Origin of the sequence: Methanolobus chelungpuianus (assembly GCF_024500045.1) — an archaeon.
Classification (GTDB): Archaea; Halobacteriota; Methanosarcinia; order Methanosarcinales; family Methanosarcinaceae; genus Methanolobus; species Methanolobus chelungpuianus.
On the sequence record NZ_JTEO01000004.1, the window covers coordinates 738,602 to 853,944 of the forward strand.

General features: G+C 48.4%; 113 protein-coding genes and 4 tRNA genes (2 of these 117 running past the window's edge). 51 read left to right on the plus strand and 66 right to left on the minus strand.

What is annotated here, in order from left to right; translation table 11 throughout:
- From PV02_RS08340 to PV02_RS08355, 4 genes are all read left to right on the plus strand, one after another.
- On the plus strand, positions 1-449 hold the 3' portion of the coding sequence (locus PV02_RS08340; RefSeq protein WP_256622914.1) for a helix-turn-helix transcriptional regulator. The gene continues 370 nt to the left of window position 1, outside the view; 449 of the gene's 819 nt are visible here — the last part of the coding sequence; its start codon lies beyond the left edge, outside the window; its stop codon occupies positions 447-449.
- Between the two features lie 488 nt (positions 450-937).
- The gene (locus tag PV02_RS08345; RefSeq protein WP_256622915.1) at positions 938-1,726 is read left to right on the plus strand and encodes a helix-turn-helix transcriptional regulator; all 789 of its coding nucleotides are present in this window, start codon (positions 938-940) and stop codon (positions 1,724-1,726) included.
- A gap of 594 nt (positions 1,727-2,320) precedes the next feature.
- The gene (locus PV02_RS08350) at positions 2,321-3,103 is read left to right on the plus strand and encodes a helix-turn-helix transcriptional regulator (RefSeq protein WP_256622916.1); all 783 of its coding nucleotides are present in this window, start codon (positions 2,321-2,323) and stop codon (positions 3,101-3,103) included.
- Positions 3,104-3,343: 240 nt separating this feature from the next.
- Positions 3,344-4,138, plus strand: coding sequence for a helix-turn-helix transcriptional regulator (locus tag PV02_RS08355; RefSeq protein WP_256622917.1), 795 nt, complete (start codon positions 3,344-3,346; stop codon positions 4,136-4,138).
- 92 nt (positions 4,139-4,230) lie between these two features.
- Here PV02_RS08355 and PV02_RS08360 read toward each other — a convergent pair whose 3' ends face one another.
- Both PV02_RS08360 and PV02_RS08365 read right to left on the minus strand, forming a co-directional pair.
- The gene (locus tag PV02_RS08360) at positions 4,231-5,016 is read right to left on the minus strand and encodes a helix-turn-helix transcriptional regulator (protein WP_256622918.1); all 786 of its coding nucleotides are present in this window, start codon (positions 5,014-5,016) and stop codon (positions 4,231-4,233) included.
- 272 nt (positions 5,017-5,288) lie between these two features.
- Complete coding sequence (locus PV02_RS08365; RefSeq protein WP_256622919.1) at positions 5,289-5,753, minus strand: universal stress protein; 465 nt, start codon at positions 5,751-5,753, stop codon at positions 5,289-5,291.
- A 607-nt stretch (positions 5,754-6,360) separates the two neighbouring features.
- On the opposite strand from PV02_RS08365, the gene PV02_RS08370 reads away from it, so the two are divergent.
- Positions 6,361-7,146, plus strand: a complete 786-nt coding sequence (locus tag PV02_RS08370) for a helix-turn-helix transcriptional regulator (protein ID WP_256622920.1) — start codon at positions 6,361-6,363, stop codon at positions 7,144-7,146.
- A 94-nt stretch (positions 7,147-7,240) separates the two neighbouring features.
- On the opposite strand, the gene PV02_RS08375 is transcribed toward PV02_RS08370, so the two are convergent.
- Positions 7,241-8,026, minus strand: coding sequence for a helix-turn-helix transcriptional regulator (locus PV02_RS08375; protein WP_256622921.1), 786 nt, complete (start codon positions 8,024-8,026; stop codon positions 7,241-7,243).
- 358 nt (positions 8,027-8,384) lie between these two features.
- On the opposite strand from PV02_RS08375, the gene PV02_RS08380 reads away from it, so the two are divergent.
- The 4 genes from PV02_RS08380 (at position 8,385) to PV02_RS08390 (ending at position 12,764) form a co-directional block, all read left to right on the plus strand.
- The gene (locus PV02_RS08380) at positions 8,385-9,218 is read left to right on the plus strand and encodes a helix-turn-helix transcriptional regulator (protein ID WP_256622922.1); all 834 of its coding nucleotides are present in this window, start codon (positions 8,385-8,387) and stop codon (positions 9,216-9,218) included.
- 565 nt (positions 9,219-9,783) lie between these two features.
- The gene (locus PV02_RS13355; RefSeq protein ID WP_425438355.1) at positions 9,784-10,161 is read left to right on the plus strand and encodes a pyridoxamine 5'-phosphate oxidase family protein; all 378 of its coding nucleotides are present in this window, start codon (positions 9,784-9,786) and stop codon (positions 10,159-10,161) included.
- Positions 10,162-10,822: 661 nt separating this feature from the next.
- Complete coding sequence (locus PV02_RS08385; RefSeq protein WP_256622923.1) at positions 10,823-11,737, plus strand: DUF5996 family protein; 915 nt, start codon at positions 10,823-10,825, stop codon at positions 11,735-11,737.
- 283 nt (positions 11,738-12,020) lie between these two features.
- A complete protein-coding gene (locus PV02_RS08390) occupies positions 12,021-12,764 on the plus strand; it encodes a helix-turn-helix transcriptional regulator (protein ID WP_256622924.1) in 744 nt (247 codons plus the stop codon).
- 152 nt (positions 12,765-12,916) lie between these two features.
- Here the strand turns inward: PV02_RS08390 and PV02_RS08395 are convergent.
- A tRNA-Leu gene (locus PV02_RS08395) sits at positions 12,917-13,001 on the minus strand.
- A 403-nt stretch (positions 13,002-13,404) separates the two neighbouring features.
- Between PV02_RS08395 and PV02_RS08400 the strand changes: the two genes are divergently transcribed.
- Complete coding sequence (locus PV02_RS08400; protein ID WP_256622925.1) at positions 13,405-13,944, plus strand: DUF3267 domain-containing protein; 540 nt, start codon at positions 13,405-13,407, stop codon at positions 13,942-13,944.
- A 25-nt stretch (positions 13,945-13,969) separates the two neighbouring features.
- On the opposite strand, the gene PV02_RS08405 is transcribed toward PV02_RS08400, so the two are convergent.
- The 3 genes from PV02_RS08405 to PV02_RS08415 form a co-directional block, all read right to left on the minus strand.
- Positions 13,970-15,325, minus strand: a complete 1,356-nt coding sequence (locus PV02_RS08405; protein ID WP_256622926.1) for an MATE family efflux transporter — start codon at positions 15,323-15,325, stop codon at positions 13,970-13,972.
- Between the two features lie 121 nt (positions 15,326-15,446).
- A complete protein-coding gene (locus PV02_RS08410) occupies positions 15,447-16,826 on the minus strand; it encodes a cryptochrome/photolyase family protein (RefSeq protein WP_256622927.1) in 1,380 nt (459 codons plus the stop codon).
- Positions 16,823-17,407 carry an SOUL family heme-binding protein gene (locus PV02_RS08415; RefSeq protein WP_256622928.1) on the minus strand — a complete coding sequence of 195 codons (585 nt, stop codon included), beginning with the start codon at positions 17,405-17,407 and terminating at the stop codon, positions 16,823-16,825. The genes PV02_RS08410 and PV02_RS08415 overlap by 4 nt, the downstream gene beginning before the upstream one ends.
- Positions 17,408-17,704: 297 nt before the next feature.
- Between PV02_RS08415 and PV02_RS08420 the strand changes: the two genes are divergently transcribed.
- The 4 genes from PV02_RS08420 to PV02_RS08435 all read left to right on the plus strand — a co-directional run bounded on the left by PV02_RS08420 (position 17,705) and on the right by PV02_RS08435 (position 22,743).
- Positions 17,705-18,694, plus strand: a complete 990-nt coding sequence (locus tag PV02_RS08420) for a PHP domain-containing protein (protein WP_256622929.1) — start codon at positions 17,705-17,707, stop codon at positions 18,692-18,694.
- A 265-nt stretch (positions 18,695-18,959) separates the two neighbouring features.
- Complete coding sequence (locus PV02_RS08425) at positions 18,960-19,952, plus strand: PHP domain-containing protein (RefSeq protein ID WP_256622930.1); 993 nt, start codon at positions 18,960-18,962, stop codon at positions 19,950-19,952.
- Between the two features lie 208 nt (positions 19,953-20,160).
- Positions 20,161-21,888 carry a 2-oxoacid:acceptor oxidoreductase subunit alpha gene (locus PV02_RS08430; RefSeq protein WP_256622931.1) on the plus strand — a complete coding sequence of 576 codons (1,728 nt, stop codon included), beginning with the start codon at positions 20,161-20,163 and terminating at the stop codon, positions 21,886-21,888.
- Positions 21,889-22,743: a 2-oxoacid:ferredoxin oxidoreductase subunit beta gene (locus PV02_RS08435; RefSeq protein ID WP_256622932.1), complete on the plus strand. Its 855-nt coding sequence runs from the start codon at positions 21,889-21,891 to the stop codon at positions 22,741-22,743.
- Positions 22,744-22,750: 7 nt separating this feature from the next.
- On the opposite strand, the gene PV02_RS08440 is transcribed toward PV02_RS08435, so the two are convergent.
- From PV02_RS08440 to thiD, 9 genes are all read right to left on the minus strand, one after another.
- Positions 22,751-23,362, minus strand: coding sequence for a HemK2/MTQ2 family protein methyltransferase (locus PV02_RS08440; RefSeq protein WP_256622933.1), 612 nt, complete (start codon positions 23,360-23,362; stop codon positions 22,751-22,753).
- Between the two features lie 4 nt (positions 23,363-23,366).
- Entirely contained in the window at positions 23,367-24,176 is an 810-nt protein-coding gene (gene rsmA / locus PV02_RS08445) for a 16S rRNA (adenine(1518)-N(6)/adenine(1519)-N(6))-dimethyltransferase RsmA (RefSeq protein WP_256622934.1), read from the minus strand.
- A 16-nt stretch (positions 24,177-24,192) separates the two neighbouring features.
- Positions 24,193-24,789 (minus strand): DUF655 domain-containing protein, encoded by a 597-nt coding sequence (locus PV02_RS08450; RefSeq protein WP_256622935.1) that lies wholly within the window; start codon positions 24,787-24,789, stop codon positions 24,193-24,195.
- A gap of 71 nt (positions 24,790-24,860) precedes the next feature.
- Positions 24,861-25,214 (minus strand): RNA polymerase Rpb4 family protein, encoded by a 354-nt coding sequence (locus PV02_RS08455; protein WP_256622936.1) that lies wholly within the window; start codon positions 25,212-25,214, stop codon positions 24,861-24,863.
- Between the two features lie 135 nt (positions 25,215-25,349).
- Positions 25,350-25,643: a 50S ribosomal protein L21e gene (locus PV02_RS08460; RefSeq protein WP_256622937.1), complete on the minus strand. Its 294-nt coding sequence runs from the start codon at positions 25,641-25,643 to the stop codon at positions 25,350-25,352.
- Between the two features lie 87 nt (positions 25,644-25,730).
- Positions 25,731-27,023, minus strand: coding sequence for a tRNA pseudouridine(54/55) synthase Pus10 (locus tag PV02_RS08465; protein WP_256622938.1), 1,293 nt, complete (start codon positions 27,021-27,023; stop codon positions 25,731-25,733).
- Between the two features lie 52 nt (positions 27,024-27,075).
- The gene (trmY, locus tag PV02_RS08470) at positions 27,076-27,681 is read right to left on the minus strand and encodes a tRNA (pseudouridine(54)-N(1))-methyltransferase TrmY (protein WP_256622939.1); all 606 of its coding nucleotides are present in this window, start codon (positions 27,679-27,681) and stop codon (positions 27,076-27,078) included.
- Between the two features lie 28 nt (positions 27,682-27,709).
- A complete protein-coding gene (locus PV02_RS08475) occupies positions 27,710-29,026 on the minus strand; it encodes a DEAD/DEAH box helicase (protein WP_256622940.1) in 1,317 nt (438 codons plus the stop codon).
- Positions 29,027-29,156: 130 nt separating this feature from the next.
- Positions 29,157-30,509, minus strand: coding sequence for a bifunctional hydroxymethylpyrimidine kinase/phosphomethylpyrimidine kinase (gene thiD / locus PV02_RS08480; protein ID WP_256622941.1), 1,353 nt, complete (start codon positions 30,507-30,509; stop codon positions 29,157-29,159).
- A gap of 254 nt (positions 30,510-30,763) precedes the next feature.
- Between thiD and PV02_RS08485 the strand changes: the two genes are divergently transcribed.
- The 3 genes from PV02_RS08485 to purF all read left to right on the plus strand — a co-directional run bounded on the left by PV02_RS08485 (position 30,764) and on the right by purF (position 32,695).
- Entirely contained in the window at positions 30,764-30,982 is a 219-nt protein-coding gene (locus PV02_RS08485; protein ID WP_256622942.1) for an LSm family protein, read from the plus strand.
- Positions 30,983-31,072: 90 nt separating this feature from the next.
- Positions 31,073-31,243: a 50S ribosomal protein L37e gene (locus PV02_RS08490; RefSeq protein ID WP_256622943.1), complete on the plus strand. Its 171-nt coding sequence runs from the start codon at positions 31,073-31,075 to the stop codon at positions 31,241-31,243.
- Positions 31,244-31,276: 33 nt separating this feature from the next.
- On the plus strand, positions 31,277-32,695 hold the full coding sequence (gene purF, locus PV02_RS08495; protein ID WP_256622944.1) for an amidophosphoribosyltransferase: 1,419 nt from the start codon (positions 31,277-31,279) through the stop codon (positions 32,693-32,695).
- A 227-nt stretch (positions 32,696-32,922) separates the two neighbouring features.
- Here purF and PV02_RS08500 read toward each other — a convergent pair.
- Positions 32,923-32,997: transfer RNA gene (locus PV02_RS08500), tRNA-His, on the minus strand.
- Between the two features lie 101 nt (positions 32,998-33,098).
- The gene (locus PV02_RS08505; protein ID WP_256622945.1) at positions 33,099-35,378 is read right to left on the minus strand and encodes a sensor histidine kinase; all 2,280 of its coding nucleotides are present in this window, start codon (positions 35,376-35,378) and stop codon (positions 33,099-33,101) included.
- A 170-nt stretch (positions 35,379-35,548) separates the two neighbouring features.
- Between PV02_RS08505 and PV02_RS08510 the strand changes: the two genes are divergently transcribed.
- Together PV02_RS08510 and PV02_RS08515 are read left to right on the plus strand one after the other, a co-directional pair.
- Complete coding sequence (locus PV02_RS08510) at positions 35,549-36,676, plus strand: AAA family ATPase (RefSeq protein ID WP_256622946.1); 1,128 nt, start codon at positions 35,549-35,551, stop codon at positions 36,674-36,676.
- A gap of 84 nt (positions 36,677-36,760) precedes the next feature.
- Positions 36,761-37,027: a hypothetical protein gene (locus tag PV02_RS08515; protein WP_256622947.1), complete on the plus strand. Its 267-nt coding sequence runs from the start codon at positions 36,761-36,763 to the stop codon at positions 37,025-37,027.
- Positions 37,028-37,072: 45 nt separating this feature from the next.
- Here the strand turns inward: PV02_RS08515 and rnz are convergent, their stop codons facing one another.
- Positions 37,073-38,008: a ribonuclease Z gene (rnz, locus tag PV02_RS08520; protein ID WP_256622948.1), complete on the minus strand. Its 936-nt coding sequence runs from the start codon at positions 38,006-38,008 to the stop codon at positions 37,073-37,075.
- A gap of 226 nt (positions 38,009-38,234) precedes the next feature.
- Here rnz and PV02_RS08525 point away from each other — a divergent pair, with 226 nt between their 5' ends.
- The 4 genes from PV02_RS08525 (at position 38,235) to PV02_RS08540 (ending at position 42,962) form a co-directional block, all read left to right on the plus strand.
- On the plus strand, positions 38,235-38,609 hold the full coding sequence (locus PV02_RS08525; protein ID WP_256622949.1) for a 30S ribosomal protein S8e: 375 nt from the start codon (positions 38,235-38,237) through the stop codon (positions 38,607-38,609).
- Positions 38,610-38,676: 67 nt separating this feature from the next.
- Positions 38,677-39,168, plus strand: coding sequence for an Lrp/AsnC family transcriptional regulator (locus PV02_RS08530; RefSeq protein WP_256622950.1), 492 nt, complete (start codon positions 38,677-38,679; stop codon positions 39,166-39,168).
- Positions 39,169-39,208: 40 nt separating this feature from the next.
- Positions 39,209-40,384, plus strand: a complete 1,176-nt coding sequence (locus PV02_RS08535; protein WP_256622951.1) for an aminotransferase class I/II-fold pyridoxal phosphate-dependent enzyme — start codon at positions 39,209-39,211, stop codon at positions 40,382-40,384.
- A 250-nt stretch (positions 40,385-40,634) separates the two neighbouring features.
- Positions 40,635-42,962 (plus strand): PAS domain S-box protein, encoded by a 2,328-nt coding sequence (locus tag PV02_RS08540; RefSeq protein ID WP_256622952.1) that lies wholly within the window; start codon positions 40,635-40,637, stop codon positions 42,960-42,962.
- Between the two features lie 5 nt (positions 42,963-42,967).
- On the opposite strand, the gene PV02_RS08545 is transcribed toward PV02_RS08540, so the two are convergent.
- A complete protein-coding gene (locus PV02_RS08545; RefSeq protein ID WP_256622953.1) occupies positions 42,968-43,996 on the minus strand; it encodes an AI-2E family transporter in 1,029 nt (342 codons plus the stop codon).
- Between the two features lie 84 nt (positions 43,997-44,080).
- Positions 44,081-45,160 (minus strand): AI-2E family transporter, encoded by a 1,080-nt coding sequence (locus PV02_RS08550; RefSeq protein ID WP_256622954.1) that lies wholly within the window; start codon positions 45,158-45,160, stop codon positions 44,081-44,083.
- A gap of 820 nt (positions 45,161-45,980) precedes the next feature.
- Here PV02_RS08550 and PV02_RS08555 point away from each other — a divergent pair.
- Positions 45,981-46,445, plus strand: a complete 465-nt coding sequence (locus PV02_RS08555; protein ID WP_256622955.1) for an RDD family protein — start codon at positions 45,981-45,983, stop codon at positions 46,443-46,445.
- Positions 46,446-46,462: 17 nt separating this feature from the next.
- On the opposite strand, the gene PV02_RS08560 is transcribed toward PV02_RS08555, so the two are convergent.
- Entirely contained in the window at positions 46,463-46,837 is a 375-nt protein-coding gene (locus PV02_RS08560) for a helix-turn-helix domain-containing protein (protein WP_256622956.1), read from the minus strand.
- Positions 46,838-46,961: 124 nt separating this feature from the next.
- On the opposite strand from PV02_RS08560, the gene PV02_RS08565 reads away from it, so the two are divergent.
- Complete coding sequence (locus tag PV02_RS08565; protein WP_256622957.1) at positions 46,962-47,645, plus strand: DUF5591 domain-containing protein; 684 nt, start codon at positions 46,962-46,964, stop codon at positions 47,643-47,645.
- 87 nt (positions 47,646-47,732) lie between these two features.
- Here PV02_RS08565 and PV02_RS08570 read toward each other — a convergent pair whose 3' ends face one another.
- On the minus strand, positions 47,733-48,461 hold the full coding sequence (locus tag PV02_RS08570) for an ATPase domain-containing protein (protein WP_256622958.1): 729 nt from the start codon (positions 48,459-48,461) through the stop codon (positions 47,733-47,735).
- A 320-nt stretch (positions 48,462-48,781) separates the two neighbouring features.
- On the opposite strand from PV02_RS08570, the gene hmgA reads away from it, so the two are divergent.
- On the plus strand, positions 48,782-50,026 hold the full coding sequence (gene hmgA, locus PV02_RS08575) for a hydroxymethylglutaryl-CoA reductase (NADPH) (RefSeq protein ID WP_256622959.1): 1,245 nt from the start codon (positions 48,782-48,784) through the stop codon (positions 50,024-50,026).
- Positions 50,027-50,153: 127 nt separating this feature from the next.
- Here the strand turns inward: hmgA and PV02_RS08580 are convergent, their stop codons facing one another.
- From PV02_RS08580 to PV02_RS08595, 4 genes are all read right to left on the minus strand, one after another.
- On the minus strand, positions 50,154-50,360 hold the full coding sequence (locus tag PV02_RS08580; RefSeq protein ID WP_256622960.1) for a DUF8180 domain-containing protein: 207 nt from the start codon (positions 50,358-50,360) through the stop codon (positions 50,154-50,156).
- A 48-nt stretch (positions 50,361-50,408) separates the two neighbouring features.
- Positions 50,409-51,641, minus strand: a complete 1,233-nt coding sequence (locus PV02_RS08585) for a 3-isopropylmalate dehydratase large subunit (protein ID WP_256623085.1) — start codon at positions 51,639-51,641, stop codon at positions 50,409-50,411.
- Positions 51,642-51,830: 189 nt separating this feature from the next.
- Entirely contained in the window at positions 51,831-52,205 is a 375-nt protein-coding gene (gene mreA, locus PV02_RS08590; protein WP_256622961.1) for an MreA family transcriptional regulator, read from the minus strand.
- 365 nt (positions 52,206-52,570) lie between these two features.
- Positions 52,571-52,644, minus strand: a tRNA-Ile gene (locus tag PV02_RS08595).
- A 180-nt stretch (positions 52,645-52,824) separates the two neighbouring features.
- On the opposite strand from PV02_RS08595, the gene PV02_RS08600 reads away from it, so the two are divergent.
- From PV02_RS08600 to PV02_RS08620, 5 genes are all read left to right on the plus strand, one after another.
- A tRNA-Ala gene (locus tag PV02_RS08600) sits at positions 52,825-52,896 on the plus strand.
- Positions 52,897-53,467: 571 nt separating this feature from the next.
- Positions 53,468-53,989 carry an FKBP-type peptidyl-prolyl cis-trans isomerase gene (locus PV02_RS08605; protein WP_256622962.1) on the plus strand — a complete coding sequence of 174 codons (522 nt, stop codon included), beginning with the start codon at positions 53,468-53,470 and terminating at the stop codon, positions 53,987-53,989.
- Positions 53,990-54,009: 20 nt separating this feature from the next.
- On the plus strand, positions 54,010-54,396 hold the full coding sequence (locus tag PV02_RS08610) for an OB-fold nucleic acid binding domain-containing protein (RefSeq protein WP_256622963.1): 387 nt from the start codon (positions 54,010-54,012) through the stop codon (positions 54,394-54,396).
- 60 nt (positions 54,397-54,456) lie between these two features.
- The gene (locus PV02_RS08615) at positions 54,457-55,617 is read left to right on the plus strand and encodes a nucleotidyltransferase family protein (protein ID WP_256622964.1); all 1,161 of its coding nucleotides are present in this window, start codon (positions 54,457-54,459) and stop codon (positions 55,615-55,617) included.
- Between the two features lie 50 nt (positions 55,618-55,667).
- Positions 55,668-56,699: a lysylphosphatidylglycerol synthase transmembrane domain-containing protein gene (locus PV02_RS08620; protein ID WP_256622965.1), complete on the plus strand. Its 1,032-nt coding sequence runs from the start codon at positions 55,668-55,670 to the stop codon at positions 56,697-56,699.
- A 6-nt stretch (positions 56,700-56,705) separates the two neighbouring features.
- Here the strand turns inward: PV02_RS08620 and PV02_RS08625 are convergent, their stop codons facing one another.
- Positions 56,706-58,424, minus strand: a complete 1,719-nt coding sequence (locus PV02_RS08625; protein ID WP_256622966.1) for a radical SAM protein — start codon at positions 58,422-58,424, stop codon at positions 56,706-56,708.
- Between the two features lie 483 nt (positions 58,425-58,907).
- Here PV02_RS08625 and ilvD point away from each other — a divergent pair, with 483 nt between their 5' ends.
- Entirely contained in the window at positions 58,908-60,569 is a 1,662-nt protein-coding gene (gene ilvD / locus PV02_RS08630; RefSeq protein ID WP_256622967.1) for a dihydroxy-acid dehydratase, read from the plus strand.
- Between the two features lie 261 nt (positions 60,570-60,830).
- Here ilvD and PV02_RS08635 read toward each other — a convergent pair whose 3' ends face one another.
- The 3 genes from PV02_RS08635 to mtxX all read right to left on the minus strand — a co-directional run bounded on the left by PV02_RS08635 (position 60,831) and on the right by mtxX (position 64,585).
- A complete protein-coding gene (locus tag PV02_RS08635; protein ID WP_256622968.1) occupies positions 60,831-62,636 on the minus strand; it encodes a hypothetical protein in 1,806 nt (601 codons plus the stop codon).
- Positions 62,637-62,838: 202 nt separating this feature from the next.
- Positions 62,839-63,603, minus strand: coding sequence for a thymidylate synthase (locus PV02_RS08640; protein ID WP_256622969.1), 765 nt, complete (start codon positions 63,601-63,603; stop codon positions 62,839-62,841).
- A 148-nt stretch (positions 63,604-63,751) separates the two neighbouring features.
- Complete coding sequence (gene mtxX, locus PV02_RS08645) at positions 63,752-64,585, minus strand: methanogenesis marker protein Mmp4/MtxX (RefSeq protein ID WP_256622970.1); 834 nt, start codon at positions 64,583-64,585, stop codon at positions 63,752-63,754.
- A gap of 92 nt (positions 64,586-64,677) precedes the next feature.
- Here mtxX and PV02_RS08650 point away from each other — a divergent pair, with 92 nt between their 5' ends.
- From PV02_RS08650 to PV02_RS08665, 4 genes are all read left to right on the plus strand, one after another.
- The gene (locus tag PV02_RS08650) at positions 64,678-66,270 is read left to right on the plus strand and encodes a replication factor C large subunit (RefSeq protein WP_256622971.1); all 1,593 of its coding nucleotides are present in this window, start codon (positions 64,678-64,680) and stop codon (positions 66,268-66,270) included.
- 509 nt (positions 66,271-66,779) lie between these two features.
- Positions 66,780-67,013 carry an Lrp/AsnC ligand binding domain-containing protein gene (locus PV02_RS08655; RefSeq protein WP_256622972.1) on the plus strand — a complete coding sequence of 78 codons (234 nt, stop codon included), beginning with the start codon at positions 66,780-66,782 and terminating at the stop codon, positions 67,011-67,013.
- A 136-nt stretch (positions 67,014-67,149) separates the two neighbouring features.
- Positions 67,150-69,018, plus strand: a complete 1,869-nt coding sequence (locus PV02_RS08660) for a DNA topoisomerase VI subunit B (protein ID WP_256622973.1) — start codon at positions 67,150-67,152, stop codon at positions 69,016-69,018.
- On the plus strand, positions 69,019-70,128 hold the full coding sequence (locus PV02_RS08665; protein ID WP_256622974.1) for a DNA topoisomerase IV subunit A: 1,110 nt from the start codon (positions 69,019-69,021) through the stop codon (positions 70,126-70,128). It abuts the gene before it with no gap.
- A 3-nt stretch (positions 70,129-70,131) separates the two neighbouring features.
- Here the strand turns inward: PV02_RS08665 and PV02_RS08670 are convergent, their stop codons facing one another.
- Positions 70,132-70,866: a tetratricopeptide repeat protein gene (locus PV02_RS08670; RefSeq protein WP_256622975.1), complete on the minus strand. Its 735-nt coding sequence runs from the start codon at positions 70,864-70,866 to the stop codon at positions 70,132-70,134.
- Between the two features lie 85 nt (positions 70,867-70,951).
- Between PV02_RS08670 and PV02_RS08675 the strand changes: the two genes are divergently transcribed.
- On the plus strand, positions 70,952-72,037 hold the full coding sequence (locus tag PV02_RS08675; RefSeq protein ID WP_256622976.1) for a mechanosensitive ion channel family protein: 1,086 nt from the start codon (positions 70,952-70,954) through the stop codon (positions 72,035-72,037).
- A gap of 123 nt (positions 72,038-72,160) precedes the next feature.
- On the plus strand, positions 72,161-72,718 hold the full coding sequence (locus tag PV02_RS08680; RefSeq protein WP_256622977.1) for a J domain-containing protein: 558 nt from the start codon (positions 72,161-72,163) through the stop codon (positions 72,716-72,718).
- On the opposite strand, the gene cutA is transcribed toward PV02_RS08680, so the two are convergent.
- The gene (gene cutA, locus PV02_RS08685; RefSeq protein ID WP_256622978.1) at positions 72,719-73,024 is read right to left on the minus strand and encodes a divalent-cation tolerance protein CutA; all 306 of its coding nucleotides are present in this window, start codon (positions 73,022-73,024) and stop codon (positions 72,719-72,721) included.
- A gap of 104 nt (positions 73,025-73,128) precedes the next feature.
- Between cutA and PV02_RS08690 the strand changes: the two genes are divergently transcribed.
- Both PV02_RS08690 and PV02_RS08695 read left to right on the plus strand, forming a co-directional pair.
- A complete protein-coding gene (locus tag PV02_RS08690) occupies positions 73,129-73,638 on the plus strand; it encodes a DUF6141 family protein (RefSeq protein ID WP_256622979.1) in 510 nt (169 codons plus the stop codon).
- Between the two features lie 357 nt (positions 73,639-73,995).
- Positions 73,996-74,409, plus strand: a complete 414-nt coding sequence (locus tag PV02_RS08695; RefSeq protein WP_256622980.1) for a hypothetical protein — start codon at positions 73,996-73,998, stop codon at positions 74,407-74,409.
- A 6-nt stretch (positions 74,410-74,415) separates the two neighbouring features.
- Here the strand turns inward: PV02_RS08695 and PV02_RS08700 are convergent, their stop codons facing one another.
- A complete protein-coding gene (locus PV02_RS08700) occupies positions 74,416-75,606 on the minus strand; it encodes a nucleotidyl transferase family protein (RefSeq protein ID WP_256622981.1) in 1,191 nt (396 codons plus the stop codon).
- Positions 75,607-75,833: 227 nt separating this feature from the next.
- Here PV02_RS08700 and PV02_RS08705 point away from each other — a divergent pair, with 227 nt between their 5' ends.
- Positions 75,834-76,208 carry a response regulator gene (locus PV02_RS08705; protein ID WP_256622982.1) on the plus strand — a complete coding sequence of 125 codons (375 nt, stop codon included), beginning with the start codon at positions 75,834-75,836 and terminating at the stop codon, positions 76,206-76,208.
- Between the two features lie 18 nt (positions 76,209-76,226).
- Here the strand turns inward: PV02_RS08705 and PV02_RS08710 are convergent, their stop codons facing one another.
- Positions 76,227-76,703: a hypothetical protein gene (locus tag PV02_RS08710; RefSeq protein ID WP_256622983.1), complete on the minus strand. Its 477-nt coding sequence runs from the start codon at positions 76,701-76,703 to the stop codon at positions 76,227-76,229.
- 126 nt (positions 76,704-76,829) lie between these two features.
- A complete protein-coding gene (locus tag PV02_RS08715) occupies positions 76,830-77,492 on the minus strand; it encodes an NAD(P)H-dependent oxidoreductase (protein ID WP_256622984.1) in 663 nt (220 codons plus the stop codon).
- A gap of 189 nt (positions 77,493-77,681) precedes the next feature.
- On the opposite strand from PV02_RS08715, the gene ala reads away from it, so the two are divergent.
- The 7 genes from ala to PV02_RS08750 all read left to right on the plus strand — a co-directional run bounded on the left by ala (position 77,682) and on the right by PV02_RS08750 (position 87,008).
- A complete protein-coding gene (gene ala / locus PV02_RS08720) occupies positions 77,682-78,662 on the plus strand; it encodes an alanine dehydrogenase (protein ID WP_256622985.1) in 981 nt (326 codons plus the stop codon).
- Between the two features lie 312 nt (positions 78,663-78,974).
- Positions 78,975-80,879, plus strand: coding sequence for a DNA topoisomerase (ATP-hydrolyzing) subunit B (gene gyrB, locus PV02_RS08725; RefSeq protein WP_256622986.1), 1,905 nt, complete (start codon positions 78,975-78,977; stop codon positions 80,877-80,879).
- Positions 80,880-80,890: 11 nt separating this feature from the next.
- Positions 80,891-83,404: a DNA gyrase subunit A gene (gene gyrA, locus PV02_RS08730; RefSeq protein WP_256622987.1), complete on the plus strand. Its 2,514-nt coding sequence runs from the start codon at positions 80,891-80,893 to the stop codon at positions 83,402-83,404.
- Positions 83,405-83,508: 104 nt separating this feature from the next.
- Entirely contained in the window at positions 83,509-84,405 is an 897-nt protein-coding gene (gene pdxS, locus PV02_RS08735; RefSeq protein ID WP_256622988.1) for a pyridoxal 5'-phosphate synthase lyase subunit PdxS, read from the plus strand.
- 42 nt (positions 84,406-84,447) lie between these two features.
- Positions 84,448-85,041 carry a pyridoxal 5'-phosphate synthase glutaminase subunit PdxT gene (gene pdxT, locus PV02_RS08740; RefSeq protein ID WP_256622989.1) on the plus strand — a complete coding sequence of 198 codons (594 nt, stop codon included), beginning with the start codon at positions 84,448-84,450 and terminating at the stop codon, positions 85,039-85,041.
- Positions 85,042-85,152: 111 nt separating this feature from the next.
- Positions 85,153-85,560, plus strand: a complete 408-nt coding sequence (locus PV02_RS08745; RefSeq protein ID WP_256622990.1) for a pyridoxamine 5'-phosphate oxidase family protein — start codon at positions 85,153-85,155, stop codon at positions 85,558-85,560.
- 110 nt (positions 85,561-85,670) lie between these two features.
- Complete coding sequence (locus tag PV02_RS08750; protein ID WP_256622991.1) at positions 85,671-87,008, plus strand: hypothetical protein; 1,338 nt, start codon at positions 85,671-85,673, stop codon at positions 87,006-87,008.
- Positions 87,009-87,070: 62 nt separating this feature from the next.
- Here the strand turns inward: PV02_RS08750 and PV02_RS08755 are convergent, their stop codons facing one another.
- From PV02_RS08755 to mbhE, 19 genes are all read right to left on the minus strand, one after another.
- Positions 87,071-87,466 (minus strand): 30S ribosomal protein S6e, encoded by a 396-nt coding sequence (locus tag PV02_RS08755; protein WP_256622992.1) that lies wholly within the window; start codon positions 87,464-87,466, stop codon positions 87,071-87,073.
- 71 nt (positions 87,467-87,537) lie between these two features.
- The gene (gene infB, locus PV02_RS08760; protein ID WP_256622993.1) at positions 87,538-89,313 is read right to left on the minus strand and encodes a translation initiation factor IF-2; all 1,776 of its coding nucleotides are present in this window, start codon (positions 89,311-89,313) and stop codon (positions 87,538-87,540) included.
- A 96-nt stretch (positions 89,314-89,409) separates the two neighbouring features.
- Positions 89,410-89,859, minus strand: a complete 450-nt coding sequence (ndk, locus tag PV02_RS08765; RefSeq protein ID WP_256622994.1) for a nucleoside-diphosphate kinase — start codon at positions 89,857-89,859, stop codon at positions 89,410-89,412.
- 13 nt (positions 89,860-89,872) lie between these two features.
- Complete coding sequence (locus PV02_RS08770; RefSeq protein WP_256622995.1) at positions 89,873-90,061, minus strand: 50S ribosomal protein L24e; 189 nt, start codon at positions 90,059-90,061, stop codon at positions 89,873-89,875.
- Between the two features lie 5 nt (positions 90,062-90,066).
- Positions 90,067-90,282: a 30S ribosomal protein S28e gene (locus PV02_RS08775; RefSeq protein ID WP_015054764.1), complete on the minus strand. Its 216-nt coding sequence runs from the start codon at positions 90,280-90,282 to the stop codon at positions 90,067-90,069.
- 21 nt (positions 90,283-90,303) lie between these two features.
- Positions 90,304-90,660 carry a 50S ribosomal protein L7Ae gene (gene rpl7ae / locus PV02_RS08780; protein WP_256622996.1) on the minus strand — a complete coding sequence of 119 codons (357 nt, stop codon included), beginning with the start codon at positions 90,658-90,660 and terminating at the stop codon, positions 90,304-90,306.
- Positions 90,661-90,959: 299 nt separating this feature from the next.
- Positions 90,960-91,817: a hypothetical protein gene (locus PV02_RS08785; RefSeq protein ID WP_256622997.1), complete on the minus strand. Its 858-nt coding sequence runs from the start codon at positions 91,815-91,817 to the stop codon at positions 90,960-90,962.
- A 39-nt stretch (positions 91,818-91,856) separates the two neighbouring features.
- The gene (locus PV02_RS08790) at positions 91,857-93,083 is read right to left on the minus strand and encodes a SufB/SufD family protein (protein WP_256622998.1); all 1,227 of its coding nucleotides are present in this window, start codon (positions 93,081-93,083) and stop codon (positions 91,857-91,859) included.
- Complete coding sequence (locus tag PV02_RS08795; RefSeq protein ID WP_256622999.1) at positions 93,062-93,808, minus strand: ABC transporter ATP-binding protein; 747 nt, start codon at positions 93,806-93,808, stop codon at positions 93,062-93,064. Before PV02_RS08795 ends, PV02_RS08790 begins: the two co-directional genes overlap by 22 nt.
- Before the next feature lie 284 nt (positions 93,809-94,092).
- The gene (locus tag PV02_RS08800) at positions 94,093-94,326 is read right to left on the minus strand and encodes a winged helix-turn-helix domain-containing protein (RefSeq protein WP_256623000.1); all 234 of its coding nucleotides are present in this window, start codon (positions 94,324-94,326) and stop codon (positions 94,093-94,095) included.
- A gap of 808 nt (positions 94,327-95,134) precedes the next feature.
- Positions 95,135-95,368: a hypothetical protein gene (locus tag PV02_RS08805; protein WP_256623001.1), complete on the minus strand. Its 234-nt coding sequence runs from the start codon at positions 95,366-95,368 to the stop codon at positions 95,135-95,137.
- Positions 95,369-95,393: 25 nt separating this feature from the next.
- Entirely contained in the window at positions 95,394-96,446 is a 1,053-nt protein-coding gene (locus PV02_RS08810; protein ID WP_256623002.1) for an L-threonylcarbamoyladenylate synthase, read from the minus strand.
- A gap of 445 nt (positions 96,447-96,891) precedes the next feature.
- A complete protein-coding gene (mnhG, locus tag PV02_RS08815) occupies positions 96,892-97,272 on the minus strand; it encodes a monovalent cation/H(+) antiporter subunit G (protein WP_256623003.1) in 381 nt (126 codons plus the stop codon).
- A 2-nt stretch (positions 97,273-97,274) separates the two neighbouring features.
- Entirely contained in the window at positions 97,275-97,535 is a 261-nt protein-coding gene (locus PV02_RS08820) for a cation:proton antiporter (RefSeq protein ID WP_256623004.1), read from the minus strand.
- Positions 97,532-98,026 carry a Na+/H+ antiporter subunit E gene (locus PV02_RS08825; RefSeq protein WP_256623005.1) on the minus strand — a complete coding sequence of 165 codons (495 nt, stop codon included), beginning with the start codon at positions 98,024-98,026 and terminating at the stop codon, positions 97,532-97,534. Before PV02_RS08825 ends, PV02_RS08820 begins: the two co-directional genes overlap by 4 nt.
- Positions 98,023-99,561: a proton-conducting transporter transmembrane domain-containing protein gene (locus PV02_RS08830; RefSeq protein WP_256623006.1), complete on the minus strand. Its 1,539-nt coding sequence runs from the start codon at positions 99,559-99,561 to the stop codon at positions 98,023-98,025. The genes PV02_RS08825 and PV02_RS08830 overlap by 4 nt, the downstream gene beginning before the upstream one ends.
- A complete protein-coding gene (locus tag PV02_RS08835; protein WP_256623007.1) occupies positions 99,561-99,977 on the minus strand; it encodes an NADH-quinone oxidoreductase subunit K in 417 nt (138 codons plus the stop codon). Before PV02_RS08835 ends, PV02_RS08830 begins: the two co-directional genes overlap by 1 nt.
- Positions 99,974-100,390, minus strand: coding sequence for an MnhB domain-containing protein (locus PV02_RS08840; RefSeq protein ID WP_256623008.1), 417 nt, complete (start codon positions 100,388-100,390; stop codon positions 99,974-99,976). Before PV02_RS08840 ends, PV02_RS08835 begins: the two co-directional genes overlap by 4 nt.
- Entirely contained in the window at positions 100,387-102,708 is a 2,322-nt protein-coding gene (mbhE, locus tag PV02_RS08845; protein ID WP_425438349.1) for a hydrogen gas-evolving membrane-bound hydrogenase subunit E, read from the minus strand. Before mbhE ends, PV02_RS08840 begins: the two co-directional genes overlap by 4 nt.
- A gap of 177 nt (positions 102,709-102,885) precedes the next feature.
- Between mbhE and PV02_RS08850 the strand changes: the two genes are divergently transcribed.
- The gene (locus PV02_RS08850) at positions 102,886-103,557 is read left to right on the plus strand and encodes an HAD family hydrolase (protein ID WP_342765632.1); all 672 of its coding nucleotides are present in this window, start codon (positions 102,886-102,888) and stop codon (positions 103,555-103,557) included.
- A 50-nt stretch (positions 103,558-103,607) separates the two neighbouring features.
- On the opposite strand, the gene PV02_RS08855 is transcribed toward PV02_RS08850, so the two are convergent.
- The 7 genes from PV02_RS08855 to PV02_RS08885 form a co-directional block, all read right to left on the minus strand.
- Positions 103,608-105,518 (minus strand): beta-CASP ribonuclease aCPSF1, encoded by a 1,911-nt coding sequence (locus tag PV02_RS08855; RefSeq protein ID WP_256623010.1) that lies wholly within the window; start codon positions 105,516-105,518, stop codon positions 103,608-103,610.
- A gap of 92 nt (positions 105,519-105,610) precedes the next feature.
- Complete coding sequence (psmB, locus tag PV02_RS08860) at positions 105,611-106,249, minus strand: archaeal proteasome endopeptidase complex subunit beta (RefSeq protein ID WP_256623011.1); 639 nt, start codon at positions 106,247-106,249, stop codon at positions 105,611-105,613.
- Between the two features lie 111 nt (positions 106,250-106,360).
- Positions 106,361-106,867 carry a TIGR00295 family protein gene (locus PV02_RS08865; protein ID WP_256623012.1) on the minus strand — a complete coding sequence of 169 codons (507 nt, stop codon included), beginning with the start codon at positions 106,865-106,867 and terminating at the stop codon, positions 106,361-106,363.
- A gap of 11 nt (positions 106,868-106,878) precedes the next feature.
- Positions 106,879-107,373, minus strand: coding sequence for a transcription factor (locus tag PV02_RS08870; RefSeq protein WP_256623013.1), 495 nt, complete (start codon positions 107,371-107,373; stop codon positions 106,879-106,881).
- A gap of 120 nt (positions 107,374-107,493) precedes the next feature.
- Positions 107,494-108,663: an ATP-grasp domain-containing protein gene (locus PV02_RS08875; RefSeq protein WP_256623014.1), complete on the minus strand. Its 1,170-nt coding sequence runs from the start codon at positions 108,661-108,663 to the stop codon at positions 107,494-107,496.
- 11 nt (positions 108,664-108,674) lie between these two features.
- On the minus strand, positions 108,675-109,742 hold the full coding sequence (locus PV02_RS08880; protein ID WP_256623015.1) for a 60S ribosomal export protein NMD3: 1,068 nt from the start codon (positions 109,740-109,742) through the stop codon (positions 108,675-108,677).
- A gap of 57 nt (positions 109,743-109,799) precedes the next feature.
- Complete coding sequence (locus PV02_RS08885; RefSeq protein WP_256623016.1) at positions 109,800-110,855, minus strand: DUF362 domain-containing protein; 1,056 nt, start codon at positions 110,853-110,855, stop codon at positions 109,800-109,802.
- A gap of 403 nt (positions 110,856-111,258) precedes the next feature.
- Between PV02_RS08885 and PV02_RS08890 the strand changes: the two genes are divergently transcribed.
- Positions 111,259-111,426: a hypothetical protein gene (locus PV02_RS08890; RefSeq protein WP_256623017.1), complete on the plus strand. Its 168-nt coding sequence runs from the start codon at positions 111,259-111,261 to the stop codon at positions 111,424-111,426.
- The gene (locus PV02_RS08895; protein WP_256623018.1) at positions 111,417-111,596 is read left to right on the plus strand and encodes a hypothetical protein; all 180 of its coding nucleotides are present in this window, start codon (positions 111,417-111,419) and stop codon (positions 111,594-111,596) included. The genes PV02_RS08890 and PV02_RS08895 overlap by 10 nt, the downstream gene beginning before the upstream one ends.
- Before the next feature lie 44 nt (positions 111,597-111,640).
- Here PV02_RS08895 and PV02_RS08900 read toward each other — a convergent pair whose 3' ends face one another.
- The 4 genes from PV02_RS08900 to PV02_RS08915 all read right to left on the minus strand — a co-directional run.
- Positions 111,641-111,988, minus strand: a complete 348-nt coding sequence (locus PV02_RS08900; protein ID WP_256623019.1) for a hypothetical protein — start codon at positions 111,986-111,988, stop codon at positions 111,641-111,643.
- A gap of 118 nt (positions 111,989-112,106) precedes the next feature.
- A complete protein-coding gene (gene acsC, locus PV02_RS08905; protein ID WP_256623020.1) occupies positions 112,107-113,513 on the minus strand; it encodes an acetyl-CoA decarbonylase/synthase complex subunit gamma in 1,407 nt (468 codons plus the stop codon).
- Between the two features lie 3 nt (positions 113,514-113,516).
- The gene (gene cdhD / locus PV02_RS08910) at positions 113,517-114,848 is read right to left on the minus strand and encodes a CO dehydrogenase/acetyl-CoA synthase subunit delta (RefSeq protein WP_256623021.1); all 1,332 of its coding nucleotides are present in this window, start codon (positions 114,846-114,848) and stop codon (positions 113,517-113,519) included.
- Between the two features lie 40 nt (positions 114,849-114,888).
- Positions 114,889-115,343, minus strand: the 3' portion of a protein-coding gene (locus tag PV02_RS08915) for an ATP-binding protein (protein WP_256623022.1). Its footprint extends 298 nt past the window's final position; only the last 455 of its 753 coding nucleotides appear in the window; its start codon lies beyond the right edge, outside the window; it ends in the stop codon at positions 114,889-114,891.

The window sequence follows — 115,343 nt, forward strand, 5'->3', positions numbered from 1 at the left end:
AGATCTTTGAGGTCAATAATGAATTCCATGAGACTTCAAAAAGATCACGTTCCCTCTTCAGGATCACGACCTTCCTGTACCCTAACTATCCCATGCTCTTGTCGGAGCTGATATCAAATAATGTGGAAATTAATTTAATTATCACTGATGAACTGCTCAATAAAATAAGAACCGATAACGATCCAGGACTCAGGGAACTGAGCAAGACAGGCCTGATCAAAATTTCAATTTACCCCGGTGAAATGGGTTTCCTGTCCTTTGCATATAATGACTATCAGCTATTGCTGAATCCGATAAAGACCGATGGGGATTTTGACAAAAAGCACATCCTTTCTGAGAATCCGGGTGCACTGGAGTGGGGAAAGGAACTTTACGGGCACTACCTGAAAGATGCAGTCCCTGTCAGCGATATATGGCAGGTCAGCAATCCTGGGTTAAGCGCTGAATGAGATGCTATAATCGACATTATTTGAGGATTCTGTGCTGTTAACAGATTAATGGAGCCATTAAGGCAACATTTCAGGAGTAACGCTGTGAAAATGCCCTCTGCAGGAAATCCTGAATCCTGATCAGAACGCCTTTTATAGAAGGAGGGCAGTTTTAGGCTCAGTGCGAATAAGGTAGTTCGAGACACCTGGAAACCACCACGCTTTAAGGTGTCTCTCTCCTTACGAATCCGAAATATTCCCCAATATTTCTTCTTAGGCTTGCGAGTGACCCATACTCGCACTGCCTTATAGGTGCTTTGTTTATATAACCTAACCTGTTCTTAATCTCGCGAACGACTATGTAATTTGCTGGCAGGTAATGTTCTAACGGCATTAAAAGTTGAGAGGGCATTTAAGATTATAATCCCGCGTACTGAATCCGGAGGATATTCAGAGTTAAATACATAGACATAATACATAAGAGTATATGCCAGGCCGGAGGTTCCAGCATGAAGAAAGATTTGCTAGAGACCATATTTGCTTCTGAAAAACGGAAAAATGTGCTTTTAATGCTACTTGAAGGTCCTGCCGAAATGGAGACTTTTCTGAGGTCCATTAAGACTACAAGACAAGCCCTACTTCCACAGATCCGCGTTCTTGAAGAAAGCAACCTTGTAAGGCAAAAAAAAGACATTTATGAGCTGACCACCATCGGAAAGCTGATTGCAGAAGAAATGAAGCCTCTGATAGGTACGCTTGGCGTATTCGACAGCAGCATGGATTACTGGGGAGAGAGGGAAATGGGTTTCATTCCTCCTCACTTGCTCCTAAGGCTTCGTGAGATAGGTCCATGCACGGTCGTTTCAAACATCCCTCCCGCAGAGAGTTATTCTCCCAGCAAACAGGCAGTAGAGAGTGGAAAGAGGTCAAAGAGCCAGATTTCAGTCACTACATTCCTCTTTCCAAATTTCCCATCCATACTTGCCGACTTCAAGCAGCAAGGAGTGAAGATGTGTCTGGTGGTTTCCCCGGAGCTTCTTGAAAAAATGAGACAGACCAGGGATGACAAATACAGGGGCCTCTTAAATAGTGACACAGTTGATATCTTTGTATATCGGGGCAGGATGGACTTTATGGCATTCGGATACAACGACTTCAGCTTCATGATGAGAATGTTCACAAAAACAGGCGAGCCGGACCAGAAATACGTAATATCCTCCAGTCCTTCTGCACTTGAATGGGGAAAAGAGCTTTTTAATCACTACCTGAAGGATGCTGTACCGGTGACTGAAATATAAGCTTATGACACGAGACTCACGTTCAACAAGACATAGAGGCAATTCTGCAGATGTCCCATCAGGGAAATACCCCTGGAAGGAAGGCATGGACAGTAGTGGGAATCCTTTTTTATACTTATAATCACACTCAAGCGCTGAGTGTATAAGATCATCTGAGATGGCTGGAAATAATGACGCTTTAGCCTGTCTCTGTTCCTGCAAAGCGGGATATCCCATATCCTGACGTGTTCATAAGCTTTGTATTTATGTAGTAGAATGAGGCGCCTGGAAACCACCACGCTTTAAGGCGCCTCTCTTCTTAACGGATCCGAGATGTTCCCCAGCATCTCTCTGTCATTCCGCTCCCCATTTGCGAGCACCCCTTCGCCCGCAACATATAGTAAGTCCTTTTTTTATATAACCTGAACCTTTCTTAATGTCATGAACTATATTGTGTTTTGTTTATCAATGATCTTTTAATGATATTGAAATTTCACAGCATATTAAAACAGGCCTGTTTAATGTTTTATGATGGCTGTTCCATATAAATAATACAAGTTACATATTGTTTGCAGGAATGTTATACGAATATGCTTTCCCGAGGTTGTGCCGCATATGAAAAAGTTGCTGCTTGATGTGATATTCGCATCAGAGAAAAGGAATAGGGTGATCCTGCTCCTGCAAAAAGGCCCTCTGGAAATGAAAGTCCTTCTGAGGGAACTGGATACGACAAGGCAGGCATTACTTCCACAGATCAGGATCCTGGAAGATCATCATCTTGTCGCTGGCTCTAATGACTCCTACGAACTGACAGCTATCGGTAGGCTGATAGCTGATAAAATGGGGCCTCTTCTGGGAACTCTCGCAGTTCTGGATAATGATGTCGATTACTGGGGAAAGCATTGGATCGACTTTATTCCGGCTCATCTTCTGGAAAGGATCAGTGATATCAGGGGTTGCAGTATAGTCCAGCCCAGCCTGATGAACCTGTATGAGATGAACATGGATTTCATTGAAAGTGCTAAAAGATCCGGCTCACTGTTCTTCATATCTTCTTTTATGCAACCCAATTTCTCCCAGATACTGCGACAGTTCGTCGAGAACAACATTGATGTTTCGATCATCGTGAACCGGGAGCTGCTGGACAAGATGAAGAGGGAATCACATGTGAGCTTTAATAAGTTCATATCCACCGGCAGAGTTAGGTTCTACCTTTACCCAGGGGAATTCAAATTCCTCTCCTTATCACTTAGCGATGATTGTGCAGTCCTGAGGCTATTCACCATAGGTGGCGGGTTCAGTAATAAACAACTTGTCTGCTGCACTCCCGAAGCTCGCGGGTGGAATAAGGACCTTTTCGATCACTACCTCAAGGATTCAATCCCAATAACCGATTGATGTGTGCATCATCGTCTGTAGGGCCGTGGTTCTGCGCCGCTTGCAGGGGTGTGGGAGCGATTCAGGGGATTTAAGTTTGTGAGGCGGATAGTTACATATTATCTGTTATCAGGTTCTTTGTGTCCAAAGTTAGATCCTTATTTTATTTAAATGAGTATAAATATTATGAGACGCATCTCTAATTTGCTTAAATTACTGTGTCTGATATGAAATGTATGGGATCGTTATTCCAGCAAGGATGTGCAGCAATTGAAGAAGCCATTACTTGACGTTGTATTTGCATCTGACAAGCGAAAGAATGTTCTCCTTCTTTTGCAGGACGGAGCGAAAGAGATGGGGAATCTTCTCAGTGCTTTGAACACAACGAGAACTGCATTACTTCCTCAGATACGAATACTCGAAGAGCATTATCTCGTTTCACATATCCTGGATCGCTATGAACTGACACCTATTGGCAAGCTGCTCGTCGATAGTTTGTCCTCTTTGCTGGCTGCTACTGAGGTTCTTGATGAGGATATCGATTACTGGGGGGACCATAAGCTGGATTTCCTTCCACCTCATCTCCTGAAAAGAATAGGCCAGCTTCGGAAATGCAGGATCGTGACTCCCTCTTTTGCTGACGTGTTTAATCTCAATGAAGAGATCCTGAGCACATCGCCTATATCAGGATCACATCATGGGTTTGTGACTTTCTATCATCCTTTGTTTCCTCAGTTCTTTGCAAAGATGGTCTCAAACAATGTAAATATATACATGATAATACCGCAGGACGTACTTGACAGATTCAAAGCAGAAGAGTCGATGCTACTTAAAGAGACTATGAAAAGTGAATTATTCCACTTGTTTGTGTATCCCGAAAAACCGGATTTCATCGCTCTTGTGTATAATGACTATTATACTTTTGTACGCCTGCTGAAAAATAACGGCGAGTTCGGCAACAGGTATATCATCTGTAACTCAGAGGAAAGTCACGAATGGGCAAAAGAGCTTTATGACCACTACTTAGGAAAGTCTGTTCAGATATCGGAGATATGACCGGCTTTTTTATAAGTGTCCCTATCAAGGCGTTTTCAGTCTGATCTTAGTGCTTAAATGAGCACTTTATAAAACAAAACCGGCCAACGAAGTCAGATCTCTCTTACAGGAACGGAATCCTTCAGATAGTACTCATAAAGCTCTCGATTCCAGTCAACCGGGTCATGACCTCTGCATAGCATGAACCTGTGGTCAAACTCTCCGTTGTTCTTTAACATGCATGTAAGGGAGTGAGTATCGTCAAATGTGAAGTACAGTAAATCCATATTTTTATTGTAGACATACATGTTAAAGGATTCATTCTTAATTAAATCCGCAAATACCGCCTGATATTCTGCTTTGATCTTGTCAAAGACCTCACGAGAAAATATGTAGTGTAATGTAAGGCCAGATTCCAGCAGTTCTTTGATTATGGGCTCAAAATTAGGATATAGTATAGTAGTAACCGTATAAACCGACCTGGATAAGCTATAACCGGGGTTAAGGGACTTATGGATAGAGAATAGTTCTGTAAGGTCAGGATTTATTATTTCGCAATTTCGCAGCTTGTATATTTTCCCGAAGAGATGGGAGGGGATAAAATCAAGGTTGCGGCTTCCCCAGTAGTCAATATCGTTCTCAAAAGGCTGGATTATACCCAGCAGATGGGCCATCTCATCAACGACCAGTTTTCCAATGGTTGTCAGTTCATAGCGATCCAGGGTGTGTGAAACGAGATAATGCTCTTCGAGCATCCTCATCTGAGGAAGCAGCGACTGCCTATTCGTTTTAAGCGAGACGAGAATGTCATCCATCTCCTTCACTCCATCCTGCAAAAGAAGGAGGACATTCTTTCTCTTGTCAGACGCAAATATTATATCAAGTAGTGACTTTTTCATCCGCTGCTCATCCTCTCTGTAAATCCGAACTCTCTTATTTCTACCCTGCCATGGTAGTTATGTGCCTGCTGCTATTTATACTCGTTTAAATGCCAATCACTGACTGGCTATGTAGAAAACCTGCCTCCTCATTTGAACCACAAGAGTTCACAGAGAACACAGAGGATTAAAACAAATTGGAGTATTCTTTGTGAACTCTTGTGATTAACAACATTGTTATGTGTGGCTTTGTGAGCATTTCTGCGCTTAATGGAGGACCCCTGAAAAAGGGGTCATTTGACTATCATAACTCTTGTCCTTGCATGTCTGGCAACGTCCAGGGCCACACTACCAAGAATCACTCTCTCCAGACCTGTCCTGCCCAAAGTGCCCATTACGATCAGGTCAATATCGTTCTTCTCGGCAAAACCTATGATCTCAGAACCAGGATGACCTTCAAGCAGTACAGTTTCTATCTGTACACCTGCCCTGTCCCCCATTTCTTTTACGGCTCCAAGTGCCTTCCTGCCATCCTCTTCAAGTTGATCATGCAAATCATGCTCAGCCGGAGACACATTTCTGGATGGCTCTATAGGTACTCCGAAGTAAGAAAGGTGTGGTATCGTTGGCATCACATTCACTGCATAAAGTTTAGCCCCGCTCAGCCTTGTGATCTCGATCCCCGAAAGAGCTGCGTTGTTAGCATTTTCAGAACCGTCAGTTGCAACCATTATTTTCCTGTACATTTTGCTTTCCATATTACACACCCTATAACCGTATCTTAGCGTCTAGCCAATTAATGCCTTATTCAAATGACCTAAAACTAGTCGCTTGAAGATGCGTTATTTTATAGATCGTTACTGCAAATCCAGATTTGTCTGAAAATACATAACACAAACCATGGTGAACTGTCAACAACCACGGTACATGGCTCCCTGGTAATTACTTCTACAAAGGTATGCATATATCAGTATCTTATGGATTTTGAAAGAAAGCTGTGATTTGCAGAAGTCTTGCGATTTGCCACATCCCTTGTGACATGCGAAAATCGATCGGCATGCATGTTTGAAAGCGTGATCTTTCTGGTGCAACAGGCTTTATCAACAAACAAAAGTAATTACTATCTAAAGCAGCTATCTTCTCTTTTAGCATCAGAAAGACCTTAAGAAAAACTAAATATAACCCTTTTACCCCGGAATGCTAACTTAATCAAGAGCTTAATAATGTTAAGAGTTAGCCACTAATATTTAAATTTTATTTATAATACGTGAAAAATAAAAAGGCATCTATTTAATTTAATATAAGTAGAATATCAGCATAATCATTTTTGCTAGCTCCAATTACAACTTATTGGGATGCGTCTCTATGAAAAAGCCATTAATCGAAGTGATATTTGCATCAGAGAAGCGAAAGGACGTTCTCCTTCTTTTGCAGGATGGATCAAGGGAGATGGAATATCTTCTCAATTCTCTGGACACAACAAGGACCGCATTACTTCCTCAGATGAAGATACTGGAAGAACATCAGCTTGTATCCCACGATAGAGACACTTACGAACTGACGCCTATAGGGAAACTCATAGTTAACCGGATGAGCCCCTTGTTAAGGACAGTCGATGCATTAGGAGCAGACATTGATTACTGGGGAAGCCATATTCTTGACTTCATCCCGTCTCATCTATTGGAACGAATAGGTGAGATCGGGAAGTGCAATACTATAATTCCTACTGTTCCGGAAACACATTACATACTTAGAAAGTTCCACGAAAGTTCAAAGGATTCTGGTATTCTTTATAGCATAAACACGTTTTTTCACCCGAACTTTGTCGAACTATTTGCTGACCTGCTTCAGAATGATGTTGAAATACACTTTATCCTTTCCCAGGACTTATTGACCGATATGACAGACAACTATAACAAAATATTTAACAGTCTGATCGATACAAATAAATTCCACTTCTATTTACATCCTAAAGATCTAGGTTTCATGTCTTTAGGAGTAAGTAAACATTACTTAATGCTGACTTCATTACGGACAGATGGTTTTTTTGATAACAGCCGTATCCTGTGCAATAGCCGGACTGCTGTTGAATGGGGAATAGAGCTTTTTAACCACTATCTGAAGGACTCCACACGAATAAATGAAGTTTAGATCGATCTTGAACCAGCGATATTTTGAACTGGGCATATCACAAAATACTATTTCAGAAAAATGGAATTAACCGAGAGATAAATTATAATAACGGTCATACCTCAGTGATCGGTATGGAACCTCCCAGGTAATGATCAAAAAGGTCCCTGCTCCACTGATAGGACCGAGGGTCATTGCATAATAATTGCTTGTAACTGAAATCCTTGTTCTTTGAAAGCAGCCTCAGGATAAAACAAGAATCCGTTATTGACAGTGTTGTTACTCTCAAATCTCCCTGATATATGAAAAACCTGACTCCGCCGTGAGCAATAAATCCTTTAAACGAGTCATAAAGTTCCTGTGTGAACCTGGCATATAATTCCCTGGTTACTATCATCGTAACTTTCCTATTGTCCTTGATGAACTCTGAGAGAAGGGAAGGAAACTCCGGATGCATTATCGTGGTCAATAAGTAAATGTGACTTGATTTGGAAGCGCTTTTCACAAAGTCCTTATTGATCTCGAACAGTTCTGCTATAGTGGGACTAAGAACTTTACAACTTCTGAGTTCATCGATTCTTTCTAGGAAAGAATGAGGGATGAACTCCAGGTCATGCGACTCCCAGTAATCAATATCCATATCCAGGACTTCAATAGTGTTTATAAGAGGGGACATATCGTTAACGATAAGCCTTCCGACAGTTGTCAGCTGATATATGTCCTTTTTGTGAGAAACAAGATAATGATCCTCCAGGACCTTTATCTGAGGAAGTAATGCTGTTCTTGTTGTGTCCAGAGAATTGAGAAGATATTCCATCTCCTTTGGGCCATCTTGCAATAATAGCAAGGTATTCTTTCTTTTCTCGGACATAAAGATAACATCAACCATCGTTTTTTTCATAGATATGCATCCTCAGGTACACATGTAATTAAGTTTAACTCCACTCCACGTTGAAATTACATCCTACTGCTATTTATACAAATTTAATCCTGGACATAACAATTAATACAAAGTCTGATCCAAGTTTGAATAGTATTCATCTGCCCTGCATTCTAATCTTTCTTTTATACAGGAGTGCTTTGAACGACTCTAACAAAAAAAGTAAAGAAAGGGTGTTTGGGCTTTAAGGTAAAGGGTGTCAAGAAAGTAGCTGCTCTTTTGAATTAATATCGCAACTTTTATTTAAATTTTTATAAATACGAGGAGCCATATAGTTTAATCCTATCCGGAATGACATTGCTTGACGGGGACGGTCTGAATGAAGAAACCACTGCTTGATGTGATATATGCGTCAGAGAAGAGGAAAGGGTCTCTCCTATTGCTAAAAGATGGCCCGAAGGAAATGGAATTTCTCCTCAGATCCCTTAGCACCACGAGACAGGCGCTACTCCCGCAACTAAAGGTACTTGAAGGGCACCATCTTATTTCCCATTCCAGAGATACATATTGCTTAACCACTATCGGGAAGCTAATAGTCGTTAAAATGTCTTCCTTATTAAATACAGTAAACACTTTTGATACTGATATTGATTATTGGGGAACGCATAATCTTAGCTTTATTCCATCTCCTCTCTTAGAAAAAATCAATGAGCTTAAAAAATGTGCATTGATAACTCCTTCAATCACTGAATTCTTTGATGCTGTCGAAAACATTCATCCTATTACTATTACTTCGCCTGGGATATTTGATACCTTTAATAAAGCTACCATGGAATCAAAGTTTTACGGGACATTTACAACCTTTCTGAATCCTACTGTCCAAAGTGTGATTTCCCAAATGCTTGATAACGGAGTGAATGTAAATTTCATTATTACCAAAAGTCTGTTTGATATAATTCAGACTAAAGAATATGAATTCTTTGCAGAATTCCTTAGAAGCCATTTGTTCCATTTTTATATATATCCTGAAGGTATAGACGTGCTCTCTTTTGCATACAATAATCATTACTTCATCCTACGCCTGCTAAAACAAACTGGTGAGTACGAGAGTAAGTATATTTTTTGCTCTGACCCGCGTTCAATTGAATGGGCGAAAGAACTTTTTAATTATTATCTGGAGAGATCAAAACCAGTAACTGAAGGCTGGTTTTAAGCCTCCTGGATTGCATTGATATTCATGTCAGACCTTGCAATAAAGTACTCCTATCCTTAATATGTATTAATCTCGCATCTTTTGGCAATAACCCGGGTACTCATACCTGAAACTTCTTGAAATCAATGTATGCTTCAACTCTAGTGCCCCCTGAATACTGTTTTAGACCTTGCTGGCTTCTTTTCCGATGCATACGCATCCTTCAGGTTTGCGAGATGTTATTTTCAAATACCGATACGCATGAAAGAATAGGTTCTCTCTAAGGTTACTTTGCCTTATCCGGATAAGGATGCTGCAACTGATTAGTCGTTTACTCTTAACGCCCATGTGAGGCAAAGGCTGGAGATATGGGAAGTGTAAGGTGAGAGAAGAACAGTTTAATCAAATAACTAAGGATAGAAAGTAAATGCCGGAACATGTTCGCTGGATCCGGCAGATTATACTTAGAATTATTGTTAAGTTTGCTAATAATCCGAATAGCAAGGATTTATGGAAAACCTTATAACTGATCATAAATGAGTCTATTATAGAATAAAGGATAGCAGGGGGAGTTATTATAGTACGGATTGAAGGAAAATGCCAGGAAGTTCTAGATAATACGGAATGGGTCGCTATTGCAACCTGTGGGGATAATGGTCCGCACCTGGTTGCAACATGGGGTGGCTATATCAGAGCATTTAAAACAGAAGAAAGCGGAATAATCCTTATTCCTGCCGGATATTATAATGTTACCGAGGAGAACCTCAAGAAGAACAACCGCGTGGAATTGCTCTTTGCTTCAAGAAAAGTTGAAGGTACCAACAGCACCGGACAGGGATGTTGCATCTCTGGAACAGGTGAAATCCAAACTTCAGGTAAATATGCAGATCTGGCAACATCAAAGTTCTCATGGGCAAGAGGAGCACTGGTTATAACCATAGAAAGAATTAACACGCAACTGTAAATACAATCTCTGGACATCATTTCTGTAAGATATATCATAACATTTACAGTAGACATTTCTATATGTATTAATTAAGCCTTAAGAAAATAGCTTACTCTTTTTGGAGTTGTATATAATCCCAAAGATCACATGCCAGGAATATATACAACTGAATATCTGGCAACACTTTTATGGATCCCATATTAAAATAATTTAAAGATCTTGTAATAAAGATCTATAAGAAAAATTACTGATATTCTCTGCAACCTGGTCTAAAGTATATTATAGCTTTATCAGATTGCAATAAAAATATTACTTGTCATGAATCATGGTATTTTTACTATAAACAACTGTAAAAACGGAAACAATCATCCGGGCTTTGATGCGGTTAGTTTTAGGAAGCTGCTTGAAAGTGATTATATGCCGATAACTTTCCTGATACGTTTTATTTACTTACCATTTGCAGCTTCTGCACAAGTTTATCTTCAACTCACGGAAGAAGATCAACAAGGAACCTGAAAGGTTCTTGCAGGTCATGGGCCAGACTGTGCTTGCTTAGAGCTGCCTCCTGCAGGAGATCAACATGAGACTCTGGACCAACAGTATTGACGGCTCTTGGAAACTGTGATATCGGACAATTGCTTCCAAGAATATATAAAACGCAAAGCAAGATATGATAAGTATGAAAGACAGGAACAAAGAAATTTGGCCTGAGTTATTGTTCAAAGAAGGAAAAGAAACTTACCAGACCATCCACTTGTGGACACAGGTTGTAGGAAAAATAAAACTGGCAAAGATGCCCTGGATCAATCATTCGTGGCATGTTGCCCTAATGGTTACGCCTGTTGGTCTCACTACTGGCGATCTTCCTTCGGATGGAAAACATTTTCAAATAGACTTTGATTTTCTTAATCACCAGTTGGAAATAAAAACCAGCCGGAATGAAGTAAGAAGATTTGATTTGCCGTCTCTTTCAGTAGGCGCTTTTTACAGGGATATTCTGGATTCATTAAAGGAGATGAATATAGAAGTAAAGATCAATCCTGTGCCAAGTGAAATGGAAAGTCCCGTTCCTTTAGATAAGGATGAGCGGGACTCTTATGTACCTGAAGTGGCCACTGCTCTGCATTGCGCCCTGCTTCAGTCCAATCAGGTCTTTACAGAATTCAGGGCGGGCTTTATAGGAAAATGCAGTCCTGTCCATTTCTTTTGGGGAAGCTTTGATCTGGCTGTTTCCAGGTTTTCCGGACGCAAAGCTCCGCTACATCCCGGAGGCATACCTAATTTTCCGGATTGGGTAGCCATAGATGCTTATTCCCATGAAGTGAGCAGCTGTGGGTTTTGGCCGGGAAATGATGCAGTACCTTTTGCAGCTTTTTACAGCTATATTTATCCTGAACCCCAAGGCTTTAAATCTGCCGGCATAAAACCTGAGAGCGCTTACTATCATAACGATCTAGGTGAATTCATTCTTCCATATAAGGAGGTGCAACAATCCAATGACCCATCTCAGACATTACTGGACTTCCTTAATACGACTTACGAAGCTGCAGCAGATTCAGCTCACTGGGACAGGGAAAATTTAGAAAGACGTTAAATGGACTGAACTACAGTTTCGATTGAGGAGCCCATGCCTTTCATAAGCCTATTAAATCCTTGTTACATCCATGCCCTGGACGCATGTGCCCGTCTGGTTAACAATAATGTTGATATTTACATCATCTCTTTTTCAGAATTTCCTCATTTAGTTCATAACAAGATACAATTTTCATGCTGCGTAAAACCTATTAAACATTATTCTCTAATATAGCAGCATAGGTATGTTAACTGGGAGTGCTGTAGTGGAAAACAAAAAGATGCTTATGTCTATCTTTTGCTCGATGGAAAAAATAAATATGCTTTTATTATTGCAGGATAGTCCTAAGGAAAAACGAGAAATGCTTAAAGAACTGGAAATGTCACCACAGAAACTATCCCCGCAGCTTATAGAGTTAACTAAAAGTAAAATTGTTAAACATCAGGATGACAATTATGAGTTGACGGCTATGGGCCATCTATTGGTTGCTGAGATTAGTTCAATGATAGAGACAATGAAGTTTTTCCATGGGGACTATTGGTGGAATCACAACTTTAATTTTATCCCCTCACATCTCTTAAAGAGACTGCTTAAGATCAGGGGTTGGACTAAGTATGATCCTGCTATTTCTGAAATATATGAATACAATAAAGCTTTTTATGAAAAAACCTTACTATCAGATTCTGTCAGTTTATTGAGCGTTGTTCAGCCACCTTTTTTCTTTAAATGGGCCTCTGAGATTCTGGACCGTGGAGGAAATTTATCGGTTATCTTTGAGTTGAATCTTTTCAATAAAATCAAAGAGGATAATCCTGAAGCACTGCAGAAGCTTATTAATAGCAAGCATTTTAGACTTTACACGTATTCAGAGTTGAGAGGCCTGTTTTATTTTGTGCAATGTGATACATGTATTTTATTGAGGCCGTTAACGAACGATGACTCATACGACCATACACACTTGATAAACAGCAGTATGGAAGCAGTACAATGGGGAAGGGAGATCTTTGAATACTATGTTAGGGACTCAGCACTTATAACTGAGATCTAAACAATTGTTCCACTTCTTCTATTTGCTTATTATAAGAAAATTAAATCCAGGGCTTAGCTAACAGTTCGATTTTTCCTTTCTCTTTTAACCAATAAAATTGCAAATTTGAAGTGGAATTTGCATTCCTTTCTGTTAACTCTTCAAAAATCGCATGCGGGGGGTGCGATTCGAACGCACGAATTCCTACGAAAATGGGTCCTAAGCCCATCGCCTTTGGCCTGGCTGGGCAACCCCCGCTTTAAGGAACAACACTGCTAACTGTAGCTTTTCATTTATTAATATTGCCGTTCCGGGAAAGAAACATGCTTACAGTGGCAGATGGTATAAATGCGCTCTGCTAATTAAAGTTATGCATGGGCGGTGCCAGGGGGTGAACGGGGAGGAGAGCAGGGGCGATAGCCGGGATCTGTATATAGTTATTGCATATGATTAAATAATGAGGCTGGTCTATCCTGTATGGATAGGTCTTTCCCGCTGATTGGGCTATGGAAGAATGGAGCGGCGGGAAGTATATTATCAGATGTGATAACAAACTGATCAATACAAGATAGGGCCAAGAGGAGGTACAGGCATAAAGATCGTCAGCAGGATTCCGGCGACAGGCAAGCAGAGGCATGAGGAACTGACAGGGGACGGATGGGTGGCTTTGAAAGAGCCGCAGAGGCTGATGACTGCAGTGGCGGTTTCGATCCAGTTGATGGTTCTCAATGTCCTGTTGACTGTGGGGATATTCAGCCTGTTCCGGCCTGTCTCACCGTCAGACTTTGGTTTCGGCCAGGACGGGTTCAGCAGAACGGTCAGCCTTGAGGCTGTTGTGGGCTTGTCCTTGCTTTTGATAGTTCACGAGATGCTGCACCTGGTGATGATCCCCGGCTTCGCTTCATCGGACAGGACATGCGCGGGCATCACCTATGCGGGAGGATTCGTTTACACCGAGGAAGAGATCCCGAAAGCTAGATATCTGCTGGTCACAGCACTGCCCTTTGTCATCATCTCGGTACTGCTGCCACTTGTGCTGGGAAACGCAGGCCTGCTGACAGCAGGTTCAATGGCCCTGATCCTGTTCAACTCAATGGCGTCCTCGGTGGATGTGCTGTCAATGTTCCTCATATTAACGCAGGCATCGGCAGGGTCACGTCTGACAGGTAACGGCACGAGGACTTACTGGAAACAGATGTAATGTGGGCAGGCAGTGCGGGACGCATTTAGGGTCTCCTGCATTTCTCTCCCCTGAGCACCTTCAGCTCATCGTACAGCATCACCATCACCACAGCGAACATAAGGTAATCTGCCAGAGGGGTCGCGAACCACACGCCGTGCAGGCCGAAGAACATTGGAAGGGCCAGCAGCAGCGGGAACATGAACACGAATATCTTTCCCAGGTGGATGAACAGGGCATAGCCCACCCTGTTGACTGACTGGTAATAGGTAGCGTTCACGACCACGATACCCTGGACCAGCAGCGATGCCACTATTATCCTCATGCCGGTCACAGTGGTCTCGAGGATCTCCTCGGTATCAGGATTGAACATGCCGGCAACCATCTCAGGCACCAGGTAGACTATGATGACGCCAATGCTCCCTATCGCCACACAGGCGGCCATGGCAAGCTGCAGTGTCCTGCACACCCTGTCATACAGGCCAGCTCCGTAATTGAAGCCGATTATCGGCTGTACACCGACGGCAATACCCTCGAACATCATATAGAACACGGCAAATGAATAGCCGATTATCCCGTATGCTGAGACCGCCCCCTCGTCACCGTACCGGAGCAGCACGAAATTATGTGCAAGGAACAGCACCGCCACCGAGAACTGCATCGCAAAGGACGGCAGGCCGCTCTCCACAATCCTCAGTACTTCCCCCGGATGGAATCCCATGGTCCCGAGGCTGACCTTAAGTCCTGTCCTGCTGCCGAAGAAGTGCATGGAAAGTATGATTGCGCTCAGTGCAAAGGCCATCACTGTGGCGAGAGCCGCCCCGAAGAGCTGCATATCCATCCTCATCACGAACAGATAGTCAAGCACAAGGTTTGCCAGCACGGCAAGTATCATTGTCCTCATGGCAAGCAAAGGGAACCCGTCGTTCCTTACAAGAGGGTCCAGGGTAAGCGGAAGGAGCAGGAGGACCGATCCCGCAAAGATCACACTCATGTAATCTCCTGCCATCGACCTGACAAGATCGCTCGCCTCGAACATGCCGATCAGCGGATCAACAAGGACCAGGCCCAGTATAGTGATCACAAGTCCTGCCACAGCCACAAGAGGGAACACATTGGACATGATCCTCATGGCCCTGTCCCTGTGCGAGCTCCCAAGTTCAAGAGCAATGAGGCTTGCAGAGCCCATGCCCATCATTATTCCGGCCGCTACGATGAACATGACAAAGGGAAAAGCAAGCGTGACACCCGCAAGCCCCTGGCTGCCCACGCCGTTACCTATGAAAAAGCCATCAATTATTGTCTGTATCCCTGCAACCAGTATTCCTGCGACCGCGGGGAAGGTGAATCTTCTAAAAAGGCTCCATACACTATCCGACAGCATTTCTTCATCGCTTACCATTATATCCCTGTGTCTCTGCTGAAACTTAACACTTAGTCACAGGAATTATTTAAACCTGTCCGGATATGGCTGAATTCCCGGCCAGGGTCTCCCGCAGGGAAAAGTGTCTTCTTGCTTCGGGTCACAAAGAACCGAATATAGCCAATGTCCTGTCCCTTTCTTTCTTATGGTCGACTATTGCAGAAGGATACCCCGAGGAAGCAGGGGGCTTACTTCTCTCAAGACCGTGGATATCTGCTGCACTCATTTCCCTCAATTCAGGAATCCACTGCCGGATATATTCGCATTCCGGATCGTACTTCCTCTGCTGGAGCCATGGATTGAAAACGCGGAAGTACGGCTGCGAGTCCGCACCTGTGGATGCAGACCACTGCCAGTTGCCGTTGTTCACACATGGGTCATAGTCCACAAGCATGCTTGCGAAATATCGCTCGCCGAGGTACCAGTCCATATGCAGGTCCTTTACAAGGAATGATGCAGTGATCATCCTTACCCTGTTGTGCATGAAGCCTGTCTCGTTCAGCTGCCTCATGCCTGCATCAACTATCGGGAAACCGGTATTCCCGGAACACCATGCATGGAAGTGTGGATTGTCATAGTCCCAGTCGATGCTGCGGAACTTTTCCCTGAAGGACTGGATGAATACATCAGGAAAATGGTATGCTGTATGAGTGAAGAAATCACGCCAGTACAATTGCCGCAGGAGTGGATGTTCTTCCCCTAGCTCCTCCTTCACACTGTGATAGAATTCCCGAATGGATATGGTCCCAAGCTTATTATGTGCCGAGAGAGCCGTCGTTCCGTGAGTGGAAGGATAGTTGCGTTCGGTATCGTATCTCTCAAAGCCTGGGAGGTCTCCCAGTATACTTAAGGCATTTTCCCTCCCGCCCCTGGAAAAGAGACGCCCGTTCCTGGAAGGCAGCAGCGTTTCGAAAGAGTGGAACTCCTCAATTCCCGGCTTCCCTGTATAGAAACTCTTTCCGGGAAGCGTTATGGGGAGGGGTACTTCTCTTCTGAAGCCGGCACGGAAGAACTGTGAGAACACAAGGTAAGGCTTTCCCTGTTTTGTCAGGACTGATCCCGGCTCATGCAGCAGGCAGTCATGGAACTGCATGAACTTCACATCTGAACCAATACAGGCTCTCTTTATGGCTTCATCCCTTCGCCTGCTCAAGGGGGTGTAATCATGATTGACAAACACGGCATTAATATCCAGCTTTCCGGCCAGCCGGCTGACGACATCCTCAGCGGTCCCGTAAAATAGGTAAAGCCTGCCTCCTCTTGAGTGCAATTGCTCACTGAGGTCATCCAGTGACTCCAGCAGGAACTGGAAGGCGTGCGGATTGAAACCGAGCCTTTCTCTGTCTGAGAGCCTCGGGTCGAATATGAAGCACGGAATGACCTCTTCTGACAATTCCATAGCTGCCCTGAGGCCCGTATTATCCTCAATGCGCAGGTCCCTCCTGAAAATAAATAGCGATCTTCCAAAATGCGGCATCATGCAACCTCAACTGCCACTTCGTTCTTCATAAGAACAGGAGGTGAGCGGGGAGGTGCATAACTGAACAGGAAATAATCACTCTGCGTCTGCACCCTGTGCTCCCTGAGAGAACTCTCAAGCCTTCCCCGGTGTTCCTCGTAAGCAGAATCGCCTGCGTATCCTGAAAATCCCAGGACGGCCACTTTCCTTGAGGGAATCTCGCTGATGGCAATATCGCTGTTCAGAGGCTGCGGCGCATTATCCACCCGGTACCCTTCAGGCAGTATGAAGGACATATTCACACGCTCTCCTTCGCTCCGGGATATCAGGGGCAGTACCATATCCATCCTGGCATTGTCCCTGTTATTCCCTATGATGTAGCGGGAGAGGGCGGTGAAGGCACTGTCCAGGCTGTCGGAACTCATGGAAGCAAGGGTCAGGTTGCTGTATTGCCTTACCTCTACTTCCTGGCCTATTGTTCCGACCACGCTGTAATCCACCATTACGGCATCCCTGACGATAGCTACGCTTGCAAGATACCAGCCTGCCACAAGCACTACGGCAACAGTGAACAGCCCAAAAGCGATCCCCGACTTTCCCATGATCAATAATAGTACTGCAAAGTTAAAGGCTTTACAGGCAGGATGCTCCTGAAACTGGATAAGGATTGCCACCTCCTGTAAACGCATTGATCAACGACGCCGGGACAGGGATCGTACGGGAGCAGGGCGATGTCAGCAACATCTATTATCCCTCATCTAAAACTGCACAGGTAAATAGGCCACAGAACTACTATATATTAAGTAACTAAATTACGTATCTAAAAGATATAGTTATATATTATTGTGTTTCAGTGGGTACACCTTATAACCACCACCCACTAACCCCGCTGTGATAACTTGTTCCAGGCCTCAGAGATTAAAAATAGGATAATTAATTCTGAAAAGGCAGCCGGACTTCTGGAGGATGGATGGTGCAAAGCTGATCTGCATGTACACACATGCTGCTCTCACGATGTCCCACCCGCCTGGCAGACACACCCTGCGCACCTTCTCGAGAAAGCAAAGAATACAGGACTTGACTTTGTCACCTTTACAGACCATGATACTGTAAAGGCTTACGACCTGCTTGGATGGGACAGGGAGAACCTGGTCCCCGGTGTAGAGATATCTATCAAGGACACTGAGAATGTAGGACATACCGTGCATGTGAATACGTATACATTCGACAGGGAGCAGTTCATGGAGATGGAACATCTGGCAAGGGAAAGAAGGGATATTTACAGCCTTATTGATTATCTAAGGGACAACGACCTGCCCCATACCTATAACCATCCTTTCTGGTTCAAGTTCGGTGAGAAGCCCAATATGTTTGCAGTTCCTGAGCTTGTGAGGCAGTTCCCTGTAATAGAGTATAACGCCCAGGATCTGAAACAGAAGAATTTCTTCTCCATGATGCTGGCGCAGCGCCACAACAAAGGAACGGTGGTAACCACTGATAGCCATACAGGCGGTATTGGAAGGGTCTACACGGTCGCAAAAGGCGACACCTTCGAAGAGTACTTCAGCAATATCGTTAAAGGGCGTTCCTATATGGTAATGGAGGAGCCTTCATGGAAACACTTCGCCAGTGAAGTGGGCGGCCTTATGGAGCTCCTATTCAGCATTGACAAAGAGATATGGGAGGAGACCGGATTCTCCACCGGGGTTGGCGCCTTTGACAAAGTCCTGAGTGCTCTGGCAATGGACACTCCGTGGAAGAGCACAGGACTGAATAAAGCGACATCCGGCGTGGCCAGGCAGATATCAGGCTCGCGCCTGCCGGTGCTCCTGCACATGCTCACCAAAAGGTCACAGGTCACAAAGATAGAGAGAATGATCAATGCCTGAAATCCCTCAGGAATAAATCCTAACGACAGGATACAGGAAAAAGCGAGATTATGAGTGCTATTCTCCTGATATCCCTTCGTGGCCTTTGTCCTGATATCTCTGCCTTCATTGCCTTCTTGTATTTCTCATATTTCTCTAATGTAATAAATTTGATATTAACTGAGCTTATGTTCATAAAGTATTTACTTCTCTCCCGTCATATTAACTATATATCTTAGATCATCTGGGATCAGCTGCGGCCTCCGCGGATCCGGGAAGTGATATCTTGGGGAGTGGAACATACACAGGCGGACTGAAGGTTATCTCTTCCGACAGGGCTGCCGGACTCATGGAAAACGGGTGGCATAAAGCAGACCTGCATGTTCATACCTGCTGCTCGTTTGATGTGCTGTCTGCTGCATCGATGCATCCTGAGAGCCTTTTTCGCAAAGGCAGAAGAAATGGTCTCGATATCGTAACCTTCACGGATCATGATACTGTCAAGGCCAACGATATTATCGGGTGGAAGCGTGAGGGGTTCGTACCCGGCGTGGAACTGTCCGTCAGAGATCCTGTCAATGTGGGGCATACCGTACATATCAACGTTTTCGGATTTGACAGGGAGCAGTTCCTTGAGTTCGATCATCTGGCGAGGGAAAAAAAGGATATTTACAGCCTGATCGACTATTTCAGGAGCAATGACCTCCCATATGTATACAATCACCCGTTCTGGTTCCCCAGGGGTGACAGGCCGAATTTCCCTGCAGTCCCCGAACTTGTCAGGCATTTCCCTGTGACGGAGTACAATATGCAGGACCTGCGGCAGAAGAATCTCTTCGTGATGGCTCTTGCACAGAGGTTTGGAAAGGGAATGGTGGCCACAAGCGACAGCCATACAGGTAATATCGGGAGTGTGTACACGATTGCCAGGGGAGACACTTTCCATGAATATTTCTCTAATATAAGCAAGGGACGCTCCTGGATGGTTATCGACGAGCCTTTCTGTAAATACCTTACAGGAGAACTGAATTCCTGGATAGAGCTTGCCTTCAGCAGAAGAAAGAACATCAGGGAAGAGGTCGGCTTCACGACTGGCATGGGACAGCTTGACAAATTTATAAGTCTTCTGGGTAGTGACTCACTGGAAAAGAGTCCGCGCATGAGCTGCACGGCGAAGAATATCCTGAAACAAATATCAGGTTCAGGCGTACCTGCATTAATATATATGATCTCCAAACAGCCCCAGGTCTCAAGGATCGGGCGCGTGATCAATGCCTGAAGCCGCCTTGAGAGGGACATGATTCCTGTATATTCCCGGTCAGGTCATTATAGCAGGCTGACAGTTATAGATATAAAGCCATAGATGAATATTTCACTGTCTGATAAGATTATCCTTGTCTTCTTGCACACTCGGAGGCGGCATGGATCTAGGGTCTCACGGCCCTTAAAACGGTCTTCGAACAAATGGAAATCATCAGGGGGATTAAATGAACTTGGATCTTACTATAAAGATAGGTGGAGCTGCAGGCCAGGGACTGGAAACTATCGGTAATGTGCTTTCCAAGAGCCTGCTCAGGAGCGGATTCTTTGTGTTCAGCACTCAGTATTACCTCTCCAGGATACGGGGTGGTCATAACACATTCCAGATACGCATCAGTGATGCTGAGGTCAGAGCAATGGATGAGAATGTGGACATACTGATCGCTCTTGACCGTACTTCCGTTGACAGGCACCTGGACGAGATGACGGACGGTGTAGTTATCGTTGACAGGGATGTGGTCGAGCTTGGATCGGATCACGACTCCATATTCCATGTGCCAATGCTGAAGATCGCAAAGGAAGTCGGCGGTAACAAGATATACGCTAATACGGTAGCAGCAGGTGCAGCTATAGGACTGCTTTGCCTGGGCCTGGACCCTCTCAATGAGGTGCTTAAGGGGATGTTCCTCAAGAAGGGACAGGAGATAATCGATAGTAATCTCAGGGTGGCAAAGGCGGGCTATGATTATGTGAGGGAGAACTATCCTCACGGCTGCAAGTTCAATGTATCCGCACCAGAGGCGAAAGGGGACAGGATGCTCATTGCAGGCAGTGAGGCTGCCGGACTCGGAGCACTTGCCGCGGGGGTCCAGTTCATGTCAGCTTATCCCATGACACCTTCCACCGGCGTGCTGAACTACGTCGCAGGCCATGCCGGGGAGTTCGGTGTGGTTGTTGAGCAGGCCGAGGATGAGATCGCAGCTCTCAACATGGCGCTTGGCGCTTCCTTTACAGGTGCGCGTTCCATGGTCACTACGGCTGGCGGCGGTTTTTCCCTCATGGTCGAGGCCCTTGGCCTTGCAGGGATAACTGAGACGCCGGTGCTGATCTTCCTTGCCCAGCGTCCGGGACCGGCTACCGGTCTTCCTACGATGACGGAACAGGGTGACCTGCTGTTTGCGCTCCATGCTGCGCAGGGAGAATTCCCGAGGTGTATCCTTGCGCCGGGCACCCCCGACGAGTGCTTCTACATGGTAGCTGACGCTTTCAATATTGCAGAGAAGTACCAGATACCTGTCTTTGTCATGAGCGATCAGTACCTTGCCGATTCTTTGTTCACCTGCGACCGGTTCGATACATCAAGGATAACGATCGAAAGGCATCTGTTATCCGATCAGGAACTCAGGACCAAGCACGGGGATTACAGGCGCTATAAGCTCACCCCCAACGGCATATCCCCCCGGGCACTCCCGGGACAGGAAGGAATGCTGGTTTGCGCTGACAGTGACGAGCATGATGAGTTCGGCCGCATTGATGAATCACAGGAGAACCGTATAAGGATGGTGGATAAGAGAATGAGAAAACTTGAGATGCTGAGAGAAGAAATGAACCCTCCAAGCCTCTACGGTCCCAGGGACGCAAAGCTGACCCTCATTGGCTGGGGCTCCACTTACGGGCCGCTGGCCGAAGCCGTGGATATGCTGAACGAGGACGGTCATCCGACAAACCTGCTGCATTTCAATCATATCTATCCAATGCCAGCGGAGAAAGTGAAGGAGACCCTTGCACGGTCGAAGAAGAGGATATGCGTTGAGAATAACTACACGGGACAGTTTGCCCGGCTGCTGCGTGCCGAAACTGGTATCGAGGTGTCTGACAGGGTATTGAGATATGACGGACTGCCTTTCACTCCGATGTCCATTATTGAAGCTCTCCGTGAAAAGCAGGTGATCTGAATGGTGAGCGTAGAGGATTATGGTGAATATGAGACTGCATGGTGTCCGGGATGCGGTGATTTCAATATACTTAAGGCAGTTAAGGCAGCTCTTGCAAATCTTGCCATGCCTCCTTCCGAAGTGCTGATGGTCTCAGGCATCGGTCAGGCAGGAAAGCTTCCCCAGTATCTGAACTGCAACTTCTTCAACGGCCTTCATGGACGTACTCTTCCTCCAGCAACTGCGGCAAAGCTGGCAAACCACGAACTGACGGTGATTGCGGTAGCAGGGGACGGGGACTGCTACGGCGAAGGAGGCAATCATCTGATACACGCCGTCAGAAGAAATCCCGACATTACTGTGATTGTGCATAACAACCAGATATACGGCCTTACAAAGGGACAGGCTTCACCTACCAGCGAGCGCGGCATGGTCTCCAAGATACAGAAGCAGGGTGTGTTCAACAATCCGTTCAACCCCATCGCATTTGCTATCTCCCAGGACTGTTCCTTTGTGGGCAGGGGATATGCGGGGGATGTCCAGCACCTCACAGAACTGCTGATGAAAGCTATCCAGCACCGGGGTCTCTCTCTGGTTGACGTGCTCCAGCCCTGTGTCACCTTTAACAAACTGAACACGTTCAAATGGTACTCCAACAGGGTCTACAAGATGGAGGAAGGTGAGTATGCTCTTGATGACAGGGTGAAAGCCTTTGAAAGGTCCCTCGAATGGGGTGACAGGATACCCCTTGGGATATTCTACACCAATGAGAGGCCGATCCTGGAGGATAATCACGAGATCCTGAAAGAAGCTCCCCTGATAAGACACAAGCCGGAGACTGGGAGAGTTAACAGGCTGATCGAAGGGTTCACATAACCCTCGATCACTTTTGCTCGCCCGGGCACGAATGCCCAGTTGCCTTGATGACGACCAGTTCCTCAAAGGAGCATTTCACGCTGGCTACTATCTTTGTCTTCAATCCGTAAGCTTGCATCCGCTCGCTTACCTCTTTTATGCCCGTCAGGGACGAAACTAACAAAAGGATTGTTCCTCCGGGTGCAAGGTAGCCGGAGACTTCTTCTGAGAAATACCTGATAGAGGTACGTCCATCAATACCGCCGTCAAAAGCATAGTTCAGCCATCCCGGTACTTTCTCATCTTCAGATGTTGGAAGATAGGGGGGATTGAATACGATAAGGTCGAACTGCCTGTCTTTTCTGATGCCTGCGAACATGTCTGTCCTGATGACCTCTATGCCGTTGGAGCGTGCGCATGCGGCTGCATAAGGGTTGATCTCAGTTGCGATGAGCTTTACCTTCCTGTTCGCCTGTACGACAGCGGACACAAAGCCCGTGCCTGTCCCTATTTCAAGGACCCGCATGCCATCTTCTGCATGCCCGACCGCAGCATCAGCAAGCAGGTATGAGTCCTCCGCCGGGTCATATACGCTCTCTGCCAGCTTTATTTCCGCACTCCTGTAGTTGATGGTGACCATAAGCCTAGGTATTCTGTTTGTGTGCGTACAGGATGTTTGCAAGGCGGGCAAGCTCTTCAGGTTCCAGGTTCTCAGGTCTCCTGTCAAGCATTTCCTGGGGAATCTCATCGACGAAATCCCTGATGTCGATACCAAGCAGCTGCTTGTTCCTTATAATGGAGTTGCGGATCTTCTTGCGTCGCTGGCCGAAGACAGCCGTGACGAAGTGCAGGAAGTATTCCCTGTCTGCAACCTCAAAGGGCGCGGGTCTTGGCTCGAGCCTGACCACCGCGGAGAGGACTTCAGGAGGTGGTGAGAAGGCACCCCTGGGGATTTTCATGATGATGGATGCATCTGCAAAGTAATGTGCATTGACGGATAGCCTGCTGTAATCCTCTGAATTTGCGTGGGCTACCATCCTTTGTGCGAACTCGTACTGGTACATGAGTATGCCCAGCCTGAAATCATGCCTGAACAACTTGAATGTTATTTCGGAGGAAATGGAATAAGGAAGATTGGAAACCACTTTATCGAAGGCCGGGAACTCCACTTCCAGGACATCTCCGGGAATGATCTCGAGCCTGCCGTCATCTCCGAAACGGTCACGGAGCACGTCCACAAGGGCAGGGTCACGTTCTATGGCGACCACCTTTTTAGCACGCTTCATCAGCCTCTCGGTGAGGTTGCCTATGCCGGCCCCGATTTCCAGTATGGTCTCATGGGGCTGGATATCCGCAGCTTCAACTATCCTGTCAAGTATGCGCTCGTCCACGAGGAAATGCTGGTCGTGGTCACCGCCACGTATGCCATATTTCCTGAGAATGTTGTGAACCAAGAAAAGAACACCCTGCTTATTCTTTTGGACGCTTCGGAGGCAGGGTGAAGAGCCTGTACTTGATGGCCTCGTCCCTGAGTTCTTCGATTATCCTGTTGGCGATGACTTTCTGGGGGGAGTGCACTCCGCCTACCCTTGTGTGGAGGTCATCAAGGCTCTTAAATGCTCCTTTCTTCCTTTCGTCTATGATGGCCCACATAAGTTTCTTGCCGATGCCAGGCAGCAACTCAAGCATATGCAGCCTGTTTGTGATAGGGTGTGCATCGTTGAAGAACTTGACAAAACGCTCTTCATCGTTCTTGACATTCATCTCCAGGATGAAGGGCAGTTCCAGCTGGGCACCGTGGCTGAGATTGGTATAGCCTATCCTGTGCTTGACATGGTCGATCTCATCCCTGTCGCCTTCTCCAATGTAAACGCGCGATTGGATGCTCGGACTTTTACCTTCCTTTGGTATCAGTTCCATCAGCACGAAATTCCTCTCGCCGATGGCCTGGACCACCGGTTTTTTCTGGTAGGATGGCCTCTTATCCTCATTGCTGCCATAAGGCAGATAATCGAGGACCCATGCGTATTCTTCTTTTTCAGGTGGCTTTCCCCTAATTTGTGTCATGTTCCCTCCGGTATACCCACTGGTAATGTTTACGTATCTCTCTTGAAAAAAAGGATGTATCGGATATAAATTTAATCCATTGCCTCTTCGACCATTTCCAGCATCTGGTCCAGTTCCACATCACTTAGGGTGAATCTTTCCTTGGCGTACAGGGACCTGAGCTCGTCCCTGGTCATAGGCATTATGTCCGCTATCCTGATGGCTATATCAGGTTTCATTTTTTCCAGTGTCATAAGCTTGTTCACAAGCTCCCTTGACTTTTCCGGAGATGACTTTGAGAACGTATCTGCATGATTGATAGCCTTACGCAGCTCATATCCCAGCTCTTCTTCATTTTGCATGCGCTCTTCCATGATCTGGTGTAAGATGCCTTTCACTTCAGACAGGGTCAGCAACTCTTCGCTCAGAATTTCCTTAACAATCATTGGTATACACTCTTGAATATTATATCATGATCTCTATGCGACATCAACTAAAATATTGCAATATATCCTCATTGTTGCCAACAAAGATATATCTAACGTTGTGTCGCCCGCTTATGTGATACAGCTACCCGTATCTTAATACTTCTGTGGTTTCAGGTGCTGTGGGAGGGATATGAGTTCCTTTGTAGCATTACCGTCCCTGATGTGGAGCAGGTAGGCGCGGCCACGCTGACCTACGATCTTGCCGGTCCTTCCCTGGAACCTTGGGTTTGGCATTCCCTTCTGTACGCTGGGGTCGATATCGATGTGGACCATCTGGCCCTCCTCGAATTCCTGGATGGCCTTGCTTACAGGGGAGATCCCTCTCTCTCTTACAGTCTTCTTCAGTTTGTAACGTGTACAGCATTTTTCACCGTGTGATGTTGGCATTTTCTTCCTCCGTATATCAACTTGATTCTAGATTCTGTTAATGAGTTATAATATCTCAATGATGTGAACTCAGCCAGGAAAACGCAGTCATATATCCACATTGATCACATCGAGCTCGGTAACCTTTGCCTGAATGCCCAGCAGTCCTGTAAGGCTCGGCTGTGTCCTTCCGTCGTCACCGGATACCAGCTCCTTGACATACAGACCGCCGTCGCAGTGTACCTGCATAATGGCGTACTCATCCGTCAGCTCCGTAAGCTGCATGTCATGCACGTTCCTCTTACGAACCAGGTCGGCCCTTCTGTGGGATACGCGCTGCGGTGTCCTCTGTGATATCTCGGCTCCGATAAGATTATCGATTGCAGATATAAGCATTTCCTTGGAAACTGGCTCTTTGAATGTAACTTTAAGGTTATAAACCTTATCCGCCTTTGATGATTTAAGTGCCTCTATAACTTCCTTCTGCACCATCTCCAGGCCTTCGACCTCCACCTTGCCGGCAGCATAGGCATTAATCCTTTTTTCAAGTTCCCCCACATCAAATGTGCGTATCGGGGAATTGAGTATCTCCACGACAAAGGGCCTTCCTGTACCGCCCATCAGGGCATCTATATCTTCCCTTCCTGCTCCATGGAAGGTGGTATCGCTGGCACCCGTGACCTTCAGAACCTCTTCCCTTATGAGTTCGTCAACTGACTCATGATACTGCTTACCGGTGAAGGCGCATTTCTCACATCCCCTGCCTCCGCAGCTCCTGCATGGCCATCTCGTCTGCGGGATACCCCTGACAAGTTTCCTGTACCTGCCCTGTATGTAGAGAGAACGCACCTGGATACTGACAGTATCCTCGGCAAGGTCGAGGGTCACAAGCACATCCGGCCTGTTGAATTCGACTTCCTTGCCAGTGCGTGAGGCTATGAGCTTACCGACTTCCCTGTTCAGTTCGGTCTTGAGCTGCTCTGCATAAGTTATACCGCACTCGCTCCAGAGTATCTCCTCATTCTCGCTCAGCAATCCGCTGACCTTTGTTCCTACAAGGAATGTCGAGTACTCGATGTTCCCTATGGCTTCTACGGCCCGGTCGGCCCAGCTATCCAGATTGTCATATAGTCCAAGGCACACCCAGCATTTGCTGCCTTCATCCTTGAGTCCCAGCGTCTTCCTTGCAAAAGGACTGCTTGGTGCGAGCTGTTTCAGGACAATGTCGTCCCCGGATGCCTTATGCAGCAGGTCCCCTTCCATGGCAAGGGCAAGCTTTACGGCCCTTCCTCTTTCTACATTGGTAAGGCCCGTGGACAGTTTCGCAAATTGCCTGCCCATGCAGTTATCGCAGATCGGCCCCTCATTGATTATCCTCTTAGCAGTTTCAAGTATGCTCATCCTATTCCTCTTATAGTGTCCTTGTTCTGTGAGTTACTGTAAATCCTTTTACCTATTCCTGGTGTCCGCTCCTTCTGTCCAGCTCGTTGAGAATGATTATTATGCAATGGTCCGAGTGGAGTGACAGGGGTCCTATGGAAAGGGTTCCTGCAGACACGGCTTTGATCCGGCTTTCTTCCTCTTCCGTGACTCCCATATGGTCGCCCAGTATAAATACGGCATCATCAGGAAGGTCCTGCATGACCCGCATGTCCTTCCCTTCCTCGTGCAGGTAGTAAATGCTCCTGTTCTTCCCCGCGAACTCTGCCAGCAGTTTCTCAAGCCCGCCGCGGCGTATCCATACTCCCGGGGTGGACTGTGACTCGAATTCAGTGGCATCTTTCTCCAGTGCTTTCTTTATAAGGGAGCCGCTGCTCCTTTCATCAGGGCTCAGGTACCTGAGCTGCTCCCCGTTGAAGCGCACGATCTTCCCGGGGTCAGGTTCCCCGAGCAATACTAGGTGCACGTTTACGTCCCTTCTCATTCCGTGGGACAGGAACAGGGCTGAATTTATGCATCTGCAGAGTATGTCCATGCGCCCTGCAGAACCTGGCAGGTCATTCAGTGAGAAATCACCAGTGGTGAGTGCCTTATGGCCTATGATAACAAAATCCTTCATTTAGAACTCTCCTTTTAACGGGTCCTGCTCAGTTCTTTCCTTCCTTCAGCACCATCTTTGCAAGAGCCGCAGCTATCTGCCTGTAGTCCCGGCCTTCGGTTGCCAGCTTACTGACCCATTCATCGTATTTATCAAGGTTTCCACTGCGGATGCTCATTCTGACCTTGTCGGCAATCTGTGTCTCCCTGGCCTTATCGGCATCTCTTATGCTGGGCAGTTCCTTTTTGACTATCTCTGTCTTTGTGTATCTCTGGATAGCTGTCAGTTTTCCCAGCTCGTTCTTCGTGACAAAGGAGTATGCAACCCCGGGCCTTCCAGCCCTCGCAGTCCTGCCTATCCTGTGTACGTAGGTCTCTATTTCCAGGGGAAGGTCGTAATTGAAGACCACTTCGATGTTCTCTATGTCAAGGCCTCTTGCGGCAACGTCAGTGGCAATGAGTATGTTGATATCTTCGTCCCTCAGCTTCCCGACGGTGCGTTCCCTGAGGTTCTGCCTGATGTCGCCATGAAGGACTTCCGCGGAATGGCCGTGTGACCTCAGTTTCACCAGCACCTTATCCACTTCCTTCTTGGTGTTGCAGAACACCAGGGCCGACCTGATATTCTCCACATCGATGAGTCGATGAAGCGCTTCTACCTTCGAGTTCTCCTTCAGCTCAAAGTAGAACTGCTTTACCTCAGGCACTGTCATCTCCTTCCGGACTACTTTTATGTGCTCGGGTTCATGCATGTACTCTTCAGTCAGCTTCAGTATGGGTTTTGGCATGGTTGCAGAAAAGAGCAGGGTCTGTCTGTCCTGCGGGGTGAGCAGCAGTATCTTCTCAATATCTTCCCTGAAGCCCATGTCCAGCATTTCATCAGCCTCGTCAAGCACCACTATCCTGACGGTGTCGGGATTGAGGCTTCCCCTTTCAATGTGGTCGATTATCCTTCCCGGCGTCCCCACCACGATCTGTGCACCGCCTTCCAGCTCCTGGGTCTGCTGTCCCATGGCCCTGCCGCCGTAAGCGGCCGCTATGCCCAGTCCTTCGGTAAGCAGGGATATCCTCTTAAGCTCGTCAGCGATCTGGCTGGCCAGTTCCCTTGTAGGGCACAGGACCATAACCTGCAGCACCTTCTTTTTCTTATCGGTGAGCTCTACAAGCGGTATCCCGAATGCTGCTGTCTTCCCCGTACCTGTCCGTGCCTGTCCTATTATGTCCTTTCCCTGCATGATGAGGGGGATGGCCTGTGCCTGGATCTCGGTAGGTTCTATATAACCCATGACCTTGATACTTTTCAGCACGCCTTTGGAAAGGCTGAGGTCCTTGAATGCAACTGATTCTGTAACTGATTCTAAGTCCATGATTGTCACTCTTTATTCTGATGATTGGCGTAAAGATTACTGTGCTTACTATGATTATTGTTCACTAAAAAGATACTGGGATAGTGGCTTAACTTCTCCTGTCCGGGAGTATAAAGTACAAATAAAAAGTTCATTGATTGAACTTCACTGCATAATAGCCTGCAATACTGTCTGCTATCCTTGCAACCTCTATGGCGCTCCTGCCAAGGATCCTGATCATAGGTTCTTTTCCCATGGCACCCCTGTCAAAGATAATGTCAGGAACGTTCCCTGATCTTACGATGGCATCGGATGTGCCCCATTCTCCCGCATACCCAGTGCAGGCATTCGCCGGCTCTTCCGAACGTTCGAAGGATGCAATTCCCAAGCCCATGGCTTTACATACGCTGAGTATCTCCTCGGAATACCTTACGTTCACAGCAGCCCTCACCCTTGGGTCGTGTTCCATTGCTGCGAGGACAGTGCGGGCAACATGCCCGCTTACTCCGAAACCTACCTCGCCCACGGGCCGGGGGGAATTCCTGAGCTTGACGATCCTTCCGGCAACGGCTGCGACATCGTCCGTTCCTCTTGCCTGGGGCAGGGCCATGGCTATGTTACTGCCTGTCTCTGGTATGATCTTTGCAAAATGGGCAGAGGCTGAAATGATGCTGACTGCCTGCTTTACGTCCTCAAGGACATTGCAGGCTTCTGCATCCCTCCGGATTCCTGCAAGCGGGTTCACAGGCCCGGCTCCTTTGCCGACCAACTGGCTGCCGATAATGGCTCCTACAACGAATTCCTTGGCCCTGCGGGCTGCCTCCACAACTGTCAGTCCCTGGGCCAGACCGCATGTAAGGGCAGCTGCATAAGTGCATCCGGAGCCGTGCGTACCTCCTCTGACAAACTCCCCGCGGATTATCGTGAACCTGTCCTCCTCTGCTTCGTAGATGACATCCGAGGCATCGAGGTGCCCTCCGGTAACGATCACTGCCTTGACGCCGGTCCCGGCTATAATCCTGGCCGCTTGTTTTGCGTCCTCCACACTGGCTATGGGCATGCCTGAAAGGGCTGTAGCCTCACTGATGTTCGGGGTCACGACCTGGCTTATGGGCAGCAATTCCTCTTTAAGTGTCCTGACGGCATCTTTCCTCAGAAGGCTGCCTCCAGCCTCGGCTGCCATTACAGGGTCCACCACAAGCCTGATGCTATACTTGCGCACCAGGGAGGCAACGGTGGAGATTATATCCGAGGATGCCAGCATTCCGGATTTGGCCCATCTCACTTCCATGTCGGTGCATACCGCGTCCGCCTGGCTGGCAACCACTTCAGTCGGCAGGTCAAAAGCGCTCAGTACGCCGGTCGTATTCTGGGATGTCACTGATGTAATGGCGCATGTGCCATGAAGCCCAAGGGCTGCAATGGTCTTTATATCTGCCTCTATTCCTGCGCCTCCTCCGGAGTCCGATCCTGCTATGGTCATTACAACAGTTGCCTTTGCCATGTATATGCTCTCCTTATATACGTTGTATAACATTTACTTGTGTGCGGTGTCTTAAAGTCTTGTAAGTTAAATAATAGTTGGTCATATCCGATGGCTGAAGTTCTATTCATTTAACGGACAGGCTCGGTCTTACGATACATTTATATAATCCATTTACAACAATGGAGCATCACAAGACGTATATATGTACGTAAACTAACTTGGATATCTGGAGTATCATCAATTATTCGGATTTATTAAATGAGGCAACTAATATGGGAAACAGACCTCTTGATATATTGAACAATGCATTGAACACACCTGTGATCGTAAGATTGAAGGGTGCTAGGGAATTCAGAGGAAAGCTTCAGGGCTACGATGTTCATATGAACCTTGTACTTGATGAAGCTGAAGAGCTGAAGGAAGGAGAGATCGTAAGAAAGCTTGGCAGTGTTGTTATCAGAGGCGATAACATCGTGTACGTGTCTCCCTGAGCGAACGTAACATATAAGAACTAATACCGTATCTGGGTAATCCACACGATCAACGATCATTTCCAGTTTCAAATAAAAGGTGATTTATAGATGTCAAAAGGTACTCCCTCAATGGGTAAAAGGCAGAAGCGCACTCATGCAAAATGCAGGCGCTGTGGCAGTGTTTCACTCAACATTCATACAAAACAGTGTACTTGCTGTGGTTTCGGTAAGACCTCTCGCATGAGAAGTTACCAGTGGCAGGCAAAGTGCAAGTGGTAAGCCTGAGCTCTTTCTTTACCCGCCGGGGATAAGATGCGTGAGGAATGCGGTGTTGTGGGTGTGGTGAAACACGGTACGGAATCACACCCGGTACCTGCTTCGCTGCAGATATACTATGCCCTTTATGCATTGCAGCACCGTGGGCAGGAATCCTCCGGCATAACCGTTCATAACGGCAAGGATCCCATGACCATTAAGGGCATGGGACTTGTCCCTGAAGTTTTTGATAAGAACGCCCTTCTTGAGCTTAAAGGGCGGGTCGGCATAGGCCACGTGCGCTATTCAACATGTGGCGACTCTATGATCGAGAACTGCCAGCCCTTCATTGTCAAATACAAGAGCGGCAGTGTTGCCATTGCTCATAACGGTAACCTTGTCAACAGCCTTGAACTGAGACGGAAGCTTGAATCCGAAGGTCATCTCTTCGTGGCAAGCTCGGACACTGAGGTTATAGCACATCTTCTTGTTAAAGAGCTTTTGAAGAATCCTGTTATTGAAGCCGTCAGCAATGTGATGAAGCAGCTCAATGGCTCATATTCTCTGGCCATCATGATCGATGACCTGCTCATGGCAGTGCGGGATCCCATGGGCTTCAAGCCGCTGTGTGTGGGCTCCATCGACTCCGGGTACGTGGTCGCATCAGAGAGCGTAGCCATCGATACTCTGAATGGCAAGCTCATCAGGGATGTAAAACCGGGCGAACTGGTCATCTTCCGTGACGGTGGGATCGAGTCCCATCAGCTTTTCCGGGAGCCCAATTCCGCACACTGTGTTTTCGAATATGTCTATTTTGCGCGCCCGGATTCTATAATCGACGGCAAACTGGTCTACAAGGTAAGGGAGCGTATAGGCGAGAGACTGGCAAAGGAGCATCCCGTTGAGGCTGATATGGTATCTCCCGTGCCGGACTCTGGCATCACGTCTGCTATTGGCTATTCACGCCAGTCCGATATCATCTATGAAGAGAGCCTCATGAAGAACCGTTATATCGGGCGCACCTTCATCCTGCCAGGCCAGGCAATGCGCGAGACTGCCGTGAGACTCAAGATGAACACCATTGGGCAGAACGTCAGGGGCAGAAGGATAGTCCTGATCGATGACAGCATTGTGAGGGGAACTACCTCCCGGCGTATAATCGATATGATAAAGAACGCCGGTGCCACGGAGGTCCATGCGCGCATAGGCAGTCCCCCGATAGTCGCCCCCTGCTATCTTGGAATAGACATGGCTTCAAGGGATGAACTGATAGCTGCCCACAAGACCATAAAAGGCGTGGAAGCTGTGATCAATGCAGATTCCCTGGGATACCTGAGCATTGAAGGTCTCGTTGAATCCATAGGGATCAACCGCGACGACCTCTGCCTGGGTTGCCTCACTGGTGCCTATCCCGTGGATATCCCCGGAGAGAAGATATGCCAGCGAAGACAGCTGAAACTGCATGAGTTCCAGTAAAGTCCTGCAGGCTTTTTATATCAGGTTCCGATTATTCTCTTTTTTAACACTTTCGTGTAATAGTCACGTAGTCCTTTGATGATATGCGCTTGCCATAACAATAAAGTCCAAGCTTTTCGCATGCTGCCAGTTACTCCCGATCAGGACGAGCCTGTAGGGCTATAGTAAATCTTTGAAGACAGCAACATGTGTCAGTCTGGATCTGTAGCATAATTGAAAAAGTAGTATGGGGCCGGGATCGAGAATCGAACTCGAATCGTAGCCTCCACAGGGCCACAGGATAACCGCTACCCCACCCCGGCACGAGTAAGGTGTTTTGCTTGAAAGCACCCTATAGATGTCCGTTTCTTAGATAAAGTTTTCCTTTGAAAATGCCTTTCTAAGACTGCACATCAGAAATATATCACTGCAGTAGGGACTGCCTCTTCGCAGGTGCACCTGGAGTGCAGCCGGCATTTTCATCAAGGACTAAAGGTGACTGTCCCGGACAGTGATCGCACTTTTTCAGTTTCACCCAGAATATGCTGCCCTGTCCTGCAGGATTGTTCTCCACGCCGACCTCACCTTCCATGATCTCTGCTATCCTTTTAACTATCGCAAGCCCGAGGCCGGTCCCTTTGACACCTTTCTTATGCACGCGCTTGAAACGATCGAATACCTGCGTCTTTAGTTCGTCAGGTATACCTTCTCCCAGGTCTGCCACCTCTACTTTCCACAGCTGCTCACAGTCCTTTACCTCAAGGGTTATGCAGGTGCCCTCAGGACTGTATTTTATTGCATTCGAGATGAAATTGGCAAAGATCTCTTCCACTATGGGGTTGACAGATGAGTAAAAGGTCCCTTCTGCCATTATCTCCAGACGCATCTGCTTTTCAAGGAGCTTGTGCTCGAACTGTTCGGAGCAGTTCCTCAGGATGGCGCCAAGGTCTAATATATCCAGCTGGATATCCCTGACCGATTCAAGCTTTGCGAACTTGGCAGCCGTCTCTATCATTTCTATCAGCTTGTCATTGTTACGGCTTATCCCGTCCATCAGTAACTTTTGCTTTGGGGTGGCCTCGCTCTCCATAAGGAGGTCGGAATATCCTTTAATGTTGCCTGCCGGATTCAGCAGATCATGCCTCATTATATCCGTGAACAGATCCTTGAGCTCATTGGACTTACGAAGTTCCTCTTCAAACTGTTTTCTTTCACTGATGTCCATGGTTGTGCCTGCAAGTCTGAGCGGTTCATCCGAACTGTCATACTCTACCAGTTTGCCGCGTGCCTGTATCCATCTGAATGATGTGTCCTTATGCTGCATCCTGAACTCCGATTCAAAGGAAGGCCTGTCTCCCTTGATGTGAAGTGCGATATCATCCATGACCCGGTCAGTATCTTCGGGGTGTATGAGCTTCTTCCAGGAATTAAAGTTTGGCTTTATATCTGCTGGCCTGTAGTCCAGCATTTCCGCCCATCTCTCGTTAAAGATCATCTCATTGGTCCTGATATTCCAGTCCCACATGCCAAGGTCTGCACCCATCAGGGCAAGCTCCATTCTTTCCTGGGTCCTGCGGAGTATTTCCTCAACTTCCTTCCGCTCTGTGACATCGCGAGCCACTGCCAGCACATACCTGTTGTTCTCATGTGCCGCGAAGGTGACATTCATTTCCACAGGGGCGATCGTCTTATCCTTCCTGATGATGACCCTGTCGATATCGAGGAACCGGTTACCGCATATTTCCCTCATGTCCTGTTCCCAGAAGCGCCCGCCGAACACATGCTCAATGTTCCCTTTTCCCATTCTCAGAAACTCCTCCCTTGAATATCCCAGCTCCTTGCAGGCAGTCTCGTTGACATCGATGATGGTCTCGGTGAGGGGGTCGATCACAAAGATAAAGTCACTGGACTCATTGATGAGATTCTTGAACAGGCTGAGGTTCTCGAGGAACAGCTTGTGCTGTATTGCCATTCCGATAAGTTCAGAAAGGATCCTCAACGCAGGTAATTGTTCCCTGTAACCTGCTTCAGCGAAGGAGGGGTTTTCGATGGCTATGAACCCGACAAGTGCCGTGTCTATTTTCGTAGGGACAATCACCATGGAGCTAACAGCTCTTACATTCATTATCTCTCTCTCCCGTGTTGCGGCTTTTGGAAGCGCTGCACTCTCCACCAGATGCGGGCGGGTATCGTTCCGTATCTGTTCCATGAGCCATGGAAAATTGGATTCGCTGAGGTTCTCAAACACTGCCTTCCTTCCTGTCCCGCATACCGCATCCCATCTGTGGTTAATTGTGAAGGGATGCCTGTCTTTGCCAAGCAGGACCAGGTAATTGCATGCAGAATTGCAGAACTGCCCTGTTCTCTCCAGGGTCTCGGCAATAGCCCTGTCGACGTCCCTGGGGGCGATAAACAGCGATATAAGGGAATTGAGAGAGCTTTCCATTTCCAGGCTTCTCTCCATCAGTTCTTCAACCAGCTTCTTCTCTTCATTGAGTCCTTTTATCTTGAGCTCAAGTTCCCTGTTCATGCGGTCTATGCGCACACTTGCATAGATAATGGCTGCAAAGGTTGTCAATATCAGTGCGGAGCTGAAGATGGTGGCCGTCTTTTCTCCCGATACGATAAAAGGCGACAGCACCACTATCCCTAGGACGCAAACGATCAGAAGGAATACGCCGTTGACAAGATTTGGTATCTTCATTTCCAATTGCCTCGGAGGATATCGAAAAGAGAAATTGTCCAATTGATCAAGAATATATAATATATTTATTTGCTATTAATATTTATCTGGGCTGCGGTGCAGGCCGAAAAGTTTAAGGGTTAATTTTAACTATTTGTTGAATTCAAATTACATATTATAGCAACAAAGAGATGATATTCATCGCAAGGACTTTCCAGAAAACCAATCCCGTAACAAACAGGGACATTGCAGTGGACCCTGTTGAAAGCAAGGCAGAATATCTTGTGCTTGAGCCCGCGGGCTATCCTATGACCAGCATCCTGGAGGAGTACCCGGAGATCGAGGATTCAGGGGTGTTCGAGCACTATGCCAGGGAACAGTGGAAGGGTGTCGTCGCTGTCAAGGGAGAATACCTTTTTGACAAGCGCATGTACCCTGATTTTGCATATAAGGTAAAAGAAGTTGAGCCTCCTGAATCCGTTATTGGCCCCGATACGTGCATAATTGTAAGGGACCTTACAGATGCCGTTATCCCAAAGATGGAATTCCGAAGCAAGATAAGCTTTGATGATGTCATCGGGCAGCCAAGCGCGCGCCAGAAGTGCAGGCTTATAGAACGCTTCCTTGAAGAACCTGAAAGATTCGGTAAGTGGGCGCCCAGGAACATACTGTTCTACGGCCCCTCGGGGACAGGCAAGACCATGTTTGCCAAGGCGATAGCCAACAAGGCGGAAGTTCCTATACTTCCTGTGAAAGCAACCGAGCTGATAGGAGAGTTCGTAGGCGAGGGTGCCCGCCAGATACACCAGCTCTACGAGAGGGCCCAGGAAATGGCGCCATGCATTATATTCATCGATGAACTGGACGCCATCGCCCTTGACCGAAGGCATCAGGAGCTGCGCGGCGACGTCGCGGAAATCGTCAACGCCCTGCTCACCGAGATGGATGGCATTGTAGAGCGTCCCGGCATCTGTACCATAGGTGCCACCAACAGGACCGATACGCTTGATCCGGCTGTGCGCAGCAGGTTCGAGGAAGAGATCGAGTTCGTACTGCCCAACGAGAAGGAACGCTACCAGATACTGGAATCCAATATTGCCACCTTCCCCCTGGAAGTCGCTGACGTTGACCTTGGTTCCCTTGCCAGGATGACGGAAGGCCTTTCTGGACGCGATATCGTGGAGAAGGTTCTCAAGACCGCCCTTCATAGGGCCATTATAGATGATCGGGAGAGTGTCACTCAGGAAGACTTTGAGATCTCTGTGAAAAAGATCAAAAAGGTCAACGAGACCCTTAATCCCGAGAAGATGTACATTTAAGACGCTTATATCAGACATGCCTGATATCTGTTCCGGACCCTTTCAGGGTCATCTTTTTAAATTTAGCATCTATATCGTGACTCCATGGCAGAGGTAAACGAGTCCGACAGGTTTGAATGCGTAATAGTGAACGTTTTTGACAAAGGCATGTGGAAAGGCGTTGTCGTGGAAGAAGTAAGGTCCGGAGGCCGTGTCTATTTCGGCAGGACAAAAGCCGAGGGTTTCAACTACGAACCGGGGGACAGTCTGTTCATAGGCATCAGGCCACTTGCATATCCCATGGAAGAGCGCACGATGGAAGTGATCCTCTATGACGGGGATGACAATAAGCTTGACTGGACATATCTATGATCCCGGCAGTTTTAGTTTAAGCGGGCTTTATCAGTTCCTGCCTTTTTATTTCTGTGAAGCGCCTATCTCATCCCGCAGCACCACCTCAGTTTCCAGAAGGTCCTGGGCTATTGTGACATTGCCAAATACCTTTTTTGCTTCCGTGAGCAGCGGTTCTGCATTTTCCGAATACCTGGCGCTGATGTGTGTCAGTATGAGTCTGGATACATTTGCTTCCTTTGCAAGGCGCGCAGCCTCTTCTGCAGTGGAGTGCATGGATTCCAGCGCCCATTCCTGCTGATCGTTTGCAAGGGTAGCATCATGGATGAGCAGGTCAGCATCACGGCTTGCTTCCAGTACTTCCTGGCAGGGTCTTGTGTCTCCGCTGTATACTATCTTCCTTCCGGGGCGTGGTTCGCCGACAACCTCTTCCGGCAGGATGATCCTGCCTTTGACTTCCACCTGTTCACCCCTGTGGAGCTTTGAGAAGAGAGGCCCGGGCGGGACACCAAGCTCAATGGCTCTCTCCCTGTTGAACCTCCCCACGCGCTCATCCTCTATGAGTGCATATCCGATGCTTGGCACGCTGTGGTGGGTCTTCAGGGCATGGATGGAGTATCCGTCCCTCTTGACAACGTCTCCTGGCTCAAGGTCCACTGCATCTATTTCGAAACGGAGCTTATAGTATCCCAGGGCGCTGAGTATCCTTGCGAATTCGTGCACATGATGGGGCCCGTAGATCTTAAGGGGTTCTGTCCTTCCCTGGAATGACATTGTCTGTATCAGTCCGGGTATTCCCAGGATGTGGTCTGCATGGAAATGGGTGATGAATATTGAGCTTAGCGATTTCATCCCTGTCTTTGCCCGCATCATCTGCTGCTGTGTCCCTTCCCCGCAGTCGAATAGCAGTAATTCCCCTTCACGGTTGATCATGATGGCTGCAGGATTGCGTTCAGGTGTCGGAAGGGAGCCACCTGTCCCAAGGAAGATTACGCGAAGCATGTAGCCATATTACGTGTTATGGTTATTTATGAATTGCTTCTCATAAAGGCAGCTTGTACGGGGAGTATCCTATTTTGTTCTGTGCCGGTAGTGTTATTATTTATGAACGGCTTGCTGCCCATTCGAAAAGTTCATATAGAATCTTATTATTAATGGTACGTCCATAAGTCATATTTTGATTATACTATCATAATCAATTTCTTATATACTGATCAAGAGGATTATCATGAAATGGCAAGGCAGATCCAGAAGAAGTTACACCGGTGCCAAGGTTAAGGCATTCCGCAGCAAGAGAAAGTTCGAACTGGGACGCGAGTCCGCTGACACCCGCATAGCTGAGACCAAGAGAAAGAACGTCTCAACTACCGGAGGAAACAGGAAGGTAAGGCTCCTGCAGTGTGATGTCGTAAATGTGACCGATGCACAGGGCAAGACCCAGAAGACAACCATCAGCACAGTGGTCGGGAACACCGCAAACGAGCACTACGTCAGGCGTAATATACTCACAAAGGGCTCAGTCATCAAGACCGCTCTGGGTAACGCAAAGATAACAAGCCGTCCTGGACAGGATGGAGTTGTCAATGCAGTACTCGTTGAGTAAACATATCTCTCAGATATAAAACTATCAAACCTTCATTTTTTCCTTTTGTTGCAGGAGTTTGCCAGATATGGATGAAAAAACCCGTCATATACTCGAATGCCTCGAAGAGGATGCAAGGATGACCCATGACCAGATAGCAGCCCTTACAGGTCTGCCTGTGCAGGAAGTCGACAAAAGGATAAGGGAAATGGAAGGCAATGGCATCATCCGCAAGTACAAGACAGTCATTGACTGGGACCTTGCGGGTGATGAGAACGTTTATGCTATCATTGAGCTGAAGGTGAGCCTTGAACGCAGGCTTGGCTACCAGGCACTGGTGGAACGCCTCTACAAGTTCCCTGAGGTGCGCTCAGTGAGATTGCTTTCAGGGCAATATGACCTCTCACTTACTGTGAGCGGCCAGTCCATGAAAGAAGTAGCTTTCTTTGTTGCAGAGAAGATATCCACTCTTGACCAGGTGCAGCACACAACAACCCATTTCGTGCTCAAGACCTACAAAGAGGATGGTATAATCCTGTATGAGGAAGATCGTGTTGCACGTTTGCCTGTAACACCGTAATCATTATTCATGTCGATCCAATTTGCAGGAAGTGATGTTTATGCGAAAAACATGCCGCCCCTCCAGATTTGTTGCGGATGTGACTAAGAAGGTCCCTCCATCCGGTATACGCCGCTATTTCGATCTTGCGTCGGAGATAGATGATGTCATATCCCTTGGCGTAGGTGAGCCTGATTTCGTGACTCCCTGGCATATAAGGGAAGCATGCATCCACTCCCTGGAATGTGGTGAGACATCTTATACTTCCAACTATGGCCTGCTTGAGCTTCGCGAGGAGATATCCGGGTTCTTTACTGATAAGTTCACGACCACCTACGATCCTAAATCAGAGATCCTTGTAACATCGGGTGTAAGTGAGGCATTGGATCTGGCCATACGTGCGATCACAAATCCCGGGGATGAGATAATAATTCCCCAGCCCTCTTATGTCGCATACACGCCTTCGGTAATGTTTGCCGGAGGAGTTCCTGTTCCTGCGGACACCTGCCTGGAGAACGAGTTCAAGCTGCATGCGGAGGACCTTGAGGACGTCATAACGGAAAAGACGAAGGCCCTGATCCTTAACTATCCGAACAACCCTACCGGCGCCACCATGGGCAGAAAGGATCTGGAGGCTATCGCCGATGTGGTGGCCGAGCATGACATCATGGTGATATCCGATGAGGTGTATGATTGTCTTACTTACAACGGGAAACACACCTGTTTTGCTTCACTCGACGGCATGAAGGACAGGACAATATTGCTCAACGGCTTCTCTAAAGCCTATGCAATGACCGGTTTCAGGATGGCATATGCACTGGCCCCCCGCGAGATCATAGCCTCCATGATGCTCATTCATCAATATTCCATGCTGTGCGCCCCGATCCTGGCCCAGATAGGAGCCATCGAAGCCCTCCGCAACGGCACCCGTGAAATGGAGCGCATGGTCCGTGACTACGACCGCCGCCGAAACCTTATCGTCAGCGGCCTCAACAGGATAGGCCTTGATTGCTTCGTGCCCACAGGTGCATTCTATGCCTTCCCGAGCGTCGAGAGCACAGGCCTCACTTCCGAGGAGTTCGCCGAGAGGCTGCTCTTTGAACAGAAGGTCGTCACGATTCCCGGCAACGTGTTCGGCAAGGCCGGAGACGGCTTCCTGCGCTGCTCCTATGCGACCTCAAGGGAAGAGATTGAGAAGGCGCTGGCGAGACTCGAGGAATTTGTGGAAGGGCTGTGATTTAGTCCGTCACTCGGATTCCATGCCCTAAACTTTGATTCCCGCTCTTTACAGAGCTTTTTCAGGCGGGTTGAATTATTTTATAATTGGCGTTTTTGCTTTTACTCGTATAATATAAATATTATCCCTTGCTATCTGTCTGTAGTCCAGACTGCAGTATGCCTGCTGGACCAGTTAATACCCTTCCGGTCGAAAAACAATGCTCAATATAACTGTTCTAAACTGTAGCCCGGAATATCCGGAAGAACTCATGACTATTCTGGCCGAAAGAGATTACTCTCCGTCACTCTGTTACTCCGATAACAGAATTCCGGCGGAGTATATTGCCGAGCAGAAACCTGACCTTATAATCTGCCCGTCTGTCAATACGTATTCAGAGGAGTTCTTCAGCTCCCTGGAAAGGATCATGATTAAGATCCACGTTCCTGTGCTTTTTATAATTGAGAAGCCGGATGAACGTTTTTTCCACTGGCTTGCCGGGACAGGCCATACTGCTTATATTAAAGAACCTTTCACAGAAAGTGAACTGGTGTACTCGGTCGTGTCCCTTGTCAGCTCATGCAAGATGCAACCGCAATCAGAAAGTCACAACAGGACTAACATTAATGCTGCTAATGTCCTAGGGGAAGAAACTTTCCGGGAAGGGGTTGAGGAAAAGCTCCGCATGATCATTGAAAGTATCGACGACGTTATATGGATCCTAGATAAGGAAGGCAGGTTTCTTTACCTAAGCCCTTCCGAAAGAAAAATGACAGGATATTCTCCTGAGGAAGTAATGCAGAAACCCCTGCATGAAATACTGACGCCCGCTTCCCTTGAAGTAGTCCGGGAACGCATGAGGGCCTTTTTTACAGATATGAAGCAAGGAGTTCCGCCCTATTCTACCCGTATGCTGGAGCTGGAACAATTCCGGAAAGATGGCTCCACCGTATGGGTCGATGTAACGGTATCTCCTGTTTTTGATAACTATGGGAACTTCAGGTTCTTCCTTGGTGTCTCCCGCAATATAGGTGAAAGAAAGGAACTAGAGGCTGAACTGCAGAAGCAAAAGCATTTGCTCGGGGCTATATTCGATCATGCACCTATAGCCATGGTGCTTGTCAATAGTGAAGGCAGGGTCCAGAACATAAACCATGCAGGTATTGAATCGATTGAAAGGCAAAGGGAAGATGTTCTTGGAGTGCTCGGAGGTGCAGCTCTTTGCTGCGTCAACTCTTTCAGGGAAGGAGGTTGCGGGGCGACCGAAAACTGTGTGCGATGTGACATTCGCACCATTTTCACAGAGACCTTCACCACTGGTAAGGCCTACCACAAGGTAGAAGGCACTCTCAATGTGGTGCATGGGGGAGAACTGTCCACACGCCACCTGCTCATATCAACTGCCCGCATCGGTTTGAATGGTGATTCCCATGTGATGCTCAGCCTGGACGATATCACTGAGAGCAAGAAAGCCCAAATGATCCTGCAGGAAAGCGAGGAGCGGCTGGCGACACTCTACGAGAACATGCCCGGCGGGACTCTGATAATAGGTCAGGATTATATCATTGAAGATGTAAATTCCAGAACCTGTGAGCTCACAGGCTATAAAAGGGAGGAGCTCATAGGCCAGCTTTGCGATATATTGTGTCCCAAGGGTTCCTCTTCAATGAAGTGTCCCATATGGGAGGAAGGCCTGGAATGCTTTCAGGGAATGGACACTACCATCAAATGCAAGGACGGAAGGAGGAACCCTATCCTCAAGAACGCCACAAGGATCACTATGGAAGGGAAGATCTATATCCTTGAGAACTTCCAGGATATTTCCAGGCAGAAAGAAGCTGAAGAAGCACTCACAAATGCAAAACTCAGCGCAGAGACTGCCAACAGGACTAAAAGCGAGTTCCTTGCCAGTATGAGCCATGAACTCAGGACTCCGCTCAATGCGGTCATCGGTTATTCTGACATGTTGATGGAGGGTGCTTTCGGAGAGATAAATGACCGTCAGAGGAGATCCCTGGGCCACATACTATCCAGCGGGAAGCACCTTCTGGAAGTGATCAATGATATCCTGGATCTGTCTAAAGTGGAATCAGGAAAGATGGAGCTTTATTACGAGAATTTCCATATACTTGAATTGCTCAGGAACGTAAACAATATTGTCTCCCTGCTGGCAAAAAGGAAGAATATCTCTCTTTTCATATCGGCCCGGCCGGAGTCCCTTATTGTTAGTGCTGATAAGATACGTGTAAAACAGATACTGTATAATCTTATAAGCAACGCAATAAAGTTCACTCCTGAGAACGGCTACGTACGCATAGATGCATATGAGGCGGATGGCATGCTTGAGCTCTGTGTAAGTGACAATGGCATCGGGATATCTGAAGAAGATCAGAAAAAACTGTTCATCCCCTTCTCACAGGTATATTCAGAGACATCCCGGCACTATGACGGGACCGGTCTCGGGCTTTCTCTTGTCAGGAAGTTCGTGGAGATGCATGGAGGCAGCATCACCCTTGAGAGCATTGAGAACAAGGGCACGACCTTTACTATAAGGATCCCTTTAGAGGGAATTGAAAACCGGGGCAATAAGGATATCTGACCATTTCAGGCCATGTATTCCTCACTGAACATCCTGGCCGTAAGCAGCGTGTATGACACAAGCAGCGGTCCTATTATAATGCCAAGAAGCCCGAAGAGCTTAAGGCCGATGATGACTCCTATAACGGATATCAGCGGATGGAGGCGGCCAACTTTCTGATTGATGGCAGGACGTATAAGGTTATCCACGGAACTCACGATAATGCCTCCGAAAAATACGCCTGCAGCAGCGAAATAGTCATGTTCTAGCAGCTGGAAGGCTGCCGCAGGTATCCATACAAGGGGAGGTCCCAGTGCCGGGATAAAGGACAGGATCATCGTGACAAATCCCCAGAGGAAGGCACCCTCAATCCCGAAGAGAAGGAATGTGACAGTAAGGAGCGCACCCTGTATAATGGCAATAGCACCCGTACTTATGAGGATGGTCCTGACCACTGACCTGAACTCTTCCAGAAGCTTCCGGGTATTGTCCCCATTGAAAGGAACTGAGTTCTGCAGGCTATGGGCGAACTTTGATCTGTCTCCTATAAGCAGGTAGAACAGCAGGAAGTACATAATGATGAGTTCCAGGAGTCTTTTTCCTGCAATCTGGGCAGCGCTCACAAGCATCGGACTAAGGAACCCTCCGCCGGCAGCCACAATTCCTGCTATGCTTTCCTGCAGGCTTGCTCCTGATGGCATATAATGCGGGATGAGCCTTATGATAAACATGCTGCTTGTCTCCAGCAGGTAGATGAACTGCTCCAGACTCTCGGCATTTGCTATCATCTGCTGTAGCTCGGTGGCAATTATTGCGAAGAGAACATACAATGGTAACATGACCGTAAGTATGGTAGCAGTGATCACTAGGAGTGCTGCAAGGCCGGGCCTGATGTTTGCTCTTTCTGTGAGGAACATGTACATTGGCCTGAAGGTCACATACAGGATGAGAGCCCCGAAGAACGCATTAATGTAGGGGTGCAGCAGGCGCACAAGCAGTGCTGCCAGGAGTAGAAGGAGCATTGCTGACAATATCCTGTTATAAGGGCTTTCCATTGATTTCCCTTCTCCTTTATGTTGTTTTCTCTGATCCTGCCTTGTACCTGAACCTTTCAATTTTCTGGAACACAGCTGTAGCGGTCATGCCAGACCATCTTCCACAATCTCTGTTGAAATCTCTCTGTATTGGCCGTCTTCCTGCCCGGTAAGATACTCATCATGGAACATCGCTGCTACAAGCAGCACGTATGATATCAGGAGAGGCCCGATGATTATTCCCAGCAGCCCGAAGAACTTCACTCCGGTTACAACCCCTACCAGTGTCACCAGTGGATGGACATGACCGACTCTTTTCTGGACAAAAGGCCTGAGGACTTCATCTACGAGGGTATGGATAATTCCTCCCGCAAGTACTCCCGCTGCAGTAAACATATCTCCCTGTATTATCTGGAATGCGAGAGTGGGCACCCATATGATGGGAGGCCCCACCACAGGAAGAAAAGCCAGTATCATTGTAACAAATCCCCAGAGGAAGGCACCTTTAATGTCTAGCAGAAGAAATGTGACCATGAGTATGAATCCCTGCAGGATCGCAATAATACTTGAGCTTACAAGAATGGTCTTTACAAGCCTGGGGAACTGGCCCAGCAGCTTGTTCCTGTTCTTTTCACTGAAAGGGATTGCTTTTTCAAGGCTCTGAGCAAACTCTGATCTGTCTCCCACCAGTAAATAAAAGAGTACAAAATACATTATGATGAATTCGATAATCCTTTGGCCAATAGTTGATATGGCTCCGACTGCCATAATACTGACAGAGTTGGCCACGCTCGCCGCAATATCCATCAGTCTCTCTCTCAGCGCTATCTCCATGGGCAACATATTGTTGCTCATGTGATCTATATAGTTCAATGCTGAATCAATATTGGAATATATGCCGTTGATATCTTCAAGTAAGGTCTGCACCTGAATGAAGACCACAGAAAGGAGCGCATACAGGGGGATGAGGATAATAAGTATCGACATGATAATGATTGAAAATGCAGCTATGCTAGGTTTGATCTTCAGCCTTGAAGTCATGAAGCTATAAATTGGCTTAAATACTGCATAGAGTATGAATGCTCCAAAGAAGGCACTGATATATGGGTATAATGAATATGCAAGCACGATTACCAGAAGTGCAAGCAGGACCAGTGCCTGCCACATTTTGTCAGAGCGTTCCATTATATACAAGATTCTTCCTAAGATATAATAGGTTTTACTTATGGAATCCCGATGTGTCAACCCTTGTTCGCTGCAGCCCGCAGGTTACTGCTAATGGAAGCTTTTGCTTTTAAGTGATACTTATTCTCGATATAAAGGAAGCCTTTTCTAAGTTCCTTTGTTCGCTCTGGGTATATGGGTTATATTCGAAATATGAACTGTATGAACCGTATGAATAATATGAACTGTATGCCCGTTATAGTTTTTTTATATAACGGGGGTATGAGATTACTTATACCGTACGAAAGACAAGGTGTGAAACTTAAGAATATCGTGATCTTATTGCATTGGCTTCCGGCCTCATCTAGGTCTTTCTCTTAGGCCCTGCCGATAGTTTCCATAATCATTATGATTATGATTATATTGTATGGTATAGATATATTTATATATTCGGATTGTATATTAGGGCTTGTACTCAGATAAGCCGGGTACAAGCCTGGCTGCGCAAAACAGCTGGATGATGTCGTTCGGTGGTACGATATGCCATCATCAAGAAAAACTGAAAACAGTTTACTTCCAAGGAACGTGGATTATGTACAATCCCCTCTTCATCTCGTCAAAAATGTTTCCACGTTCCCGTTCAGCTTCCATCGGAGTATGAGCAGGGCCGGGGGTTATTGTCAATGTCCTCTTTTGATCCGGCCTTTCCCATCCTTTATTTCCAATCCTTTAAATAGTACCGGTAACACAGATTAAACAGGTGAAGTGGAGGTATTGGCCGCAGTGTGAGACCTACGGTCCTGATGGTGTTACAAATTGATCGATCAATGGTGACTGTGTCATGGAAATATACTCTTATGCCGGTTTCTGGAAAAGATTAATGGCAGCTATACTGGACATCCTGTTTGTGGCAGTTGTCGGTGGCCCGGTCTCTATAGTCCTTGGCCTGCTTCTCGGAGCCGCCATAGGCACAATAGAGGGCCTGCAGGATAACAATGCCTTCCTTCCAGCGTTTATGTCTGCCATGATCTTTTTCATAGCTGGTACCTTCCTGGTGCTCAGGTTCCTGTATTTTGCCATAATGGAAAGTTCCCCGTACCAGGCGACCTTTGGCAAGAAGCTCATTGGTATAAAGGTCACGGACATGTACGGAAGAAGGATTTCCTTCCGGAGGGCTGCACTCAGGAATCTTGCCAAGGTCCTCTCCTCAATGGTCTACTATCTGGGATATCTGATGATAGGATTCACCCGGAAGAAGCAGGGCTTACATGACCTGATAGCGGGGTGCCTTGTAGTGGATAACTGATGGGGAGCCGGGATTGTTTATTCTCTCAGAAGCTCGCGATCGAAATTCTCTATGAGCTCGCTGACTTTCCTGTACCAGTCGTCTATGGTACCTCTCAGCATCTCCTTTACCTGCGCAGGTTCAATAGCGGCATATTCATAGTAGTATCCCCCTATATCTATCGATTTCGTTTCCCTGTATACAAGACCTGCAGCAGTAAGGTTTTGCAATGAGCGGTAAGCAGTGCTGCGCTCCCTGCCAAGCATCTGGCCGAGCTGTTCGGCGGTCATAGGACCACTCTCAAGCAGTTTCTTATAGGTACTGATGTCAAGTTCTTTCAGGCCCAGTACACACTTTGCCATATCTTCGCATTTACATTCCGCTCTTAACATTTCGGGGATCGAACTTGCCATGATCTGTCCTCTTAAAGAAGGTATTTTGCGTGCAAAATTGCATGGAACGTCAGTGTATATTTTGCACAAAACCGTATAGTGTTTGCGTCACTTATATATATACTTTCCTTGATATTGCTATTCCTTGACACCAATCATACCTGAGGACGAGCGCTCCGGCATACCGCTGGACACAGATGAGCTGATCTACCACCCAGACATGATACGCGCAAATGAATGGGTGCTCAGTGAATACGAGGCTCCGGTGAGGGATATTTGCATCTTCGTTCCCTGCTCCAAGAAGAAACCATACCATGAGAGCCCTTCACACAGGATTTTCGACAGTATAATCTTCAGCCTCCTCAAACCTGAAGAGGTGCATGTGGTCGTTTTCGGTACATGTGGCATCACCCCCAGGGAGGTAGACACCGAGTATCCCTTCATGGACTACCAGTTCATCATGGGCAAATGCAATGTCGCCAAGGTGAAGCGCGACTTCCTTAGGATGGAAAGCGAGCGTCTTGCAGCTTACCTTGAGAAGACCCGTGATAACTATAAGCACCGCATTGCTTATTGCATCGGGGATTTCAGGACCGCCATGCAAAAGGCCCTTGAAATGACTGATGTAAGGGTGACCATTGTCCCGAAGGAGGAGACTATTATGCAAAACCTGCAGCTTCAGCGCAAGTTCATATATGGAAGCCTCAATCAGAAAAAATACCTGCGTGACTTTTATGACGCTATAGCTTCAGCCACAGGAAAACCGCCGATGGACATGGATATTGGGGACGAGGATGGCATCGAGGATGACGACTGGTTCCAGCTCTGAGGGCAGCGTTCTATTTCTAAGAGCAAACTCCTGAAATACAAATCCCTATATGCAAAAATAGTAACGGGGTGGCATAGGTGCCACTCTTCATTCAAGGTATGGGGACTGTGCAAGCACTGACATGCCGTTGTCTGATATATTGAGCACGCGCACTTCGTTGATGGTGCCCGAACCTCTCATTTTCATAATATAGATGGACCTCTGGAGGTTGTTGCCCGCAATGATGCGTCCCAGCTTGATGACCGAGTCCGCGCCATATTCGACCATGTTGTCAAGATTGTACATAGCCCCTACGGTTATGACGGAAGTTACCTGATGCTTACGGAACACGCTGAATACATCATCTATGAGTGTCCTTAACTTGTAATTGGATTCTATTGCGAGGAAAAGTGCCTCAATGGAGTCGATGAATATGCGGGTGGGCTTGACTTCCTCTATCTTGCTTTCCACTAGTTTCTTGAAACTCTTTATAAGCTCTGATGGTGCGATCTCCACGCTTTTCTGAAGACGGAGGCTTGGATCTGTGATGTCCACAAAGGTGAGTTTTCCCTGTCGGACGTATTCTTCAAGGTCCCAGTTGAAGGAGGTCTTCATTTCCCGCACAATGGACTTTGACTCTTCTGAAGTGATAATGCACATGACATTCTCACCTTTCTTTGCTCCCTCTACAATGAACTGGGTCCCAAAGATAGTCTTACCTGTACCGGAATCACCCGAGACGACATTTGCTGTTCCCACAAAGTAACCTCCGCGGAGCATCTCATCCAATCCCGGTATTCCTGTCCCGATCCTTTCTGATAAATATGCCTCTGACACGTATACCACCTATATCTCTAAAGTAGTTCTGATCTTATTCCCAAACTGAATAAATGTACTATTTTAATAAAAGGTTACTTATACCTTCCCGAGGTTCTCGTATCCTTTGCTCTATTAATAACGAATTGAGCATAGTTTATTATGTTATCCTAATATAAAAAAGCGCGTATTTTATTTATAAGCGCTTGCAGGATGCTTCCGATTACTGAAAAGATAAGCCTGCAAAAGCGTGAAGTATTTGTATTATCGTGCTCAATCCCTTATAATTTAAGGATGATATGCTTCAGCCTCATGTGGCTGCTCGTTCCCGGGGATATTACATGACAATAAGAGATGATCTTAACGATAATGAAAAGGATATTCTGGAAAAGGTGATCAAAGGAGATATCTCTTTCCACAGGATAGATTCGCTGACGGACAAAGAGACTGCTGTAAAGATCAGAAGGTATGCGCTGGAAGAGGGCAGCGGGATTGAACTTGAGCACATCAGGACATGTTCTCTCAGTATTGAGGATGCAACAAAACGAAATATAGAGAACATGATAGGTACTGTCCAGGTGCCCCTGGGAGTTGCAGGTCCTCTCAAGGTAAAGGGCGAGTTCGCAGAAGGTTCCTATCACATCCCTCTGGCTACCACCGAAGGTGCCCTTGTTGCCAGCGTGAACAGGGGATGCTCCGTAATAACCGGATCCGATGGCGCAAATGTGCGCATCTTCCAGGATGTGATGACAAGAGCTCCCGTCTTCAGGCTCGACAACGTTGTGAAGGCGAGGGATTTCGCAGACTGGGTAAAGGACCCGGGCGTGTTTGCCAGGATGAAGGACAAGGCAGCACAGACCACCCGATTCGGGGAGCTTATCAGTGTTGAACCCTATGTCACCGGGAACACTGTCTATCTGCGCTTTTCCTATGACACCAAGGATGCCATGGGCATGAACATGGTTACGATCGCTACGGAATCCCTGATGTCTCTCATAGAGGACGAGTTTGGGGCCATCCCTGTGTCCCTTTCAGGCAATATGTGCATCGACAAGAAACCTGCTGCAATAAACACCATTCTTGGCAGGGGTAAAACTGTTGCTGCAGATGTTGTGATCCCTAAAGGGCTTGTGGAGGAACGTCTCAAGTGCACGCCTGAGAGCATGGTGGATGTCAACTACCGGAAGAACCTGCTTGGATCTGCACGTGCCGGTGCGCTTGGTTTTAATGCACATGCTGCAAACATCATAGCTGCAATGTTCATCGCCTGCGGGCAGGATGCGGCTCATGTTGTGGAGGGCAGCACTGCCATTACCACCATGGAACTGACAAAGTACGGTGATCTCTATTGTGCTGTCACTCTTCCGGCCCTTCCGGTGGGTACTGTAGGAGGTGGCACCGGCCTCGGGCCCCAGAGCGACTGTCTGAGGCTTTTAGGTGTAAAGGGATCGGGAACTCCTCCGGGCACAAATTCCAGGAAACTGGCAGAGATCGTGGCTTCAGCTGTGCTCGCAGGAGAGATATCCCTGATAGGAGCCCAGGCTGCGGGACACCTCGCCAGGGCTCACGCAGAGCTAGGGCGTTGAGAGGGAATAAAATACACTTGTGGCTTGAAGACGGAATTTCCACCTCCAAAGCCACCTCATTTTACTAAAAAGGGAAGCGTAATAAAATAATTAACAGTTAAGCTGAAACAAAGGTGTTTAATAATTGTCAGCACTTGTCCCTGGCTTTTCTCAGCAGGTCCGAGCATTCACTCATTTTCTTTTCTGCCTGCAGGATGTCATCGGCCAGTTCTGTGTAGCCTGCATCCCGTACCTTTTCGGCCCATTCCTTGAAGCTCTTGCTGTGGTTCTCATTGTGCTCGACCCAGTGCTCAAGAAGGTGGGCCAGCTTTGATCTGTTGATTTCCTTTGTCATTTATTCACCTGCTATTTCATTATTTTCTTTGTTTGAAGGTTAGGTACTTCAGATATCTGCCGGGCTGGTGATCTCTCCCGTGATCGCCGATGCAGCAGCTGTAGCCGGGGATGCGAGATATATGAAGCCTCCTGTGCCCATGCGGCCTTTGAAATTCCTGTTAGCAGTTGATATGCATACCTCGTCCTTGGCGATCACACCCATATGGCCTCCGAGACAAGGTCCGCAGCCTGGTGTGCCTATGGTCGCACCTGCCTCAAGAAGCGTTTCGATAACGCCCTTGCGGGCAGCTTCAAGGAACACCTCTCTGGAAGCAGGAATAACAAGTGTCCTTACAGCGACCTTTTCCCCTTTGAGGATACTGGCGGCCACCTCAAGGTCTTCGAGCCTGCCATTGGTGCAGGTCCCTATGAAGGCCTGGTCTATCTTCGTAGGCGACAGTTCTGAGATCCCGCGTACGTTATCCACATTATGGGGGCATGCAACCTGCGGTTCCAGTTCACTTGCAGCAAAATGGTATTCCTGTGCGTAGTGAGCATCCTCGTCAGCGTATACGGGCTCATATGTCTCCTCAGTGCGCCCCTTTAGGTAATCAAAGGTCTTTTTGTCCGGGGGCACTATGCCTGCCTTTGCGCCCATCTCTATTGCCATGTTGCACAGGGTCATGCGACCGGAGACCGAAAGGCTTTCGATTGTGCTGCCATAGAACTCAGCAGCTTTATACGTGGCTCCTGCAACACCAAGGGTACCTATTATCCTGAGCGTGAGGTCCTTTGCGTAGACATGCTTACCCAGTTTTCCTTCTGCTGTTATGCTGATGCTTTCCGGGACCTTGAACCAGAGCTTTCCAGTTGAGAATATCTCTGCCATGTCCGTGGCTCCCACGCCGGTGCCGAAAGCCCCGAAGGCCCCATAGGTGCAGGAGTGGGAATCAGCACCCACGATAAGCTTGCCTGGCAGTGCAAACCCTTTCTCAGGAAGCAGCTGGTGGCATATGCCTTCCCCTACATCATAGAAGTTCTTTATTCCCTGCGCATGCAGCCACTCCCTGATGTCCTTCTGCAGGGCTGCGGTTGTATCTGTGTTTGCAGGTGTGAGGTGATCGAAAGGAACAACAATCCTGTCAGGGTTCCATACCTTTTCGGTCCCCATTTCCCTGAATGATCTTACCGCAAGGATGCTTGTCCCGTCATGTGCCATGGCATAGTCTACATCCGCTATGACAAAATCGTTTGCTTTGGCCCTGGTCCCTGATGCGCGGCTGAATATTTTTTCACTAATGGTGCTCAAAAGAATAACTCCCTTTATTGCAATTCATCTGTTGCAGTGTATGGGTATGAGAACGGATATCCTGATATAATACCTGCGCTTGAAGAAACTGTCGGTTAGCACATTAATAACTCTGGATAAAGAAAAAGGTGTTTGCTTTCCTGTGAGACTGGCCGCAGGCAAGCTTGGATATGTTTGCTCTCAGGTGAGGCTTTTGAGTTTCTCTATATTCTCAAGTACTGATCTGCTCTCATAGAGCACTTTTTCTTCGATCGAGCTGACGATCTCTTCCAGGGGAATGACCAGCCTGTACAGTTTAACCGGCCTGCCTTTACCTTCGTTCTTCTTTTCTTCCCTTATCTCTACCCAGTTATTATCCTTAAGGTACTTCATGGCAATACTTACTTCAGGCTGGCGCAGGTCTGAAGTTGCTTCGATCTCGCGGGAAGTTATTTCATCCCCACTTGCTAGGGTTGCAATCGTCAGTGCGACAGGCCTGTTTATATCCAGTTTCCTGAGCAACTCAACCATCTCATAATCCTTTTCATTCATATTGTGGGGTTTCTTTTCTCTCATGGATTATCACCGAATGATGTTATCTCGTTTTGTCTGAAGGCTTGGGTATCTAAGACACTTTTCCTCGTTGTCCGAAAGGACATTTGTCTGTTAAACAGGTAGCTCCTCAACAGTTCTCTTATTACCTTATACGTGATTTTGATGCGGTGTGAGCGCACTACTATTATAAGTATTTATTATATATTAATCCATATTACACCAAAATAGTGAGTCCGCAACGTATATTTCATAGAATAGATTATGTGCTGTAATATAGCCTATATAATCTATCAGCGGGATAAGAGCATAAAGTGCAATCACTGCTCTTATATCGGGATAATTGCAGAAACTAATTCGGTCAAATATCTACTAAAAGAGTAATAATATGGGCCCGCTGAGATTCGAACTCAGGACCTCACGGTTATCAGCCGTGCGCTCCACCGAGCTAAGCTACGGGCCCATCTGGGTCTGTCTCTTGAATCTTGTGTTATTCAAGCGACACTCCAAATACGCACACAGGTACTTTAATATTTCGCTCCGATCCTCATTAACTCGCATATTTTATTTGTGCTGTTTGTTTTTCAGGCTGATTTCTAGCGATAACTTTATTTGACATAATGTCTGTATGTGGTCAATTACTGGGCTGGTAGATCAGGGGAAGATCGCTACCTTGGCATGGTAGAGGCCTCGGGTTCAATTCCCGACCAGTCCACTTCCAATTTTTAAAAATCCCGTGCACCAAAAAAACATCGATCTGCGATATACTAACAAACCATCTTTTGCATGCTGAGCATTAGATTTCCTGAAAACAGTCTTGCGGAGGTATAAGGCACCCTTTGCCACCATGCTTCAGGGTGCCTTGTCTTTCTTTTCTACGATGTTCCCCAACATCTAAGGGTGATTTCTGTTGATTGCCCGGCGCGTACTCCCAACGCCCACAATTAATTGTTAGTCTTTTTCTTACTTAACTTAAACCCGAATTAATTTAATAAACGGCGTTAACTTCAAACGGTATTATAATATCTATGTTAAGACAGGCAGATCTGATTGAACTTTGTTCCTATACTAGTGATGCTATCCTGCTAGAAAAGAACACATGTTGGAACTCCTATATGAGCGCCTCTTTTCTCATGTCTCTCTATAAATAGTTTGGAAATTAATATTGTAATCCTCAAATTGAATTAATTTATATTCATTTGTGATTTTTAAAGATGTATGGATAAGCTTCATATTTTAGCATGCAGATGTGCCATACAGCTAGTTATGTTATCTTGGGTGATTGAATGAAGATGATAGTATTCTTATTTCTGATTTCTCTGGTAGTAGTAAGCGGATGTGTGTCTCAGGACACTGTCGAATCAGGAGATTATGTGACCGTCGATTATACCGGCAGGTATGAGAATGGCAGCGTGTTCGATACTTCCATAGAGCAGGTGGCAGTAGACTCAGGACTGTATAATCCTGCAAGGAACTATGAGCCAATGTCTATTGTTGTGGGTGATGGCAAGCGGATAGAAGGTTTTGATGAGGCTATCATAGGTATGGCTGTGGGCGAGGAAAAGTCAGTCACCATTCCACCGGAAAAGGCCTACGGAAACTACTCTCCCGATAGAGTGTTTTCGATCCCTTCCGAAGAGTTCATTAATGCCAATATCACTCCGGAGGTTGGGTTAAAGGTTCCCACGATGCTAGGTACATGTACCGTGACAACCGTCACCGAAGGCAACGTCACCCTTGACTGCAATCACCAGCTTGCCGGCGAGACTCTGGTCTTTACGATACAGGTGATTTCCATCGGTGAGTGATTCCCGGGCAGGAGCTAAAAATGGAAAAAGAAGAGAAGATCGTAGTCATCCTGCTTGCAATGGTGTTTCTCTCACTTTCAATAGCTTACGTAAGTTTCTTCAATGACGGAAGCTCTGATGCAGCCGAGTTCTCAGCCTTCTCAGAAACAGGTGAGAGGGTATATGTGCAGGGAGACATAGTATCCAAGCGCTTTACCAATACGGGTAATCATCTGCTCATGACCGTGAACTCCGGCTCAGGGCCTGTCAAGGTATTCGTTCCATCGGCAAACGGCGCAAAGGATATTGGTGTAATGGTGAATGAGGACGACGTGGTCAGAGTCACCGGGAATCTGGAAGAGTACCAGGGAGAGCCGGAGATCGTAGTTCAGCACAAGAATGATGTTGTTCTCGTCAGAGCTGCATGATTATCAAACAAGGGCAATTAATCGCTAAAGATTTAAACGAACACGGCGTCATAATCAAGCATGAAGGCCTGTATAATGTGCGGAGGGGAGGGGACCAGGCTACGTCCATTGACATTTGAGAGACCAAAGCCGAGTATACCGATACTTAACAAACCCTCCGTTGTGCATCTGATCGAACACCTGTGCAAAGAAGGTTTTAACTCCATAGTCATTACCCTGGGATACATGGCGGAGAACATCGAGGAACAGCTCGGAGACGGCCGTATCTTCGGAGTCCATATCGATTACGTTTATGAGAAAGAGAAACTCGGCACTGCCGGGGGAGTGAAGAACGCAGAGAAGTATCTTAAGGGCGAACCGTTCATTGTACTTGGCGGGGACCACGTACTGAATCTCAATCTGAGGGAAATGTACCGTTTCTATGAAATGAACGATGCGCTGGTAACCATAGGGCTCCTTTCCATAGACGATCCGCGGGAGTTCGGTATCGCTGATATGGATGTTAATAACAGGATAAGGCGCTTCCTGGAAAAACCCGGGCCCGGAGAAATATTCAGCAACCTGGCAAGTACTGGCATATACATGTGCGATCCGCATATCTTCGACTGGATACCTGCAAACACAAAATATGATTTCGCCAAGGACCTTTTCCCTGCAATGCTTGAGAAGAATTACAAGATAAACGGCATGCTGGCACGCGGCAAATGGACAGATGTCGGGAATGCTGCAGCTTACAGGCAGGCCCAGAGATGGATGCTGGAGGCCTTGCCCGGTACAAGCATAGTCGGACAGTTCACCACCAAGGATGCCCGCCTGACAGGGCCACTGCAGTTTGGTCATAATGTCTCGGTGGGCTCCAACTCAGCCATCGTGGGCCCCGTGGTCATAGGGGAGAACACAAGGATCGGCGATAATGTGCTTATAGGGCCATATACGACCATCGGGTCCAACTGTGTCATAAACGATGAGTCCCGTATCCTTTCCTCTTACATATTCAACAATATCACCATTGGGAGCAACTGCAATGTATCCGGCTCCATCATTGACAACGGAGCAAAGGTATCTGATAATTCCTGTCTTGAGAATGGCACCGTGATAGGGCCCAATGTAGTCATAGGGAACAACACCACCGTGCACTCCAATACCAAGATATGGCCTGACATTGTGGTGCCTGAGAACACCAATGTAAAAAAGGATATGATCAATGAATCTTACATGTAGGTTCAGGCATCTGGGTTTGCGCTGATCTTTTTAGTTGTAGGTTGGTCTGCATGAACAAGTTAAAGAAATGGCTTATGATATCCTTGCTCATAAGCCTTGTATCAGGTCTTGTTGTTGTAGTCCTTACCTTTGATACCGGTACGATCCATGGCCTGCTCAGCATAAGGATTGAATATATACTTGCAGCAGCCGGTATCCATGCCCTGTCATATGTGGTGTGGGGCATCCGCATGCGTGGCCTGTGCAGGACCCTTGGTTACAAGGTCAGCGTCCCAAGATCTGTCGAAATAGTCACCTCCAGCACTCTTGCAGCGGCTGTCACCCCTTCCTCTATGGGGGGGGAACCTATCAGGATACATCTCCTGCATGTGGACCGGATACCTCTCGGAAAAGCATCTGCTGTAGTGCTTGGCGAAAGGCTGCTGGATGGCATTATCATACTGTCCCTTGCTCCTGTTTCGCTCTATATTCTCAGGGGCTTCATGGAAGACCCGTCCATGGATGCTATGCTCATAGCAGCAGCGTTCTTCCTCCTGGGGATTTTGCTGCTGGTACTGTACGCGGTATGGAAGCCGGAGGCTACAAGGAAGCTGACGATGTTCTTTGTAAAAAGAATAGCACCGTTCTTTGGTGCCAGGACTGATGCCCGGCTTGAGCATATAGTGGCAAAGGTGGATTCCGAACTTGAGAATTTTCATGACAGCATTTTCCTCTTCCTGAAAAAAGAACAGAGGCCAGGTCTTTTGCGGGGAGTGTTCAACACTTTCCTTTTCTGGGCCGTGGAGTTCTCAATGCTCTATGTGATACTCATAGGCCTGAATCAGTATCCTGATCCTCTTGTGGTCATTGCTTCCCAGATACTTGTACTGATCCTGATGGCAATACCGGCAACACCTGGAGCCAGCGGAGTTGCAGAGTTCGGCGCAACGACCATATTCTCGGTATTTGTGAGCTCTTCGCTGCTGGGTATAACTGTGGTGGTGTGGAGGGCCCTAACATTCTACATGAATCTGTTAGTTGGCGGTTTTGTGAGCTTCAGGATACTCAAGGACACTGAAATAATAAAGAAGTTCCTGCGCTGAGTTCTCCTATTTCCCGGAGAAAGCAAGGTAATCCTTCAATGTTCCTGCAATATCCAGCTTCATACTATCCGTCCTTTTCAGGAACTCCTCCATATCTGAGAATGGTGCAAGATTTTTGATGGCCGCTGCCTGGTTCTTTCCAATCCCCGGTAATTCCCTGATGAGCGATACAGATGCTCTGTTGATATCGAGCGGGAAGGGTATTCCTGTGACAGACCTGTGTCCATGTCCTGTCACAAGTATGTCGATGAAGTTGCCCAGGGGCATATTGTCAGGAATGCCCACCAGCAGAGGATACGATCCCAGCTGCCGTGCAAAGCATATATTCCCGTCATTCACCTCGCACAGTACATCCTTCAGGATCGTGCCTGCAGGTACGAGCTTCCTTAGCATGGGCAGGTCGATATCCTTGCGCACGTTTTCCTTATAGTTCAGGAAGAGCCTCTTGTTCTTTGCAACCAGTTCGTCATTACCATACATCCTGGTCCCGGGGAATGCCATGACCTGCCGGATGTTAATCCTTCTGACGAGCAGGTCCGCATCAATCACCTTTTTCAGGAAATCATAGTTCAGTTGAAATGTCCTTTTAGTCTCACCTTTGATACCGTGCACGAAATTGAGCCCCGGCAGCAGTTCGGGCATTCCATTAACTCCTCTTTTCTTCCCTACCTCATTGATAAGTCTGATGGCCTCGAAAACCTCTTCCGGCATGGCCTTCAGGTCGTTGGCACGGATGACTGCAGGATCGGCGCTTTCCATGCCAAGGGCGGCAACGTCCCCGGGTGTATGGTACTGCACAATGGTCCTGAATATCTCCCTGCACTGGTCAGGATATGCAGCTATCGTGCCGGGGTTTGCATTGTCCATATGCAGAAGCTTAAGTTCGGGGGCCACCCTGCGGATACCCTGATAGAGTGACAGCAGCACATCTGGATCCGGTTCAGGAATATCGCTACCAGTATCCTTTGCATGATAACTGAGGATATCCGGCTGGCGCCCGATCCTGAAAAAGCGGGCACCCTGGCCGTACAGGCTCGCAACCTCCCCGATGACCTCCTCAACAGGCCTGTAGTCCGAGGGGCCGTAGAAAGGCTCCGTGCAGAAAGAACAGTGCACCTTGCGCCCGCACCCCCTGTATGTTTCAAGCTCACAGACCACCCTGGGATAATCAGGATGTTCTTTGATCACGAATGCCCCTCTTGTTCCCCACCTGCCAATTTCCTCCACGGTCCTGAAGCGATGGATGCAGTTCTCAGCATTTCTGATTGTGCTGCTGTCTTCAAGAAGATCAAAGACAAAAGCCTCAATATCCGCTTCCGAAATGTGTACATTCTCTGCCCGTATGCCCAGTGACCGGGCTGTTTTGCCACCCTCGTAACTGAACCCTAATCTGATGGGCCCCCCCAGGATCTTCAGTCCCGGAGCTGCGCTGAATATGCTCTCGATCTCTCCCGGGCTGATGGGTGTTGACCTGAGGTATTTTCCGGGAACTGTCATCCCGGCTATGATGATCACGATGTCTGCTCTTCTGATCAGTTCTGCGGCGCTGCGGGGATCTGCCCTGACGGAGTCGATTGTGAAGTACCTGATCCCCCTCTCTTCAAGTCTCCGTTCCCGGAGAGCTCCTGCTATATATCTGATATACGGGGAAATGTAGGGAGGAACCCCGAAGCATGCAGGCTCGTCCACATACCCGTCAATGATCACTGCGTTGGTTATTGTCATGTTTTCCCTGATGGCCGGATAGTTAAAAATATAGGCGATTATCTATATTTCTATGTATATCTTCTATAGGTTCTGCAATATCATTCTGCAGTATTATCCTGTCAAGACTTTATGCCGATTGTCCTTTGCTTTGATCATATTTAGATTATTAAGCCTTGCCCCGGCTTCTGTAGATCCTGATAGTTAATTGGCCTTATCTATTGTTCACAGCCGGATAATGATGCATGTTGTCTTACTTTTCATGCTGTTGTGTGCATATGATATCATGTATGAATGTTTCTTACTCAGCAGTTCATGCATAACTGTATGAGTTCTTCATATTCCTCTGCTTGCAAAGGGATTTTATGATATGTATGTTCCCTGCATCAACAGCCCATATGTATCCTATGTGACACGGCAGGATGCGGGTGTGCACATACTTGTTATATATTCCCTTTCCTATTACTATAATATTTCAGATACCATGCAAAAAGAGGTTTTCCAATGAGAAGTGACAAGACTAAGAAAGGATTCGAGCGTGCGCCAAACCGCTCACTTTTGAAAGCCACCGGACTGACCGATTCTGAAATGGAGAAACCGTTCATAGCAGTGGTCAACTCCTGGAATGAGCTGATCCCGGGGCACATCCACCTTGATAAGGTTGCAGAAGCTGTGAAGGCAGGTATAAGAACTGCCGGAGGCGTTCCTTTCGAGTTCCACACCATTGGCATATGCGATGGGATAGCAATGGGCCATGAGGGGATGAAATACTCCCTGCCAAGCCGTGAGGCCATTGAGGATTCCATAGAGCTTGTCCTTCAGGGGCACCAGCTTGACGGCATGGTAATGATAACTGCGTGTGACAAGATAACTCCTGGTCACCTCATGGCGGCAGGCAATCTCAACATCCCTGCCATAGTGGTGACCGGCGGGCCCATGGCCCCCGGCTATGTTGATGACGGGTACAGGGACCTTATCTCGGTTTTCGAAGGCGTGGGCGAGTGCCAGGCATCCAAGCTTTCCGAGGAAAAGCTGAAACTGCTGGAGGACTGCTCATGCTCAGGCGCAGGTTCCTGCGCTGGCATGTACACTGCCAATACCATGGCCTGCATGACGGAGGCCCTGGGCCTGAGCCTGCCCGGATGTGCCACCGCCCATGCTGTCGATGCGAAGAAGATCCGTATTGCAAAAGAATCCGGTGAGCGCATTGTCTCAATGGTGCATGAGAACCTCACTCCGAGGAAGCTGGTCACTCCTGAGTCCTTCGAGAATGCCATCATGGTCGACCTGGCAATAGGCGGCAGTACGAACACAACCCTTCACCTGCCCGCAGTTGCACATGCCTTCGGTCTTCAACTAACCCTGGATACTTTCGACAGACTGAGCAGGACTACGCCACATATAATCTCCCTCAAGCCCGGGGGCGTGCACTACATGCTTGACTTTGAGCGTGCAGGTGGCATACAGGCTATCATGCAGCGCCTGAGGTCAAAGCTGCACCTTGACCAGATGACAGTCAATGGCAAGACCGTTGGTGAGAACATCGATGAGCTCTGTATCGTGAACCCTAAGCTCCATGCGGAGGTCATAAGCACACTTGAAGCACCTATCCATAAGGAGGGTGGTATTGCGGTACTGAAAGGCAGCCTTGCTCCTGATGGCGCGGTTGTCAAGCAGGCAGCTGTGAGTCCCAAGATGCTAAAACACAGGGGTCCGGCCCGGGTGTTCAACAGTGAAGAGGACGCGATGCAGGCTATCCTTAAAGGTAATATCGTCTCAGGTGATGTTGTTGTCATAAGGTACGAGGGTCCCAAGGGTGGTCCGGGAATGCGCGAGATGCTGTCCCCGACATCAGCCATAGCTGGCATGGGGCTTATCGAGTCTGTTGCGCTGGTGACCGACGGCAGGTTCTCCGGAGGCACGAGAGGGCCATGTATAGGACATGTTTCCCCTGAGGCACAGGAAGGTGGCCCAATAGGCCTTGTACATGAAGGTGACATCATAGAGATAGACATCCCGGAAAGAAAGCTTGACCTGAAAGTATCTCCTGAAGAGCTTGCCAGGAGAAAGGCAACATTCGTACCACTGGAAAAACCCGTTACCGGCTATCTCGCAAGGTACAGAAGGTTTGTAAGTTCCGCAAGCAAGGGTGCCATAATCGAATAAGCCGAAAGGACTGATGTCCTTTCACTTTCCAGCACATATGCTGTCTGGAATAATTATTTTTAATTTGACCGGCTAAATTACTCTTATGGAAAGAACAGGCTTATGCTCTATATGCGGCAGGCCGGCGCAGATGCATACCTGCATGCTGTGCGGACGGTTGGTCTGTGCCCGATGTTATGACCACTCGCGCAATGAGTGCATCAGATGTATGACGGTGCCGGTGTCCTCCAGGGAATTCATGGAACGAACCTGCCTTTGAGCTCACGGACGTACGAGATATTGCTCTCCGCTATCCGCATTTACCACAAGTACTCCTGCTGACACAAGTTCACTTATCTTCGCCTCTATCTCATTGTCAGAGAACTGTTTTGATACGAGGCTCTTGATTATGCTTCTCTTGACCTTCGCACCGCGCGGCATATACATGAGTATATTGCCCTCGAGCTTTCCGGGTTTTGCGTTCTTCCCGGAGGGCTGGTTAATGGGGCTGTCCACCACAGGCTGCCTTTGCTGCTGCTGGAAAGGTGGCACTGCAGCAGGCTGGATCTGCTTAAAGGGAGGGACCTGTGCATTTGTCACTGTTTCAGGTATCGGAGGTGCAATGAAAGGCGGCATCTTCTCTGTTTTTGCCGGCCCGGGCATATCGTGCAGTCTGAATAAGGGCTGGCCTGCTCCAGTGGGATCAGCTGCCTGTCCTGGAATATTGAACGCAGGCATTGCCAGCATCATCTCTTCGGCGTCTTCTGGAAGCCCCGGTCGGCTTCCGGGTTTTTCCGTGATTAACTCCCTTCGTTCATTCGTGAAATTATCGCCAGGAGCTTCGAACTCCGGCATCACGAATCCTGTTTCAGGGCCCGGCATTGGCTGTGGATTGATTTCCGGGATGATGAAGCCTGTTACGCTTTCAGGGCTTGCATGTTGCTTGAACTGCGGCATTACCAGCTCTTGCTCCTTTGTCGGGTGCTGTCCGAACGCAGGCATCACCAAGGCATGTTCAGCCATCTTTTTCTCCTGCCGGTCAAATAAGGGCATTTGTGGAACCTGTTCGTCTATCCCGTTAATATCATTGTTGAAGGAGGGAGTCGCCTGGCTATGTTCGCTGACAGGAACTACATGCTGGTTGGGATCACGCATTACCAGATCATGATTATTTGCAGCCATGGGCTGTTGCCCGAAAGCTGGCGGTGCGGATGCACTTTTACCCAGGGGGATCACATGCAGATTAGAATCCGGTATGAATGGCACTGCCTCACTATCATGGGCCTTATGCAGCTCGGGATCCTGCACAATTGAACTTGGTCCGCTTTGCGGGGTCCCATGCCTGTCGGGCTGCGGTCTTGCCTGGGCCGGCTCACTAAGATCAGCGGGCTGCCGGTCTGGTTCAGGTGTCATGGCCGGCTGGCTTTGGGGCATGTTCTGTTCTTTCATATCATTTGCCGGTGTATGTGATCCGGTTGAGTGATCGGCCTGCAGGTCGCATTCAAAGGCCTCCCGGACGATATAGCCAGCCGGAGTTTCGTGGGCCATATAGTCGGGAATTATGATGTTCTCACAGACAGAAGGCATTGGCTCCTGCCGGAGTTCCGGTGTTTCCACGGGCAAGTTTGTCGGTACCTGCACAGAAGAGTGCAAAGACGACCGTGTGTCCATTTCCACATGCAGGAGCTCAGGTGCAGTTACACGGGTGATCTCCGTTGTGCATTTTTCCGCATCCAGGGGAATTATTATGGGGCATGCGGCTTCGTTTGCAACCTGTGCGAGGGGCCTGTCCTTATAGGAGATCAGTGAACCCGATGCAAGGAGCTCTGCTGTTGATTCAGGGCCGGAGCACGCAACTACTTTTCCATTTAGATGCTTCTCTATCTCGCCTAGTTTTAAGAATAGCTCGTCCACGCTTCCTTTAAGTACATTGATGTCCGGTACCCATGGTCCGGTTGTGGCATTCGGTGCATCTTCAAGCATCTCCAATTCTCTTTCCAGCAATTTTCTGATGAACAGGCTCTTATTGTCTATCCTGTCCAGTTTCTCGAAAAGCTCATCAGACATGCTAATGGTCAGGCGTTTCATTGCAATCTCCCGGTGTGTTACGTATATGTGGAATCATATCTTTGTATGCAAACATCATACATATATAGGTAACGAAAATATATTTTAGAAGAATCGGAGAATGTAACATTTGCTGTATGTTGTATATTTAAAAATGAGAATAATAGAAAATGTCTATTTAAATATAGATAACTGCATGCTTGTCCGGATGATCGGGCCTGCATCACATTTTCTTCTTGCAGTCCGGGCATGCTCTTCCCCGGGTAGTCTGGATAAAGGAATGCTTTGGCGTGATACACCTGCACAGGGGACAGAGTTCGTTCGTCCTGAATATTTTCTCCACTGCCTGCAGGTCTGCCTCATAGATGTGCGTGTCCCAGCCGGTGGCGATAAGGGAACTTATCTCATAGGGAAGGTTCTGCTCCCTGAACACTTTCTTGAAGCCCTCCACTATTGCCGGTATATTTGCGGGGAAACCTCCGAAGGCGTCCCAGGAACGGTACAGGATATATAACCTGACCTGCTTTTCATCGAGCAGCTCCACCTTATAGGCTATCCAGCAGGGCTGGTCCTCGAACTTGGGAATATGGACCTCATTTTCCCAGAGCACTCCCACATGCCTCCTGGAACCCGGGCGCATGTTGGCAACGTTTGTGTTCAGGGTATCATAAGCTGCCTTCCCATACCTGAAAAGTTGCTTTGCATAGCAGTAATCGAACTTCCTCTTGTCGTCCTCAGGAAGTGAGATATACCAGTCAGCATACTCCTCAGTCAGTTCTTCCTTGTACTTGGTGATAAGATTCTCGCCGAAAGGAACTGCCTGATTCACCTGGTTGTTGTTCACGTCCTCTATGTATATGGTTGCATGGACCCTTTTCGTAGTGGATTTGTAATCCGGTTTGTGTAGCTCTCCTTTCTGATATATCTCGTATATGAGTTGCGACCATGCGGAAGAAATGCTTTTTGCCTTTATCAGTACAGCTTCCATTTTCATCATTCCATGTATGCGGGCTTGCCTTGCGGTGAAGAACCTGAATTGACTCTGAAATGTGGTTCCCTAATCACAAGGCATTCAGGGTTAATATAATTATCACTGTGGCAAAGAGAGTGCACGCTCAGTTCTGCTTTACAGCTGTCTAATTCCTGCCCACGAGCGCACTGGCAAGCATTATGGCCTTTGTGTAGTGTCCTCCTACCCTGGAAGTATCCACGAACACATGCCTGTCCATGAGAACGGGCGCTCCCATGCCATCTCCGCCTCCGAGGAAGACCAGTGTCCTGAATATGAGGTTACCGGATATGCCGTCCGGCGCAAGGATGAAATTCGCCTCCTTTATGGCGTCCTCGATAAGTATGGTGTAGTGCTTTGCACTGATACCTTCTTCCCTTATCCTGTTCACGATGAAATCGCCCTCTGCAAGGGTTTGGTCTACACGGGGATCTCTTCCGAGGTCGCCCATCCTGCCACCGGAAAGTACGCCCACCACCGGCTCGATCCCGAACCTGCGTATATGCTCGACCCCTAGACGGATAAATGCTATCTTGTCCGCCAGGTCGTTCCCTTCATCTATTCCTACGGGTGCTATGAAGAAAGGTTTTCCTTCGCTAGTCTTGAGCAGTGCTATACGATGGAGCTTATCCTGATCGAGTATCCTTTTGAGATGGGAGAGGGTGCCGGAAGCTTTTGCAGTGCCTCTTACCGCAGCATCAACGTATCCGGACTTCAAAAGGTCTCCAAGCACTATCTCCGGCTCGTTGGTGCCGACGATCTCGAGGTCCGTGCCAATTGATTCGATCTCTCTCTTGTCCCCTACGAGGACCACATGGGCATATCCTGCATCATGGGCGTCCTTTGCGCTCTTCAGCATTTTTGAGGTGGGGTCTCTGACGCCTATGGCAACCCGTGCTCTGTTCTGCAGAGCCCTTTGCTCTATGACTCCCAGCAGGTCTCCTGTTTTTTCCGGTCCCATGTCTAAATACCTACCATTAGTGATATCAATCAGAACAGACAAAGATGTGCAAACCTTAATTAGTTTTCCCGGATATCCGGTGATGATCATCTATGACTGTGCAGATGGAATGGGCAGAAAAATACAGGCCAGGAACACTCTCTGACGTGGTGGGCCATAAGAAACCGATCGAAGACTTGCGTAAGTGGGGTGACAGCTGGGTACATGGTACTCCTGAAGTAAAGGCTGTTATCCTTCACGGCCAGGCAGGCATCGGTAAGACTTCGTCAGCTCATGCCATGGCTGCGGATTACGGCTGGGAGGTCATAGAGCTTAACGCCAGTGACCAGAGGACCGCAGGGGTGATCGAGAAGGTCGCAGGCTCGGCATCTCAGATGCGCACACTGACCGGTATGTCGGGAAGAAGACTCATCATCCTTGACGAAGCTGACAACCTGCACGGCACCAGTGACAGCGGAGGAGCACGCGCGATCATCGATGTGATAAAGAACACCAGCCAGCCTATCATACTCATAGCCAATGACATCTACGGGATATCCTCTACCCTGCGCGCACTCTGTCTTGAGATTAAGTTCCCGGCCATCCAGGCGCGTTCCATGATCCCTGCGCTCAGGGAGATAGCAAAAGCCGAAGGGCTCGTGTGCGGAGTAGGTATGCTGGAGAAGATCGCTGAGAATGCAGATGGTGATTTCAGGAGTGCTGTCAACGACCTGCAGGCAGTGTCCATGGGTCGCACTGAGATCCGTCTTGAGGATATTTCCACCGCTGAGCGCGATAACAAGGAATCTGTCTTCAGGGTGGTGGGAAAGATCTTCAGAGGCAAGAGCGTCAAGTCTGCTCTGGAAGCCAGTTACACCCTGGATGAGACCCCTGAGGATCTCATCCAGTGGATAGACGAGAACCTGCCGCAGCAATATAAGGACAAGGATGAGGAAAAGATCACTCCTGATATTGTGGAGGCCTATGGATATCTATCCCGGGCTGACCGTTTCCTTGGGCGTGTGCGCAGGCGGCAGAACTACAGGATGTGGCGCTACGCCAGCATGCTTATGACCGGCGGGACCGTGGTATCCAAGTCCCGGCTAAGGGGTGGCGGCTTTGAGAAATATCAGCCTCCTTCCCTGTGGAGGAGAATGGGGCAGATCCGTTCCAGGCGTAACATGAGGGACAACATCGCCTCCAAGATCGGGGCACACAGCCATGAGTCCATGCGCTATTCCCGTACCGAGCTTGCATTCGTCTATTCCCGCCTGCTGGAAGACGATGATTATGCAGCTCAGGTTGTTGCAATTCTTGATCTTGATCCGGATGAGCTCGTGCAGCTTACGGGTAACAAGAAGCTGACAAAGAGATTGCAGGAGGTCTATGACCGCTCCCGCAGCCTGCGCCCTGAGTCAGATGAAGGTCCTGCCTTTTTCACTCCTCCTGCTGAAAAGGCCAGAATATCCAAAAAAGGGCCTGATCAGTTAAGCCTTGATTCCCTGATGAGTGTAAAGCCTGCTGTGAAAGAGCCTGTTTCTCCGAATGAGGACAGTTCAGGATATGATCCGGACCTCAGTTCGGTTTCTGATACCGGTGCAGCCCCCGCTTGTGACTCTAACTCCGGCACTGCTTCAGGATCCGGTGTCAATTCCAGCAGGAAATCTGTCCAGAGGAAGCCTCAAAAAACGCTTTTTGATTTCTAGTCCTTACTTTTTTATTTATTCGGTAGTTTGCCGGCCTGTTTGCTGAATGATCTTCGATCGTTGGTAGCATGCATTCTAATGCATATTTACTAATATACAGATTATAACGGATATTCTCCATTAGTTATATTATACTGGTTGCTTTTGGTTCTGATCTGCATGCGCTCATAAGAAAACCGGGCTGATGGAAAACTACTGTCTATTTAATTCATCAGTACAGGACAGTCTTAAAGTGGAGTATGAGCGGGTCGGGGAGTGGGGGTTATTGTCAAAAAGAAGATACCCCGCTCATCTAAATCTTGTATATGTTTTGTTGGTATTTATATTTAGTGGTGTTCATCATCATAATGATAATAATCACATTTGGGTACGTATGAGTTGTATGGAACTGGAAGTATAGAAACTTTTCCTGTTTTTCTGGTAATGTGGCGCGGGACATGGCAATTATTCGTTCCAGGATCAAAGAAAACTGCTAAATATCATGTATCCCTCTCCTATGTGGTGATCAAATGGTAATCGGAGTCACGATGGTAAACGTTCTGCCCGGTAAGGAGCGGGCTGCCTACAATGAACTTCACAGGATAGAAGGGATCAAGGATATCTATCATGTGTTTGGAGAATATGATTTTGTGGTTATCATCGAGGTGGAGGACCTCGGTCATCTTAATTACATCGTGGACCTGATACGTGAGACCGAGGATGTGACTGCGACCCAGACCATTGTTGGAGCCGAACTCAAGTGAGTATCCGGGTCCCTGTCTTTACATTTTTCATTTCCTGCACTTCTCAAAAAGATTCAATATTCTTTATATTTTCTACGTTATTTATTTATTACATTACTCTGATGTTCTTACCAACATTGAAAAAGGAAGACATTTTATGGCAACTCCCATTGCAGAAGAACTTGCGAAGAACCAGAAGTCCATTAGTGTTGCAGAATTCTTTGAGAAGAACCGGCAGATACTTGGATTCGATTCCGCTCCCCGCAGCCTGATAACAACGGTCAAGGAGGCTGTGGACAACTCCCTGGATGCCTGTGAAGAGTCCCAGATACTGCCTGATATCCTGCTTCACATAGAAAGGTCCGGGAAAGATAACGTTGTTGTTATCGTGGAGGATAACGGACCCGGCATAGTCAAGGAGCAGATCCCGAAGGTGTTTGCAAAGCTCCTGTACGGTTCAAGGTTCCATGCCCTCAAGCAAAGCCGCGGACAGCAGGGCATTGGTATCTCCGCATCTGTTCTCTATGCACAGCTCACTTCCGGTCATCCTGCAAAGATCATTTCCAAGATCGGGCCCGGAAAGCCTGCCCATTATTACGAGCTCATGATTAACACCAGCACCAACGAGCCTGAGATCCTCAGGGACGAGGTCGTTGACTGGGACCGTCCCCATGGCACCCGTATAGAGCTGGAGATGGAAGCAGCCTACGTCAAGGGCAGAAGGCAGTCCATCTATGAATATCTCAAAGCCACCGCAATTGTGAACCCTCATGCGAGGGTCACTCTTTTCGAACCGGACGGAAATGAGGTGATCTTTGAGAGGGCAACCGACAAGATGCCTGTTCTTGCAAACGAGATACTTCCGCATCCACATGGAATCGAGCTAGGGACCCTTATGAAGATGCTGCGCTACACCGAACGCCAGAAGCTCTCTCCTTTCCTGCGTTATTCCTTCTCAAAGATAGGCCACCTCACCGCGGAAGAGATATGCAAGGCCTCGGGACTTGACCCGGAACTGGACCCTCATGAACTTAACCGTGACCAGGCGAAGAAGCTGCTGGATGCATTCTCCAGGGTGAAGATCATGGCACCTCCGACGGATTGCCTCTCTCCGATCGGCGAGGATCTCATCTACAAGGGGCTTGAGAAAGAGTTCAGCGTGGATTTCATCGCCACGACCACGCGTGCGCCCTCTGTCTTTTCCGGTAACCCGTTTGTGGTGGAGGTAGGCATCGCATACGGCGGCGATCTCCATAAGGACGACCGCATAGAGATAATGCGCTTTGCCAACAGGGTCCCCCTGCTCTACCAGCAGGGTGGGTGCGTCACTACGCATGCGATCGAATCCATTAAATGGAAGCAGTACGGTCTGAACCAGCCGGGAGGGGGTCTTCCCAGCGGCCCTGTGGTTATACTCATCCACGTGGCATCCACCAATGTTCCCTTCACATCCGAATCCAAGGATGCCATAGCCGATATTCCTGAGATCCAGGAGGAGATCGGGCTTGCTGTGAAAGAAGTGTCAAGAAAGCTCAGCAGGTATCTCAGCAAGCAGGACACCCTTAAGAAACGCCGCGAGAAGGAGATAATCATCACCAAGGTCCTGCCCAAGATGGCCCAGAAACTTGCACAGACCCTCAACAGGGAAACCCCTGACATAGGCCCGGTTGTTGCAAAGGTAATGGGCAACCTCCTGGTTCACAGGGTAGTGGAAAGCGATGGCAACGGCGGCGTGAATGTCGCGATCAAGGTGAAGAATTTCTCTGCAAGGAAATATGATTTCAAGGTGCATGACATGCTCCCTTTTAAAATAGAAGGCCCGGTACCCCAGCCTAAAGTAATAACTATGGGAAACGATTACGATTACATATGGGATGTAAGCATCGCCCCGGGAGCTTCCAAGGTACTAAAATATTCCGTGGCAACCCTGGGTGAAAAAGAAGTCTCCAAGCTGCCCGTGCTTATCGTGGAGGGTCTTGACGAGGAACTTGTAACGGGTTCAAAGGCCATAAGGGGGGTGAACTGAATGGCTGAACAAAGGTCCGAACAGAAAAAAGAATACGATGCTATAGCAAGTAATCGCCTGCTGGGGCTTGCCGAGGAGCTCTACAACCAGTTCCTTGACGAGACCATTCCCAACGTGAACTTGCCAACACGTACCAAAAAGAATATTGAGTACAGCGATGAGAGCGATGTATGGGTATACGGGGACCGTGAGACCGAAAGGAGCGCCAAGACCGTCAAAGGGGCTTTCCAGCTTCTCAAGACCACGCATGTGGTGGACTTCCTTGTGAACAACCACCTGAAGGAAAATCGCGGGTCCACATTAAGAGAATTATATTACATCTCCGAGAACTGGGACATCGCAAAGTTCCGCGAACAGCCGGAGAGTGACAGGCTTATCGAAGACCTTGAGATCATATCCGGTCTGCAGAGGGAGTACTTCCACATGCGCCCTGAAGAGGACGGTGCCACTATGTTCGGCCCGGTACGCATACGGGAGGATACGAAAAGGGGTAACAGGGAAATCCACTGTCAGGAAGATATTGGTGAGAGCGGCTACCAGATCCCCTTCAATGTAGAGAATATCAATTTCCTGGACCATGATGCCAAGTTCATAATAGCCGTTGAGACTGGTGGAATGTACGCAAGGCTGATAGAGAACGGTTTTGATGAGAAATACGATGCGGTGCTTGTTCATCTGAAGGGACAGCCTGCCAGGTCCACAAGGCGCATAATCAAGCGCATGAATGAAGAGCTCAAATTGCCTGTAGTGGTATTCACTGACGGTGACCCCTGGTCGTATCGCATATTCGCTTCTGTTGCCTATGGTGCGATCAAGAGCGCTCACCTCTCGGAACACATGGCCACACCAGGCGCACAGTTCATAGGTGTGCAGCCCTCGGATATCGTGGAGTACGAGCTTTCCACTGACAAGCTTACCGATAAGGACGTTGCTGCACTCCGGAGCGAACTCACGGACCCCCGTTTTGAGAGCGATTACTGGAAGGAACAGATAAACCTGCAGCTTGAGATCAATAAGAAGGCTGAGCAGCAGGCGTTTGCGGGAAAGGGCCTGGACTTCGTCACAGATACCTATCTGCCCAACAGGCTCACGGAACTTGGGATAATCTGAGGTTCACCCCTCAGACACTTTTTTTGGCCTGAAGTGCCTGCAGATAGCAGTTGCTGATACGGCCGTTCCTCTGGAATCGTGGTGCCTGCAGACATTCCTTTGCTGGAAAGTACAGACGGCGCAGCAATACACATGCCTGTTAAGTTTGTCCTCGATCGCTTTCTCTTTTATCAGGTCCTCACCAAAGCCTTTGTAGTATTTTATGTCGCTGTGGCTGCACTTCATTGCATGGGACAGAAGGGTCCTGACACCCGGCGGCTGCCAGTCGGTATATATTTCGTTGACCGGAACTTTTGCAGGTTCGACATATATGTTCTTCACTCCAGTTCTTACTTTTGTGTCCGTGGAGCCCAGCAGTTGCTCTTCCAGCCTCTTCAGCTTGTCATTCCCGGGGTCAGACCTGAGCCCCTTCCTGACAAAGTTCAGCGCCGCTTCGTTCTTACCCAGGTGCTTCAATGCAAGGCTTTTATTGTACAGTACGGCAGCAGGATCCGGTATCATATTACCTGCATTCCCCGCCAGAGTACCTGAGGTGTTCAGCAGTCGGTCATAGCAGCCGATGGCCTTCTCAAACTCTCCCTTCCGGTGGTAGAGCATACCTTTCTGATTAAGTGCCACAGCATCATACGGGTTAAGTTCCAGCGCCAGCGTGAAGTAATGCATCTTGCGGTCCGGGTCTGTTTCGCGCAGGCCCTGGGCGGTCCACCTGTGTGAGGCTGACTTTTCTTCTCTGCTCATTGCTGTTCGAATTCCTTGGATCTTATTTTACCCTTTGCACAGGCAAATAAACATGTTTATATATTTAGTACCCGAATTCCGGCTTATGTTCCTTAATGAAACCATTCCTCGCTATGTCGGCGCTCTCATAGGGCCTCAGAGAGGGGTATTTGAGTCGGATATGGCCATGGCAGTCAGCATACTTGTTGCTTCTGTTGTACTCGCTTTCATAGCCGACCTGCTCTTCGGGAAAGTGCTCCTGCACTACACATGCAAGACCCGTTATGAATGTGATAATCTTATTGTGGCAGCTGTCAGGAAGCCCATCTATTATACTTTTATCATTTTCGGATTCTTTGTTGCGGCGGAGATCGTATACCCGGAGAATGATGTAGTGGAGTTCATTTCAGGTATCTTTTTCACCTTGCTGGGCATTGTATGGGTTATTTCCTTATTACAGATCAACAAGATTCTTTTCAAGCATGTCTTTACTCACCTTGTGAAAAGAACAGATACCACGATGGATGACGAGCTGCTACCTCTTTTCAAGAACCTGGTCAGTGTGCTTATCATCTTCTTCGGGTTCCTTGCCATACTGAGGGGTGTGTGGGACCTTAACGTCACGCCTCTCTTTGCCTCTGCCGGTCTGGCTGGCCTTGCGCTGGCCTTTGCGGCCCAGGACTCTATCTCTCAGCTATTTGGGGGTGTCTCCATATATTTTGACCAGCCTTTCAAGATTGGTGACCGGATAGAAATAGACGGTGGAGAGATAGGCATTGTTCAGGAGATAGGAATACGCAGTACACGGCTCATCAACATGTATAACAATATGATAGTCATTCCCAACAATATCATTGCAAACAGCAGGATCGTAAATTACACTTCTCCCGAGTCGACCATGATGGTGAAAATACCAATAGGCGTTACTTACGGTTCTGATGTTGAGAAAGTTAAGAACGTATTACGGGAGATCGCAGGGGATGTAGAACAGGTATTGGACATCCCTGCTCCATATGCGAGATTTGAGAACCACTCTGATTTCAGCCTTGATTTCGCCCTGATCGTATGGATAAAGAATCCGGGTGACAAGTTCACTGTCATTGACCGGGTGAATACCCTGATCAACAGGAGATTCAGGGAGGAGAATATCGAGATACCTTTCCCTACGCGTACTCTCGTCATGGCAAAATGACCCTTGGTCCTTTTGCCTTATTTTCTCATGTGCGGCATGTCCTTGCCAAATCATTTATGTGGGATCACCCAGAGTATATATGGGTAGGGTGGATAGTAGATACCGACAGGGGTTACTATTGACATGAGTGTGCCTGATTATTACTCTGTTCTGGGAATGTCTCCGGGTGCTTCGCAGGAGGAGCTCAAGAAAAGATATCGTGCTCTGATGACCAAATATCATCCGGATCTGAATCATGCTCCCGGCGCTGAGGAACGCTCCAAGCGGATAAACGAGGCCTACGGCATACTTTCAGATCCCGAGAAGCGAGCCAGGTATGACCGCAGTTTCCATCTTCACTCTCCGGGATTCACAGCACCCTGGGGAAGTTATGGCAGCGCTTACGGCAACCCGGATGAAGGTAACAATTACAGCAATTTCCGGAATCATTCCTATGGGAATTTCACTTACAGGACCTATACATACCGGAGGGGTCCCGGCAGCCCGAAAACTGCAGGCAGCACAGGTTTCCACGGGATGTTGCTTCGCTCTGTACTCAAAGTGGCAGCTTTGTTAGCGGTCCTGTGGCTATTGGTGCATTTCTTTGTGCTTTTCGTGTTCCTGGCATTCATGATGATGCTGATCTACCTTGTATGTATCGTCCTGGGACAGCTCCTGGCTATCTTTTTAGGCAGGCGGTGATCAGTGGGTGGAATCGCTGATCCATATCATGTAATCATGGTCGCCCTTGATCTCCTGAAAAGTGATCGCCGGAAGATCATAGCTGTGCATGGCACGGATACTTCTCCTGATCTCCTCCAGTCTTTCAGAAGTGCTCTTGATCGAAAGTGCGATCTCTTCCTCTTCCTCTACTTTTCCCTGCCACCTGTAAACTGAAGTGACGGGATACATGTTGACGCATGCCGCAAGTTTTCTCTCCACAAGGGCTGAGGCTATTTTCCTTGCCTCATCCATATCTTTTGTTGTAGTGTGAATCTCTATATGCATTCTATCAATAGACCATATCCTGCTTTGCTTATAAACTCTTATTTCACTTTCCGTAGTATTCTTTAAGGGAAAATCTTATAAGTGGGACTCTCTGTGAAATCAATATGGATTCGCATGAGCATGTTCTTTTCAGGGAGGAGCAGAAGTTCAACCAGCTATGGCTCTGGGTACTTGTACTTGTGCCCGTGTCAATAGCATGGTATGCTGCCATAGAACAGCTGGTATTTGGAAGCCCCTTTGGCGGTAATCCTGCATCTGACAGTAGCACTTTCCTATCCCTGGTGCTTTTTGGCATACTCCTGCCTCTCTTCATGTCTTCTCTGCGCCTGGTGACAGAGGTCCGCGGGGACGGGCTGTATATTCGCTTCCGTCCTTTCCACGGGTCGTACAGGAAATTCCCCTTCGACAGCATCCTGTCCTGCAAGGTGCAAACCTATCGGCCTGTCAGGGATTACGGGGGATGGGGCATACGCTACGGAATAAGAGGAAAGGCTTACAATGTGAGCGGTAGCAAAGGGCTTATGCTGGAGTTCGTGAACGGCAAGAAACTGCTTATTGGCTCGCAACAGGCTGAAGAGTTCGCAGCAGCCATGCCCTGCAGTTCCGAAGCCTGATGAAATATACTTTAAACGGCAGTTTGATGTTTAGTGTTTGATATAGCAAACATTCTATATGCCCGATTATCTATTTTACATCGTATATTCTTGTATGTTCTATTTCCTGTCTTCCTGCTGTATCTTTCAATTTGCCGGCCAGGTGGGATGCCTTAACAGTACTTTCAAAGATTTCCCTGTACTGAAGGCTTGTATGAATATTATGAATGCTCTTACCTGCAATTCATAAACGTATGGCAGATGCATAACTCATGTATGAAGATCCATGCTTTTGCATACGCGTACGCAAATATATGCTCCTCCATTCTATTAATTACATTTTTATATTTGGATGTTGTATATTCTTTCGATTAATGTATGAATACTCTCTATAATCTAAGGGAATGGATATATGAATGCGAAAGGTTCCTGTTCCTTGCAGAAGTGCATTTCCATAAAGAGGATGTCGTCCCTTCACATCATCGGTTCGCCTGTGAGATGAATGGAGCACTGCTGGAAGCAATGCTCGACAGGGCTAAGGAGATATACAGAACTCACCCTCACCGTCTAGGCTTTACTTCCTGTCTTTCATCGCATGAAATGGGTATGCTTAAAAGGACCCTTGACGGGATATGTCGTGAGGATTGGGAGAGCATGTGTCTCGAAAGTGTCCTTGAGTCCCAGAAGATCCTCCATGGACTAGGCCAGGCTGTGGACAGGGATATCATGCAGACGTATGAGTCGAAGGGTTATCCTTCTTTCTATAAGCTATGTGGCGTAAGATACGCCTGAGTGTCGTTATCCCTGATACCTTCTCAGCTTCCTGGATGATGTGCCGTCGTCATTATAGGCATCCAGTGGGATGATATCGCAGATCTCAAGAACGTCCTTATCTGCAGCGAGCTCTACGTCCTGCCTGTGGAACACGAGGAAACGTGTGCCGTATTTTCTGAAGTGCTTCAGCAGTGTCAGCTTATTCTCTCCTTCCCGGTAATATTTCTCATTGAATATGCGGTTGAGGGTATCAGAGCCGATCAGGAAGCTGCAGCCTGGAAAGAGCATTGCCTTATCTGCAAAAAGAGGTGCATTTGTCAGGTATATGTCCCCGAAGAATTCCTCGTTCCCATATATTTTCAGCGAACTAAGCCTGTTTTCCAGGGATATGAAGTCGATCGGAGGCTTGTCCACGTTAGCAAGGGATATCTCAAATGTAACAGGCAGGCCATATCGCTCATAAGCGAGCTTTGCCATAGCAGCATGATTCTTATGACACGGGTTAAAAGAGCCGGAAAAGACTATTCCCGGAACTGCAGGGTCATTTTCTCTATTGCAGGCCACCAGGATGCTCTTCCTGTCATAGCGACTTTCCTTTAGAAGGATGCTTAAAAGCAGTTCTCTCTGATCGTGAGTGGCACTAACCTCCCTTTGCTCCAGTACCCGCTGTTCAGCGTGTGAAAGACATGAGTCGCACTCAGCAGATGTTATTCCGCAGAGCCTTGCTATGGCGTGTATCATAAGGTCTGAAGCCAGCTCTTCTTCCTCCTCCCTACTCCTGTCCTCCAGCAGGGATATGCTGATAGTGCTGGTTGATGATACTGATTGTGAGGCAAAGTGGATCTCGTGTGCTCTGCCACTCCTTTCTTCTGGCCTGGAAAGTTTGCAGGTAGCTGCGATGCCAATGACATGATCCGGCAGTCCTTCGGGACCTGCCATTTCCAGTGCCCTTCTGAAAGCGGCCATTGCCATTTCCCTTGCGGTATCACCTGAACAGTATCTCTCCGGCTCTTTTCCGATGTAATCCCGGAGTGCATTCTCATGATATGGCACAACAGCTTCAAGCAAAGTCGCCGAGCCTCCTCCGTGTCTCAGGAGCTCTCCTATGGCACCTGCCCCGCCTCCGGTAACTGAGAGCACCAGCATGCAGGGGGATGCATGTATACTCTTTATCATGCACTCAAGATCACTCCTGGTTATTTCTTTGTCTTTCACCGGATAGCACCTGTGATCCTTATGGTCTGTCAGAACGCTGGCATAATACTAAAAACTGACTTAAGGTATTCTCTTGCATTGGCTGGGCCCGTTGCTATAAGAATCCATTCCTATGGTTAGGTATTCAAGCACTAAATATATATGTTTAATATATTATAATATTCGTATATCTGCTGTGTATCCATCTGGCAGATGTTGCTTTCAGATTCGCATGTCCTGTGAGGTAAATGGCCCAAATACTAGTGATAGAGGATAATCCTGTAAATATGGAGCTGACAGTTGACCTGCTGACAGCTCGCGGATACACTGTGGCGCAGGCTGAGGACGGATTCATTGCACTTGAGATGCTGAAGCATGAGAAGTTCAGTCTTATACTGCTGGACATACAGTTGCCGAGAATGGACGGCCTGGAACTGCTCTCCATCATCAGGGGCGACGAGAACACCAGGGATATCCCCGTAATAGCCCTGACCGCCCACTCCATGCGGGGAGACCATGAGCGTTTCATAGAGGCAGGATGCAATGATTATATATCAAAACCCATCGACATCCGGAGCTTCTGGGATAAGGTGCAGTTCTACATTGAAAGGCGGGCCGTGTGAAAAAAGAAGATAACATTCTCAGTTTGCAAGTATGTTATCGGTTGTAAGTTCGAAAGTTTCCTCAACGCCATTCACATTGACCGTGTAGGTGCCTTTCTCAAGCCCGTAAACGTCAAGGGGTATTGTGTGCTCAAAGGGTACAAGGGCCTCTGTACACACTGCATCTCTCGGCCTTATTGTCTCAAGGTATACGTCGAACGTATTTCCCTGTCTTTGAACGGTCGTTGCATTTTCATTTATCTGTGTGCAGCCGTCAGGGAGATTCCCTCTTGCAGCCACATGCACCTGCACAGGGAAGGATTCAAGTATCCGGATATCGATCTCTTCAACAGAGGCAGTGCCGTAGAGGAATCCCTCATCGCCACTATCGTTCACTGTGTCGTTCATTGTATTGTTCCCACTCTCGAAGCATCCCAAGGTCAGTGTAGTGACCGTAACTATGACTATCACGATCAGGACCATGATGCCAAGCATCGTATTTCCGCTATTTTTCATATAACTCCCTCATATCTTCCGTAGTAATACTACTGACATCAGTGTATAAATCTCTTACTTAAACTGCGGATCTGATGGAAGTCTTCTACATGATGTGTTTTTAACCATTTGGAGCAAGCAGTGTCCTTAATTCTTCTGTGCATATTGCGCCAGTGACCGAAGTCTTTCAATGTATGAGCTGATCTCTGACCTTACCCTCTCCTCTGACATCTTTCCGGCTCCAAAGACGATATAAGAAGGCAATACTTCAAGTCCCGTGTACCCAAGCGTACAATGAGTGATATACCTGAGCAGTTCGTTTATGTCCCCGTGAGCTCCTCCTTTGGAATATAATGCTTCGTCTGCACCTGCTGTCATTACAAGCATGGCTTTTTTACCTCTGAGCAGACCCGCTTCGTACATACTCCCGGTTGCGGGGTTAAAGGCAAAACCTGCTGCAAAGACCCTGTCGATCCATCCCTTTATCATGGCAGGGAAGCCGGTGAAGTAAATAGGGAACTGGAATATGAGAATGTCAACCCATGTTACTTTTTCCATTTCGTCCATGATGTCCTTGGAAAATGTGCCTTTCTTGCTGGCATGCATCTGTTCCATAAATGGGTTGAAGACATCTGTCCTTTTTGGCTGCAGGAAATCGCGCCTGTCAAGCACCGGCTTGAAGTCCATGGCAAACAGGTCCGAGAGCTTCACCTCATGACCCTGCTCATCAAGTGTGCGCAAGGCCGCTTCCTTCATTGCCGAGTTAAATGATCTCGGTTCCGGATGTGCGAATATGTATAGTATCTTCATATAAACCCCAATACATATCTTACACCTTGGCTATTTATCACTTGGGATTGGATAACGGCCTTACCTGGTCCTTTTGGCTGTTCGCTTTCCCATGTATTGGTACTGAGGACTTGCTTCTCCTGACTGCAGGCACAATGATTTTATCCGTTTGCTCTCAAGTTCCTGCTGTCAATCTGATGGAGTGTGTTCATGGATATATTATGGCTGACCCAGTCTGATGTAAAAAGCGCCCTTGATATGCCTTCTGCAATGGAGGCAGTTGAATCCGGGTTCAGAGAGCATGGTCTCAGGAAAGTGCAGATGCCACCAAAATCCTATCTCTATTTCACGAAGCACAACGGCGACCTGCGGACCATGCCATCTTTTCTTGAAGGGCAGGACATAGCTGGTGTCAAGATAGTGAACGTGCACCCGGACAACAGGGAAAAGGGCCTCCCTACTGTCATGGCCGTAATTGTGCTCAATTCCACAGAAACCGGTGCACCTCTTGCAATAATGGACGGCACATACCTGACCGATATGCGCACGGGTGCCGCTGGCGGTGTTGCAGTAAAATACCTGGCCCGCCAGGATTCCAGGGTCGTTGGCATGGTAGGCACCGGAGACCAGGCGCGCACGCAGTTACTGGCGCTATCTCAGTTCATGGATATAGAGGAGGTCAGGATCACATGCAGGAATATGAACAGCTGCGCTGGCTTCGAGAAAGATATGGCCCCGGTGGTCAATTGCGACTTTGTCCGCACCGGCAGCATTAAAGAGGTATGCAGGTGTGACGTACTTGTAACGACCACCCCTGTCAGAAGTCCCATCGTCAGGTCCGAATGGGTCAGCGAAGGTACGCATATCAACGCCATAGGCGCCGATGCCGTAGGAAAGCAGGAGCTTGAGTCTGCGCTGCTCAGGAGAGCAAAGGTGGTCGTTGACGATATAATTCAGGCATCCCATTCAGGCGAGGTGAATGTGCCCATATCCTCGGGAACTTTCTCGGAGGCCGATATCTATGCCGAACTTGGCGAGGTTATCGCAGGCATCAAACCCGGAAGACGATCCCATGAAGAGATAACAATATTCGACTCCACGGGTCTTGCAGTACAGGATCTCGTGACTGCTGATATGGTCTACAGGAAGGCTCTGGAAAAAGGCATCGGGAAGAGGCTGGAACTGTTTTGATACAACAAGTTCAACAGGATCTTATAATTTATGTTACTTCCTTTTATTATTTTCAATAAATACTAAAACTCATAATAACGGCATATCTGCTGTAAGATAAGTTCTCACTATCACTTTTTCAGAGATTTTTATATAAACCTTTAATAAGCATGAACGCATATAAGGTACCATCATATTTCTCTAGGAAAAAGACAAGCTGGCGAATTGAAATAAATCTTTCTTTGACTGAATCTGAGGGAACGAGCGAGTGTACATTTTGGACGTAAATAGCATACTTTATGTTAAATTCTTTTTAAGGGAGACGTATTAGACATGACAGAAAAACAGGGTTATGATGCGAGCAATATACAGGTCCTTGAAGGGCTTGAGGCTGTGCGCAAGAGACCCAGTATGTATATCGGCAGTGTCGATAGCAGGGGGCTTCACCACCTCGTCTATGAGGTAGTGGACAACAGTATCGATGAGGCACTGGCCGGATTCTGTACCGAGATAGATGTAACTATAAACGCGGACGGGACTGTGACCGTCCAGGATAACGGCAGGGGTATACCTGTAGGTAATCTCCCCAAGTACAACAAGTCAGCCCTTGAGGTTGTAATGACCATCCTGCACGCAGGAGGTAAGTTCGACAAGAGCACCTACAAGGTTTCGGGCGGTCTGCACGGTGTGGGTGTTTCCGTTGTCAACGCACTTTCCGAATGGCTTGAGGCCGAGGTCAAGCACGATGGCAAGCTGTATTACCAGCGTTATGAGCGCGGAAAGCCCCATGACGACATAATGGAGATAGGTGAGAGCGAAGGTACGGGTACCAAGATAACCTTCAAGCCCGATGGGCTGATCTTCGAGACTACGAAATTCGCCTACGATATACTTGTCACAAGGCTCCGTGAGCTTGCTTTCCTTAACAAGGGTATAAAGATCGGCATTTCTGACCTCCGGGAAGAACAGCCCCAGCAGGAAGTGTTCGAGTATGAAGGCGGCATAGTCTCATTCGTACAGTACCTGAACCACACACGTAATGTCCTGCATGAATCTCCCATCTATTTCGAGCGTGAGAAAGAGGGCACTGTAGTTGAGATCGCGATGCAGTACACTGACAGCTATGCTGAGTATGTGTATTCCTTTGCCAACAATATCAACACCCACGAAGGCGGTACCCATCTTGTGGGCTTCAAGGCGGCGCTCACCAGGGTCGCCAACGACTATATCAAGCAGAACAAGATGGCAAAGGGCGAGGACAAGCTTTCGGGAGAGGACATCCGCGAAGGCCTTACTGCTATTATCAGTGTCAAGATAACCGAACCGCAGTTCGAGGGACAGACCAAGACCAAGCTCGGGAACAGTGATGTGAAGGGTATCGTTGAGTCAATGGTCTCGGAAGGGCTTTCCGAATACCTGGAAGAGAATCCCAAGGTTGCCAGCACTATATTGCAGAAAGCACTGGACGCACAGCGTGCAAGGGAAGCCGCAAAGAAGGCCAGGGAGCTTACAAGGAGAAAGAGTGCTCTCGATATCAGCACGCTTCCGGGCAAGCTGGCAGACTGTTCCGAAAAGGACCCCTCTCTCAGTGAACTATATCTTGTGGAGGGTGACTCCGCAGGCGGCTCCGCAAAGCAGGGACGCAACCGGAGGTTCCAGGCCATATTGCCTTTCAGGGGTAAGATCCTCAACGTTGAGAAGGCACGCCTTGCAAAAGTACTGAAGAACACCGAGGTGCTTTCCCTCATAACAGCCATGGGGACCGGCATAGGAGATGACTACAACATCGACAAGGCCCGTTATCACAAGGTCATCATCATGACCGATGCGGATGTCGACGGCGCCCATATCCGCACACTGATACTGACCCTGTTCTTCAGGCACATGAAGCCCCTTATAGATGCAGGCTACATCTACATCGCACAGCCACCCCTTTATCGTGTGGCCAAGGGCAAGGCTGAGTACTATGTGTATTCGGACAGGGAGCTGCAGGCCAAACTGCAGGAGCTGGGTGACAAGAACGTAAGCATACAGCGCTACAAAGGTCTTGGAGAGATGAACCCGGAGCAGCTCTGGGAAACTACCATGAACCCGGAAACAAGAACACTGCTGAAGGTCACCATGGAAGACGCTATTGCAGCGGATGAGATGTTCTCCATACTTATGGGGGACGAGGTGGAACCACGCAGGAACTTTATTACGACACATGCAAGGGATGTCTATAATCTGGATGTGTGAGGTGAGGAAAAATGGCAGATGATACAGATAATGAGAATGTTCAGAACAGCGGTTCACCTGACGAACCGGGAGATGAGACCTCCTTTGACATCCAGCCTACGGAAACAGGCGAAAGGATAGTTCCTGTTCTCATTGAAGATGAGATGAGGAACTCTTTCATAGACTATGCGATGAGTGTTATCGTGAGCCGGGCACTGCCCGATGCGAGGGACGGCCTCAAGCCCGTGCACCGCAGGATACTGTACGCAATGAAAGAGGCAGGTATCACCCACGACAAGCCTTACAAGAAGTGTGCCCGTGTGGTGGGAGACGTGCTCGGTAAGTACCACCCCCACGGTGATACTGCGGTCTATGACTCCCTTGTGAGGATGGTGCAGGATTTCTCCCTGCGATATCCGCTCATTGACGGGCAGGGTAACTTCGGTTCCATTGACGGTGATTCGGCAGCTGCCATGCGTTACACTGAAGCACGCATGGACAAGATCGCGGATGAGATGCTCCTTGATATCGACAAGGAAACGGTGTCCACTCAGCCCAACTACGACGGTTCCCTTCAGGAGCCTGTTGTGCTTCCCGCAAAACTGCCTAACCTGCTTGTCAATGGTTCCACAGGTATAGCCGTGGGCATGGCCACAAACATGGCTCCCCATAACCTTAGCGAAGTAATTGACGCAACGCTGATGCAGATCGATAACCCGGACGTCAGCATGAATGAACTGATGAAGGTCATCAAGGGTCCGGATTTCCCCACAGGTGCTACCATCCTTGGTTCACAGGGCATAAGGGATGCATATGAGACGGGGCGCGGCAGGATACAGCTCCGGGCCGTTGCAGAGATAGAGGAGATGAAGAAGGATAAGAATGCCATAATCGTCACTGAGATACCCTACCAGGTTAACAAGGCCAAGCTCATAGAAAATATAGCAGAGCTTGTAAGGGACAAGAAGATAATAGGCGTTTCCGACCTGCGCGACGAGTCTGACCGTGAAGGCATCCGCGTGGTTATCGAACTTACCCGGGGAACCAATCCTAACGTAGTCCTGAACCAGCTTTACAAGCATACGCAGATGCAGACAACTTTCGGTATCATCAACCTGGCCCTTGTGGACAATGTTCCAAGAGAGCTGGGCCTGAAGGATATGCTGCGCATCTACCTGGAGCACCGCGTAGATGTTATCCAGAAGCGCACGCTGTTCCAGCTCAGGAAGGCCCAGGAGAGGGCCCATATCCTCAGGGGCCTCAAGATAGCCCTTGACCATCTGGATGCGGTCATAAGCCTCATCAGGTCTTCAAAGGATGTGGAAACCGCCCGGGCAGGTCTCATCAGTAACTTCGGCCTGGACGAGATACAGGCAAAAGCGATTCTTGACATGCGCCTGCAGAAGCTGACAGGACTTGAAAGGCAGAAGATAGAGGATGAATACAACGAACTCATCAAGCTCATTGCCGAGCTGGAAGAGATCCTCAGTAGTGATGAAAAGAAATACAATATCATCAGGTCCGAACTTCTCGACCTGAAGGAGCGCTTCGGTGACGAACGGAGGACCAAGATAAAGGGATCTGTTGTTGAGATTGATACCGAGGACCTGATACCTGTTGAGGAAGTGGTTGTGACCATTACCAACAGCGGCTATATCAAACGCCTTCCGGTGGATACCTATTCCCAGCAGCGCAGGGGAGGCAAAGGTATCATAGGCATGGAGACCAAGGATGAAGACTTCGTGACCGATATCTTCATAGCCTCGACCCATGACTATATCCTCTTCTTCACCACTAAGGGAAGGGTCTACTGGCAGAAGGTGTATGAGATACCAGAAGGCAGCAGGCAGTCCAGAGGCAAGGCCATAGTTAACCTGCTGGAACTGGGAGACGGCGAATCCGTCACAGCCATGATACCTGTGAGCGAGTTCTCCGAGGACAGTTACCTGTTCATGGCCACACGCATGGGCACTGTCAAGAAGAGCCAGCTGTCCGATTTCAGCAATCCCCGCAAGGCAGGCATTATAGCATTGATCCTTGATGATGGTGATGAACTGGTGAACGTGGCACTCACAGACGGCTCAAAGGAAATGGTCATGGTCTCAAGGCATGGAAAAGCTATCAGGTTCTCTGAAACGGACGTGCGTCCAATGGGCAGGAGTGCAAGGGGCGTGCGCGGAATGAAACTTGAGCCCGGGGATCTGGTCGTCAGCCTGGATGTGGTGGATGAGAGTGCATCATTGCTTACAGTCACTGAGAATGGCTTTGGTAAGCGCACTGAGTTCGGTGAATACCGAACGCTGCACAGGGGCGGCCAGGGTGTGATTACTATCGTGACCAGCCTCCGGAACGGTCCTGTGATCAACGTCAAGTCCGTCAAGGATACCGATGAGATAATGCTCACAAGTTCCGAAGGTATTATTATCCGGATACCTGTAAAGGATATACGTGTCCAGGGCAGGAACACCCAGGGCGTCAAGATAATGGACGTGCGCCAGAAAGATAAAGTGGTAGGTGTTGCGAGGATAAGAGCAGACGGGGAATAATGTAAATGCTTTTAAGCATTGACCATGTTTAGTAGTCTATATACACACACGTCAAAATAATATTACACAGATGATGCTTTAGTATAATTTACAAGGATGATATTATGGAACTTGAGAAATTAAGACACGGTACGGAACTTATCAAGCGCGGTTTTGCAAAGATGCAGAAAGGCGGCGTTATCATGGATGTCACAACTCCCGAGCAGGCACGTATAGCAGAGGAGGCTGGAGCAGTTGCGGTCATGGCCCTTCAGGCAGTACCCGCTGATATCAGGAAGGCCGGTGGTGTTGCAAGGATGGCAGATCCGCAGATCATTGCCGATATTATCGACACCGTAACGATCCCGGTAATGGCAAAGGCACGCATAGGACACTTTGTGGAAGCCGAGATCCTGCAGGCACTTGGTGTTGACATGGTGGACGAGTCCGAAGTGCTCACCCCTGCTGACCACAAGTACCACATCGAGAAGACCGACTTTACTGTTCCTTTCGTATGTGGTGCCAGGAACCTTGGCGAGGCCCTGCGCCGCATCAATGAGGGTGCTGCCATGATACGCACCAAGGGTGAGGCAGGTACCGGTGACGTCAGTGAGGCTGTCAAGCACATGAAGCAGATCATGGGAGAGGTACGCGCACTCAGGGGCATGACCAGGGAAGAGATGACCCGCGTGGCCCGTGAGATCGAAGCTCCCATAGAGCTTGTGCTCGAGACTGCTCAGATGCAGCGTCTGCCTGTGGTTAACTTTGCAGCAGGCGGTGTGGCCACGCCTGCAGATGCAGCCCTGATGATGCGCCTGGGTGCCGACGGTGTTTTCGTGGGCTCCGGCATATTCAAGGCGGAGATACCTGAAAAAATGGCAACAGCCATAGTAGAGGCAGTGAACAACTATGATAACCCCGAAGTGCTTGCAGAGATCTCAAAGGGCATCGGCGCCGGCATGAAGGGCATAAGTGTTGACACCATCCCCCAGGAACAGGTTCTTCAGACACGCGGATGGTAATACCCATCCTCCATTCTTTTTTAGTTCAATAACGGTGTTTTCATGCGTATTGGTGTTATCGCCATTCAGGGTGACGTCTCCGAGCATGTGGACGCTCTTGCCAGAGCGCTTGAGGAACGTGGCAGGCCTGCCGATATCGTGACAATAAAGCACAAAGGTATTGTACCGCAGTGTGATGCGCTTGTCCTTCCCGGAGGAGAGAGCACCACCCTTGGCCGCCTGCTGATCCGTGAAGGCATTGCAGACGAGATCAGGCAGATGCACCGGTCAGGAAAACCCATCATGGGCACCTGTGCAGGTCTGATCCTGCTTGCAAGCGAGGGCGACGAGCAGGTCAGAAAGACCCATCAGCATCTGCTGGGCATTATGGACACAAAGGTGAACCGCAATGCATTCGGAAGGCAGCGCGAGTCCTTTGAGACGGAACTTGGGCTTCCTTTCCTTGACTCACCTTACAACGCTGTCTTCATCAGGGCTCCGGGTATCGTAGAATGCGGGGACGGTGTAAAGGTGCTCGCCCGAATCGATGATATGGTAGTGGCAGCCGAGCAGGGTAATCTGCTGGCGCTCGCTTTCCATCCAGAACTTACCCGGGATTCAAGGGTTCACCAGTATTTCCTGGATAAGCTGTTCTGATAACCTCTTTTTCCTTCTTTTGCTATTAAGGCATTACTGATGAAAAAGTTTAAACTTCATTGGCGTGTAGATTATCTGACTCTTTTATTTTGATATGCAGAGGTGACATCAATGGTAAAGTTAACAGATGAGATGAAAGCAGAATTTGCAAAGATGAAGATATTCCCATTCGCAACAGCCTCAAAGGATGGCGTGCCAAACGTCATTCCTATAGGGATGTGCTATCTTCAGGAAGACGCAGAAACCCTGTGGATCGTTGACAATTTCTTCCTTAAAACCATGGAGAACCTCAGGGCAAACCCGAAGGGTGCTATCTATGTGTGGGGACCTGAGATCAACGGCTGCTTCCAGATAAAAGGTGACATCAAGATCATAGACCGCGGTGAGGAATATGATGAGATGCGCAAGATCGTAAAGGCAAAGAGTGACCGCTTCCCTGCCAGGTATCTTATAAAAATGAAGATCACAGATGTCTTTGAGTGCAAAAGCGGCCCGGATGCAGGGAAGAAACTGCTCTGATCTGCTTTCCTATCTTTTTTTGTACTGGTTTTTTTCCAGATTATATAATCCAAGCAATATATTTATATTAAAGAGCACAATCTCATTTATCTATCCGATATAGTGATCAAATGAGACTGTCCAGGATTCCCCGCAGCTTCACAGGCTCCCTCTCCTATGCCCTGCTGAACAGGGCAGGCGGAACAAGCGGAGCTGTTTTCCAGATATACTCGCTTGTCTGGATAATGTGGCTGGCCTTCTTCATGGTTTTCATGCTGTACCAGCAGTCTTATTCTCCTGTTCTTCAGCCACTTGCTAATTTCCTGATGCCTTCATGGAGCGCTTTGCCTGCTGACGGAACAGCAGTCCGGCTGCCTGTCTTCCTGTTATCTCTTACGCTCTTTGTGATGGTCCCTTATGTGCCGGTTCATGTATTCTGGATATATGAGGGCAGGATGGGAATAAGCAGGAGGAGGCTCAGGGGTGCCCAGGTATGTGAAGCAGCGGTAGTGGACTGTAATCTTTCCGGTAGTCTCGAACTGGGGTTTCCCTGCACAGTAACTTTCCGGGTGAGCAATCCAAGTGATACCGATATGGGGAATGTATGGCTCAGGTGGGTCTTTCCCGGGATTTTTAGATGCGATTCTCCCCAGGTCCGCCTTGGTACCGTGAGAGCAGGGTCTTCAGGATATGTGTCCATGCCTTTTGTCCCCCTGCATACGGGAAAGACATCTCTGGGGTCGGCAGATCTGTATTTTGAGATACGCAGGCAGCAGTACACAAAATACAACATTCCCCAGGGAGTGTGTACTGTCATTTGTTCTTCCATCTATGTAAACACAAGTGTCCCTGAAGTCCTGCAATTCGGAGAAGAAACGGTTTTGGGAATCTATCTTGCTAACAGGCTCCCCTGCCCCCTGGACGATGTGCAGGTAAAGTGCTGTCTGAGGGACGGGATAGCCCCGGGTCACATTGTGCTAAGCTCAGGCACTCTGCATCCGGGGTCCAGACAGATGCTGAGCCTCAGTATTGTCCCGAAGATCATCGGCGAGTTCAGCCCTGGCCATTTTGAGGTTCAGTTCAGGCTCGGTGCTAATGCATGCACCGCAGGACCCGAGGAACTTGGTGTGCAGCGTGTGCTCGCCCCCGAACTTTATGTCCGTATGAACACGCCGGACACCTTCTACAAGGGAATCCCGGCATCCCTCGGTTTTATCGTTGAGAACCGCTCTGAAGAGCCCCTGTCAAATATAAGTCTTTCAAGCTGCTTCTCTTCACAGATCGAGTGTGAGATGCCGACTATATGCATTGAAGGCCTGCTGCCCTCCTCCTCCAGGTATGCATCCCTTACCATCAGGCCTCTGACAAGCGGAAAGACTGATCTTGGGAACCTGAATGTGTCTTTTGAAGTAAACGGTATCCCGTGCAGGATGGAACCAATAGTGCTTGGTGTGCACAGGATCAATTAGAATCAGGGATGCTAAAAACAAGTTAAAAAATGAATGAGAAAGTTGTTGCAAAGAGTGATCGCTCACTCTTCTGCTGCTTCGCCGCCGCCGACAATAGCTTCAATCGCCTTGTCGCCATATTCCACAACAACAGTGTTGACCTGTATGATGTCAGGGGCGATCTCTCTTCCGCGCATCATCTTTCTGCGGCGGACGCCACTTGATACAGGGGAGTAACCTACGCCCTGTGCAACAAGGACCTTCTGTCTCCTCGGGCCGGGGATCTCAGGTCTCATGACCATGCCGCTCTTGTCGCTTCCGCCTGTGATCTTCAGTGCATAGCCTGGAAGTCCAACGATCGCGCCGTCCACTGTCTGGCCTATGGATTTTCCGATAAGCTTGTTAGCCTCGGGTCCTGTTACATTGAACTGGTATGATTTTGTCTTCGGGTCTGATACTACTACTTTGAAATCTGCCATATTTATTCCTCCAATTTTTTGTTCGTTCCTACGTTCCTGTGATGCTTATGATCGTGCGCTGCCCTGACTGCTTATTTAGCCCAGAAGGGGTTACCCCTTCTCTTGAGTTCAAGGAACGCGTCCAGTGTCTCTAGTTCATCTGCCGTCAATGAGTCGTTAATTTCATTTTCCATGCGTTTGGCATGCCTTTCCGGGACATTGATAAAGAGCGTATCTCCTTCCTTTATCTGCCTTCCGACAGTCGGGCCCTCTATAGCCATTGCCACTTCCATGCCGACCTTTGCCTGTGAGATGTTCTCTCCGCTTGACTGAAGCCCTTTCACCCTGCCGACTATAGTGCCGTCAAGTGCCATGATGTCAAGGTTCGTCTTGACAACACCTCCGATTATCTTCACGCCTACAACAGCCGGTTTGCTCTGCCTGAACGTGCAGTTTGGCAATATCTGGAATCTCCCCGGTTTTATGATGGTATCAGCCATCTCTTTCTCGGCAAGCTCCTTCTGCTCCTGCACCCAGTCCTTATAATCATCTATCAGGCGATATATGACATCGTTCTGGAAAAGGCGGATATTGGTGTCCTGCACCTTGTCCCTTGCATCAGGGAGCACCTTTATGTTGAAGCCGACAATGACTGCGTAGAAGGGGTCCTCGATAGCTGCAACTTCCACGACATCACGCTGGGACACGTCTCCCACAGTAGCTTTCCTGATGGGTATATTCTCCTTCTTAAGCTCGTTAACAAGAGCCTCAAGGGAGCCTATAGTGTCTGCTTTTATTGTGATGCCCATGGAATCGGTATCTATCTGCACATCCTCTATCTCGCTCTGCACCTCCTGGGTGATGGCGTCGATAGTTTCGGGTGTCGCGATCCTGACTGGAGAGCCGGCAAGTGCACTTTCAAGCCCTGGTGCAGATATCTTTACACCGATGGCTGCCGTGACCGAAGAAACCTGTTCGAACTTCTCCTCGGATTTTATCTCTGTGAGAGGCCGGGGTTTTAACAGTGCACGGACCTTGGTCTGAATGGGTTTTCCAAGACTTCCAACAACGATAGTATCTCCTTTCCTGAGAGTCCCGTCGTAGAGGATGACATCGATGGTCGTTCCAAGCCCTTTCTCTTCCTTGACTTCAAGAACAGTGCCCACACCAGGAATGTTAGCGTCATAGTGCAGGTTTGCTTCAAGGAATTTCTGGGCAAGTCCCAGCAGCACCATGAGAACATCTGGAATGCCCTCCCCTGTCATTGCACTTATGGGGATTATCCCTACATTGCGCTGGAAGTCATTGATCCTGTCATGCCTTTCGGAGTTGAATCCAAGATTGTACAGTTCACCGACTATCTCATAGAACTTCCTGTCCAGCTCACTCTTAACGCGCTCGTTCTGCTTGTTATAGGATGCCACGAAAGGCATATTCCTTTGCGGGTTCCATCCGTGTATCCTGTCTATCTTGTTCGCAACCACCACAAAGGGTGTCTTGAATCTTTTAAGGATCTGGAGGCTCTCTATGGTCTGTGGTTTGAAACCTTCGTTTATATCCACAATAACTATAGCAAGGTCCGCAAGAGCTCCGCCGCGGCTTCGGAGTGAGGTGAATGCATGGTGTCCGGGAGTGTCAATAAACAAAAGGCCGGGCACTATGAACTTGTCCCTGAGGGCGGGATTGCCGCACTTGTTAACTATGACATCAATTGGAACCTCAGTGGCACCGATATGCTGGGTGATGGCGCCTGCCTCCCCGTCAGCAACAGTACTGCCTCTGATCTTATCAAGCAATGTAGTCTTTCCATGATCTACATGTCCCATTACAGAGACAATTGGTGTGCGTAAGTTTCCCTTGACTGCCATGTGCATCCCTTCAAATCTGATTGACTGCCCCGTAATTGAGTATTAAGCTATTCCGGGCATGTATCAAATAAAAGGTGCCCGGAATGGCCTTAAACTTTACTCGTAGAGGCAAACCTCATCGATCTTTGAATAGCTGACGATCTCCGAACCCTTAAAGTGGATGGAGATCTCACGTTTGGCCGATTCCGGGGAATCGGAAGCATGGACAACATTCCTTCCCGTCTCGATGGCAAAGTCGCCACGGATCGTGCCGGGAGCTGCGTTAACGGGGTTGGTTGCACCGTTGACCGCACGCATGATGGCAATAGCGTTCTTGCCTTCGACCACCATTGATACGGAAGGGCCTGATGTGACGTACTCTATGAGTGATGCGAAGAATGGTCTCTCTGCATGTTCCCTGTAGTGCTCTTTTGCACTTTCGGCACTCATTACGCCCAGGCGCATGGCTGCGACCTTCAGGCCGCGTTTCTCTATCCTGGAGACTATCTCTCCGATGAGCCCGCGCTGTACGCCGTCGGGCTTGATCATGATGTATGTCTGTTCCATGCCTGACACCGGATTACGCCTTCTTCAGATAGATCCTGCCCTGCTCGGTCCACTCGGTACGCCTTGGAAGCCTTCCAAGATCGAAGTTGCTTTCGCATTTTGAAGAACAGAAGAAATAGTTTGATCCGTCCCTCTTCACAAAGAGCTTACCTGTTCCCGGCTCAAGGAATGCGCCGCAAAAAGAACATTTCCTTTGTTCCATTATGATCACCTGGTGGTCAGTTTCTTTGCTTCTCTGGATGTTTCGATCAGCATCAGTATGTCGCCTACCCTGATCGGACCTACACAGTTGCGGGTGATTATACGGCCCTTGTCGCGTCCCTCAAGCACACGGCACTGTATCTGGCTTGCTTCGCCATGCATACCGGTGTTGCCGATGACATCGATGACTTCGGCCGCATAGCCTGTATCTTCATCTGCCATAATGATACCTCACGTATCAGATTATTTCAATGCACTTACTTTCTGTGCGATGTCTTCAACAAGTCCGCTGCCCTTGCCGGTGTCAATGATTGCTACGGCTGCACAGGCAACACCTATACCGCAAGCTGCTCCAAGTTCCTTCTGCTGCTTGACAAATATATACGGAGTGTTCTTTTCTTCACAGAGTGGTGCGATGTGGGCGATGACTTCAGCAGGGCTTACATCCTCTGCAATTACCGCGAGCTTTGTAATGCCTCTCTCAATTGCTTTTGTCACTTCGTTTGTGCCCTTTTTCAGTTTTCCTGTGTCCCTTGCGAGTTCTACGCTCTCAAGTGCTTTGTTTGCTAATTCTTCCGGAACGTCAAATTTTGCTGCCATATTATTAATCTCCTTCGAAACCGCGAAAAACTGCGGTTTTTCATTATTCATTGCAGATCAGGACAGTATCCTGAAACTAATTTGGCCTTATGATTGCTACAAATTAATATCACTAACTGACACTGTTATATGCCAAGGTAATGGCTATCAATCGCTACATTCGGATATATATCTTTCGGCAAATGGCGATTTGATTCCAAAACACTCTATTAAGGTATAAACCTTGTGCCAAAAAGAGAGGCTACATAAAAAATGAGGTGAGACTAATATCTCACCGGGCACCTGCACCTGACAGCTGCTCAGCGGAGCTGTTCAAGTGCCAGGTTATAGAAGTTTGTTGCATTGGTCGTGATCATGACCTTTGTCACATTATCGCTGTCGTAGCTGGTCACATTGTATGCCAGGCCGCGCTCCGTACTGTTTGCCTCAAGAGCACTTATGTTCTCAAGCAGGCTTTGCTGCGGCTCGACAAATACTTCGGTCCTTGTATAGGTGTTCCCTTCATCTGCAGCCCTGAACTCCATGTAGTGTTGTCCGGCGACAGTGTCTGCAGAAGTGAGCATCTGGTATTCAGCACCGGCTTCGATGTAGGGCATTATCCTTTCAAAGTCCCTGGAGCTTTCGAGGTTCCCGGATGCTACATCGATTACCTGCTGAAGCGAATCCTGCGGTCCCAGCAGCATGGGGCTGCCTACTATATTGTATATCTGGCCGTTGCGGGACAACAGGTAATAGCCATTATATGGCTGCTCTGCAAGCATGTACTCAAAGTTTATCACCTCAGGATATATCACATGGGCCTCGAATCCGAAATCCTCTGTGTTATTATATGCAGCGTATCTTTTGACTATCATCGAACCATAAACTGAGTACACGTCCGTGATATTAGGTGCCAGCACCTCAAGTGGCGTTCCATATACTCTTGAATAATCTACGTAACTTGCTACAGTAACGCCTTCGGGTGTCATGCTCAGCCCGTCCTGGAGTGAGTTCAGTTGGTGATTTACTTTAGTGCCTGGTATAGTATCAAACCCAGGCGCCTGTGATGCATCGTTCTGGTTGTTGCTCTGCTTGGAAAGCGGGCCGGCAAAAAAGTACGTCCCTATGGACATGAGCATAATGACAGCCAGAAAGAGGCTTATTGCTTTTGTGTTCATTGGTATCCTCTTATGAGCGTTAAATCCGTTGATCTTCTTTCAGATGGCGTTCTCTCCTATCTTTGCTATGGTTGCGTCGATATCCGCCTTCAGCTCATCGGGTATTCCCTGGATGCCCACATCGAGGAATCCCCTCACGATCATGCCGATGGCATCTTCCTCTGAAAGGCCGCGCGCCATCAGGTATTCTATCTGCTCCCTGGCAATACGGCCGACTGCAGCCTCATGGGAGAGTTCTATATCCTCGACGTTCGCTTCAAGTATGGGTATCGCCCTCTGGGTGCCCCTGTCGCTCAGCACAAGCCCGTGGCATTCCAGATGACCCTTGGCCCCGTTGGCGTTGCCTATCATCTCCCCCCTGGCGACAGATATGCCGCCGGTAGTAATGGTCCTTGAGATAAGCTCTGCCGACGTATCCTCTGCGTTGAAGATGACCCTGCTTCCAAGATCGAGCTCCGACCCAGCATGGGCTACCGCTATCGTATTTAATCTTGTGAAAGCACCTTTTCCTTCCAGGACTACCGTGGGATATGACTGGATGGACCTGACCGGTTTGAGGGTCACATAATTGCTGATGTATTTGCCGCCCTCTTCAACGTGCACCACCGTCCTTGGCCTGACGCCTATCTGGTCTGCCCAGTTGTGGATCATGGTGAAATTGAGAGTCGCTCCCTTCTTGATATACATCTCGGAGATGCCAAGGTGAAGTCCCTTCTCTATTCCATGCTTTGTGGAACAGCCGGTGATGACCTCAAGCTCCGCCCCTTCCTCCACGATGATCAGGTTATGGACGGTCTGTGAGACTTCTTTGGAGCCTATCAGAAGGCATGTCTGCACAGGCATCTTCGATTTCTTGCCTGCCGGAGCCCTGATGAAATATCCGTTTGCTTCCTGTAGGTAGCTCATGGCCGTGTACTTGTCAGCATCAGGCTTTACAAGCTTCCAGACATAATCCCTGACCCAGCCGTGAACTTTCATTGCATCCCTCAGGGACATCAGCTCGACCGCATCGCTGTTGTGCAGGGATGTATGGGCTATGGCGTTATCGATCATTATGAGGCTGCCTGACCTGTTCTCTTCCCCCGGGGTGAAGCCCACGTTAAGAAGTGTCCTTTTATCCTCTTCCGCAAGCTCTGTCAGCTTTTCTGCGTAGGGGACTTCTGTTGCTCCCACGCCGTACTCATCAAGATTGAAGTCCTCACCATATGCGGCGCTCTTCCTGAGGGCATCCTCTGCCTTTTTTCTCATATCTCCATCAGCTTGCATTTGATACACTCCTCATATCCCTGTTCCTTGATCTCGTTGAGCATTTCACGCGGGTTGCCCGAGCATACGACTGTTCCATTGCAAAGTATGAAAGCCCTGTCGGTCTCCACATAGTCCAGGACCTGCCCGGTATGTGTTATCACAAGCGCTGATTTTCCATGCTTGCACTTCTCTCCGGGACATTTGCAGTCCCTGTTCAGGAGAGTATTGATGGTCTTTCCCAGAAGCTCGATACTTGCAAGATCGACCCCTGACTCGGGTTCATCGAGCAGGAGCATATCGGGGTTCTGTGCGGAGAGCTGGAGGAGTTCGGATCTCTTGATCTCGCCGCCTGAAAAACCTACATTGACATCCCTGTCAAAGAACCTTACCATATCAATGGACTCTGCAAGTTCCTCTGTCTCCTTAGGGTCCTTTGCTATCACTTTCAGGAGATCATGGAGTTTTACGCCGCTCAGATTGGGCGGTCTCTGGGTCATGATACCCATGCCCATCTGGGCCCTCTGGGAAACAGACAGGCGGGTGATGTCCTCACCCTTGAAGATGATCTCTCCTCCTACGACATTATAGCCGCTGAACCCCATGAGGGTCATAAGGAGCACGGATTTGCCGGCACCGTTCGGGCCGAACAGGACATTCGTATAGCCTACATCGACTCCCAGGTTCACACCTTTCAGTACCCTGCGGCCTCCGACCTCGACTGTTAGATTGTTGATCTCCAGCATAAGTATGGTCCTTCCTTTGACATTGATTAATTCAAAAACATGAGTATGTAAAATATTGAATAGGATAATACTGGTTATGACTTAAAAAGGTATTGAGTTCCTTATAAACCGTTGTATTTACGACCGGTTTACTTGCATGAGTGTTCAAAACCAGGTATTAGGAAAGCAGGAAAGGGCCTCTCCGGTAGTAGCAACTACGGACGCAGGTTGACACGAACCTTGTTTTCAAAAGAAGCAACGTTTACCAGAATTGAGACAAGTATCTGCAGTGCTACTTCTGTATGTCATAATCCGAGTTCCTGTGCAATCTCCTGGAATTCCTTTCCTTTCTCTGTTGTCACATAGAGGCTGTCTTTCTTTTCGATCAGTCCTTTTTCCTCTAACATGGTGAGATATCTATTGACAACCTCAAAGTTAAGGTTTGCACGATATACTATGTGGGTCTTTTTTGCTCCTTCCATAGCAGCCCTTAATATTTCCACGCTGATGGCAGTTCTGCTTCTTCTGATATGAATCACATCTCCGTTTGATTATCTAGGTGGAGTGAGGTTCAGGTTGAACTATGTTTTGCGGATGCTCTGCATTCCGATACGAAGAACTTGCATGAAGGCCCTTTTAAGTCGGAGGCATCGGACGTATTTGTAGCACAGTACCTTATATTGCAAAGGACCGATCCCACAGCATTGAGTTCAGAATGGGGGTTACTGTAACCCTTAATACTGAATCGATGCGGACAGGATCGGCCTTTGCGCCGCCTTTCCCCTTTATCCCGGCCAATACCTTTCTTCTAACCCCGGTACAATATACGGAATTTAATCTAATAAACAGGTACGAATCTAAGTTACTTATCTATGATCGCAAACATAGTTACTCGGGACTCAGGCCAGGCTTTGGAAAACTCCACAGCGGCTGGAATACATCAATCTGCTGCTCCTGGTACAACGGGATATGTATATATGGATATAAACAGCATGTACTATTGATTACTAGGAACACGCTTGGTTGAGTGGTAAGTATAGCAGCTGAATCTGCCATTTAAGCAAAAATAGAGACAGGCGTCTTCCTCCACCTGTCTCTTGAATCGTATTTCGCGGTAAGGTGGTACTTGGTGGTAACTCTATCAGTTCTTCTGGCTCTCTCCAGAGGACAGTCAACCACCAAATTTTATTGGGCGCGTGCGGCAATAAAGCAGTAAGAAATATTGCTGCTTAATAGAGTTACATAAGATATATTATGACGTGAGCTAAAAAATGTGTGTTCTTTTCTGTTGATTCTATTACTTTTTTTGTGTAAACGGATGTTGCAACAAGAGAATATTACAGAGGGTCAAAGCTTTTTAAGAGCTGCCCTTGCCATGTAATTGCTTACAAGCGTATAGACAAAGATGATTATTCCCAGCCATAGTAAAGGCTCGCCAATACCCCTGTAATCCTCAAAGTAGGATAGTGCAAGTCCCAAACTTAAAATGATCACATTTATCTTCAACAGCTTCCTGTTCCTGTAAAGGATGGCTATATTTCGCTGTTTTTCATGTAATGCCTGTTGCTTCTCTTTTTTCATGTGGCCTCACGTCCGTGTTCTCTGCTCAGACTTTTATTATCGTGCTTGCTGCCTTACGTATCCTGTTACTGACAGCTGCACCGATGCCCAGGTGACTGAAAGAGCCGTCAACCAGTATCAGGTCTACACCTTTTGAATCCAGATATCTGAGTCCCGAGAAGAGGTTAAGTGCGATCTCTCCTGGGCTGTCCTTGCTGCCAAGGGCAAGCTGGTCAGCATGGCTGATCATCTTATTGCCTTCATCCGTTAAAAGCAATCCTATCCTGAGCTGTCCGGATGGGGAATCCTCAAGTAATTCCTGTATCCTGCTGATGACCATTTCATGTTCCCCCTCAATAAGTGTAACAGCTGCATCAGGGGCATAGTGCGTGTATTTCATTCCCGGGGAGCGCACAACAGCCGATCCGGAGTGGACCTTGTCTTCATACCCTATAACGACTGCCCCTATGACCCTCTCGATATCTTCCCGGCTGATTCCCCCGGGCCTGAGTATGGCAGGCACTTCCAGGGTCATGTCTATCACCGTTGACTCCAGGCCCACTTTCACGTTCCCTCCGTCAATAACGGCATCTATCCGGTCTGCAAGGTCTTCTATGACATGCCGGGCATTGGTGGGACTTGGCTTGCCGGAGAGATTGGCGCTGGGAGCTGCGAGTGGTTTCCCGGACACCATGATAAGTCCGAGAGCTATCTCATTATCCGGCATCCTTAGTGCCACAGTATCCAGTCCGCCTGTGGTTACATCCGGTACGATCTCAGTCCTGTCCAGTATCAATGTGAGGGGCCCGGGCCAGAATTCATCCATGAGTGCAAAGGCTTTCCCGGGAATGTTCCTGGCGAGTGCTGAACACTGTTCTTTTGAAGCCACATGCACTATAAGAGGATTATCCGCAGGCCTGCCCTTTGCCTCGAAGATTGCCCGTACAGCTTTTGCGTCCAGTGCATCAGCTCCCAGGCCATAGACCGTCTCCGTAGGGAAAGCCACCAGCCCCCCACGGTTGATGATAGCTGCAGCTTCGTTCAGGGTTTCCTGAATATCGCTTTCAGCAGTATCGAGTACTCGGGTTCTAGTGGTCATGGAACGGGCTTTCTTGATAAAGGATGTTATCCGGGACCAGTATGCACCGTCATGCAGATAAGTTTTTTGTATGCTTGATCCTGCTGCAATGACCGTATATCATAGTTAATTAATCTCAACAGTGGCTCTTCCTTCATAATTTTCGATAAACCAAAATAGGAATACTTATATAAGATAATGTCTTCTATGCACTAAGTGAGCGGGTCTGTTTTTAACCCCACTCCCACACTAACCCCCACTCCCCAACCCGCTCACAATCATTGCAGGGAGTAAAGATGTGGACCGTGGATATTTCGGATGCATCTAACTGACAGGTGCCATCAGTATATTATGCTCATTACTGTCGTTCAGCAGAGTGGAGCTTTCTCACTCGCTGTGCCTGTTGCACTACATGTGTCAGCAGGTAGTAAAAATGCAGTTGTCCTGAAGCCTGATTTACTGTCCTTTATAGTCTTTTATCAGGACCACTGTTCAGTTCATCCTTTTTTGCTACACAGGCCTCAGCATATTCATCTGCCACAGATCCTGTCCATAGCTCGGTACCGGACCGGTGTGCAGCTCTTGCTATTATATGTGCGGCCACGGGTGCCGTCAGGATCAGGAATATCCCCACCATTATGGCCTTAAGGCCCATGGCCGAAAGGCCGGTCCTGATCGTTATTGCAAGCATGACTCCGAAGGCTCCCAGCGTCGCTATCTTTGTGGTGGCATGGAGGCGGTTGTACACGTCGGGCAGGCGCAGCAGCCCCACCATTCCCAGGAACACGAACAGTATGCCAATGAGGAAGAATATGTTACTTGCTACCTCTATCGCGGTGAAAAGCATGCTCAGAATATCTCCCCCTCTTCAAGGTACCTGGCTATGGCAATGGTCCCAATGAATCCAATTATGGCCATCACAAGGGCTGCATCCAGGAAAAAGGGCGATTCCTGGACGTATGAATAGGCACCAAGGATAACCACTATAACAAGTGTCAATGCATCAAGTCCCACGACCCTGTCTGCAACTGTCGGCCCGAATACTATCCTGTACAGGCAGGGGAGCAGTGAGAGTGTCATTACCACAAGAGCCAGATCAAGCAGGTTCATTCGAAGGCCTCCAGTACATATTTTTCAAGCTTGTCACGAATCGAGTGTTTAAGCTCCTCAGGTTCAGAGACATCTATGGCATGGACGTACAGTTTTGTCATGTCATCCGATATATCGATGGTAAGCGTTCCGGGAGTCAGGCTGATAGTGTTCGCAATGGCCGTTATCGAGGCATCCTTTGTTGCGCGTATGGGAACGGCAATAATACCCGGCCTGATATCCATCCCCGGACTCAGGATTATCCTCGCTATCTGGACACTGGCCTTTGTGATCTCGATAAGCAGGACCGCAAAGTAAACTGCGAGCTTTGGGAGATGCTCTGCAATGCTTCTGAAGGTCATGTCCTTATCAGGCCGGTAGAGTTTTTTCAGGGATTGGACTATAAGCAACCCTAATATTGATCCGACCATGAAGTTCAGCACACTGATATTTCCACTGACAAAGGACCAGACCAGCCCCAGGATCAATGCATAGGCTATATACTGTTTCATCGCACACTCCTCTCAAGTACGGCTGTGATATATGGCTGCGGGTCAAGCAATTGATCTGCTATGGTACCTGATAGTGACAGGAGGTGTTCCGGGTACACTCCCATATAGATGACCACACAGGCAAGCAGGGCGAGTGCCACCTTGATTGCGACAGTCGGCTTGCGTTCGGTATAGCCATCCGCGTTGTCAGTATCCTTGATCTCTCCCCAGAAAATGGCAAGCCATGTCCTGAACAGGTAGAAGAGCGTGAATATTGCAAATACCAATGCTATTGCAACCGGAATATAATACTCGGAGCTAAGGCCGGCATCAAAGAGCACCAGCTTTGAGAAGAACCCTCCGGTTGGCGGGAGTCCTGCGATTGACATGGCTCCTATAAGGAATATGGAGCCCAGGAAAGGGGACGATTTGGCGAACCCTCCCATCTTCCGGATATCCTTTGTGCCCGCATGATAGAGCGTCTCGCCCGTGGCCAGGAAGAGCATGGACTTTGCAACTGCATGGTTGACAAGATATACAATAGCTGCCGTCAGGGCATATGCAGTTCCCATACCCACTCCGAGCAGCACATAACCGATCTGGCTCACGCTTGAGTATGCAAGCATCCTCTTAAGATCATACTGCCCTATGGCTGAAGTGGCTCCCACAGCTATTGTGATAAGGGACAGCAGGATCAGGATGGGCTGGAGCATGAACATGGTCTCATTGAATATGAGGTAGTGGACCCTCAGTATGCCATAGACTCCCACCTTGATGACCATTCCGCTGAGCATGGCATGGATGGGTGCAGGGGCTGAAGGGTGCACGTCCGCCAGCCAGAAGTGCAGCGGGAACATTGACGCTTTATACCCGAAGACCACGATAAGTATCATTGCTATCACGTGGAAGTGCCATGGAAGTGTTCCAGCCTCGGCAAGGTATGAAACTTTGACTGCTATGTCCGCCATGTTGAGCGTACCCACAGTGGCGTACAGGGAGGCTATGGCGACCAGCATCAGGGTGATACTGACCATGTTAAGTACCAGGTACTTGAATATGGCTTCCAGTTTGTCCGCCATCTTCGTATGGTCACCCCTGCCTGTCAGGACTATAAGGCCGCATGAGGAGAGCACCAGTATCTCAAAGAAGACGAACATGTTGAAGATGTCCCCTGTGAGGAATATGCCGTTAAGGCCCGCAGCCATAAGATTGAAGAGAGGGAAGAATGTGGTATCCAGGGCTTTCCTGTCCATGTAATCGGTGGCGTATATCATAGCCATAAGGGATATAAGGGAACTGAGAACAACCATTCCTGCACCCAGGAGGTCGGCCACAAGCAGTATGCCGTATTTTCCCCATTCTCCTACTTCATACACAAGAATGCCGTTGTCCCACACGTAGGACAAAAGGCGCAGGCTGAGGATGAAGAGCAGTGCGAACACCCCTACATTAAGTGCCTTCTGCAGCCCTGACTTTGATCTGAAGAGTACCGTGAACGCCGCGAAGAAAACCGGCAGGATGATCATGATAATGGGGACGTGTTGCATTATATCCATTATCCTTTGAGCCTCCTGATCTCGCTGACGTCAGTGGTGCCCTGCTCCTGGTACAGTCTATAGCAGAGTATGAGCAGGAACGCAGTGGTGGCGAGGCTGATAACGATAGCTGTAAGTGTGAGTGCCTGTACAAGGGGATCCACATAGGCTATTTCTATCCCGTCGGGAATTACCGGGGCAAGAATTCCTGTCGCCAAGTCGTCAATGAAGGTACCTCCGGTGCTGACGGCCTTATCACCGGTGATTATTGGTGTCCTGCCTCCAAGGAAGGCCCCCGTTGAAACGATAAGCATGTTCGTTGCGTGGGAAAGTAGTGTGATTCCTATGGCGACCCTGATGAGATCCCTCCTCAGGATCATGAATGTTGCTATGCCGAAGACAAGTGCTATGGATACTGAGAGCAGGGTGTCGTTCATTCGTCCTCCCCCATGGTCTTGAACACGAAAAGCAGGCTGCCTGTGACCACAAGATATACCCCAATGTCGAAAAAGGTCGTCGATAGCAGCTTTATGTCGCCCAGTAGCGGGAGGCTGACGGTCAGGTAAGTGCTTCTCAGGAAGCTATACCTGAAAGCCATGGCTCCGATACCTGTGAGGGTAGAGATGAGCAGGCCAACAGCAAACCATTTTTCCCACTGGTAGCGATAAAGGGAGTCCATATACCTCAGCCCGAAAACAATGTACAGCAGGGATATGGCAGAGGTGAACATCACTCCGCCTATGAACCCTCCTCCGGGATAGTTATGCCCTGCAAGGAGCAGGGAGATAGAGAACAATATGATTATGGGCACACAGGCCTTTGTTATGGTCTTGGCTATCAGTGTTGTCACTTGCTATCACTCCTGCTTTTGAGCAGATTGTAAACTCCCAGTCCCGCCAGGCAGAGCACCACTATCTCTCCCAGGGTGTCATATCCCCTAAAATCGACAAGTATGACGTTGACCATATTATGTCCTCCTGCCAGTGGCACGCTATTCTCTATGAAATAATATGAGAGCGATTCAAAGGGTGATACTATTCCCTGGGACGCATTAAGCAGCAATATAAGTACTGTAATACTCACCGCAGATGAGATAAGAAGGTCCCTTGCCAGGACAGACCTTGTGATCTTCTCCCTGAATGTCTGGGGCACTTTTATTATTACCAGCAGGAAGATTATGGTTGCAAGGGTCTCCACAAGCAGCTGTGTGATCGCAAGATCGGGTGCCTGCAGGTATATGAACACAAGGCTCACAAGATAGCCCACTGCCGAGACTGCAATTATGGCATGCAGGTATTTCCTGAGGACTGCCGTGCCGAGGGAGGCGAGTATGATCAGCCCTAGAAGCACTGCTTCATACATAGGCACTTCTAAGTTCAGCTCTGTCGGGATAAGTGTGCCTGCAATCATTATTACAGGTACGGCGCTCAGGAGCAGGAATATCAGAAGCATGGCGATGAGATAAGGACTGAGGGGGCCCGGTTGCATCACTTTTGCAAAAGCTGTGCTCTTCCCCGACGCCCCGTTGACGATCCTGTCATAAAGGCTGTTGAAGCTCCAGGCCGGGTAGCGTGCACTCACCCTGTCCTGCCAGGCTGCGATGGCACCGTATCTTGCATAGAGGGCGGCACCTGCAATAAAAGTGATGATCGTCATCAGAAGTGCAGCAGTGAACCCATGCCATAAGGATACGTGAAGCTGCACGTCCTCAAGCAGTATTCCTGAAGCTGCCGGTTCGATGATATAATGCACTGCAGCAGACGGAAAGATGCCTATGAGGATAACAAGGGCAGCTAGCAATGCAGGTGGGAAGAGCATCACCGGAGTGGGTTCATGCATATGTTTGGGCAGGTGCTCACTGCGTCTTTTTCCCAGGAAGATGCCGTCAATGAACCTTATGGAATAGGCGAAGGTAAATGCGCCCCCAAGGACTGCGGCAGCAGGTATCAGGTATTCGAAGGGCCCTCCCAGGATATGGCCCATTTCAAGTGAACTCTCATAGAACATCTCCTTGCTCAGGAAGCCGTTCAGGGGCGGCACTCCTGCCATCGAAAGTGCTGCTATTGCGCCAATGATGAAGGTTGCAGGCAACTCCTTGCGGAGCCCGCCCATTTTTGTTATATCCCTTGTCGCAGTCTCATGCGCCACGATACCGGCAACGAGGAAAAGACAGGCCTTGAAAGTTGCGTGGTTGAGCAGGTGGAATGTGGCAGCAGTCACTCCTATCCCGGGGTACTGGTAGCTTGTGTAGCCGTACATTGCCATCATGTATGCCAGCTGGCTTATTGTCGAGTAGGCAAGTATACCTTTGATGTCAGTCTGGCGGAACGCAAGGAAACCGGCCGCCAGCATGGTGATGATCCCCAGGCCGCCGACCAGGACGAACCAGGCTTCAGTGCCGGAGAATATTGGATGTATCCTGGCAACAAGGTAAATGCCTGCCTTGACCATAGTTGCCGAATGAAGGAATGCGCTTACAGGTGTTGGTGCCTCCATTGCGTTCGGAAGCCATATATAGAAGGGTCCCTGGGCTGATTTCGCAGCCGCCCCTATGATGATAAGGACAAGTGCAGGAAGGAACAGTTCATGCCCTTTTATCAGTGCTATCATGGATCCGTTCTGCAGGATCGTAACAATATCAAACGTTCCTGTTATGATACCCAGCAGCAGGAAGCCTGCAAGCATGAATATCCCTCCTCCTGCTGTCACAAGCAGGGACTTGGTGGCCCCGTAAACAGACATCGGGCGATTGCGCCAGTATCCGATAAGCATGAAGGAAGTGATGCTTGTAAGTTCCCAGAAGACAAAAAGCTGGATAGCGTTCGATGAGAATACCATGCCAAGCATGGACCCCATGAACATGAGCAGGTACCTGTAATAGCGTGAGAGGTCTTCACGTTTTGACATATACTCGTTGGAATATGACATTATCAATATGCCAATCCCTGAGACTATCAGGCCGAACATCACGCTCAGCCCGTCCCCATAGAAAGACAGCTCAACTTGCAGGGAAGGTATCCAGGGGAAAGAACCTGTCACAGTCTCTCCGTTCACCACAGCAGGCAGCGCCTGTGCCACAAGGAGCAAGCAGATGAGCGCAACAGCCGCTGCATACCAGCCAACCCTGTTTTTCAGGACCCTCTCCGCCGCAGGCAATATGGCAGCCATTATGAATGGTAAAAAAACCGCCAGAGTTATTGCTGTAAACAAATCCATGCAATCTAAGATTTAACTACCCGTATATAACGGTTATTAACCGCAATTATTATTCATTATGTATCTCTGCCTTCCAGTCATGCTTTTTTGCATGGCTTCCGGCAAACTTATTCTAAGATGGGTACAATAATGTCCAATATGCTGAAGGGAATTGTTTTTGATTCTGACGGGGTGCTTGTGGATTCCATGCCTTACCATGCGCAGGCCTGGGTGCAGGTCTTCAGGGATGAAGGTATCGATGTGAGTAAAGAGGATATATATGAGGTGGAAGGCTCCAACCACGTCGGTGTGATAAACATCATGTTCAGGAAAGCTGGTAAAAAGCCTGATGAAGCTATTTATGATGCACTTCTTACTAAAAAGAGGGAACTCTTCATGAAGAATAACCAGGCAAAGCGTTTTGACGGCATGTACGAATGTCTGGGCTTACTGAAGGATAAATATAAGATAGCAGTTGCTTCCGGTGCTGACAGGACCATCGTGAAGGACCTTATGGAAAAGTTCTATCCTCATGTTTTTGATGTGCTCGTTACAGGGGAGGATGTGGAGAACGGGAAACCTGACCCGGAGCCTTATATCAAAGCTGCCGGGATGCTTGAAGTAGGAAAGGATGAGTGCATGGTCGTGGAGAATGCTCCTCTCGGGGTAAAGGCAGCCAAAAACGCAGGCATGTATTGCGTGGCAGTTGCCACTTACGTACCCGCTGAAGAGCTTTCGGAAGCAGACAGGGTCTTCAGTGATCACTCGGGCCTGGTAGATTACCTGAGGAGCCTGGCAGGGCCGGACGGATCGGAACTGTAGGTGTCTGGGTTAGTTAGCCCTGTAATAAAAAATAGGAAGGAAAAGTACGGTCATACCAGCCGTACCGTTTCCAGGTTTGTAAGTGCCCTTGTCTCGAGCTTGTTCTTCTTGTGTATAGAACTTGCAAGATCGAGGCAGGAACGCTCGTCCCCGTGCTCCGTGTACACTCTTTCGGGGCGTGGCTTCATCTTTTTGATGTAGTCCATAAGCTGTCTTCTATCGGAGTGTCCCGAGAACCCGTCAACCACTTCCACCTCCATGTTCATGCTTATGACATGGGTGCCATTGCTGGTGGAGAGGGGGATCTCCTTCCAACCCTTCTGGATCCTGCGTCCCAGGGTTCCGTCTGCCTGGTAACCGACGAACACCAGTGTGTTCTTCTCGTCTTCGGCGAACCTCTTGAAATATTCAACCACAGGACCGGCGTTCATCATTCCCGATGTGGCCAGGATCACACATGGCTGCGGCTCGTCAAGGATCTTCTGGCGCAGTTCGTTGGAATCCACTGGTCTGAAGCACTCTGCAAGGAACGGGTTCTCGCCCTTCTGGAAGATAAGCTTGCGCAGGTCATTATTGAGGTATTCCGGATATGTGGCATGAATGGCGGTTGCTTCCCATATCATGCCGTCAAGGTAGACAGGGACATTTGGTATCTCACCTTTGCGGATAGCATCCTCAAGGACTATCATTACCTCCTGGCTTCTTCCCACGGCAAATGCGGGGATAAGGACAACACCGTTCCTGCTCAGGGTCCTATTGATCACGTTCTTAAGGTTGTTCTCAGCTTCCTGCAGGGATGGCTGCAGGGCAGTGGCACTTCCGTAGGTGGATTCCATCACAACGCTCTCCACACGGGGGAACTTGTTGACTGCAGGATCGAACAGCCTTGTCTTTTCATACTTGAAGTCGCCGGTAAAGACAACATTGTGCAACCCGTCGCCTATATGGAAGTGGGATACAGCAGAACCCAGGATGTGTCCGGCATTATGGAATGTAAGCTTGACATCCGGTGCGATATCTGTCACTTCTTCATAGTCCAGTACGATGGTATGCTTCAGGCCCTCCCTTACATTAGCTGAGGAGTATGGAGGCCTCTTACCTTCTTTTGCAGCAACGTCTATATAGTCAAGCTGCAGGAGTGCCATAAGGTCCCTTGTGGGTGGTGTGCAGTAGATCGGCCCCTCAAAACCGTACTTGTAGAGCAGTGGCACAAGACCCTGGTGGTCCAGGTGAGCATGCGTCAGTACAACCGCATCGATCTGATTTATCGGGAAGGCTTCAGGAACATATAGATAGGGTGTCATGTTGTCGTCAGAAGCAACGTTGACGCCACAGTCTATCATTATCCTGGACTCGGGGGTCGATATGATAAAGCAGCTGCGTCCTACTTCCTTTGCCCCGCCCAGGGATGTTATCCTTACCCACTGGTCCTTGGAAGTGCATCCCCTGTGGATCTTCCTGCCCACGGCCTTGAGGATGTCCTTTCTTTCCTTGTGGTTCGTGCGCATGAACTCACGGATGTTCTTAACAGTGTGTGACTTTATAGGGGGCGCCCTGACAACTTTAGGCGTCCAGCCGATCTTCTTTGTTATCTCCCTGAGGGTCTCACCATGCTTTCCGATCACAAGGCCGGGTTTTTCAGCCTCGATGATCACTTCTCCCACATCAGGGTCAAAATGGTAATTGGATACCATGGACTCCTCAGGTACGGTCTCAGCGATCTTCTGGATCGACTCCTCTGGCGGCATAAGCACTTTCGGATCCGGGCGCACCACGATGCGTGTCCTGAGTACTTTGGCCAGGTTCCTGACAATGTTACCGTTATCTGCAAACTTCTTTGGTTCCTCTGTGTAAACAACAAGCTGCGGACCTTCAAATTCAACACTAGAAATAGTCGTACCGCTTGGCAACTTCTCTTCGATTTTCTTCTTTAGATCAGATAGTACTTCTTCTACCGCCATTAAAACAGCCTTCCTGTAAAAAAGTAAAAAAGTTAGTTAGAAAGTGTAATTTTTAAAAATTACATTATTTCATTTTTATTTGTAAAGATCAGTTAGTAGCAGTTAAGCATCTCCCTGATCTTCTTGACATCATCAAGTTCAAGTCTGGTATATTTGTTCTTGGTAATGACAACTACATCGATCCCGTCGCCGGAAGCAGAGTCCCTTTTCATGGCATTGTGAAGTGCCCTGACAGCCAGTTCCACGCCTTCGTCGGTGGTCATGTTCTCCTTGTACCTGTCCTCAAGCACTCCGTATGCAATGGGTGAACCGGAGCCGGTTGCAACCACTCTCTTCTCATCGATGTTCCCTCCTAGGGCGTCGATGGAATAGAGCTCAGGACCGTGCTTGTCGTAGCCTCCTACCAGTAGTTGCACCATCAGCGGGTAATAACGCTGCCCGCTCAGGAGATTTGATAAAAGGGTCGTTAATCCCTTGATCGTCATTGATTCTTTTCGTCTCATCTTGTAAAGCTTTGATTCGACGCTTATGATACGAACGATTTGCTGAGCGTCTCCCACAGAGCCAGCAGTTGTCATTGCTGCGAAGTCGTCGATCTGGTAGATCTTTTTCGCAGTCTTGCTCGCGATAAGATGCCCCATTGTTGCACGCTGTTCGGTCGCCATAACAACACCGTCACTGCAAACTATCCCAACTGTGGTTGTACCTTTCAAATACTTATCATCGGTCATTAGTTATACCTCTAACTAAAAATGAGAAAACAATGTGATAAAAACGTGTTATGCATTTTATTGCACAGCTACCCATTAGTGATTTTTATATAAATAATTATCCCTTGTGTTCTACTGAAAACCAATCTCTTCAGCAAGCGCTCTGACCCTGTTGATGCTGTCAATATTGATATTCTTTTCCGTCATCATAGAAATACGTTCTTCCAGGCTTATTTTCTTTGTGCCGACTATAAGGTTATCTGCATGGGCCACGATCTTTTCCTCAATGGTCCGCGGCATATAGTCGTCTTCCGGCAGTCCCAGCTGAGCTGCCTCTTCTACACTTATGCCTGCGCCGATATGCCTTTTTATAATCTCCACAAGCCTTCTCTCAAGACCAAGCTCCTTGGCAATTGATGCACCTTCCACTGCATGGGAAATACCATGCGTCCTGGATCTCCCAAGATCGTGTAGCAGTCCCCCAATTTCCACGAGTTGCAGATCCGGTAGTTTTCCCTCAGAAGAGAGCTTCCTGCCAATGTATGAAGCCAGCTCGGAAACGGCGGTACAATGGTCGATGACATCGCCGCTGCAACCGACGTCTTCCAGTATCTTCAAAGCAATCTCACGTGAGATCATGTCACTCAGGATCAGTCTTTTTCCAGTCGGCTGAGACGTCTCTGGATTATATCTGTGAATGACTGGTTATCTTCGAACATCATGTCCTCGCCGCATAGAGGACAGAGGAACTCGCACTCAGTGGCTTCATTGAAGTTCATGCGGGTGCATCCTTCGGGACAGGTGTAAAAAACATTGTCCTCCTCGAATGCAAGACGTGATCTGAGATTCTTGACAAGCCTTTTCTTTTCTTTCACAAGCTGGGGTTCGATGTCTGACATGTCCAGGGTCCAGAGATATGTCAGCCAGCCGCTGCTGGAATCCCGTTCCCTCCTGCATACTGCCAGTTTGTTCTCATTGAGAATGAAAAGTGTCCTGCGCACAATGTTAAGAAGGATTCCTGTTGCCTGTGCAATCTGTTCATCCGTAACCTCACCTTCGGGCATATTCTTTATCATTTCCAGCCCTTCTTCACCCACCAGCCGGATAAGATATCCCCTGATAACTGGATTATTCAGATCTATCAAAAAACATTCACCTCATGAAACGTATGTCTATGCAATTTATTACAATATTAAGTTTTGCTAAAAGCCTCTGCCATGGGCTCCATAAATATTTATCCTGCCTTTCCGGCAAAGCTTCCGGGACTACTCTACATTTAAGCGTTGACGTATAAACATGACGCTTTGCTCGATTTCACCCATTACATTTTTCCTTGTATGGCCTGTCGATATCACCGATGTGACCGGTTCATTCTCTCCGATGATATCGCCTGTCCTGGGTATGTCTGCCGTTTGTTTTCTATCTATTGCGTCCATGGCCTGTTCTGTAATGCGGGTCCTTTGCTCCGCATACATTACTGCTCTGGCTGCATACTGCCTGTAGACCGGCTCCGTTAATCTTTCCTGCAGTATATGCCCTTCAAAGGCCTGCATATGTTCTTCAAAGATATTAGCTCCGGTTGCAAGCTCCACTGTATCCATGCTTCCCTGGAAACGGGCATTGACCTCAAGTGGAACGGGACCATCATCCGTAATGAGGAAATCCACTCCGCTGGACCCTATGAGTCCAAATTCAGTTATTAGTTCTTCAGCTATATTTTTCATTTGGTTGGCATATGGGGTCAGAAGCGGGGTCACATTGCCGCAATATGCAAAAGGCAGTCTGGTAAGCCAGGGAACTCCGATCAGCTGCTCGTTCACTGCAAGGGTACAGGCCCTGTCCGGCGTGGATATGAGTGAAACACTGGCAGGCATCCCTGACATGTATTGCTGGAATACCATGTCATCTATCTCAAGGTGCATCTGGTCACTTTGAAGGCGGAGGATATAGTTATCCAGCTCTTCCTGGCTATGCACGACCCTGTTGAATATACCGCCTCCGGCACAGGCCGGTTTGACCATCAGGGGAAAGCTGGCGCTGTCCAGCTCTGAATAGGAATATGTCTGTGGGTGCGGCATGTCCATTGATCCAAGCAGTTCTGCGAACCTGGACTTATCAGTGACCTTTTCCAGTGCTGCAAGATTATTCTGCAGCACGGGGTACCTGCTCCCGGGCAGTTCCAGGGTCTCAAAGCCGGATGCAGGTATGATGGCATCAAAATCCACGCCGAAGCTTTCTATTGCCTCCATGAGTACCGAAGGATCGATAAGCTTGCTGTCGAACCGGCCTTCCGGGACAAGCCTTCTTGCATCCGCTGCACATCTGAGCATGTCCTGGTCACAGAATGCATCGATGGCATACATATTGTAGCCTGCCCTGCATCCGGAGCATATGGCATTGCGGGTGCTGAATCCGATGACCAGTACGTTTTTCATAGCCGGACCACTCAGCAGCCATCCTTCCGGGAAACTTCATCGTGCAGTGCCACAAGGCCGCTGCTTGCTCTTATCACCGGGACTTCATCGCCTTCGGATGCGCTGAAAGGCACAGGTACCTTCACGGTGACCGTCTCGTAGGTATCCGGATCAAGCAGCATCATTTCATCCTTTTCCATTGAGACTACCACGGCTTTCCTGGCAGTGCTTCTCTTTGCTATGAGTGTTGCCCCTTTCATGTCGTCCGGGGAGGAACTGAATCTGGAGCTTTTGATAAGGTCCGTACCGGTCACGCTTTTTGAGAATTTCTTAATCTCTATGACCTTCTTCCCAAGCTCGACTATGTCGCCGGGCATGAACTCGGGGAGACGGAGGGAAAATGTCATCCTGTATATCTCCTTTCCGTCCTTCCTTCCGAACAGGGAGGAGGACTCGGTGAAACCGCCGCCAAGCTCGGAAACTATCTCTTTGCAGATGATCCTTGTGGCATTGGCCGACCCCATGTAAAGGTCGATACCGTCCCTGGCCTCAGCGGTGTTTGAGATAAAAGCCATCCTGTCGCCTTTCTTTAGCATCTTGTCCAGGGTTCCGTTTATGATGGACATGCATCGTGCCTTCTCCTCCTCGGTAGGATAGCGGCTGGCTGCCCTTATCTGGAGTATTGCCTCGAAGTACTTACCTGACATCCTGCTGCACATATCGCAGGCTATTCGGACGATACGCACTTCGGTCTCGGCTGCCTGTTGCACCGTCTCTCCCAGGATAGTGGCATGGGCTTCGATAATGACACGATACAGGTGTGGGGTCATCTGCTTCGGCTCAACGGAGATTTCGATATCATCTGCCTTTTCATGGATGAGGAGCGCATCCTCCACAGTCTGGGTCACGATTTCCTCTATACTGTGCTCATTGTTCCATCTGCCACGCGCCAGTTGTGCTCCGCAGGTGGAGCATACCTTTGCATATAACACCAGAGGTATTTCGATCAGATTCGACGTCTTAAAAAAGCAGTCTGTACAGAGGCCATCAACAAGCCCCTGTGTAAATCCCCCGCATCTGGGACATGTGATATCGTTCATTGTCTCTCAATCCTTGGGCCTGCTTATAAATTTTCCGCTTGTTATCATTGTGCATGTTCAACGCAGTGAATACTGCAGGCTTCCTGCTCCTGCCCTGGCTGCGTATTCCAAGTGTATCATGGGGTCCACACCCCACAGGCCTGCGATCTGTCCTGCGTGATCATGGCTCATTCTACTGTTTATAAGCTCAATACTTGCCATGTCTATCGCCACCGGGTCTTTTGATGCTAGTATCCCTACATCCCTTGCAAAGGCAGGTGCTGAGAAATTGAAGCAATCGCAGCCAGGTGTGAGGTTGAATATCCAGTTGATGTATCCTATCCTTCCCTCCAGCAGTTCTATGGGGCCTAGGGCTGCTTCTCCCAGCCTGGCCTGCATCTCGTAGGTATATCCTTCAGGGGGCAGTATCGCCCCGTACCTGCAGCTGCCGGCGCATGAAAGTTCACCCTTGCACATCTCACTGTCCACCACGGCCTTTCCTTCCATTATATGCAATGCACCCCAGGGACACTCTGATATGCATTTTTCACATCCCGTGCATTTCTCGGGATCTATCTCCGGCATCCCCGGTTTGTGCACCAGGGTCTTGCCTGCCTTGTCCAGGCACCCCATTCCCAGATTCTTGACCGCACCTCCAAATCCGGATGCAGGGTGTCCCTTGCAATGGGAGAGCATTATCATGCAGTCTGCCTTGGCAATGGCAGAGGCAACTGTGATGTCCGATACTTTCTCCCCGTCTATCCTGATATTCACGCTGTCATCTCCCAGCAGCCCGTCTGCGCATATGAATGGGGCTCCCATGCCGGCATGTGAGAAACCGTTCCATGCGGCAGTGCATGCCAGATCTGCTGCGTTGAACCTCCTGCCTTTGTAAAGGACTGTGGTGTCAGTAACAAAAGGTATGCCTCCTGATTCCTTAACAAGGTCCACCACGGTTTTCACAAGCACAGGATGCATATGTGTAGTGTTGCCATATTCTCCGGGGTGTATCTTTACAGCAACGATGTCCCCCTCTCGGACAGGCGATACAAGTGGGAACAGATCTGTAATCTGGTCTATCTGGGTCTCATCAGGGCCGATGTTTTCCGCAGCTTTGAAAAAAACGTCACTCATCTTTATCATTCCGTCGTTTGTAAGATCTTCAGCATATATGCATGCGCATAATGAATGTACTTTTTGCATGCATTTCCTGTCTCGTTAATTTAAGTATTGCTATTTATCTCATATATATTCTATATATAAAAACTTGAAATATACAGATTATTTACATAAGCTATATGTATGCAAAAAAAGCTCTATAAACTGTACAAGAGATAAGGAGAAACAAATTATGCATAACATTGAAAATTGTATAAAAAGATATAAATGTCAGAAGATTGATACAGAATATAGGTCCGTTAAAAACGGTCAGTACGAAAAGACATTGGATTCCGAGGAACTGGACCTGATAAGGTTCATGATCGGCGGTATTGGCTCAAAGTAGCGGGACAATACAGAAAAATGAAGGGGGCTTTGTATGAGTGGAATTGGCATTGTGTCCTGTGAATACTGTGACATCGTGCTTAAGAGGCAGTTCGTAGGATCGAATATGTTCTATTACTGCAAAAGATGTGGCAGGATCACTTCTGCTAAAGAAAAGAGTGTGATAGAAGCAGATTGTAGTATGGTGGGAGCATGTGTGTGATTGAAACAATGGGGTACTCGAAAGAGAACAAGTTAATGTACTGTAGCGGTTGCATAATTTACAGGAAAACGGGAAAATGCGAATATCTCAGGTATCTTGAATCAAAGGTTGCAGTAGATCTTGCAAGTGATTCTGTGCAGGAAATGTCCGCCACCGACTGCGGCCTTTAATACGGCCGCTGACAACTTTCATCTTCACGTTTTATTGTTTTGCGTCACTGGACGAACCAGTCCACATAAGCCATAAGATCCTTCTTTTCCCATCCCTGCAGCCGGGGCGGGCTGTCCCTGCGGGAGGCGCCGAAAAGTGCTTCAAGCTGCTCTCTGTCAAGCACGTGCACTTTGTACTTCCCGCCGGCGCTGTCACGGATGAAGTAGCCGGGCTCCATGGAGTCTGATTTTTTCCACATGCTTATCCTATCATAGTTCCATAAGGTATTAGCCCACTCTGTAAGCCTGAGGATGTATTCATCGGTGACACCTGCAATATTGCCCACTATGGTGCAGTGTTTTCCATTTCTTGTAAGCTCGAGGCTGTTCTCACTTCTTATGATAGGTTCCATTTGTCTCCCTGTTTAGAATTCAGTAAGCCCTATAAGAATATTGTGATTCACAGGTTGTGTACCCAAAAGAAAAGTGTGGATCTCCGTGCATGTTGCATGGAGATCAAAGCTGAATGGCTTATTTCTTCGGTGGCCAGTTCTTCTCCAGCCAGCCCGGTATACGGCCTGAATCGGCAGGCCCTATGAGAACCTTGGACCCGGTCTCATCCTCGACATCTCCCTGCAGGCGTGCGGCAAGCCCCGGCAGGATGATGGTGTTGTGGGATGTGTCGGTCTTCATGTTGAAGCCGGACTCCTCGATGCCTTTCTTTATCTTGGCAGCTGTGAGCTGACCGCCTGCTACCGCAGCCTCGACACCAATACCGTCGGTGTCGATAGCCCAGAGGAAGCAGTCTATCTTGTTGGATGAGATATCGCTCTCGACTGTGTAGTAAGTAAGGGCGAAGTTGGTGGTCACGAATACGGGCGAGTCCTTTGTTGGTGAGCCGATCTTGTACATGCCGGGGTCCACGGTCACAGGCTTTCTCGGGTCTGTGTAGATGGTGTCACGGATGTGCAGTTCCGGCAGCATGGCATAAGGCTCGGTGCTGTGTAGGATCATTATGTCGCCGTACTTGATGGTGAACACCGATGCAATGACAGTCTCCCAGTAGGATGCGCTCACAGGGTCGTCGTGGACCATCCATGCCATCAGGGGAACAGCCATGAGAGGGTATGCGATCTCGCGGTCGCCGTCAATGCCTGCCCTGCGCACCTTGATGAAATTGTTGAATGTTTCCTTGAGCTGCTTTCCTGAGGGGAATGTTCCCGGGTCAAGCACAAGCTTCTCGGTACCCATCTCAGCAAAGGTCTTTGCAAGTGACTTCAAAAGGTCAAGGTCATTGGGTGCGAAAAGGGTCACAGGTACGTCGTATTCCAGCGCAAGTGCGGCCACCTGCTGCCAGTTGTCCTTATTAGCGGCATACAGCAGCGGGTTTTTATCCTTTGCTACCTCAAGGCCGGCTTTCAGTACTTCAGGGTTGAATGAGCACAGTACCAATGGCATGTCCGTGGTCTCAATGACCTTCTTCACGACTGAAGCGAACTTTTTAGGGTCGTTGGATGTGCTGCGCACAGCTACCATGTCAACGGTCAGGAAGTTGCCTACATAGAACTTCTTGAAATCCTGGATCTTCTTCACCCTTTCAACAAGGTCCTTATCGTCCATGGTGTCCCACACGTCATAGGCAAATACGGTCTGGTTGAAGAATGTCAGCTTGTGGCGGTAGAGTACGTCATCGCCACCGATCTTCACGGTCTTCTCACCGACACCGATCTCGACCTCCCTTATCTCGGGTGCCAGCAGTCCCTGAAGCTGCTCAAGCTTCTTGCTGAACTTTTCCTCGAGCATAGGGGTACATTCGCTGAGTTTCCTGGACCTGTCTATCAGGTGCGCTGCAAAGGCCATACATGTCTGCTCACCGCAAACCGTACAGTTTGTACCCGGCAGGTATTTATAAGCCTCAAGAGGGCTGTTGATCTTCATGTTTTATACCTCCGCTCCTATCCAGTTGCTGATGTCCAGTTCTTCCGCCTCGATGGAGCCGTAGAGTGTCTGGGTTATTTCCTTGAGCACCTGGACGGATGTCGGGTGCATCATCATGAACATATCATTGCCTGCAAGGGAGAGCGCAAGACCGGTAATGATCTCCCAGATCGGGCCGCGGTATTCCCTCGGTCCCCAGTCGGAGTCCTGGCTGAGCGGGGATGAGACCATCCATGACTCACGGGCGCCCCATGCATTGGTGGTACCGGAGGACATCGGGAAGGTGAGCTCGTCGTCACCCATGAGTCCTGCAAGCCTTATGCGTTCCATGTTGGTGTATGCGTAATCAAGGCCGTATCCCAGTGCTGCAGTTGTCGGGTCCATCACGATGCTGTCCCTTGGGACCTTGCACTGCTTCATGAGCTTCCTGTTAAGCTCCTTCTGGGCATTGATCTCAAGCTGTGTCCATGAGAGCACAACATGCCCGTGTTCCACGGCAGCCCTTGCGATCCTCTCATAGTCGAGGTTAAGGCTTGCAGAAGCCAGCAGCACGCGCTCGCCGGCTGCGACCTCTGCGGCCTTTTCCAGAACCTCCGGGTCTTTCTCGGGGTTGCCCGAGCCGCCAATGACTATGGGCACCTTCACTGCCTGCAGCACATCCTCAACGACCTTTGCCGCATCCTTTGCGGAAGTGTCCTTGATGAGCGGGTCAGTAGAGATAAGGTGGATCGTCACCATGTCCGCATTGAACTCACGGACAACTTTTTTGGCCCATTCCGCAGGGTCATTGATGACATCATCATAATTGGATTTGACAGCCTTCGCCATTCCAATGGGCATGTCGAACACGTCCATTGTCACATAGTTCCTGTGGGGCATTGCGGCATCGAAGTAATAAGGAAGTGCGTTCTCTCCGCCTATGGTTATCGTGTTCTTCCTGGAACCGCCGTCTGTGGATGTGGCACCAAGTGTCACTTCCTGGATAGGATTGTTCCAGTTGTTCATTTTTGCAACCTCGAACTTAGAGGCCAGGAGCTCCTGTATCCTCGGAGCGGTTCCCAGTGAGGGTGCCTGAGGCTGCTGCATGCCGGCCATGCCAAAAGCAGATGCGAATAACTGTTCTGCAGGGAATCCCAGCATTCTTCCTATATTGGCCATGTGCAGGGATATCTGTGATATCTCGTGTCCGAGTGCGTAGGCAAGTGCAGGGTTAAGCCCTCCTCCGCCGGTGATGTTAAGTTCGATATCTCCCTCGATGGTCACTCCTTCAAGGGACTCTATATTGAGTTCCTGCAACATCTCCGTAAGTTGCGTCAACTTCATTTTGTTTGTCATGTGCATTCCACCATGTAATGATACTCTTGATACAAACCTGTCACAAACCTAGTTTCGCTGTGATCCTTTCAACTTCCATGACAGCAGCTGAATCGTCAGGAAGGTCGAACAGCGGCTCTCCTGCAAGGTCCTTGCGGATGAGCATCTCATCGACCGGGATCATACCTATAAGCTCCAGGCCAAGTTCCTTTGCTGTGCTTGCGATGATCTCACGGTTCGTTTCTGTGACCTTGTTTGCAATAACATAAATATTTGATACGTCTGTCTCCATCTCATCCACAAGTTCCCTGATGCGCTCTGCGGTACGCAGTCCACGGCGGGACCCGTCCGTTACTACTATCAGGTCATCCACTCTGCGGAATATCCGGCGGCTGAAATGCTCCAGCCCCGCCTCAGCATCAATGATGAGGACGTCGTAGTTATCCACGAGCTTGTCCATGATACCCCGCAGGAGATTGTTCACATAACAGTAGCAACCTGCCCCTTCGGGCCTTC

What these genes read in the sequence shown, in the direction of transcription:
- PV02_RS08345 (WP_256622915.1), top strand. Translation starts at nt 938, where the DNA reads ATGAAGAAAGATTTGCTAGAGACCATATTTGCTTCTGAAAAACGGAAA.
- PV02_RS08350 (WP_256622916.1), top strand. Translation starts at nt 2,321, where the DNA reads ATGAAAAAGTTGCTGCTTGATGTGATATTCGCATCAGAGAAAAGGAAT.
- PV02_RS08360 (WP_256622918.1), bottom strand. Translation starts at nt 5,016, where the DNA reads ATGAAAAAGTCACTACTTGATATAATATTTGCGTCTGACAAGAGAAAG.
- PV02_RS08365 (WP_256622919.1), bottom strand. Translation starts at nt 5,753, where the DNA reads ATGGAAAGCAAAATGTACAGGAAAATAATGGTTGCAACTGACGGTTCT.
- PV02_RS08370 (WP_256622920.1), top strand. Translation starts at nt 6,361, where the DNA reads ATGAAAAAGCCATTAATCGAAGTGATATTTGCATCAGAGAAGCGAAAG.
- PV02_RS08375 (WP_256622921.1), bottom strand. Translation starts at nt 8,026, where the DNA reads ATGAAAAAAACGATGGTTGATGTTATCTTTATGTCCGAGAAAAGAAAG.
- PV02_RS08380 (WP_256622922.1), top strand. Translation starts at nt 8,385, where the DNA reads ATGAAGAAACCACTGCTTGATGTGATATATGCGTCAGAGAAGAGGAAA.
- PV02_RS08385 (WP_256622923.1), top strand. Translation starts at nt 10,823, where the DNA reads ATGAAAGACAGGAACAAAGAAATTTGGCCTGAGTTATTGTTCAAAGAA.
- PV02_RS08390 (WP_256622924.1), top strand. Translation starts at nt 12,021, where the DNA reads ATGGAAAAAATAAATATGCTTTTATTATTGCAGGATAGTCCTAAGGAA.
- PV02_RS08405 (WP_256622926.1), bottom strand. Translation starts at nt 15,325, where the DNA reads ATGGTAAGCGATGAAGAAATGCTGTCGGATAGTGTATGGAGCCTTTTT.
- PV02_RS08410 (WP_256622927.1), bottom strand. Translation starts at nt 16,826, where the DNA reads ATGATGCCGCATTTTGGAAGATCGCTATTTATTTTCAGGAGGGACCTG.
- PV02_RS08415 (WP_256622928.1), bottom strand. Translation starts at nt 17,407, where the DNA reads ATGGGAAAGTCGGGGATCGCTTTTGGGCTGTTCACTGTTGCCGTAGTG.
- PV02_RS08430 (WP_256622931.1), top strand. Translation starts at nt 20,161, where the DNA reads ATGAACTTGGATCTTACTATAAAGATAGGTGGAGCTGCAGGCCAGGGA.
- PV02_RS08435 (WP_256622932.1), top strand. Translation starts at nt 21,889, where the DNA reads ATGGTGAGCGTAGAGGATTATGGTGAATATGAGACTGCATGGTGTCCG.
- PV02_RS08440 (WP_256622933.1), bottom strand. Translation starts at nt 23,362, where the DNA reads ATGGTCACCATCAACTACAGGAGTGCGGAAATAAAGCTGGCAGAGAGC.
- PV02_RS08450 (WP_256622935.1), bottom strand. Translation starts at nt 24,789, where the DNA reads ATGACACAAATTAGGGGAAAGCCACCTGAAAAAGAAGAATACGCATGG.
- PV02_RS08455 (WP_256622936.1), bottom strand. Translation starts at nt 25,214, where the DNA reads ATGATTGTTAAGGAAATTCTGAGCGAAGAGTTGCTGACCCTGTCTGAA.
- PV02_RS08460 (WP_256622937.1), bottom strand. Translation starts at nt 25,643, where the DNA reads ATGCCAACATCACACGGTGAAAAATGCTGTACACGTTACAAACTGAAG.
- PV02_RS08465 (WP_256622938.1), bottom strand. Translation starts at nt 27,023, where the DNA reads ATGAGCATACTTGAAACTGCTAAGAGGATAATCAATGAGGGGCCGATC.
- trmY (WP_256622939.1), bottom strand. Translation starts at nt 27,681, where the DNA reads ATGAAGGATTTTGTTATCATAGGCCATAAGGCACTCACCACTGGTGAT.
- PV02_RS08475 (WP_256622940.1), bottom strand. Translation starts at nt 29,026, where the DNA reads ATGGACTTAGAATCAGTTACAGAATCAGTTGCATTCAAGGACCTCAGC.
- thiD (WP_256622941.1), bottom strand. Translation starts at nt 30,509, where the DNA reads ATGGCAAAGGCAACTGTTGTAATGACCATAGCAGGATCGGACTCCGGA.
- PV02_RS08485 (WP_256622942.1), top strand. Translation starts at nt 30,764, where the DNA reads ATGGGAAACAGACCTCTTGATATATTGAACAATGCATTGAACACACCT.
- PV02_RS08490 (WP_256622943.1), top strand. Translation starts at nt 31,073, where the DNA reads ATGTCAAAAGGTACTCCCTCAATGGGTAAAAGGCAGAAGCGCACTCAT.
- purF (WP_256622944.1), top strand. Translation starts at nt 31,277, where the DNA reads ATGCGTGAGGAATGCGGTGTTGTGGGTGTGGTGAAACACGGTACGGAA.
- PV02_RS08505 (WP_256622945.1), bottom strand. Translation starts at nt 35,378, where the DNA reads ATGAAGATACCAAATCTTGTCAACGGCGTATTCCTTCTGATCGTTTGC.
- PV02_RS08510 (WP_256622946.1), top strand. Translation starts at nt 35,549, where the DNA reads ATGATATTCATCGCAAGGACTTTCCAGAAAACCAATCCCGTAACAAAC.
- PV02_RS08515 (WP_256622947.1), top strand. Translation starts at nt 36,761, where the DNA reads ATGGCAGAGGTAAACGAGTCCGACAGGTTTGAATGCGTAATAGTGAAC.
- rnz (WP_256622948.1), bottom strand. Translation starts at nt 38,008, where the DNA reads ATGCTTCGCGTAATCTTCCTTGGGACAGGTGGCTCCCTTCCGACACCT.
- PV02_RS08525 (WP_256622949.1), top strand. Translation starts at nt 38,235, where the DNA reads ATGAAATGGCAAGGCAGATCCAGAAGAAGTTACACCGGTGCCAAGGTT.
- PV02_RS08530 (WP_256622950.1), top strand. Translation starts at nt 38,677, where the DNA reads ATGGATGAAAAAACCCGTCATATACTCGAATGCCTCGAAGAGGATGCA.
- PV02_RS08535 (WP_256622951.1), top strand. Translation starts at nt 39,209, where the DNA reads ATGCGAAAAACATGCCGCCCCTCCAGATTTGTTGCGGATGTGACTAAG.
- PV02_RS08540 (WP_256622952.1), top strand. Translation starts at nt 40,635, where the DNA reads ATGACTATTCTGGCCGAAAGAGATTACTCTCCGTCACTCTGTTACTCC.
- PV02_RS08545 (WP_256622953.1), bottom strand. Translation starts at nt 43,996, where the DNA reads ATGGAAAGCCCTTATAACAGGATATTGTCAGCAATGCTCCTTCTACTC.
- PV02_RS08550 (WP_256622954.1), bottom strand. Translation starts at nt 45,160, where the DNA reads ATGGAACGCTCTGACAAAATGTGGCAGGCACTGGTCCTGCTTGCACTT.
- PV02_RS08555 (WP_256622955.1), top strand. Translation starts at nt 45,981, where the DNA reads ATGGAAATATACTCTTATGCCGGTTTCTGGAAAAGATTAATGGCAGCT.
- PV02_RS08560 (WP_256622956.1), bottom strand. Translation starts at nt 46,837, where the DNA reads ATGGCAAGTTCGATCCCCGAAATGTTAAGAGCGGAATGTAAATGCGAA.
- hmgA (WP_256622959.1), top strand. Translation starts at nt 48,782, where the DNA reads ATGACAATAAGAGATGATCTTAACGATAATGAAAAGGATATTCTGGAA.
- PV02_RS08580 (WP_256622960.1), bottom strand. Translation starts at nt 50,360, where the DNA reads ATGACAAAGGAAATCAACAGATCAAAGCTGGCCCACCTTCTTGAGCAC.
- mreA (WP_256622961.1), bottom strand. Translation starts at nt 52,205, where the DNA reads ATGAGAGAAAAGAAACCCCACAATATGAATGAAAAGGATTATGAGATG.
- PV02_RS08605 (WP_256622962.1), top strand. Translation starts at nt 53,468, where the DNA reads ATGAAGATGATAGTATTCTTATTTCTGATTTCTCTGGTAGTAGTAAGC.
- PV02_RS08610 (WP_256622963.1), top strand. Translation starts at nt 54,010, where the DNA reads ATGGAAAAAGAAGAGAAGATCGTAGTCATCCTGCTTGCAATGGTGTTT.
- PV02_RS08615 (WP_256622964.1), top strand. Translation starts at nt 54,457, where the DNA reads ATGAAGGCCTGTATAATGTGCGGAGGGGAGGGGACCAGGCTACGTCCA.
- PV02_RS08620 (WP_256622965.1), top strand. Translation starts at nt 55,668, where the DNA reads ATGAACAAGTTAAAGAAATGGCTTATGATATCCTTGCTCATAAGCCTT.
- PV02_RS08625 (WP_256622966.1), bottom strand. Translation starts at nt 58,424, where the DNA reads ATGACAATAACCAACGCAGTGATCATTGACGGGTATGTGGACGAGCCT.
- ilvD (WP_256622967.1), top strand. Translation starts at nt 58,908, where the DNA reads ATGAGAAGTGACAAGACTAAGAAAGGATTCGAGCGTGCGCCAAACCGC.
- PV02_RS08635 (WP_256622968.1), bottom strand. Translation starts at nt 62,636, where the DNA reads ATGAAACGCCTGACCATTAGCATGTCTGATGAGCTTTTCGAGAAACTG.
- PV02_RS08640 (WP_256622969.1), bottom strand. Translation starts at nt 63,603, where the DNA reads ATGGAAGCTGTACTGATAAAGGCAAAAAGCATTTCTTCCGCATGGTCG.
- mtxX (WP_256622970.1), bottom strand. Translation starts at nt 64,585, where the DNA reads ATGGGACCGGAAAAAACAGGAGACCTGCTGGGAGTCATAGAGCAAAGG.
- PV02_RS08650 (WP_256622971.1), top strand. Translation starts at nt 64,678, where the DNA reads ATGACTGTGCAGATGGAATGGGCAGAAAAATACAGGCCAGGAACACTC.
- PV02_RS08655 (WP_256622972.1), top strand. Translation starts at nt 66,780, where the DNA reads ATGGTAATCGGAGTCACGATGGTAAACGTTCTGCCCGGTAAGGAGCGG.
- PV02_RS08660 (WP_256622973.1), top strand. Translation starts at nt 67,150, where the DNA reads ATGGCAACTCCCATTGCAGAAGAACTTGCGAAGAACCAGAAGTCCATT.
- PV02_RS08665 (WP_256622974.1), top strand. Translation starts at nt 69,019, where the DNA reads ATGGCTGAACAAAGGTCCGAACAGAAAAAAGAATACGATGCTATAGCA.
- PV02_RS08670 (WP_256622975.1), bottom strand. Translation starts at nt 70,866, where the DNA reads ATGAGCAGAGAAGAAAAGTCAGCCTCACACAGGTGGACCGCCCAGGGC.
- PV02_RS08675 (WP_256622976.1), top strand. Translation starts at nt 70,952, where the DNA reads ATGTTCCTTAATGAAACCATTCCTCGCTATGTCGGCGCTCTCATAGGG.
- PV02_RS08680 (WP_256622977.1), top strand. Translation starts at nt 72,161, where the DNA reads ATGAGTGTGCCTGATTATTACTCTGTTCTGGGAATGTCTCCGGGTGCT.
- cutA (WP_256622978.1), bottom strand. Translation starts at nt 73,024, where the DNA reads ATGCATATAGAGATTCACACTACAACAAAAGATATGGATGAGGCAAGG.
- PV02_RS08690 (WP_256622979.1), top strand. Translation starts at nt 73,129, where the DNA reads ATGGATTCGCATGAGCATGTTCTTTTCAGGGAGGAGCAGAAGTTCAAC.
- PV02_RS08695 (WP_256622980.1), top strand. Translation starts at nt 73,996, where the DNA reads ATGAATACTCTCTATAATCTAAGGGAATGGATATATGAATGCGAAAGG.
- PV02_RS08705 (WP_256622982.1), top strand. Translation starts at nt 75,834, where the DNA reads ATGGCCCAAATACTAGTGATAGAGGATAATCCTGTAAATATGGAGCTG.
- PV02_RS08710 (WP_256622983.1), bottom strand. Translation starts at nt 76,703, where the DNA reads ATGAAAAATAGCGGAAATACGATGCTTGGCATCATGGTCCTGATCGTG.
- PV02_RS08715 (WP_256622984.1), bottom strand. Translation starts at nt 77,492, where the DNA reads ATGAAGATACTATACATATTCGCACATCCGGAACCGAGATCATTTAAC.
- ala (WP_256622985.1), top strand. Translation starts at nt 77,682, where the DNA reads ATGGATATATTATGGCTGACCCAGTCTGATGTAAAAAGCGCCCTTGAT.
- gyrB (WP_256622986.1), top strand. Translation starts at nt 78,975, where the DNA reads ATGACAGAAAAACAGGGTTATGATGCGAGCAATATACAGGTCCTTGAA.
- gyrA (WP_256622987.1), top strand. Translation starts at nt 80,891, where the DNA reads ATGGCAGATGATACAGATAATGAGAATGTTCAGAACAGCGGTTCACCT.
- pdxS (WP_256622988.1), top strand. Translation starts at nt 83,509, where the DNA reads ATGGAACTTGAGAAATTAAGACACGGTACGGAACTTATCAAGCGCGGT.
- pdxT (WP_256622989.1), top strand. Translation starts at nt 84,448, where the DNA reads ATGCGTATTGGTGTTATCGCCATTCAGGGTGACGTCTCCGAGCATGTG.
- PV02_RS08745 (WP_256622990.1), top strand. Translation starts at nt 85,153, where the DNA reads ATGGTAAAGTTAACAGATGAGATGAAAGCAGAATTTGCAAAGATGAAG.
- PV02_RS08750 (WP_256622991.1), top strand. Translation starts at nt 85,671, where the DNA reads ATGAGACTGTCCAGGATTCCCCGCAGCTTCACAGGCTCCCTCTCCTAT.
- PV02_RS08755 (WP_256622992.1), bottom strand. Translation starts at nt 87,466, where the DNA reads ATGGCAGATTTCAAAGTAGTAGTATCAGACCCGAAGACAAAATCATAC.
- infB (WP_256622993.1), bottom strand. Translation starts at nt 89,313, where the DNA reads ATGGCAGTCAAGGGAAACTTACGCACACCAATTGTCTCTGTAATGGGA.
- ndk (WP_256622994.1), bottom strand. Translation starts at nt 89,859, where the DNA reads ATGGAACAGACATACATCATGATCAAGCCCGACGGCGTACAGCGCGGG.
- PV02_RS08770 (WP_256622995.1), bottom strand. Translation starts at nt 90,061, where the DNA reads ATGGAACAAAGGAAATGTTCTTTTTGCGGCGCATTCCTTGAGCCGGGA.
- PV02_RS08775 (WP_015054764.1), bottom strand. Translation starts at nt 90,282, where the DNA reads ATGGCAGATGAAGATACAGGCTATGCGGCCGAAGTCATCGATGTCATC.
- rpl7ae (WP_256622996.1), bottom strand. Translation starts at nt 90,660, where the DNA reads ATGGCAGCAAAATTTGACGTTCCGGAAGAATTAGCAAACAAAGCACTT.
- PV02_RS08785 (WP_256622997.1), bottom strand. Translation starts at nt 91,817, where the DNA reads ATGAACACAAAAGCAATAAGCCTCTTTCTGGCTGTCATTATGCTCATG.
- PV02_RS08790 (WP_256622998.1), bottom strand. Translation starts at nt 93,083, where the DNA reads ATGCAAGCTGATGGAGATATGAGAAAAAAGGCAGAGGATGCCCTCAGG.
- PV02_RS08795 (WP_256622999.1), bottom strand. Translation starts at nt 93,808, where the DNA reads ATGCTGGAGATCAACAATCTAACAGTCGAGGTCGGAGGCCGCAGGGTA.
- PV02_RS08805 (WP_256623001.1), bottom strand. Translation starts at nt 95,368, where the DNA reads ATGAAAAAAGAGAAGCAACAGGCATTACATGAAAAACAGCGAAATATA.
- PV02_RS08810 (WP_256623002.1), bottom strand. Translation starts at nt 96,446, where the DNA reads ATGACCACTAGAACCCGAGTACTCGATACTGCTGAAAGCGATATTCAG.
- mnhG (WP_256623003.1), bottom strand. Translation starts at nt 97,272, where the DNA reads ATGCTTTTCACCGCGATAGAGGTAGCAAGTAACATATTCTTCCTCATT.
- PV02_RS08820 (WP_256623004.1), bottom strand. Translation starts at nt 97,535, where the DNA reads ATGAACCTGCTTGATCTGGCTCTTGTGGTAATGACACTCTCACTGCTC.
- PV02_RS08825 (WP_256623005.1), bottom strand. Translation starts at nt 98,026, where the DNA reads ATGAAACAGTATATAGCCTATGCATTGATCCTGGGGCTGGTCTGGTCC.
- PV02_RS08830 (WP_256623006.1), bottom strand. Translation starts at nt 99,561, where the DNA reads ATGGATATAATGCAACACGTCCCCATTATCATGATCATCCTGCCGGTT.
- PV02_RS08835 (WP_256623007.1), bottom strand. Translation starts at nt 99,977, where the DNA reads ATGAACGACACCCTGCTCTCAGTATCCATAGCACTTGTCTTCGGCATA.
- mbhE (WP_425438349.1), bottom strand. Translation starts at nt 102,708, where the DNA reads ATGGCTGCCATATTGCCTGCGGCGGAGAGGGTCCTGAAAAACAGGGTT.
- PV02_RS08850 (WP_342765632.1), top strand. Translation starts at nt 102,886, where the DNA reads ATGTCCAATATGCTGAAGGGAATTGTTTTTGATTCTGACGGGGTGCTT.
- PV02_RS08855 (WP_256623010.1), bottom strand. Translation starts at nt 105,518, where the DNA reads ATGGCGGTAGAAGAAGTACTATCTGATCTAAAGAAGAAAATCGAAGAG.
- psmB (WP_256623011.1), bottom strand. Translation starts at nt 106,249, where the DNA reads ATGACCGATGATAAGTATTTGAAAGGTACAACCACAGTTGGGATAGTT.
- PV02_RS08865 (WP_256623012.1), bottom strand. Translation starts at nt 106,867, where the DNA reads ATGATCTCACGTGAGATTGCTTTGAAGATACTGGAAGACGTCGGTTGC.
- PV02_RS08875 (WP_256623014.1), bottom strand. Translation starts at nt 108,663, where the DNA reads ATGAAAAACGTACTGGTCATCGGATTCAGCACCCGCAATGCCATATGC.
- PV02_RS08880 (WP_256623015.1), bottom strand. Translation starts at nt 109,742, where the DNA reads ATGAACGATATCACATGTCCCAGATGCGGGGGATTTACACAGGGGCTT.
- PV02_RS08885 (WP_256623016.1), bottom strand. Translation starts at nt 110,855, where the DNA reads ATGAGTGACGTTTTTTTCAAAGCTGCGGAAAACATCGGCCCTGATGAG.
- PV02_RS08890 (WP_256623017.1), top strand. Translation starts at nt 111,259, where the DNA reads ATGAGTGGAATTGGCATTGTGTCCTGTGAATACTGTGACATCGTGCTT.
- PV02_RS08895 (WP_256623018.1), top strand. Translation starts at nt 111,417, where the DNA reads ATGTGTGTGATTGAAACAATGGGGTACTCGAAAGAGAACAAGTTAATG.
- PV02_RS08900 (WP_256623019.1), bottom strand. Translation starts at nt 111,988, where the DNA reads ATGGAACCTATCATAAGAAGTGAGAACAGCCTCGAGCTTACAAGAAAT.
- acsC (WP_256623020.1), bottom strand. Translation starts at nt 113,513, where the DNA reads ATGAAGATCAACAGCCCTCTTGAGGCTTATAAATACCTGCCGGGTACA.
- cdhD (WP_256623021.1), bottom strand. Translation starts at nt 114,848, where the DNA reads ATGACAAACAAAATGAAGTTGACGCAACTTACGGAGATGTTGCAGGAA.